Source organism: Frankia sp. QA3 (assembly GCF_000262465.1).
GTDB lineage: Bacteria > Actinomycetota > Actinomycetes > Frankiales > Frankiaceae > Frankia.
Genome location: NZ_CM001489.1, coordinates 229,384 through 341,608, shown reverse-complemented (window position 1 = coordinate 341,608; position 112,225 = coordinate 229,384). Strand labels below are relative to the sequence as shown.

The window sequence follows — 112,225 nt, the reverse complement described above, 5'->3', positions numbered from 1 at the left end:
CAGAGAAACCGCGGGTACCATACGCACCGTTCGCACTCGGCACAGCGTTGAATCAGCAGGCGTCCCGTCGCGGTCGCCTTCCAGAAGGTCTCGGTCTCCGGCGTGATGTCCGGAACCGGCGCGGGGAGCGTCACGCGTCCTCCCTGCCGAGGATGACCGTCGCGTTGCCCATGCGGGTCGTCAACCAGCCGCCGGTCCCGTGCGCGAGGGCGATCTCGCACCCGGGTACCTGCACCGCGGGATGCGCCTCGCCACGCACCTGGCGGACCGCCTCGATAATCTTGGTCATCCCGCCACGGTTGGCGGGATGGTTGTTGCACAGCGAGCCGCCGTCGGTGTTGAACGGCAGCACGCCGTGTGGCGCCTGCAGCGCGCCGTCCAGGACGAAGCGCCCGCCCTCGCCCTTCGCGCAGAAGCCGAGATCCTCGATGGCCAGCAGCGCGGTGACGGTGAAGGAGTCGTACAGGCCGACGTAGTCGACGTCGGCGGGAGTGACGCGGGCCTCGTCGAAGGCGTCCCGTCCCGACCGCACGGCGCCGGTGACGGTGATGTCCTGCCAGCCGCCGTGGCTGTGCTCGATCGCCTCGCCGTGCCCGAGGACCTTCACGCACCGCCGGTCGAGGCCGCGGGCGATGTCCTCGTTGACCAGGACCAGCGCCCCGCCGCCGTCGGTGACGACGCAGCAGTCGAGTCGGTGCAGCGGGCTGCTGACCATGGGCGAGGAGACGACCTGCTCGACGGTGACGGGCTTACGGAGCAGGGCGTTTTCGTTGTGCTGGGCGTGCAGTGATGCCGCCACCTTGATCTCCGCGAGCTGCTCACTGGTCGTGCCGTACCGATACATGTGCCGGGCCGCCGCCAGTGCGTACACCGCGCTCACGTTCAGGCCGAAAACCGGCTCGAATCCGGCTTCCGGGGGCGCGCCCATGAGCTGGCCGGGCGCTCGCAGTGACGTCGTGCGGGGACGCCCGCCGAGCGTGATGAGGGCGACGCTGCACTTGCCGGCGGCGATGGCGGCCGCCGCGTGGCCGACGTGACTGAGGTAGACCGATCCGCCCATGTCGGAGCTGTCCGTGTACCGGACGCGCAGGCCGAGATAGTCGGCCATGGCGAGCCCGCCAAGGCCCGGGGCGTCGGCGGCGCAGAAGTAGGCGTCGACGTCGACGAGGGTCAGTCCGGCGTCGGCGAGTGCACCCAGCGCAACCTCGGCGTGGATTCGCGGGATCGAATGGTCGGGGAGCTCGCGCCCGGGGTGCTCGTAGGCCCCGGCGATGAAGGCCTTGCCTCGGATGCTCATACGAAGGGGTTCGCCGGGGCCGCGTCGGTGATCGGCCGGAAGGTGGCCTCGAGTTCCTTGCCGAGGGTTCCCAGGTTCCATGCCTTTCCTGGCGCTCGGACGGTGGCGATGGGCTTCGGGTCGCTGTACAGGTTGATCTCCAGCCCGCGGGCGTGAAGAACATGACCGTTGCACCATCCGGACTGTTCGGAGGCGAGCCAGGCCGCGAGGGGCGCGATGTTGTCCGGCGACAGCTCGTCCTGGCCGAGTCCGTCCACGCCCGACTTGCGCGCGGTGTCCGTCATCCGGGTCGCTGCGGCCGGTGAGACCGCGTTGGTGGTGACGCCGTACCGCTTCAACGCGACGGCGCAGGAGTACGTGAGACCGACGATCCCCATCTTGGCCGCGGAGTAGTTCGGCTGCCCGGGGGCACCGTGCAGACCGGCGCGGGAGGTGTAGTTGATGACGCGGTGCTGGGCGTTTGGGTCCCCGAGCTGCCGCCAGTACGCCGACGCGGACTGAATGGTGTTGAAGTGGCCCTTGAGATGCACCCGGATGACCGCGTCCCATTCGGCCTCGGTCATGTTGAAGATCATCCGGTCTCGCAGGATGCCGGCGACGTTGACGAGGATGTCGAGCTTGCCGAAGGTGTCGACGGCGGACGCCACCATCTCCCGGACGGCTTCGTGATCGCTGACGTCGGCCCCGTTGGCCAGCGCCTTGCCTCCCGAGGCCTGAATCTCGCGCACGAGCTCCTCACCCGGGCTGCCGTCGGACTCCAGTCCGCTCAGCGACGCGCCGACGTCATTGACGACGACCGACGCGCCTTCCAGCGCGAAGAGCTTCGCGACCGATGCCCCGATGCCACGTCCCGCGCCGGTGACGATGGCCACGCGACCGTCCAGCGATCCCATGTGTTCTCCCTCAACGACCATTCGGGAACGGCTTGCCACCGCGTCGATGCAGCGGCAAGGCAAGCATCCTCATTTTTCTACTCTGCATTTGATTAGATTTCAAGCGATACCGCTATTGGACCGACGCGGCCGCCTCGGGCGACTTCTCCGGCGGGGCCGGGTCGGGATCGGGTGGATCGGGCGGTGGTTCCTCGCTCGTCGTGGCGGTTCGCGTGGCGTCGCGACCGCGGGTGACCACCCTGCCCTGCCGCCAGACGGCGAAGGCGACGGCGGTGATCACGGCGGTGCCGTTGAAGATGTCCGCGAGCCACTGGACACCGGTGACGAGCTGAAGTCCCTTGATCCCGGTGGCCAGGGCGTACATCGCGATCAGCGTCCCCCAGACGTTGAAGCGTCCCGGGGTGAGCTGCGTGGACCCGAGGAACACCGCGGCGAACGCGGGCAGCAGAAGTGCGCCACCGAAGGTGAGCGACGGGCCGCTGAGTGAGGCGTACAGGACACCCGCGACGCCGCACAAGGTGCTGGAGATGACCAGCATGAGGAACGTCCACAGCCGCGTGCGGACTCCCGACAATCGCGCCGCCTCCACGTTGCCACCGACCGCGTGGACGTAGCGGCCCGCGGGCGTGTGGTTCAGCGCCCACCAGGCCAACACGGCGATGACGAGAAGGTAGAGCACGATGAGCTGGAACCCGGCCACCTCACGCTGGGTGAGTTGCGTCCACGCACGGGAGGCCGGCGGGAGAGGCTGGCTCTGGCCCGACACGATCGACTGCACGGCCAGGATGATGGACGCGGAGCCGAGGGTGGCGATGAACGAGTTCACCTTCAGCCTCGTGACGATGAAGCCGTTGACGACGCCCACCGCCAGGCTGGCCGCCACCGTGACACCGATGGCGGGCCACATTCCCCACCCCTGCTCCGTCTGGAGCACCGTGACCAGGATCGCGGCCAGGTTCACGGTCGCCCCGACCGAGAGGTCGTAGGCCCCGGCGGCCATGGGCATCAGGACCGCGAGGGCGACGATCGCGCCGACGGCCTGCTGGGAGGCCACCGAATGCAGGGTGCCCGTGGTGAGAAAGAGGTCCGGGGTCCAGATACCGAAGACCACGATGAACAGCGCCCAGAGGTAGAGGCCGCTGAACCGGTCGAAACCGAGGCGGAGACCGCGCCGCGTGCTCATGCCGCGCTCGCCTGCGTCGCGGCCCCCGAACCGAGAGACTCGCGGGTGATCGTGGCGACCGAGATCTCGTCACCCACGAGCTCGGCGACCACCTGCCCAGCCCGCAGGACGAGCACCCGGTGGGACAGCGCCACGACCTCGTCGATGTCGGCGGAGCTCACGACCGCACCCGCGCCGGCCGCCACCGCGGCGAGCAGCTGCCGATGGATCTCCGCCTTCGCACCGATGTCGACGCCCTGGGTCGGCTCGTCGAGCAGCAGCGCCGTCGGCGAGCACCGTAGCCATTTCGCGACGAGCACCTTCTGCTGGTTGCCTCCGCTGAGCGAGAACAGCGGCCGCTCCGCCGCGTCGGCCGGGCGGACGTCCAGGCGCGCGAACCAGTCGCGCGCCTGAGACGACTCCGCCCGACGGCGCAGCAGGGGGGCTCGCCAGAAATCGCCGAGCCGGGGAAGCGTGAGATTCTCCCGCGCGGTCAGGCTCATCACTCCCCCGTGGAGTTTGCGGTCCGCCGGCAGGTACACCAGGCCGGCCGCGATGGAGTCCCGCGGGCCGGCGACGGGCCGGGCACCAGCGCCGACCCGCACCGTTCCCCGGGACCGGGCGACGGCTCCGAAGATCGCAGGTAGCAATGTGTCCCGACCCGACCCGGTCAGTCCGGCGATGCCGACCACCTCCCCCGCCCGGACCCGCAGGTCCATGTCGCGCAGCGGGCCGGCCGCGAGATCGGCCACGGCGAGCACGACGTCCTCGCCGACCGGAAGCGCCGTGGAGGCCGCATGGGCCTCATCGAGCCCCCGGCCGATGAGATGGTGGACGAGGGTCGTGTGATCGATGTCGCGCACCGAGGTGGTGACCACCTTCTGACCGTCCCGCAGGACGCTCACCCGGTCGGCGAGCTCGAAGACCTCGTCCAGATGGTGGGTGACATAGACGACGCCGATGCCGCGGGCGGCGATGGTCCGGACGATCTCCAGCAGATGCCGGACCTCCTCCACCGGCAGGGTGGCCGTGGGCTCGTCGAGGACGAGCAGGCCGGCCGCCCTCCCGTCGTCCTCCCGCAGGGCCCGCGCCACCGCGACACCGGTCTTCATCGCCGGCGACAACGCGGAGACGGGCTGGTGGGGATCGAGGTCCAGGCCGACGATCTCCAGGGCCGCCGCGACGCGCCGCCGTAGCTCACGCCCGCGCACCGTCCCCCACCGCGTGGGGAAGCCTGTCGTGAGCGACAGATTGTCGGCGACGGAGAGGCTCTCCACCAGGCCGAGGTCCTGATGGACGAAGCGACAGCCGAGGTCGTAGGAGGAATCCGGAGCGCCGAAGGGTAACGGATGTCCGCCGACGAAGACCTCTCCGCCCGGGTCGGGTGTGTGGTAGCCGGAGAGGATCTTGATGAAGGTCGACTTGCCGGAGCCGTTCTCGCCCAGCAACGCGTGCACCTCACCGGGCGCGATCGTGAGGTCGAGCGCCCGTAACGCCGGTGTCGCGACGAAGGTCTTCGTCAGTCCCCGGACCTCCAGGAGGTGCGTGGTCGCCTCGGCATCGCCGGCGGGCGGCCGAGGTAACCCCGCCGTCACGAGAGCTTCCACAGCTTGGTGAACTGCGCCTGATAGTCGGTCGGACGGTCGATGGAGTCCGCCGGCGTGCCGACGGTCGCCTTGGTCAGCAGCTGGAGCGGCAGCAGCACGTCGCTGTCCCGCACCGGTGTTCCCTCGGCGTGGCGCAGCGCGATGTCGACGCCCTTCCACGCCATGATCTTGAAGGGGAGAAGGCTGAACGCGGTGGAGTCTCCAGTCAGCAGCTCCTGCTGGTTGAACTTCGCCGGGTTGATCCCGATGAGCTGGACCTTGTCCAGGCCGGCCGCCCGCACCGCGGCCTGCAGACCCTGGGTCCATTCGCCCTGAGGGGTCATCACGTAGGTGATGTCCGGCTTGCGCTGCAGCGCGGAGACGACCGCGGGAACCACGCCGTTGCTCGCGACCTGCGCCAGCGTCACGTCGACCGTGTCGGTGACGCAGTCGGTGCATCCCTTCCGCACGGTTGTCGTGAAGGCATCGACGGCGATCTTGAGTGCGCCGACGTCAGGGACGTTGACGGCCAGGGCCTTGCCCTTGCCGTTCGAGTCGGCGATGAAGTAGTTCGCGACGGCGGCGGCCTGCGCTCGGGCGTCGACCGGACCGTCGAGCCCGGCAGGTACCGCCGGCCCGGTCTTGACCTCCCCCACCGCCACCGGGATGAGCGGCACACCGGCCTTCTCGAAGGCGGGCACCTGGCCGGCCCAGACGGCCTCCGGGATGCCGGCGAAGACCACCCCGACCGGCTTCGGGTTCATCTGGAGGGCCTGCTGCATCCCGGCGATCAGCGTCGCGGGGTTGGCCAACGTGATCGGCAGGCTCTTGTACTGCAGGCCGGCGGCGTGGGCCGCATCCTTCATCCCGCTGCCGAGCACCTGGCACAGCCCGGTCTCGCAGGACAGGAACACGATGGTCTGGCCGCCGCGCGGCTTTTCCCGCAGCGGCTGGTCGATGCCGATGGACGTCGGCGGTTTGAGGAGCTTGTCGACCTCGGCCCGGGCTGCGGTCACCTGAGCGGACCCTGACCCGGATGCCCCTGACCCGGACGGCGGGGCCTGTACCCCCTGGCCGCCGTCCGAGCTTGCACAGGCAGCCAGAGCGGCGGCCGCCGCGAGTAACGCCGTCGGGATCAATGCGCGGCATCGGCGCCCTGCCGAGGCCCGCGGCAACCGGATCGTCGTGTGGGACACCGTGTCTCCTCCAGTCGGAGGCCGGCCCGTCTCCACGCCGCCAACCCCTCGATAAATGTGTCCATCATCACAGAATATTTGTCAAAATCTACACTGATTTTGAATCTGGTCAAGAGCTTCGCGAGGTGCGGGTGCTGGTGGGGCCGCGACCACGACGGCCCCACCAGCGGGTGGTGTCAGCGCGCGACAGTGACGGGCAGGCTGATCGGACCGCGGGCGAAACCAGGCCGGTACCTCGGCGTGAAGCCTGGGTCGATCTCGAAACGGCTCAGCGCGCAGATGGCCCTGACACTCGCCTTGAGCTCACGGCGGGCGAGATGGTTGCCGAGGCAGCGGTGGATGCCGGCGCCGAAGGCCACGTGGGAGGACACGTTCTCGCGTGCGAAGTCGAGGGTGTCCGGCTCGGGGAACTGCTCCGGATCCCGGTTGGCGGCAGCCCAGTTGAGCAGGACACGATCGCCCGCCCTCATCGGGCACCCGCTCATCCGGGTGGCCTCGGTCACGGTGCGGCCGGCGGTCGGCACCGGGGACTCGAAGCGCAGAAACTCCTCGACGACCCGGCCGAGCAACTGGTCGTCCGCGTCGCGGAGCTCCGCGCGCACCGCCTGGTGGGTGCCGAGGTAATAGCCGATGCTCCCCAGACCGCCCATGGTCGTCTCCATGCCCGCCATGATCATGAGGTTGATGGTCTCGATGCGCTGCTTCTCGTCGAGGTGCAGCCCATCGTCGCCGGTCAGGCCCATGTGGGCGATGGTGCCCGCGAGATCGTCCCGGCGGCCCTCACCGCGGCGCTGTTCGAGGAGCGCCGCACCCCAGCCCAGCAGCCTGGGCGCAACCTCCATGGCGCGTTCCGGACGGGTGAGCAGGATCTCGAGGACCTCGAGCACCCAGCCGATCTCCGACTCCTTCTGCTCGAGGAAGCCCTCGAAGAAGACCAGGGGCGGCAGGAGGTTGACGAAGCTCACGACGAAGTCGACGGAGCCGCTCTCCGAGCAGCGGTCGAGCAGCCGGTCCACCAGCCCCTGGATGTCCTCCTCCTGGCTCTTGAGCGCCTCGGGCGCGAAGAACGGATTCAGCAGGCGGCGGATCCCACGGTGCAGCGGAGGATCGGTCTCCAGCGGGATCATCCGCAGCACGTCGAGGTCGAACTGGACGGGTGAGGCGCCCTGTGCGTTGCTGAAGGCCTTCCAGCTGGTCGCGGCAGCCATCACGTCCGCATAGTCGTTGACCATCCAGAAGCCGGCGTTCCGCTCGCTCCAGGGCTGGTCGCTCCACGCCACCGGGCACGACTCGCGCAGCGCGTTCATCCTCGGCCAGAAGTCGTCCGCCAGGGTCGGATCAAGCGGGCTGAAGGAAATCGTCTCGTAGGAAGCATCGGTCGTCTCGCCCGCCGCAGCAGCCTCGTCCATCATTTCTCCCGCCAGGTGTCGGTCCCCACTGCGCCGCCCTGGTCGATGAGCGTCGCGCAAGGGGCGTCCAGGATCTATAATCTGCGTTAGATTCAAATTAGGTCAAGACCGGTGCCAGCACGGACGGCTGGGTCCAGGGCGCGCGGGCGGGCTGGTCCCGGCGCACACGCCGAGGAGGAGGCGAGTCATGCCCAAAGTGACGTTCATCCGGCCCAACGGTGAGACGACCGTGGTCGACGGCGCCGACGGCACGTCGATCATGCAGACCGCCGTGAGCGCCGGCATCACGGAGGTGGTGGCCGAATGCGGCGGCACACTCGCCTGCGCGACCTGCCACGTGTATGTCCACGACGGCCCGATCGACGCGCTGCCCGAGGCGTCCGGCGACGAGGAGGAGATGCTCGACTTCACGGCCTGCCCCCGCGAGCCGACCAGCCGCCTGTCCTGCCAGCTCCCGCTGAGTCCCCAGACCGACGGGCTGGTCGTGCGCGTGCCACCGGAGCAGTACTGATGTCGAATCGGACGGTCGTCGTCGCCGGGGCCGGGCAGGCCGGAAGCCAGGCTGCGGCATCGCTGCGGGACGAGGGCTTCCAGGGCCGGATCGTGCTCGTCGGTGCGGAGCGCCACGCGCCCTACCAACGTCCGCCCCTGTCGAAGGGCTACCTCACCGGCAAGGTTCCGCCCGAGCGGCTCGCGCTGCGACCACCCTCGTTCTACGACAACATCGACGTCGAACTGCGGCTGGGAACCCCGGTGACCAGCATCGATGTGGACGCCCGCAGTGTGGGGCTCGGGAGCGGGGATCGGCTGGAGTACCACGACCTCGTCCTGGCCCTCGGCGCGCGCAACCGCGGCCTGCCCATCGACGGGGCCGATCTGGACGGAGTGCTCACACTGCGCAGTCTCGCGGATGCCGAGGAGGTGCGCCGACGACTGCCGGCAGCGAGCTCCGTCGTCGTCATCGGCGGCGGCTTCATCGGTCTCGAAATCGCCGCCACGGCGGTCGGGCTGGGCATCGCCACGACGGTGTTCGAGATCGCCGAGCAGCTCATGGCCCGCGTTCTGTCGCCCGGCACCGCCTCCTTCCTCGTCGAGGCGCACCGGCGGCGCGGGATGCGGATCGATCTCGGCACCAGCGCCGCCACCATGACCGGAACCCACGGGCAGGTACGCGCCGTGTGGACGTTGGACGGCCGCTCGGTTCCGGCGGACCTTGTCCTCGTCGGAATCGGCGCGGTCCCCAACACCGAGGTCGCCGCGGAGGCCGGGCTGCTCGTCGACAACGGCATCGTCACCGACCCGCATCTGCGCACGTCCGATCCACACGTCTGGGCCATCGGCGACTGCGCGAGCTTTCCCTGCGCCTACGCGGACGGCCGTCAGATGCGCCTGGAATCCGTCCAGAACGCGGTGGCGCAGGCACGGGCCGTCGCCGCCGCACTCGCCGGCCGCGCGGAGCACTTCCGGGCTGTGCCCTGGTTCTGGAGCGACCAGGCGGATCTCAAGATTCAGATCGCCGGCCTGCCGACCGGCCGGGACACCGTCGTCATGTACGGCGAAGCCGAGCAGGAACGCTTCTCCGCGTTCTGTTTCGCCGGCGATCGGCTGGTCGGGGTGGAGTCCGTCAATCGGCCCGCTGATCATCTCGCCGCGCGCAGGCTGCTGGAACTCGGCATCCCGCTACGGCCGGTGGACCTCACACGCCCGGGCTTCGACCTTCGGGCGCTCGCCTCGGGCCGCTCTGCCCCCGTCGCCCCCACGTCCTGACGACGCGAATGCGCCGGGCGGCCTTCTGCCGGCCCGGCGCACCCGCGTCGCCAGGTGAGAGCGCCTTCGTCAGGTGGCGCGCGGTCGTCAGGTGGCGCGCGGTCGTCAGGTGGCGCGCGGTCGTCAGGTGGCGCGCGGTCGTCAGGTGGCGCGCGGTCGTCAGGGGGCGCGCCGATCCGACCTGGCGACGACGAACCCCAGCGCCTGGAGGTCGACGGTCGTGTCCGTGATGCCGCGCTCGCGCAGCTTGAACTTCTGGACCCGTCCATTGACATTGACCGGAAGCTCGTCGAAGTACTCGACGTACCGAGGAATCGCGTAATACGGCAGGTTGTGGCGGAAAAACTCGAACAGCTCCGCCAGGTCGACCGTCACGCCGGATCTGAGCACGATACAGGCCTTGATGTCGTCCTCGGACAGCTCCGACGGCACCGCGTGCACGGCGACCGCCGCGAAGGCGGTATGTTTCATGATCGCGGTTTCGAGCTCCACGGACGACACGTTCTCTCCGCGTCGACGAAGAGAATCCTTCTTCCGGTCGACGAACCAGAAATAACCGCGCTCGTCCATGCGGCCGCTGTCTCCGGTATGATGCCACAGGTCACGAAAGGCCTCCACCGTCGCGGCATCGTTGTTCCAGTACCCCGAGAAGAGTCGATGGGGCGCGTCCGGACGGATGACGATCTCGCCGACCTGACCGACCGGAACCTCCCGGCCCTCCTCATCCATGAGCTTGACCTGCAGACCGGGCGTCACCGTGCCCATGCTCCCGGGGCACCGCGGGCCGCGCGGGTCGCCGAGCAGAGCCGGCCAGCACTCCGACTGGCCGAAGACCTCGGCGAAGGGTTCGATACCGAACCGTTCGGCGAACGCCCTGATGAGATCCGGCGACGACGGCATGAAGGTAATGTGCCGGAGACGGTGGTTCCGCTCGTCGGCGAGGGCCGGTGTCGCGAGGATGGCCAGTCCCATCGCGCCCATGCCCATGGCCGCCGTGGCACCGGTCTCCCGGATGCGGGCCATATAGGTTCTGGCGCTGAAGGCGGGTTCCACGACGACCGAGCCCCGCACGGCGAGCGCGGCCGCCACAAGCCAGGTCTGCCCACTGAAGTGAAAGAGCGGGTTGGCCCCGAAAACGACGTCGCCGGGCTCGTACCAGCCATAGTCGACGAAGACCGTGACCAGGTTGCAGTAGTAACCATGGGTGATGGTGCAGCCCTTGGAAGCGCCGGTCGTACCCGAGGTGAAGATGATCACACAGACATCATCCGACCCGATGTCCACGGGCCGGAGATCCGCGCCGCACTTCTCCAGCTCGACGTAGGGCAACGCATCGGGCAGAGCGGCCCGATCGCCGTCGGCACCGGCACCGGCACTGGCACCGACGAGGACGAGGTCCCGGATACCGCTGTCGGACAGCAACGGCGCCAGCAGGCGGAGCGCCTGGGCGTCACCGATGTACACCCGGGGCGTCGTCTGGACGAGCTGGTGGCGCAGAAACTCCCCCCGCAGATAGGTGTTCAACGGCACCTGAATCGCCCCGGTCTTGGCGATCGCGCAGATGAGGACGACGTACTCGATGCGATTGGGCAGATTCACCGCGACCCGGTCACCCTTGCCGACGCCAAGCTGCTGGAGCCCCGCGGCGACCCGGTCGGAGAGTCGGTCCAGCTCACCGAGCGTCATCCACGGACTCGCGCACTGCACGAAGTGGCGGTCGGGATCAAGCCCCGCCTCCTCGCGTAACCAGTCTCCGAAGACGCGCCCGACGTGCTTGCCCGCCTCGCCGAGGCGCGTTTCACCACCGTTGTTCGGCGCCAGGTTGGCAACCGTGCTCACTGTTCCTCCTCGGATGTCGTGCACTGGTGACTCACGTGGCCGGGGCCGGGCCGGGGACGCTCGAGCCGGTCGTATCAGTAGCTCTTCGGAAGACCGAGGACGTGTTGGGAGAGGTAGGCGAGGATGAGCTCCTGCGGGATCGGGGCGATCTTCATGAGCCTCGCCTCCCGCCAGTAGCGGACGACGTGGTACTCCTCCGCGTAGCCGAAGCCACCGTGCGTCTGTATGGCCGCGTCGGCGGCGGCGAAACCGGCCTCCGCGGCGAGGTACTTCGCCGTGTTGGCCTCGGCGCCCGCGGAAAGTCCCTGGTCGATCGCCCACGCGGCCTGGCGGGTGACCAGTTCCGCGGCCCGTAGCCGAGCATGGGCGTCCGCGAGCGGGAACGCCACCCCCTGATTGGTCCCGATCGGGCGGCCATACACCACCCGATCGTTGGCGTAGGCGACCGCGCGACGCAGGGCGGCCACGCCGATGCCGATCGCCTCCGAGGCGATGAGCACGCGCTCCGCGTTCAGACCGTCGAGGAGGTAGCGGAAGCCGTGTCCCTCCTCCCCGACCCGGTCAGAGACGTGAACCATCAGGTCGTCGTAGACCGTTTCGCACGAGGAGACCGCGTTGCGGCCCGCCTTCGCGATCGGGGTGATGGTGACCGCGGGATCGGTGAGATCGGCCATGAGCAACGTCAGCCCGTCGGTGCGCCGCACGCATTCCTCCGCCGGCGTGGTGCGCACCAGAAGCAGGACGCGGTCCGCGTCCAGGGCCTTCGAGGTCCATACTTTCGCCCCCCGCACGCGGTAGTGGTCCCCTTCGCGCACCGCGGACGTCCGAATGGCGAGGGTCTCGGTTCCCGCATCGGGTTCGGTGACGCCGAAGGCGACATGCAGGCTGCCGTCCGCCACCCGCGGGAGGTAGCGCCGCTTCAGCTCGGCCGACCCGTACTTCTCTACCGGGTGCATTCCGAAGATGGAAAGGTGAACAGCGCTGCAGCCGTTCATCGCCGCGCCGGACGCCGCTATCTCCTGCAGGATGACCGAAGCTTCGACGATGCCGCGCCCGCCACCGCCGTAGTCCTCTCCGATGGCGATACCGATCCAGCCACCCTCGGCGAGCGCGGCGTAGAAGTCCCACGGGAACTCGTGTTTCGCATCGCGCTCGGCCCAGTACTCGTCGTCAAACTTCCGGCAAATGCCCCGGACCGCGTCCCGGATGAGCTCAATGTCCGCGTTCGGCGTGAAATCCACCGGATGATCTCCTCCTCAGTCGGACGGGCCGAGCTGCAGCGACTTGAGCTCGTAGAACTCGAGCAGGCCGTGAACACCCAGCTCTCGGCCGGTGCCGGACTGTCGGTAACCACCGAACGGAGCGAGCGGGTTGAACCACGAGCCGTTGATGTCGACCTGCCCGGTCCGCAGCCGGCGCGCGACCCGCTGCGCCCGCGCCGGATCGGCCGACCACACGGCACCGGCGAGACCGTAGATGCTCGCGTTCGCGATCTCGACCGCCTCGTCCTCGTCGCCGTAGGGGATGATCGCCAGCACCGGGCCGAAGACCTCCTCGCGCGCGACTCCCATATCCGGGCGGACGTCGGTGAAGACGGTCGGCGCGACGAAGTAGCCGTCGGCGGCTCCCGGCGGCGGCTGCGTGCCACCGGCCAGCAGGCGGGCACCCTCGGCGAGGGCCCGCTCGATGTGCTCGCGAACCCGGCTCTGCTGGGCCTCGGACCCGAGCGGTCCGAAGTTGGTCGAGGGCTCGAGGGGATCGCCGGCGCGGTATCCCTGGAGCCGGGCCATCACCAGATCCTCGACCTCGCCGAGGCGGTCACGCGGGACGAGCATGCGGGTCCAGGCCGTGCAGGTCTGGCCGGAGTTGGTGAAGCAGTTGGCGACGCCGACCTTCACGGCCTGCGCGAGGTCGGCGTCGTCGAGGATGATGTTGGCCGACTTGCCGCCCAGTTCCAGCGCGACACGTTTGACGGTCTGCGCCGCCGCCGCCCCGATCCGGCGTCCCGCCGCAGTCGAGCCGGTAAAGTGGATCATGTCGACGCCAGGGTGGGCGACCAGCGGCTCCCCGACCGAGGCCGCGGTGCCGGAGAGCAGGTTGAACACCCCTGGCGGGAAGCCCGCTTCCGCCATGAGATCGGCGAACACGAACGCCGACAGCGGTGCGACCTCGGACGGCTTGACCACGACGGTGCAGCCCGTGGCCAGGGCGGCACCCACCTTTCCGACCACCTGCTGCAGGGAGTAGTTCCACGCCGTGATGGCCGCGACCACGCCGATCGGCTCACGCACCACCAGCGAGTCACCGATCCGTTCCTCGATCGGCAGCGTCGGCAGCAGTTCACGGTAGGTCGCCAGCACCCGGATCGGCAGGCTCACCTGAACCAGACGGGAGACCTTGATCGGGGTTCCCACCTCGCTGGAGATGAGCCGGGCCAGGTCCTCGGCCCTCTCGGCCATCAGCGTCTCCACCCGGGCCAGGAGACCGAGCCGCTCCTCGAGCGGCGCACCCGACCAGGTGGGGAAGGCCCGACGCGCGGCGGCGACCGCCAGGTCGACGTCCGCCGCGGTGCCGTCTGGCACCCGTCCCAGGACCTTGCCCGTCGCGGCACCGTGAACGTCCAGCATCCGTTCTCCGGCCGACGCCCGCCAACCGCCGTCGATGAAAAGACTGTCACGTTCGATCATGTCCGCTCCCGTCATCACCGTCATCGCGGTGTCTTCGCGTGCAGGCGACGCATCCTCGTGAGCCAGCCGTCGTAATCCGCGGCCTTCCCGCGGAAGTACTGCTCCACTTTCGGATGCGTGAGAATAAGGAACTGCTCCGTTCGGATACCCGCCACAACGGCCGCCGCCGCATCGTCGGGGTCTATGGCTCCCGCCACGGCGAACCATTCACCCTGCGCGCCGCGCAGCATGTCGGTGCGTACCCCTTCGGCGACGATGCACGACACCTTGATGCCCTGCGCACCATGATGAATCGACAGCCACTCCGTGAGCCCCACCACGGCGTGTTTACTCGCCGTGTAGGGGGCATTCCCGAGCGCGGTCAACAGTCCCGCCGCCGACGCGTTCTGGACGAGGTATCCCTCACCCCGCGCGAGCATGTGGGGCAGCACCGCCCGGGCCGCGTACACCTGGGCCATCACGTTGACGTCCCACATCTCCTGCCACGCGGCGTTCGAGGCCCAGACGTTGCCCCGGTCCTGCAGCGGCGTCACGCCGTCGTGCGGCTCGCCCCACAGGACACCCGCGTTGGCGACGAAGACGTCGATCCGGCCCCGCACCTCGATGACATCCCGCACGAGCGCACGGATCTGGGCCTCGTCGCGCACATCTACCACCCGGCCGAGACCGCCGACCTCGGTGGCCACGCGCCGCGTGCCGGCGGCATCGATGTCGCAGACCACCATCGAGGCCCCCTCGGCGGCGAACCGCCGGCACATCGCCTCTCCCATGCCATTCGCACCACCGGTGACGACGACGACCTTGTCCCTCAGCTCCATGACGGCCGCGCCTGGCCGGTCAGACGAGGCCGGTCAGCGCGGCGGTGTTAAACCAGAGGATCTTGCGCTCGGCGACCGGGTCGTCGAGCTCGGCCACGGTCTTCTCGTAGTCCCGGGGCTCGGCGAGTCCCTCGGGGTGGGGGTAGTCGGACCCGAAGATCACGTGGTCCACGCCCAGATGCCCGACGACCTCGATCAGATCGTCCTCCCAGAAGGGGGACACCCAGACGTGCTCCTTGAACTGCGCCACGGGGTCCGAGGCGAAGAAACCGGGCCGCTGGAAACCCGCCCGGTTGAGGCCGGCCAGCAGGAGCGGAAGGAACTCGGCACCGTTCTCCACCGACGCAATCCGCAGCGTCGGGAACCGCTCGAACAGCTTGTCGCAGACCAGCGCTCCGAGGTAGGTGCCGATCGCCCGGTCGTGGCCCACCGCGACCTCCAGCGGCGGGGCGACACCGCCGATGATGTTGCCGTGGTGCTCGACGTACTTGTCCAGACCCGCCCCGCCCACCTCGCCGACGTGCGGGACACAGGTCGCGCCGGCCTCCGCGATCCGGGCCCAGATCGGATCGAAACGCTCACTGCCGGGACTCACCCAACCATCCGCGGTGTAGACCGCCTGCGGGCGGACCACGAACAGGCGGGCCCCGTGGGCCAGGCCGTGTTCGACCTCGGCCACGGCAGCGTCTACGTCACCGAAGGCGAGGTACGGCGCGGTGAAGATGCGGTCGGCGTGGTTGTATCCCCAGTCGTCCAGCAGGTAGCGGTTGAACGCCCTGAACGCGACGGCCGCGGCGGCGACGTCGTACTGGAGGCTCTCCTCGATGCCCATGCCGAGGGAGGGCAGCAACCAGATGGCCTGGAGCTCCTGGGAGTCCATCCGGGTGATCCGGGCATCACGGTCGCGGTAGTGGGCCGGGAGCGGCTCGCGCTGGGCGAGGTACTCCGCGAGCGGCTTTCCGGCCTTGTTGCCCCGAAAGTAGTCGGACATGACGCCCGGTTGGACGATGGGGTCGAAGGTCGGGTTCGTGACGGTTTTATCCGTCTTTCCCCCGACGATCAGGCGTACCCTCTTGTCGATGGTCGCGACCTGCACCGTGCGTTCGGCCCAGCCCTTCGGGCAGTGCCGAGTGAACGCGTCCAGGGGCTCGTAGTAGTGCTGGTCGCAGTCGAAGACCGGTAAGACTGCCTCTGACATCGGGAACCTCATTCAGGAAAGGCTCGCGTTACGCACGGAATCACGCGTGAACGTCGTTTTCTAATTCTAATCTCAATTTTTTCCCGGTCAAGTCGACGGGACTCGCGATGAGCAACGCATCGACGACGACGCCGCCGCGCCGCGATACCAGCGCCGGGTTGATCTCGATCTCCGCCAGCCCGTGCGCCCGCAGCACCTCGCCCAGCCCGTTGAGGGTCGTGGCGAGCCAGGCGAAGGAGACCGGTTCGCCACCCCGGAACCCCTCGAGAAGTTCCGCCGTCCGCAGGCGGGACGCCGCCCGGCGCAGCGTGGGCTCGTCGCACGGCAGCGGCACCGACTCCACGTCGCGGAGCACTTCGACCGCGGCGCCGCCGAGGCCGAAGCTCCCGAACACTCCCAGCAGACCGGCGTCACGGACGGTGAGAACCAGTTCCAGGCCGCCGGAGACCATCTTCTGCACGATCCAGGGGCGGGGGCCGTCCGCCGCCCACCGGCCCCGCATCTCGCTCAGCGCCGCCGCCACCGCCGGCGCGGAGCCGAGCCCGACGGCGACCAGGCCAAGCTCCGTCCGGTGCGCCACCGCCGCGTCACCCGACTTCAGGACGACGGGGTAACCGATCTCCTCGGCGGCCTTCAGTACCGAGAAGGTGGCGTCGGCGCACACCCGCATCGGGCAGACGTCGACTCCGGCGGACGCCAGCAGCATGAGGGCATCCGCCCCGCCGACCACCCCGCCGGCGGTCCCGGCCGTGGCCGTCCCCGACGGCACCGACGGCACCGACGGCACGGCCGTCCCCGACAGCACCAACTGCGTCGGCTCCCGCGCCGGGCCGAGCAGGGCCCGGACGACCCGGCCGAGGTCGGACGGGGTCTGCGCGACCAGGACGCCCGCGGCGCGCAGGCGGGCGATGTGGGGTCCGAGCGCCGGGCCGCCGTACCAGAGCACGACGAACGGCTTGCGGGAGCTCTCGCGCACCGCGAGGACGTCATCGACGCTGGACTGGTTCCACCCACGCGCGCCCATCGGCAGCGGGACACACACCGCTTCGACCGCCGGGTCGTCGGCCACCGCCGCGAGGTAGTGCCGGAAGTCGTTCGGCATCGACCCGGGACCGACGTCGAGCGGGTTGGGGGCCGCCGCGAAGGACGGAGCCCGCTCCTTCACCCGGGCGAACGTCGCCCCCGACAGCGCAGGGAAGGTCACCCCGGCCGCGGCGAGCTGCTCCGTGGCGAGAACGGCCATACCGCCGGAGTACGCGACCATCCCCCAGCGGCGCGGGAAACGCCCGCCGGGCTCACCGGTATCGGCACCGCCGAGTACCCACAGGTCGTCCGGATCGTCGACCACGGTCGCGCCCAGCGCTCGCAGCAGGGCCAGTTCGAGCTGGCCCCGTCCGACGATCTTGCCGGTGTGGCTGGCGGCCGCGCGCTCCCCGGCGGAGGTACGGCCCCCGAGATAGACGATGAACCGTTTGCCCGCCCGGGTGAGCTCGCGTACCGCCCGCGCGAGCAGTTCGCCGTCGCGGATGGACTCCAGGTACGCCGCGACCGTGTGGACGTCCGGGGCGCCGGCGAAGTACGCGAGGAAGTCGGGGACATCCATGTCGCGCTGGTTGCCGGTGCTCACGACATGCGAGACGCCGACCCCGGCCACCTTCGCCCGCTCGACCACGGTGCTCCCGATCGCCCCGCTCTGGGCGATGATCGCGAGGCCGCCGGCGGGGATCGGTTCCCCACCGGTCAGGACCGAGGTCATGCTCAACGCCAGTCCGGTGCGCACCGTGATCAGCCCGGTGCTGTTGGGGCCGACGACGTTGATTCCCTGCTCCCGCGCGTACTCCAGCAGCGAGTGCTCCAGCCGCTCGCCCTCCTCCCCCAGGTCGCCGAATCCGGCGGTGAGCATCAGGACCTGGCGAGCGCCCACCGCCGCGCACTGTTCGAGCACCCCCCGCACCCGATGGGCCGGCACCGCGACGACGACCACGTCCGGCACGTCCGGCAGGAGGGTCAGGGACCGCAGAGCCGGACGGCCGTCGACCTCGACGGCCGTCGGGTGGACGACGGTTACCCGCCCGGCGTAGCCGTAGGTCCCGAGGTGGTCGAGCACCGCCCGACCACCCGCTTTGTAGGCCTCGGTGACCCCTGTGGAGACCCCGACGATCGCGACGGAGTGGGGATCCAGGAAACGGGCGACGACGTCGGGCCGTAGCCCGGCGCGGCGATCGGCGCCTTCCTGCGCGGTCATGTCCGGGCCTCCTTCACCGCTGTCCGGCCCAGCGTCGACGGGTGTCGCCGGCATCAGTCGTCGCGCCAGGTGCGAAACGGCAGGTTCATCAGGCTCCGCGTCTGCCCGCCGTGCGTCTCGAGGACCGCGTCGGGCGGAAGGGAGAAGCGCGGTACGCGCCGGAAGATCTCCTCGAAGGCGATGGTCAGCTCCATGCGGGCCAGATGCATCCCGACACAGCGGTGGCTGCCTGCGCCGAAGACCAGTGTCGAGGCGATCTTCCGGTCGATGAGCAGCTCGTTCGCGTCCGGGAAGGCCTCCTCGTCGCGGTGCGCGGACGCGAGCGGCAGCACCACCCGGTCGCCGGGCTGCAGCTGCGTTCCGCCCAGTACCCGCGACTCCATGACGGTCCGGCTCGCATGGACGATCGGCTCGTAGCGCAGCAGTTCCTCGACGGCCCCGGGGATGAGTGACGGGTCGGCCGCGATCCGGTCCTGCAGGTCGGGCCGTCGGGCGAGGTGCAGGAAGCTGAAGCCGAGCGCCGTCGTGACCGTGTCGAGCCCGGCGAGCACCAGGACATAGGCGAAATTGAGGATCTCGTGGTAATCCATCTTCCGCTGGCCCGGCAGTTCGGCGTCGATCAGCCGCGAGAGGATGTCCTCCCCGGGAGTTTCAAGCCGCTCGTCGAGCAGGCCCCGCAGAAAAGTGTTCAGTGCCCGGCCCGCTTTCAGCCGCGCGGCCGTCTGCGCCTCCACATCGCCGTGCGTGGCCCCCTCCGTCGTCGTGTGCAGGATTGTGCCCGCCCAGTCGCAGAGCTGGTCACGCTGCTCGACGCTGAAATCGAGGCCGACGAGTCGTAGGAAGACGGCGCCCGGAAACGGCCGGCCGAACTTCTCCATGAAGTCGAACTCACGCTCGGCCGCCATGCGCGCGGCCAGCTCCGCGGCCCGGGAACGGATCTCGTCAGCCATACCCCCGATCGCCCGGGGGCGGAAGATCGGATCGATGATCATGCGATAGCGACGGTGCTCCGGCGGGTCCACCTCGAGCGGGATCAGGGCCCGCGAGTGGCCCGGAGTCGGGGGCGTGTCGGCGGGCCAGGAGGAGAACGCCTTCGCGTCGTGCAGCACCTCGTTCAGATCGCGAAACCTGGAGACGACGAAGAAGCCGCCGTAGTTGTCGGTGTAGGCCACCGGACAGGCGGCCCGCAGTTTTGCGTAGTCGGCGTGGGGATCGAGAGCGAAGGCCGGATCGTAGTGGTCGTAGTCGTGACCGAGCGCCTCGGCCGCCCGGCACGCGGCGGGTCGGTCGTTCATCGGGTGGCCGCCTCGGCCGCACCGTCCGACGGGTGGCCACCGAGCTCCCGCAGCGCCAGGCAGTCCTGGTAGTAGACGTCCACCCGGACGACCAGACCATCCCGGAGGCGGTACAGATCGAGCACCTTCATCGGCATGCTGCGTCCCGTTCTTCGTGAGGTAAAGGTTCCGAACACCCGGACGAGAACCGCGTCGCCCGCCGCATCCACCGTCGGGGGCTCCAGCCGCACGTCGTAGTCCCGGCCCACCGCCTTCAACAGCGCCACGAATCCGGACTTGCCCACCCACTCCCCGCCGAAGGGCAGGCTGGCGGCCTCGGCGAAGACGATGTCCTCCGCGAGAAGGCCGAGACAGGTGCCGACGTCGCCGGCCCCCAGGGCGGTCGTAAAGGCGCGGACCACAGCGACGGCGTCCGGTGCGATTGTCATGTTGCAGTTCCTCTCGTGGATTCACCCGGGCCGGACCCGGCGCCACGGCGTCGTCCAGCCTTGCCAGGGAGGCCCCGCTCGTCTACGTTTTCTATACCGAGTTCGAATTAGAAGTCAAGGTTGGGTCCGCGGGCCCAGCGGCCACGCGGCCGGCCCGCGGCCCGGCCTGTCCGGACGGCCACACGAGAGGGCACACGATGATCGCGGCAATGACGGCGGAGGGCCTGGAACTTCGGACGCTGGTCGGCGGCTTCCTCGCCGAGAACGCCCCCGTGTCCGCGGCCCGACATCAGGCGGATGTCGCGGGCGGCCATGACGTCGCGGTGTGGGACCGGCTGGGCAAGGAGCTGGGTCTGACGGCCCTGCACCTGCCCGAGGAGTACGGCGGGCTGGGACTGCCGTACGAGACGCTGACGGTCGTGCTCGAGGAGATGGGTCGCGTGTTGTACGGCGGCCCCTACTTCTCCACCGTCTGCCTCGGCGCCGACACACTCCTGCTGGCGGGCTCGCCCGACGATCGGGCGACGTTCCTGCCCCGGATCGCGGCGGCCGAGGCGACGGCGACGATTGCTTTTGCCGAAGGTGACCGTTTCGACGTGTCCGAGGTCGGCACGATCGCGGCCGCCGGTCCCGGCGGCTTTCGCCTGACCGGAAGCAAGACGCGGGTCGTCGATGGCGCGACGGCGGAGCTCCTGATCGTGTCGGCCCGCGCGGTGGGCACGATCGGCGATGACGGGCTGTCCCTGTTCCTCGTCGACGGCGACGCGGACGGTGTCGTCCGCGAGCCGATCCCGGCCTTCGACCAGACCCGCAGACTCGCCCGGATCGCGTTGCACGGAGCCCCCGCGCGGCTCCTCGGCCGGGAGGGCGGGGGCGCCGGTGCGCTGCGCTTCGTCCTGCGGCGGGCGGCCGTCGCCCTCGCCGCCGAGCAGCTCGGCGGCGCCGAGGCCTGCCTCGACCTGACGGTCGGCCATGCCCGGCTGCGCGAACAGTTCGGGCGCCCGATCGGCGGCTTCCAGGCGGTCAAGCACCGCTGTGCGGACATGCTCGTCGCCGTCGAGACCGCCCGGTCCGCCCTCTATGCCGCGGCCACCGAGGCGGAGTCACCGGGCCCGGAGCTCGCCGTGCGGTCGAGCATGGCCCGCGCGCACTGCTCCGAGGTCTTCTCCCAGGTCGCCACCGACGCCCTGCACGTCCACGGCGGCATCGGGTTCACCTGGGAGCACGACACGCAACTGTTCCTCAAGCGGGCCAAGGCGTCGGAGGTCCTGCTCGGCAGCCCCCGCGAGCACCGCGAGCTCGTGGCCCTCGGTCTCGGCCTCTGATCGGGCCCACCCGCTCGTGGCCCCGGGCCGGACGAGTTCCGGGACCACGAGCGGGGGTCCCGTCGGCGGTCAGACGGAGTATCCGCCGTCGACGCAGAGCGTCTGCCCGGTGACGTAGGACGAGCGCGCGGAGGCGAGGAACGCGACGACCTCGGCCACCTCGTCCGCGCGGCCGAACCGCCGCAACGGCGTCGCGCGCATCGCCGCGGCCAGTGCCCGCTCGTCGTAGTCGCCGGTCGCGAGAAGGTCCTCCCACAGGCCGGCCTGGATCACCCCGACACCGACGCAGTTGGCCCGCACGCCGTGCCTGCCCTCCTCCGCGGCGATGGCGCGGGCCACCTGCTCCACGGCCGCTTTGGGCGCCGCGGAGAGCAGGTCGCGGGTCGCATAACGTCGCAGCGCGGTCGTGACGAGGCAGACCGCGGCCCCCCGGGTCGCACGCAGCGGCGGGATGGCCGGCCGCAGCAGATTGAACGCCGCGACCGCGTCCCGGGACATCTGCCGGGCGAACAGATCCGGGTCGATCTCGCCGGTGTAGCGCATCGGGATCTGCGGACCGGCGGCATAGACGACGACATCGAGACGCGGGAGCCGACCGACGAGGTCGGCGCTGGCGGCCGCGTCCGTCAGGTCGAGCTGGCACACCCGGGCCTGCCGACCCGCATCGCTCACCGCGGTAGCCGCCCGCTTCGCCGCATCGGCATCGCGGCGGTAGGTGAGGACCACGTCCAGCCCGTCCCGGGCCAGCGCGCCGCAGATGGCCGAGCCGATACCGCCGCTGCCGCCGGCCACGAGCGCCTGACGGCGAGTTCCACCGGTCATGAGGTCGTCCCGTTCACTCGCCGCGCACCCGCGCATAGCCGCTGACGACCGTCTGGTCCTCCTGGTTGGTGGTGATCAACATCAGTTCGGCGGTGGGCCGACCGTCCTGTTCGCCGACGGCCGTGACCGTCACCGTGCCCGTCAGGGTGTCTCCCGGCCACACCTGCCGGGAGAACCGCACCCCGAACGCGGTGAGCACCGCGTCGTCGAGCCACGAGGTGACCAGCCGCGCGGTGAGACCCATGGTGAGCTGCCCGTGCGCGAGCACGGACGGGAACCCGGCGATCCTGGTGGCGTACACCTCGTCGGTGTGCAGCGGGTTGTAGTCACCCGACGCCCCGGCGTACATGACGATCTGAGTTCTGGTCAGCTCCTCGACGAGAAGCTGGGTGTGGGTGCCGCCGATCTCCAGCTCACGGACCATGGTCATGTCAAGCCCTCCGCCGGTCCTCCGGTGATCACTCTCACCCGGCGCGCCGTCACCACAAGTTCACCGGCGGGGTCGGTGAAACGGGTGATCTCCTCCTCGAACCGCAGCCGGCCACTGCGGGCGCTGTGCTTCTCCCAGGCCGCCCCGGCGGACCGCTCGACGGTGAGCACGTCGCCGGGCCGCACCTGGCGGTGGTATTCGTAGTGCTGCTCCGCGTGCAGGCTCGTCGTGCCCGCCCCCGGGGGCGGCGTACCCGGGCCTCGCCCCGATCCATACCAGGGCTGACCAGGCCGCGGCCGGTAGGGCCAGTCGGGGTCGAACTGAGCCACCGCGGCGACGAACGTGGGAGAGGCGGACAGCCCTCCCCGGTGGATCGTGCGCTCGTGCTCCGCGTCGTAGCGCACCGGGTCGTCGTCGCCGACCGCCCGGGCGAAGCACAGGACGTGCCCGGCCTCGACGGGAAACTGGAAACGTGGCACCGCGTTCTCCTTGTCGCCTTCCGAGTCGCCTTCCGAGTCGGCATCCGATCGCGTCACGATCTGATCGCCGCCGCCGGCCGTGGCTCCCGGGGCAGGCCGAGGACGCCCTCACCGATGATGTTGCGGTGCACCTCGCTGGTTCCCGCGTACACCGTGCCGGAGTGCGCGACGAGGTAGGCATCCTGCCAGTCGTCGGTCGGGTACCCGACGCCCGCGGGCCGCGCCAGGGCACCGGGGCCGGCGATGCGCAGCGCGATCTCCCCCAGCCGCAGGTGGTACTCGCTCCACATGAGCTTCCACGCGGTCTGCTGGCGTCCGGGCTCGCGGCCGGCGGCGATCTCGGCCACCGTCCGCGACCAGGTTGTGCTCAACAGCAGGACCTGGGTGGCGGCCCAGGCGAGATCCTGGCGCACCAACGGATCCCCGGTGAGCCCCTTGCGCCGCGCCAGGTCGATGAGGTCCCGCAGTTCCCGCCGCCGGGCCTGGATCAGCATCGTGCTCGCACGCCCCGCGGCGGCCCGCTCGAAGGCCAGCGTCGACTGGACGACCTGCCATCCCCGGCCGAGCCCACCGATGACGTCGGCGAGGCGGGCCCGAGTGGCGTCGAAGAACACCTCCGCGAACTCCGCGGCCCCCGTCATCTGGCGGATGGGACGCACCTCGATGCCGTTCTCCCCCGGGGTGAAGGGAACGATGACGTAGGACAGGCCCCGGTGCTTGGATTCCTGGGGGTTGGTCCGACACAGCACGAAGATCATATTTGCGGTCGCGAACCGCGAGGTCCACACCTTCTGGCCGGTGATGATCACCTCGTCGCCGTCGACGACGCCACGGGTCCGGGCCGACGCGAGGTCGGAGCCGGCCGCCGGCTCCGAAAAGCCCTGGCAGTAGCGATGGTCACCAGACCGGATGGGCGGCAGGAACCGCACCTGTTGATCGTCGGTGCCATGCAGGATGATCGACGGACCCACCATGGACTCGCCCTGGACCCGGTCAACGCGCGGAACACCGGCCCGGTAGAACTCCTCGTCGAGCACGGTCATCTCAGGGGCGTGCCAGCCTCTTCCACCATGTTCCGTCGGCCAGGCCGGACAGACGAGCCGGGCATCCAGGCAGCGCTGTTCCCATTGGCGGTAGCGCGGATCCCTGATTGCCCAGGCCCTCTCCTCCTCACGTACCCGGCTGGCGACGGACCCGGGCAGATCGACGCCCGACCGCCAGTCGAGCAGGTCGGCCAGCCCCGGCGGCGCATTGTCCGTGATCCAGTTCCGCAGCTCGGACCTCAGGTCAGCGAGCGTCGGATCGTCATCGAGACCGAGCTCCACGCGCATTTCTCCGTTCGTCGACGCCGCCACGGACCGTGCGAACACCCGCAGTCAGGCCGCCGCGCGGGCCAGTGCCCGGACCACGGGTGACGGACTCGGCCGGCCCAGCACCCGCGCCATCCAGACGCTGGTGGCCACGAGTTCCGCCAGGTCCACCCCGGTGTGCACGCCGAGTCCCTGGAGCTGCCAGACGAGGTCCTCCGTAGCCAGGTTGCCCGTGGCGCTCTCGGCGTAGGGGCAACCACCAAGGCCGCCCGCGGAGCTGTCCACCGTGCGAACCCCGGCCTGCAGCGCCGCCAGCACGTTGGCGAGCGCCTGCCCGTAGGTGTCGTGGAAGTGCACGGCGACCTGCTCGAGCGGCACGCCGGCCCCGGACACCGCCCGCACGAGGCGGGTCACCTGTCCCGGCGTTCCCACTCCGATCGTGTCGCCGAGGCTGATCTCGGTGCATCCGAGCTCGAACAGCCGGCGGGCGACCTCGACGACCTGATCGACTCCGACGACGCCCTCCCAGGGATCACCGCAGACCATGGAGACGTACCCACGCACCCCCGCGCCCGCCTCCCGGGCCGACGCCACGATCGGGGCGAACATCTCCAGCGCCTCGGTCACGCCGCGGTTCAGGTTGCGGCGGGAGAAGGTCTCCGTCGCGCTGGCGAAGACCGCGATGTCACGGACTCCGCGGTCGAGGGCACGCCGCAGGCCTCGGGCATTCGGGACGAGCACGGGGTAGCGGACACCGGGAAGGTCCTCGAGCAGGTCGAGCAGGTCCTCGGCGTCGGCCAGCTGCGGAACCCAGTCGGGGTGGACGAAGCTCGTCGCCTCGATCACGCGCAGTCCCGCCCCGAGCAGGCGGCGGATGAACTCCGCCTTCGCCTCGGTCGGGATGACGCCCTTCTCGTTCTGCAGACCGTCTCGGGGCCCGACCTCGTAGACGGTGACGCTCGCGGGCAGCCCGTCCGCCGGGACGACCTCGGGCGCGTACATGGTCACGGCTGGCGCCCGGTCACCCCGCGGGCCCGCAGTCCCGCGATGTCGTCCGGGGTCAGGCCGCACTCGCCGAGGACCTCGTCGGTGTGCTCCCCGAGCGCCGGTGCGGGGCGCGCGACGTCGAAGGGCTGCCCGGAAACCGGAGCCGGCCACCCGGTGCTCGTGTAGGGCCCCGCCACGGGATGGTCGCTCTCGTGGATGATCTCCCGGGCGCGCAGGTGCTCGTCCGTGAGAGTCTCGGCCTTGCCGTTGGCCGGAGACAGCGGGATGTCCCACTTGAGCGCGATGTCCACCCACTCCGCCGCGGTCTTCGAGCGGAAGACCGGGATCAGCTCGTCCAGCAGGTCCGCCTTCCCACCGTCGGCGAAGTCGACGGCGAAGGTCGTGTTCTTGACGTCGACCAGATCCGGGCGATCGATGGCTCGGCAGAAATTGTCCCAGAACTTGTGCTCGATGGCCGCCAGCAGGACAGTCCTGTCGTCGGCGGTCTCGTAGTACGTGTACTTCGGATGCTTCCGGGGGTCGAGCCCGACGGTCGGCGGCGGGTTGCGCCGGTCTGTGATGCGGTCGGCATTCCAGGTCATGACCGCATCGAGGCACTGGTTGGCCAGGACGGCGTCGGAGCCCGCGGCGTCGATGTAGGCACCGTTTCCGGTGAGATCCCTGCGGCGCAGGGCAGCGATCGTGGTGAGTGCGCCGTAGAGCGCTGTCGACAACGGGCCGTCGATCGAGCCGGAGAAATAGAGCCCGCCGGGGTTGACGTTCTCGCGCACAACTCCGTCCGGGTCCTTGGTCAGGGCAACCTGGCCGCCGACGGCGCCCATCATGTAGCCGTGTACCGGGATCTGACTGTACGGTCCCCGCCTACCGAATCCACTGGCCTGGCAGTAGATGATGTCCGGTTTGACAGCCCGCTGCGCCTCGTAGCCGATACCCAGAAGCTCACAGGCGTTACCGGCGAATCCGTCGACGAAGATATCGGCCGTGCGCAGCAGGCGGAAGAAGAGCTCGCGGCCCTCGTCGAGCCGCAGATCGATCTCGATGCTGCGTTTGTTTCGGTTGCACAGCAGGTGGAAAACGCTGTTCTGCGGGGTGATGCGGTCACCGAGCTCACGCAGGTAGTCACCGACGCCGGGCCGCTCCACCTTGATGACGTCGGCGCCAAGATCGCCGAGCAGGCGGCTCGTCTGGTCGCCGGTCGGGAGCATCGCGCACTCGAGCACGCGGACACCCTGCAAGAGTTCGATCACGGACCACCTCCGATGTGATGCAGGCCGGCGCGCACGCACGCGGTCGGCGGCGGACGGGTGCGGCGCACCGCGCCGCGGAGCGCCAGGCACGATCATGGCTCGAGACGAGCCGGTCTCGTCCGACGTCCGACCCGACCGCAGTGTCTAACCTAACATAGATTTTAGAAACGTACCTGTCCTGACTCCGGACAACGATCGCCACACACCCTTGCCCGAGGTCGAAGCGGCGGCGGAGGCCGCCCGGGCACATCCCGAATGTCGCTTAGACTTCGCTCCAGGCCCAGGAAGGTCCACGTCCAGTAGGCGGAGTACGTTGCGCAGAGGATTCCCATGACGACAGCCCGCAGCCGGTCGGGCGGCAAGGCGCTCGCGACCCGCTCGCGCATCCTGGACGCCGCCGCGCACGAGTTCCGGCGCACCGGCTACACCGGAACCCGACTGTCCGACATCGCCGCGACCGCCAACACCCAGGCGGGCAGCCTCTACTACCACTTCTCCAGCCGGGAGGAGCTGGTCGAGGCAGTCCTGCGCGTGGGTCAGGAGCGGACCGAGACCTACGTGTTCGATCGCCTCGCCGCGATCCCCCCGGACGCCCCACGGATGCTCGTCCTGCGGGAGGCGATCGCCGCGCACCTGACGTCCGTACTCAAGACCGGGGACTACACCGCAGCCACCATCCGTATCCTCTCGCAGGTGCCAGCGGAGATCCGCGAACGGCAGATCGCGGCGCAACGGCGCTACGGCGAGTTCTGGCGCGACCTGTTCGCAGCCGCCCTCGCCAGCGGGGAACTGCGCGCGGATCTTGACCTCTCCGCCACGCGCATGCTCCTGGTCGGGGCCCTGAACAGCTCGGCTGACTGGTACCCGTCGCGGTCACGGGCCCTCCCCCTCGATCGGCTGATCGCACACTTCTACTCCGTCTTTCTGGAGGGCATCGCGACCCCCGAGGGCCGCGGCCACCGCGTGCACCGCCGCGTCACGACGCCCACACCACCGGCGCCGCCGGTCGCGCCGAGCAGTGCGGCCTCGGCCCGTGGGGCCGCGACGACGGCACGGATACTGGACGCCGCCGCGACGGTCTTCCGTACCCGCGGGTATGCCGGGACACGGCTGGTGGACGTCGCCACCGAGGCGGACATGCAGACGGGAAGCCTTTACTACCACTTCGGCTCCCGCGAGGACCTCGTCGCCGCGCTCCTCGCGGTCGCCTGGCAGCGCACCGACGACATCGTCCGCCGTAGCGTCGCGGAACTTCCCACCGACGCCTACCCGATCGACCGCCTCTCGACCGTCATCGCCGCCCACCTGCTGGCGGCGCTCGCGCTCGGCGACTACACCTCGGCGCTCATCCAGATCACGGACCAGGTGCCCGACGAGGTCCGCAGCCGCAGCGCCCCCCTTCAGCGCGCCTACGCCACGTTGTGGCGGAACCTTCTCGCGGACGGTGTCGCGGCCGGGGAGATCCGCGCCGACCTCGACGTCCGCATCGTCCATCGCATGATCATCGGGGCCCTCAACTGGACCATCGAGTGGTATCACCGCGACGGCCGCCTCACCCCGGAACGGCTCGCCGAGCAGACGGTCAGTGCGGTGTTCGAAGGCATCACCTGGAGGTGACGAGCCAGGCCACAACCGCGCACGGCCGGGAAGCGTCCTGGTGACGGACGGCTTGACTATCTAAAATAATTTAGATTAGACTAGCCCGCGACACCGGGAGGCGGCGTATGCACGGCATCGTGGCCTGTGAGGCCTACATCCCCTACCACCGCCTGGAACGGGCCGCGATCAGCACCTCGCTCGGTGGCGGCGTTGTGAGCGGCGCGCGCAGCGTCGCGTCGTACGACGAGGACGCAACGTCGATGGCGGTCGAAGCGGCACGAAGCGTGCTGCGGACGGTGCCGACGGCGGCTCGTCCCCGGCGCCTGTACCTCGCCACGACGGTCCCCCCGTACCTCGACAAGACCAACGCGACGGTGGCCCACTCGGCGCTGGCACTCGACAGCGGCGCCCTCGCCGTCGACATGTGCGGCGGCGTGAGATCGGGGGCAGGCGCGTTCCTGGCCGCAGCCGAGGCGTCCGAGCCTGCGATGGCGCTGCTCTCCGACATTCGCACCGGCCTGCCCGGCAGCGCGGACGAGCGCGAGGGTGGCGACGCGGCTGCGGCCGTGCTCTTCGGGCCGGGCGACAGTGACACTCCGGTGCTCGCCGAGGTGGTCTCGGCCGCCGCCGAGACGGAGGAGTTCCTCGACCGGTGGCGCGCTCCCGGTGATCTCGCGTCACGGGTGTGGGAAGATCGCTTCGCCGAGCACGTCTACGTCCCGCTGGCGATGGACACCCTTTCCGCCGCGCTCAAGAAGGCGGACCTCACTCCGGGCGGTGTGGATCATCTCGTCGTCTGCGGCCTGCCCAGGCGGTCGGTGCGCCGGGTGGCGGCCGGGACCGGCATACCGGCCGACCGCGTCGTGCCCGACCTCGCCGAGGTCATCGGCAACCCCGGAACCGCGCAGCTCGGCGTCCTGCTCGCCGCCGCGCTGCGGCGGGCCGGGCCCGGCGACACGATCGCCCTCCTCCTGCTCGCCGACGGGGCCACGGCATTCATCCTGCGTACCACCGCGCAGATCGGCCGGCGCCGCCCGGCCGCACCGCTCGCCGGCGGCGGCGCTGCGCTGCGCTACCCGACCTTCCTGAACTGGCGGGGAATGCTCGCACGGGAGCCACCACGGCGACCAGATCCGGAACCGCCGGCCGCACCGCCGGCGTACCGATCGCGCGCCTACAAGCATGCGTTCACCGCGACCCGCTGCACGCGATGCGGCCGCGTGAGCCTGCCACCCGCGCAGGTCTGCTTCCATTGCGGTGCGGTCGACACGATGGAAAGTCACCCGATGGCGCGGGCCCACGGAACCGTGGCGACGTTCACCGTCGATCGACTGGCGTTCACCCCGCACCCCCCGATGATCGCCGTCGTCGTCGACTTCGACGGCGGCGGACGCTTCCGCTGCGAGCTCACCGACGCGGATGCGTCGCAGGTCGCGATCGGCGACCCGGTCGAGATGACATTCCGGCGCCTACTCACCGCCGACGGCGTGCACAACTACTTCTGGAAGGCGCGGCCGGTCCGGCGCGCCGGGGGGGAGACCTGAGTGGCTTCGAACGGCATCCGGGACCGTGTCGCCATCGTGGGCATGAGCTGTACGGCCTTCGGTGAGCGCTGGGATCGTTCAGCGGACGACCTCCTCGTCGAGGCGGTGCACGGCGCGACGGAAAGCGCCTCGACCAACCTGGACGACATCGATGCCTTCTGGCTCGGGACGTACCTGTCCGGCGTTTCCGGCATGACCCTGAGCCGGCCGTTGCGGATCCGGGACAAGCCGGTGACACGCGTCGAGAACATGTGCGTGACCGGCTCGGAATCGCTGCGCGGCGCGTGCTATGCCGTGGCGAGCGGAGCCTACGACGTGGCCATGGCCGTCGGCGTCGAAAAACTCAAGGACTCCGGATACTCCGGACTCACCCGGGCCTCGATCCCCGGGGACGGGACCGGCGGCACGCTGGGCACCACCACTGCACCCGCCAACTTCAGCCTGCTCGGCCCGGCCTACGCGGCGAAGTACGGCGTCCATCCCCGCGAACTCAAGGAGGTCTTCACCCGGATCGCCTGGAAGAATCACGCCAACGGCGCCCGCAACCCACGTGCCCAGTTCCGCACGCCGGTAGCGGCCAGTACCATCGCCCGCTCGCCCCTGGTGGCCGGCCAGCTCGGTGTCTTCGACTGTTCCGGTGTCTCGGACGGCGCGGCCGCCGCTATTGTCGTCCGCGCCGAGGACGCCCACCGCTACACCGACCGGCCGCTTTATGTAAAGGCGCTGTCCTGTGTGTCCGGTGACGCGACGGGCAACGTCGACCCGTCGTACGACTTCACGACCTTCCCGGAGGTCGAGGCCTCCGCACGGGAGGCGTACCGCCAGGCCGGGGTTCGTGATCCTCGGGCCGAGATCGCTATGGCCGAGGTCCATGACTGCTTCACGGTCACCGAACTCGTCCTCATGGAAGATCTTGGCTTTGCCGAACGCGGCACGGCGTGGAAGCAGGTCCTGGCCGGCACCTTCGACCTCACCGGCGAACTCCCCGTCAACCCGGACGGCGGGCTCAAGGCCTTCGGTCACCCCGTCGGTGCCTCCGGCCTACGCATGCTGTTCGAATGCTGGCTCCAGCTTCGAGACGACGTTCCAGCAGACCGCCGCATCGCGCAGCACGGCAGAACGCTCGGACTGACCCACAACCTCGGCGGCGGCCCTGGTGAGTGCGTGTCATTCGTCTCTCTCGTTGGGACCGAGCCGAACGACTGACCCGCTTCAAGTCATCAACGCGACTGACGATCGATGCCGCCTTCTGGCACCTCGGGACCTCGTCCATGGCGCCAAACGGGTGCTGGTTCTGATGGAACGCACCTCCCGGGACAGCAGCACGAAGATCCTTTCAGTCTGCACCCTCCCGCTCATCGGACGGGTCTGCGTGCAGCGGATCATCACCGACCTTGCGATGGTCGACGTGACCAGGCAGGACTGATGCTCGACGCGACGGCAAGTCCCGCCGCCGACTGACATCCGTCCGCCGGCGGGACGCACTCTCCCGTACTGGACGTCACACGAGGCTGGAATGGACCGAGTTCATATTCTAATCTAAATTAGACGTTGATGCTTACTTGACTACCAGCTGACAGATGTGGGACGGAGCAACCATGACGGCGACGAGGCCCCGCGCCGCCTCCTTCGATCACGACCGGCTGAAGTCGGCGATCGCGAAGGCGAACATCCCAACGCTGCTCCCCGTGCTGTACCAACTCACCGGCGACGAACAGTGGCTTCAGGCGCGCTACCGTCCCACTCGGACCCGGGGAATGGAGGAGCACAGCGATGGCGGCCTGCCGTCCCATGTGCGCGACGAGATCCGCGCCGCAACGGTGAAAGCAGTTCTCGCCTGGGCGGACGGACGGCCACCCGCCGTGCCAGCACCGAACAGCGATGTTCTGGTCGAACTCATGACGCTCAGCATGGGCGAGCCGGTACCAGGCGAATACGAGCCCATGGTCGCGGAGAACATGGACATCCGCCCTGCCCCCCGGCGTCACGTCGCCGAGACCGGATCGGCCCCTTTCGTTGTCGTGATCGGCGCCGGTGTCTCCGGACTCACTGCGAGTAAATACCTTAAAGATGCGGGCATTGACCACGTCGTCCTCGAACAGAGCGCACGCATCGGCGGGACCTGGCGGGAGAACCGCTATCCGGGATGCGGGGTCGACACGCCCAGCTATCTTTACTCCTTCAACTGGTTTCGCCGCAACTGGACCCGCCACTTCGGACGGCGAGAAGAGGTCGAGCGGTACCTGGAGGACCTGGCCCGGCATTACAACCTGCTGCCGTCGATCCGACTCGGAGTCAAAGCGATCAAGGCCAGCTGGCATGAAACCGCTCGGCGCTGGGTCGTCCGGGTGCGGGAAGCCGACGGGACCGAGCAGGAGATCGCAGCGAACTGTGTGATCACCGCGGTCGGCCAGCTCAACGTTCCCAAGGTCCCAGACATTCCCGGAATGGACGAGTTCGAGGGACCTCTGTTCCACTCGGCGGAATGGCCGGACAGCCTTGATCTGCACGGTCGCTCGCTTGCCGTCATCGGCACCGGCGCGAGCGCCATGCAGATCGTCCCGGCTGTGGTCGACGAGGTCGCATCGTTGACCATCTATCAGCGCTCACCACAATGGATTGCTTCGAACGCGAACTATTTTCAGTCTGTGTCCTCCGACGTTCACTGGCTCATGGAACACATTCCTTATTACTACGAATGGTATCGGTTCCGGCTTTCCTGGGTTTTCAACGACCGGATTCACGCATCACTACAAAAAGATCCGACATGGCCACATCCAGAGTACTCACTGAATGCCGTGAATGATTCCCACCGCGCTTACTTCACTCGTTACCTCGTCGACCAGCTCGAGGGGAGGGAGGACCTCATCGCCCAGGCGCTACCTACTTATCCGCCCTTCGGCAAGCGGATGCTGCTCGACAACGGATGGTTCAAGGCCCTCCTGCGCCCGCACGTCGAGCTGGTGACCAGGCCCGCGGCGGGGCTCACGCCCCACGGAGTGCGTGATGCCGACGGTTTCGTACGTCCCGCGGACGCCGTCGTAATGGCAACCGGATTCGATGCGCACCGGCCGATTCACGTGGAGATCATCGGCCGATCGAACAAGTCGCTAAAGGAGATCTGGGGTGACGATGAGGCCGAGGCCTACCTGGGCATAACAACCCCAGGTTTTCCGAACCTCTTCTTCATGTATGGGCCGAACACGAACCTCGGACATGGTGGAAGCTTCATCTTTCTCGCCGAGCGACAGATCCGTTACATAGTCGATGCACTATGCACTATGACCGAGCAGGGCATTGAGACGATCGAGTGCCGACCCGAGGTCAATGAGCGGTATAATCGAGCACTCGATGAAGCCCACAGCCGGATGGTGTGGACGCATCAGGGCATGGACACTTGGTATCGCAACTCGAAGGGCCGGGTCGTGACGAACATGCCCTGGCGCATCCTCGATTATTGGAAGATAACCCGTACCGCTAACCTAGCCGACTTCCACGTAGAGTGGGTCATACCATCAACGGAATCCGTGGGGCGCTGACCGCTCCGCCGCGTAGGGCTCAAGCGACCCCTCCGATCGCGACGGGGTCGTTTCGCCGGTCCGCATGGCCTGCAGCAGGCTGGGACCGACCTCGGCCCCCCCGATCAGCAGCAGGGGCCCAGCGCGTCGAACGCGGCCCGGCCGAAGTCTCCTTCGATCAGGGGTTCCGCGATGTTCAGCGCCAGCGTCACCATGCTGGCCGAAGATGAGCAGCCTCCCGCGCCGAGCGCACCACCTCCACGGGCCCGTCACATAGGGCGAGATACCGGCTGCCGAGAAGCAGGGCGACCACGGACAGCTACGCCGCCGGAGAGCGACCAACGGCGCGCCCCAGATCGGGACGCCGAGCCGTAGCCCGAGCGCGTTGCCGAACCCGAAGAGAAACGTCAACCCAACCACGATCCCGACGATCACGGTGACCAGGCGGCCCGGAAAGCCCGGACCTACCAGGTCTACGGGACTCTTGTTCGATCCGGTAGACGATGATATTCCCATCTCGACGGTCACCGGGCATCGCCCCTGGCCAGCAACCGCGTGGAGACCCGGCGGATGGTGATTCAGGGTCTTGAACCAAGATCAATCGGTTCGGATGCTGGTGCACATGGTCCACCAGGTTCGAGTCCCCCGAGCGCGCGCCGTGGGCGCGGCGCTCGGGGGGAGTAGTGCTCGCGGATTCAGCGGGCATACCTGGAGACTGCGGAGTTCAGGACGGCCTTGCCATCGGCAATCGGCCGACGACCGCCCCCGGCTACACCTCCTTCCACGGCGCCGACGTACCCGCTAGCAATTTCCGCAAAGGCGCGGCGTGTCGGCACCGACACGCGGCTGCCCGACAGCCCCGCCGTCATCCGGCCGCGGCGAGCACATCCGATCCGGCCGGCTGCATCGGACCGAGGTCGACCAGGTCGACACCGTCCGGATCGGCATCCGACGAACCGGCCGTGGGTTGATCGGCCGCAGGCGGGTCGCCGTCGGGCGGACCAGCCGTCGCAGCGTGTTCTTCCAGAACTCGGTGGGCATCGGCGCGGAGTTGCACGACCAGGTTCCGGGCCCTCTTCGACCCGACCCGCAGCCGCTTCCGTAGCTCGTTGCGGAGATCGGCCGGCGGTGCTCCTCCCAGTAACAGGCATCCTCGCGGCGCGCCCGGTCCAAGAGGACACCGTCCTCCACGGCGGCTGCGCCCCGGCCGCACTTGCGCTGCGCAGGCACAGCCGGCGACGCCGCACCAGTGCCATAGTCGCCGTCCAGCTGTTCCGCCGGGACGTCAACGGGCGTCACCCCCACACCAGCCCGCCCCGGCTCAGGCTGCGCTTACCGGACCATGAGGATGTCGAACGAACCTCACCCGGGGTACGTACAGCATCCACGCGCCCTGGATGCCCAGTGGCCGCCGGGTGCGGCCCGGGGACGGCGGCCGTCACTCCCGCCAGATGGGCAACCTTGTCGAGGTCTGCCACCGGAATCCGCCCGAAGACGCGTTCGGCGTAGAAGTCGGCGTCGAGGCCGGACCCGCCTCTGCCATTGGGGGGAGCGGCGTCTCGTTCTTTCGGTGGGTCTCCGACGCCCGGGCTGTCTCTAGGCTGGGTGTGTGTTCACTACCGGCCTGCGCTCGCTCTGGGACGAGCCCCGCGCCGCGGACACGCCCGAACGGGTGTGGTTCGACCGGGTGCTGGTCGGCGTGGTGATGGTGGCGGCGTTGCTCGAAGGAACCCTCCGAGAGGACATCACCTGGCGGCCGGTCGTGACGATCGTGACGGTCGGACTTGCGCCGGTGCTGCTATGGCGGCGTACTCACCCGTTGGTCTGCGTCGTGGTGGGCTTCGGCACCGGGATGGCGTTAGGACTGGCGAGCTGGCTGGGCGGGACCTCAGGCGTGGGCCTAAACACGATGATCTACATCCTGGTGCTCGTCTACTCGCTGGTCCGCTGGGGCTCAGGGCGTCAGATCGTGATTGGGCTGCTGGTGGTTGCGGTCGCCGCGGGGTTCAGCATTGCGACCGACTACACCGGGCCAGCCGAGCTCTTCGGCGGGTTGGCGGTCCTGGCGGCGGCGGCAGCGAGCGGAGCGGCGTTCCGCTACCGCGCCGAGAGTCGGCGCCGGGCGCTCGACCAGGTCCGCAGCCAGGAACGCGTCGGCCTCGCGCGCGAGTTGCACGACTCGGTCGCCCACCACGTCTCGGCGATCACTCTGCAAGCGCAGGCTGGCATGACGATGGCCGCGAAGCGACCTGAAGCGGCGCTCGAGGCGCTTGCGATCATCGAGGGGGAAGCGTCGCGGACGCTGGCGGAGATGCGCGCGATGGTCCGGGTGCTGCGTGACGGAGCGCCGGCGGAGTACGGTCCCCAGCCCGGCGTCGCCGACCTGATGCTCCTCGCCCGCCGCGAACCGGACCCCGTCGTCGACGTGGAGTTGGCGGGTGATCTGTCCGGACTTCGGCCCCAGGTCGACGCCGCCGTGTACCGGATGGCGCGGGAGGCGCTGACCAATGCGCTGCGGCACGCCCGAAACGCCTCGCGTGTGGAGATCAGGGTCGTCGAGGGCGCAGGAAGGCTGCGGCTCCGCGTGACCGACGACGGCCAGATCGGCCCGGCGCGGCCGGCGACCCACGGTTTCGGGCTGCTGGGGATGACCGAGCGCGTGCAGCTGCTCGGCGGCACGCTACGCGCTGGGCCGACGCCCGAGGGCGGGTGGGCGGTCGACGCCGAGCTGCCGATGGAGTTGCCCCTATGACGACGCGCGTGCTGGTGGCAGACGACCAAGATCTGGTGCGCACCGGCCTGTCGATGATCCTTGACGCCCAGCCCGACATCGAGGTCGTCGGCCAAGCCGCCGACGGCAAGGCCGCCGTCGAGCTGGCGCATCGGCTCCGCCCCGATGTGTGCCTGGTCGACATTCGGATGCCCGGGCTGGACGGCATCGAGGTGACCGAGCTCCTCGCAGGGCGGGGCGTCGCGGACCCCATTGCGGTGGTGGTGATCACGACGTTCGACCTGGACGAGTACGTCCACGGCGCGCTTCGGGCCGGAGCCCGAGGATTTCTCCTCAAGGATGCCGGGCCAGAGTTGCTGGTGCAGGCTGTCCATGCCGCTGCCGTCGGCGATGCCCTGATCGCGCCGAACATCACCCGCAGGCTGCTAGCGACCCTTGCCGCGGGGGCCTCATCGAAACGCCGTACCCAACCGATCGAGCCGCTCACCCAACGCGAGGAGGAGGTGCTGAAACTGGTCGCTGTCGGCCGCACGAACGCGGAGATCGCCGCCGAGCTGTTCATCAGCTTGACGACCGCCAAGACCCACGTCGCGAGCCTGCTGGCCAAGATCGGCGCCCGGAACAGGGTCGAGATCGCGATGTGGGCCTACGACACCGGCCGGGTGGGGCACTGAACCGAACCTGACGTACATGCACGACGACTGGTCCCGGCCGGGCGACCGAGGCCCACAACGAGCGCAGCGCCTTCGTCACCATCTGTCCACTGTAGGGACAGCGCGGCAGCGGCGGATCAGCCGAAAGCACGAGAGAGAGACCATCTCATCGGCCAGGCGAACTCCGGCCTCCGGGCCGGTGTGCCCGCCAGCGGGCTCAGCGATCGTGGACGTACCGATCCTCACCAACGACGGAGCCCATGATGAGAACGCGTCAACCCACCACCACACTGGAAGACCAGCCGATCCCGGTGAGAGCCAAGCTCGCCGCGGCGTGGACCAGCTTCATGTTCCTGTACGCCTATGTGGACATTCTCAACTTCTTCACGCCCGGCGTCGTCGAAGACATCCTCGACGGCAAGGTCTTCGAGTTCGACCTCTCCCAGACCTTTTCGACCGCGGCGCTGACCCTAGTGGCCATCCCGATCCTCATGGTCGTGCTGTCGATGACGCTGCCCGCCCGGGCGACCCGCATCACGAACCTCATCGTGGCCTCGCTCTACGTTCCCGTCACGGCATTCAACGCGGTGGGCGAGTCCTGGCCGTACTTCTACGGCCTTGGCATTCTATTGGAACTGGTCCTACTCGCCCTCATCGTGCGGTACGCCTGGACCTGGCCCCGCACCGCACCGTCGGCGACCAACCCGGACCGTGAAACCGTTCGCGCCCTGCAGCAAGCGTGAACCCAAGAACGGTCCCCGTCCTGTTCGGAGCCATCTGCCTCGGTGCCGCGGTGTGGGCCTCTCGTCGCCGTGGGACACCAACTACTGAGGCTCAGCTGCGGCAGGACTTCGAGCAGGCGCGTGGCGTCTGAGGTGCTGTCCGTTCTACGAACAGCACCTCACCAAGAGACTCGTTGTTGGCCAGGTAGCGGTCCCCACCGGAGAGAGGTGGCCATGGTGTGGGCGTGACGGGCTCGGCTACTGGTAGTGGTACCGGCAGGAGATGATCGTGATCTGGCCGGGCTCGACCGCATAGACCAGGCGGTGTTCGTCGTCGATCCGCCGTGAGCGCAGGCCGGCGAGATTGTTGCGTAGCAGCTCGGGCTTGCCGATCCCCTGCCCTTCCGGATCGCGTGTGATGTCCGCGATCAGGGTGTTGATGCGTTTCAGTGTCCTGCGGTCCTGGCCCTGCCAGTACAGGTAGTCGTCCCCGGCGTGGTCGGTCCAGGTCAGCTTCACTCGTCAGGGCCCACCGGACGCTCGACCGCGCCGCCCGTACGCCACTGCTCCACGCTTTCCATCAGGCGCCGCGCGTTCGCGGGCGTGCGCAGCAGGTAGTTGGTCTCCACGATGGCGTCCCAGTCCTCCTTGCTCACCAGGACCGCGTTCCCCCGCTTCGAGACGATCTCTACCGGGGTGTGATCGGTATTGACCTGTTCGATCAGCGGAAACAGCGTCTTACGTGCCTCACTGGCACTGATCGCCGCGACCATCCTGCCACCTCCCGAGCACCTAGTCGTACCAGATACGGTACAACTCCGGGGCACGCGTCAGCTGCTCGTCGAGCCGGCGGGCTGGCGGGGGGCGGGCGGTGGCGCGGCCGTGGCGACGCCGGCGGCGATCAGCTCGTCGATCGTTTCGCGGGCGATCCCGACTTCGGTGAGCACCTCGATCGTGTGCTCGCCGAGTACCGGCGGGGCCAGATGCAGCTGGGTCGTCAGGTCGCCCAGATCCCACAGTGCGCCCGGCTGCTCGAAGCCGCCCCAGTCGTGGTGGCGGTAGCGGGCGATCAGGCCGGCGGCGTCGTTGTCGGCCGAGTCGAAGAACGCGTCGCGCTGGTCGAGCCGGACCTCCTCGGCCGCCACACCCGCCCCGGCGAGCAGATCGAGCACCTCACCGGCCGGGCGGACGGCGGCCGCCGCCGCGAGCTGCGCCGTACTCCCGCAACCGAGCGCCTGGCAGGCCGCCGCGACGTCGCTGTCACCGGTCGCGGCCATCGCGACCCACCCCTGCGCGCAGGCCAGCAGGCGCCGTCCCGGTGTCGTGGTCAGCTGCGCCTGGTCGAGCATCGGCACCGGGACGAGGGTGCCGTCCGGTCGCAGGTAGGTCTCGCTCGTGGTGAGCACCCCGGCGCCCAGCAGGGACGCGGCGACCGAACTCGCCCGGCCGGTCCGGTTCCGGGCGAGGACCGCCCACAACGTCGCGGCCGCGGACGCCATCGCGCACTGGTGGTCCATGAACCCGAAGCGGTGCCACATCGGCGGGTTGCCCTCGCCGCCGCCCATCCGCTCCCAGCCCAGCGACGACTGGAACAGCTGGTCGTAGCCGGGCCAGTGGGCGCGTGCGCCGTCCGGACCGTACGAGCTCGTGTGACAGAACACCACGTCCGGATTCACCGCACGGACGGCCTGCTCGTCGAGGCCGAGCCGGCGGGCGGCCGGGACGCGCAGGTTGTGGTGCACGACGTCGGCCCAGCGCAGCAGGGCCTCGACGGCCGGCCGGGCGGCCTCGGACTTGAGGTCGAGGGCCACGGCGCGCTTGCCGCGCTGGCAGCCGACGAACGGCCAGTCGCCCCAGCGGCCGGGTTCGCCGGCCGCCGGTTCGACCTTCACGACGTCGGCGCCCAGGTCGGCGAACAGCATCGGCGCGAACGGCCCGGCCAGGAACGCGCCGAAGTCCAGCACCCGGAGGCCCTGGAGCGGGAAACGCAGCGACTCGACCGGCCCGCCTGCGGCGGAGTCCGCGTCGGCGCGGCCGCGGCCGCGCTCGGTGGCCGTGCTGCGGGGCGTCCAGTGTCTGGCGGCCACGTCCTGGTGCTCACCGAGCTGGGGGGCCGGACTGCGGACGGTGGCAGGCGGGTCCAGCGTGACCGGATGGCCGGGCACGGTGATGCGCCCGGCCTCGGGGTCGTCGAGCTGGGTGACGTACCGGTTGGCCTTCGCCTGCTCGTCGTCGAGGACTGCGCCGAGCGGCAGCACGGGCTGGGCCGGCCGGTCGTTGGACCACAGCTCGGCCAGCCACTCGGCCGCGGGCCGGCGGCGGAACGCCTCGACGTTGGCTCCCCAGTTCGGGAACGCTCTGGCCATGATCCCCCCGGCGTGGCGCCGGTTGGCCTCGGCGACCTCGTCGGCGCCCATCTCGTCGAACACCCGCTTCATCAACGGCAGGTCGTCGGGGGACGGCGGCATGACGTGGATCCATTCGCCGTCGGCGCACTCGAACAGTGGTGTCACCGCCTCGTCCCTGGGCATGCCCGCCGCGAGCAGGGCCGACGGCGCCTCGGCCCGGTGCCAGTGCATCATCATCGGAGCGAGCGCGCCCTGGACGAGGCTGGTGTGCACCGGCCCGCCCCGGCCGGTGCGCCCCCGTGCCACCAGCCGGGCCGCGATCCCGGTCGCGCACAGCCACATGGCCCCCCAGCTGCCGAGCGGGAACCGGACGTGGACCGGCCCCGGCCGGTGCCCCCGCTGCTCGTCGAGGAGGCCCAGTCGCGCCAGTGCCAGCAGGTCGTCAACCGGACGGTCCGCGTCGACGTGGTTGGCCGGCCACGCGAGCACCGACGAGACGACCAGCGCGGGGTAGCGGCTGCCGACAGCGGCGTCGTCGAGGCCGAGCCGGGCCGCCGTCGTGGGACCGTACGAGTGGACGAGCACGTCGGCGCCGCGCAGCAGCTCGTCGAGCCGTAATCGCCCCTCGGGGGAGTCGACGTCCAGCACCAGCGACTGCTTGGAACGGGCCCAGGTACGGAAGCCGGGCAGGGCCCGGTCGGGGTGGCCGCCGGGCGGCTCGACCAGGACGACGTCCGCGCCCGCCTCGGCCATCAGCATCGTCACCGTCGGCCCGGCGACACCGGTCGACAGGTCGACGACCCGGATTCCGTCGAGCAGTGGTTCTGGCATGCGGGCTCCCTTTTTCTCGGACTCTTCTCGGACGCGGATGTCACAGCCGGCTGGTCGGACAGTCGAGCGCGCAGTCCCAGGACTGGCCGCGGGTCGTCTCGTCGAACCAGTGGTCTCCCTCCTCGTCGACATAATGCGACCAGAACGCGTGGGGTGACGCCAGGGTAGGTTTTCGACCTGCCAGTCGACCTGCCAGTCCTCGATCCGCCTGCGGAGCTCGGCCAGCAATCGTGGCGGCATGATCGGGTCCTGGTCTCCGCAGACGACCAGGGCGGGTGCGTGTCAGACCCCATGCCTCGGCGCCGACGACGACCGCGGGATAGGTTCCCGGCGCCGTCGGCCGGGATAATATCGCCGTGACGTCACCCGTGGCGGTGGGTAACGACGCGTACGAGAGCTGTACGTCCGGTTCGGATTCAGGCAGCGTCGGATACATTCTGCACACCCCAAATCTCCAGGCGTTCGGACAACCAGTCGACACTGCGACCTATCGCCGACGCGTAGCCTTCGTCCTCGATGGCGGGCCCGAGGACCTCGATCTCGAACAGACCTCCACGACGAGTACCCGAAAGCCGCCCGCAGTCTAAAGCAGCTTGATAGTGACTGTCCGGATTCAACGAGGCACATCAGCGATTGGGCGAGGTGTGCGACGTACTCGCCGGCCCTGCCGGCGCGGCGAGTTCCGGTGGAGGGAACTCCTCCGGCGTTCCCGTCATCAAGCCGAGAAACATCAGCGAGAACCGGATCGTGCGGGATCGCCTCGACTTCGTCGAACCGGCGGCGGCCGGGATGCTGGATCGCTACCGGCTGGCATCGGGCGACGTCGCGTGCACCAGGACCGGCGAGATCGGCCGGGGCGCGCTGGTGACCGAGGAGCACGACGGCTGGTTGCTCGGCACGTCCTGCCTGCGCCTGCGGCCGGGCCCGGCCCTCGACCCGAGCTATCTGATCTTCTATCTGGGACATCCCCGCGTACAGCGGTGGCTGGTCGGCAACGCCGGCGGCTCGACCGTCCGATCGCTGACCGCCGCGACCATGCGCGCCCTGCCGCTCCTCCTTCCGGACAACGACCGGCAGCGGCGCATCGGCGCGGCGATGAGCGCACTGGACGAACAGTTGGCGATTCACGATCGGATCCGGCGCAGCACATCGGCACTGCGGGAGTCGCTGGTGCCGCTGTACCTCGAGGATTCGCTCCTCGACGAGGCGCCCGGGAAGATCATGAGCCCGCTGCCGTTCGGTCACCCGGCATCGCGGCAGAGCGTCCCGTGCTGCCGCCCACCCGGCTCCGTCAGCGTGGCACATCGACTACCGGCCGGCACAGATGCGAATATAATTACCAACAAGGTGCATTATTCGCGACCTTGACAGCCGACAGCCGACAGCCGACAGCCGACTGCCGACTGCCGCGGACGAGTATCGGAGACCCATGACGCAAGGCGACGCCCACCCGCATCCGTTGGCGCAGGCGAGCAGCAAGCCGCCTGCCGGCTGGGCCCCCGTGGACATCGACGTCTCCACGCCCAGCATCGCCCGGGTCTACGACGCGATTCTCGGCGGGAAGGACAACTTCCCGGCTGATCGGGTCGTGGCCGACCAGTTCATGCAGTTCGTCCCCGGTGGGCGGGAGGCAGCGCAGTACAACCGGGCACTGCTCAACCGGGGGGTGCGGTACCTGGCGGAGCAGGGCGTCCGGCAGTTCATCGACCTCGGTTCGGGTCTGCCGACCGTCAGCAACACCCACCAGGCGGCGCAGAGCGTCGCGCCCGACGCGCGCGTGGTGTACGTCGACAACGATCCCATCGTGCTCGCGCACGGCCGGGCGCTGCTCGCCGAGAACCGCAACACCACCGTGATCACCGCCGACTTCCGGCACCCTGAGGAGATCCTCGCCCACCCGGACCTGCGCGCGCTGATCGATCTCGACCAGCCGGTCGGCCTGGTCCTGTTCGGCGTCGTCCACCACATCAACGACGACGAGGACCCCGCCGGCATCGTCCGGCGCTACCGGGACGCCCTGGCCGCCGGCAGCTACCTCTTCCTGACCCACTTCGTCGCGCATGGCGAGCAGACGACCGAGCTGGAGAAGATGCTGCTGGCCGACCTCGGTACCGGACGGTTCCGGACTCTCGCGGAGATCGGCGAGTACTTCGACGGCCTCGACCTCGTCGAGCCCGGTCTCGTCTACAACCCGTTGTGGCGGCCGCAGGAGCCGGTCCCCGAGCCGCTGACCCTCACCGAAAAGCTGGTCGCCGGGGGTCTGGCCCGCAAGGCCTGACCACGCGGCCGCGCCAGCCGCCACGGCCCCGCGCACCGGAAGGCCGTCCCGCCCCCCGACCACGTATATCGTGTGCTGACTAATTCGGGGGGCTGGGGGCCGGTGCACGTGGAGGTGGAGAGCCAGGGTGGTTCGCCGGCACCCGCGCCCGATCGGGTGCTCACGTCCAGCGAGCAGATCCTGGCCGCCTCCGATCGGACCAGCGCACCGCTGACCTGCGGATTGTTCGTGCAGACCGGGGGCGCGTTGGAAGTGACGCGACTGCGGCTCGCGGTGCGCAGGGCGATCGGCCGGCATCCCATGATGCGGGCGAGCCTCTACGGGGCACGTCAGTATGCGTGGCGGTTCGCCGCGCTGCCGTCCTCAGATCCGGTCGGGCAGATCGGCGACGGCAGCGACGGCTGGCACGTCCACGAGACGATGATGTCGTCCCCCTTCGATCTGCGTGCCCACCCGCCGCTGCGTATCGCGTTGGTGCAGCGACCGGACGGCGACCAGCTCTCCGTCGTCGCGCATCACCTCGCGGTCGACGGCATGAGTCTCGCCGCCGTCGTGTCCGAGATCTTCGCCGAGTACCGGGTGACCGACGCCTCCACGACCGCGACCGCGGACCGGTCCGGCGGCGGTCGCGTCGGGCTGCCCGCCGGTGTGCCGTCGGCCCCGAGATCGGCCGGCCATGGCTGGACCGCGTTCACGCACCGCTCCGGCCGACACATCACTCCCCTGGACGCGAGCCGGACCGCCGGCTACGGCTACCACCCGATGACCCTGCCGGTGCCGGATCGGCGCGTGACACTGCCCGGCGGACGTCGGCTGACCGTCAACGACCTGCTGGTCGCGGCGGCCCATCTCACCATCGACCGGTGGAACCGGCAGCGCGGCGGGGAGGCCGGGACACTGCGGGTCAGGATGCCGATCAGCCTGGGGACGATGCCCGGCGCGAGTGGCAACAACACCGGCCAGGTGCTGATCGTCAGTGAACCGGCGGACCGGGCGGACCTGATCAGGCTGGCCGGCCGGATCGTCGACCAGACCGAGCGCGCGAAGCAGGCGGCGGCCGTGCCCGTCATAGCGGGAGTCGCCGGCAGGGTCGGCACGGCCGCCACTGGACGAATTCCCGGGCCCTGGCGAGGCTCACTGCTGCGGTTGGGGGTGCGGACGGCGCGCCCGCTCATCACCCCCGCCGCCGCCGTCAGCAACCTCGGCCCGCTCGCCGGCATCGCCTCCGACAGCCCAACGATCTCCTCGGTCTACTTCACCGGCACCGCCGGCATGCCCCAGGGACTCTTCATCGGCGCGACCAGGTACGGCACCGGTCTCCACCTCGCGTTCGGGTACCACCGGCACCTCTTCGGCCGCGCCGCCGCCGCGGCCTTCGCCCAGATCTTCCGGACGGCTTTTGATGAGCTGGCCGGTATCGGGCATGAAACGCGGCAAGGGAGAAGATGTTGAGGCCCGGTGAGACGGCAAAGGGGTTCATCGAGCCCGACGAGCAGCTTCGCCAGGAGATGGCGGGCAACAGGAGCACCCTCACCCAGCTCCTCCGCGAGGAGGTGCGCACCGCACGAGGGATCACACGAATCCGCGCCACCTTCGAACTGACGCTCTTCGAGCTTCTCACCAAGCCGCGGTTCATGCGACGGAGCGCGAGCTGGTAGGACGTCTCACCAGCGGGTGCCGTATCCGGCGAGTCGCCCGCCGGATACTCGCAACGGTCCGGGATGCGCACGGTGCGCTGTGCGCTCGGTCACCGCGCCCGGCACCGGCGGCGCCTGCTCGGTTTGGATGAATCTGCATCACCTTTGGCTGCGTGGCCTGACGGCTGGGAGAGGGCGGGCACGACGTGGCAGAGCTTTCGGACACGATCACCGTCGCCACCCACGGTGGCGGTGAGCATGAGCCGGCCGCGGCGGACGCGGGCGCACCGCGCTACGAGCCGGACTGGGTGCGGACCCTGTTCACCCTCCCCGACCTGCTGCGGGTGCTCGACCTGACGCCGGCGCTGCCCACGACGGCGGCCCGATGCGTCCCGAGCGGGCACGGGGGCGTCCTCGGCGCCCAGCAGCTCGGTCAGCAGGTCGTCCTCGCCGAGCGGCTGGCGCCCGGCAAGCGGCTGCACACCCTGCACACGCTGTTCCTGCGCGGCGGCCGCGCCGACCTGCCGCTGGAGATCGACGTGGAGCGGCTCGCCGGGGGTCGGTCGGTGGAGTCGTTCGCCCTGTCCCTGCGCCAGGGCGGCGACCAGCTCAGCCGGGCGCAGGTGATGCTCGCCGGGGGCGAGCCCGACTACCACCGGTTCGACTCCCCCGCCGCGGACGTCGGGCGGCCGGCCGACGCCGAACCCGTCCGCCGCGCGCTGCTGCCCTGGGAGGCGGCGATCATGCCGCGGAGGGCGCCGCGCCAGCTCGACCTCTGGACCCGCATCGCCGACGCCCCGGACGACCCGACCATGTGGCGGGCCCTGGTAGCGCACACGGTGGAGACGCTCGCGATCGGTGACGGCATGCTCAACGGCGGGATTGCACTGCCACCCCGCGCCGAGCTGCAGGCGGTGGTCCTCGCGCAGACCGTCACCTACCTGGACGACCTCGACGTCCGCGACTGGCATCTCTACCGGGTCCAGACGCCGCAGGCGGCCCGCGGGCGGATCCTCGGCCGAGGCGAGCTCTACGGCACCGACGGCGGGCTGCGGGCGGTCTTCGAGACCGTCAACCTCGTGCGGCCCGCCCGAACCCGGCCCAGCCCGGCGATCCAGGCCGGCTAGGCGGGGCGGCCGGGCGAGGGCGGGCAGGCGGGTCAGTAGCGGCGGTTGGTGTTGCCCTGGTCGACGGGCAGGACGACGCCGCTGATCCAGCGGGCCTCGTCGCTGGACAGGAACACCACGGCCTGGGAGATGTCCTCGGGTTCGAGCCACGGCCGGCCCATCGGCATCGACGCGGCGAAGCCCTCCCGGCAGTCGTCCACCGTCGGGTTCGGCAGGTCCGGGCGGAACAGGTGGAACTGCTGGGTGTTGGCGGTGACCATCGGGGTGTTCACGGTGCCGGGCGCGATGACGTTCACCCGGATCTGGCGGTGCGCCACCTCGTTCGCCAGCGACATCGCCATTCCGATCACGCCGTTCTTCGTGGTGACGTAGTCGGACAGGTTCGGGACGCGGTTGAGCGCCGCGCCCGAGCTGATCACGATGATCGAGCCGCCCTTGCGCCCGGCGAGCAGGTGCGGAACGGACGCGGCGAGGGTGTGGAAGACGCCGGTGAGGTTGATCCCGATCACGTCGTCCCACTGCTCCGGCGGGATCTCCCACAGCCGGCGCGCGGGCGGGGAGATCCCGGCGCTCGCCACGACGATGTCCAGGCCGCCGAGTTCGCGTACGCCGGTGGCGAGCAGGTCGGCGAGCGCCGCCCGGTCACGCACGTCGCCCACGCGGGCGATGATCCGCCGGCCGGTCTTCTCGACCAGGGCGACGGTCTCGGCGAGCTCGTCGGCGGTGCCCAGCGGGTAGCCCATCGTCGCGACGTCGGCGGCCCGGTCGATGCCGATGATGTCCGCGCCCTCGCGGGCGAGCGCGACCGCGTGGGAGCGGCCCTGCCCGCGGGCGATCCCGGTGATGAAGGCGACCTTGCCGGCGAGGCGTCCCGTGCCGACGGGCGCCGTCATCGCGCCGCTCCCGTTAAGGCCGTCGCCGCGCGTCGCATCGTCATGATGTCCTCCCGCTTGCGTTGTCACCGGGCCGTTCACGTCGCACGCGACCCTCCGATAGTCATATCGTTTATCTATTCGCCCGTCACCCGAAGGAGCCCCGGCGGTGGAAGAACCCAAGTTCGTCCGGGTCGAGATCGCTGACCGCATCGCCACGGTCACCCTCGCCCGCCCCCCGCGCAATGCGCTGAGCGCGCCGATGATGCGCGAGATCGGGCAGGTGTTCACCGAGCTCGGCCGGGGGGATGAGGCCGCCGTCGCGATCCTCGCCTCGGACTTCGAGCGCATCTTCTGCGCCGGCGCCGACATCACCGAGTCGGAACGCCGTTACACCCGCCGGGAGCTGCTGCCCGAGGAGAGCCTGACCGACCTGATCGATCCCGGCTCCGTCGTGCGCGGCTGCCTCGCCGGCATCCGCGACGGCGGCCTGCCGGTCGTCGCGGCGGTCGGCGGCGCGTGCGTCGGCGCCGGGGCCGCCCTGGTCGGCTGCTGCGACCTGGTGGTCCTCGCCGAGGAGGCGTTCTTCTCCCTGCCGGAGATCGACGTGGGCGTCCTCGGTGGCACCCGGCACGTGCAGCGTCTCGTCGGCCCGATGAAGACCCGCGAGATGGCGCTGACGGGCCGGCGCGTGCCCGCGGCCGAGTTCTACCGGCTCGGCGCCGCCGCCGCGCTGGTGCCCCGCGCGGAGCTCGCCGCCACGGCGCGCGCCCTGGCCGCGCAGATCGCGGCGAAGAGCCCGCTGGCGCTGCGGCTGTCCAAGGAGTCGATGAACCGGGTCGAGGACCTGCCCCTCGACGAGGGGTACCGGCTGGAGCAGGACTACACCGCGCGGGTCAGCCGCCTCGACGACGCCGGGGAGGCGCGCCGCGCCTACCTGGAGAAGCGCGAGCCTCGCTGGGCGTGGCGCTGAGGTAGTGCTCCCGTCCGGCGGCACCGCGAAGATCGGCGGCGCCGCCGGACGAACGGTCAGGCGACGTGCCAGCCGGTGTCGGCGGCGATCTTGGCGGCGTTGACGAGCACGGCGGCGTCCGAGCACAGCCAGACGACGACCTCGGCGATCTCCTCGGGGCGGCTGAGCCGGCGGATCGGCTGGGCCTGTTCCATCCCCCGCAGCTGCTCCGGCGTCAGGTACTGGCGGGCCCGCTCGACGATGCCGGTGTCCACGTTGCCGGGCGCCACGGCGTTGACCCGGATGTTGCGCCGGGCGTACTGCAGGGCGGCGGCCGTGGTCAGGCCCACCACGCCGTGCTTGCTGGCCGTGTACCCGATGTCGGCGACGTTGCCCTTGTAGGTGGACTCCGACGCCACGTTGACGATGGCCCCGCCGCCGCGCTCCAGCATCCGCGGGATCTCGTACTTCAGGCACAGGAAGACGCTGGTCAGGTTGGTGCGCAGGATCCGCTCCCAGAGCTGTTCCGGGTAGCTGACGACCGGGTCCTGGGATTCGACGATGCCGGCGTTGTTGTGGGCGTAGTCCAGCCCCCCGTACGTGGCAACAGTGAGGTCGACCATGTCCCGCACGGCGTCCGGCTCACCGACGTCGGCGTGGACGAACGTCGCCTCCCCGCCCGCGGCCCGGATCAGCTCGACCGTCTCCGCGCCGGTGTCCGGGTTGATGTCGGCGACGACCACGGCCGCGCCGCACTCGGCGAACCGCCGGGCCGACGCCCGCCCCATCCCGTAGCCGCCGCCGGTGACCAGAGCGACCTTGCCTGTCATGTCGATGTGCACCGTGGCCGTCATCGGCGGTCTCCTTCTGCGATGGTCGGGGCCCGCGATGATCAGGACCGGCCCACGGCGCCGGACGGGTCGAAGTCCAGCTCGGGCAGGGTGGCGCCGGTGATCGCGGCCGGGTCGAGGTCGTCGGCGAGCGGGGGGAACGACGCGGGACGCTTCTCCAGGAAGCTGTCGATGCCCTCGCGGAAGTCCGGGCCGACGGCGGCGGCGGCCATCGCCCGGTAGGTGCGGCCGAGCGCCGCGTCGAGCTCGCCGGCGCTGTCGGTGCGCAGCTGGTGGCGGATCAGCGCCAGCGACACCGGCGAGCAGTTCGCCGCGATGTCCGCGGCGTAGGCGCGCGCGGCGGGCAGGAGCTCCGCGGGATCCACCACCCGGGTGACGACGCCGAGCTCGCGGGCCTCGTCGGCGTCGAACACCCGCGACGACAGCAGCAGGTCCGCCGCCCGCTCCTGGCCGATGAGGCGGGGCAGCAGCCAGGTGATGCCGAACTCGCCGGCCAGCCCGCGGCGGGCGAAGGCGGTGGTGAACCGGGCACCGCGGGCAGCGAAGCGCACGTCGCACAGCAGGGCCTGGACCAGGCCCATGCCGGCGCAGGCCCCGTTGACGGCGGCGATCATCGGTTTGCGCACCGACCAGGCCCGCACCGGCGAGCGGCGGCCGGTGGTGTCCATCGGCTTGCCCGCGATCTGGCCGAGCCGGCCGGTGTCGACCCCTGGGCAGAACGTGGTGCCCGCGCCGGTGACGATCAGCACGCGGATCGCCGGGTCGCGGTCGGCCTGCGCGAGGACGTCGAAGTACCGGTTCTCCATCTCGGGGTTCCAGCCGTTGCGCCGCTCCGGCCGGTTCAGCGTCACCACCCCGACGCCGTCAGTACCCACGTCGAGGAGCACCGGCCCCTCGGCCACCACCGGCCGGTCCGCCGCCGCCTCGCCCGCGGTCGTCGTCGATTCCGTCGTCACCGCCGCCTCCCACCTGTAGCTGTCGCGCCACCTGTAGCTGTCGCGCGAGGGCCAGCATTTCCCGTCGACGGGCACAGTGTCGAGCGATGCGCCAAATTCATTAGATGCTTTAGCGACCGGTGATCGGCCGGCGGGGCACCCGACCGGCCCGCCCCCGCTGGTGGGCGAGACGCATGTCTGCGCCGACTGCGGTTTCTCCTACCCGACGCGCACCATGGAGGGAGTCCTGGCGGAGATCGCGACGCTGCCGGCGCAGGTGGCGCAGGCCGTCACCGCCGCCGGCCCCCACGCCGGCTGAGGGCACGCCCGCTGAGGGCACGCCCACTGAAGGCCCTGCTCGGTGCGGGCGGGGGGACGGCTCCGGGTCAGGGACGGCGCAGCCCCTCGATGGCGACGTCGAGGGCCGCCTCGAGATGGGTGGTGCGGCCGGTGGACAGCAGCATGAGCACGCCGCCCTGGATGCCGGCGATCAGCGCCGCGGCCTGCCGCTCGGCGTCCAGCAGCGGGGAGATCTCGCCCGCCCGCGCCATCGCGCGGATGCCGGTGGCGATCTGCGCCTGCCACTGGTTCATCAGCTCCGTGACGACCGCCTGAGCGCCGGGGGTGCTCCGCCCGAGCTGCGACACCAGCACGCTCAGCGGGCAGTGCCGCCCCTGCTCGCGATAGCGGGCGACGACCTTGTCCCGCCACGCGAGCCACGCCGGCCACGAGGTGAGCTCGCCGAGCTGGGGCTGCTGGTCGGCGAGGACGCGATCGGCCTCGAAGCGGGCCACAGCCAGCAGCAGCTCCTCCTTGCCGGTCGGGAAGTAGTGGAAAAGCTGGCTCTTGCTGGTGCCGGTGCGGGCCCGGACGTCGTCCAGCGTGGTCACCATGACCCCGCGCGCACGGATCTCGGCCGCCGCCCCCTCGATGATCCGTTGCCGGGTCGCGCTGCCCTTCGACGTCAGCCTGGTCGGCACGGCCGCCCCCTCCTGCCGCCTGTTTCTGGACTTGCGGGTCCAATTTATCCCAGGCAGATTAGGCCGCGCACGCGACCTTCAGCGGTCGAGAAACCACTACCGGAAGGACCCCATGTCGACCACATCCCTGGATGGACGCAGCGCCCTCGTCACCGGCTCGACCGACGGCATCGGTGCCGCGATCGCGGCCGAGCTCGCCGCGGCCGGCGCCCACGTGGTGGTCAGCGGTCGTGACACCGGGCGCGGCGCCGAGGTCACCCGTGCGATCAGCGCGGCCGGCGGGCGGGCCTCGTTCGTCCCCGCCGACCTCGCCGCCGGTGCGCCTGCCGTGCGGGCGCTGGCCGACGCCGCCCGCGACGCCGTCGGCGGCGTGCCGGACATCCTCGTCAACAATGCGGCGATGATCATCGCGCCGAAACCCACGGCGGAGGTGGACGAGGCGTTCATCACCGCCGCGCTCACCATCAACGTCACGGCGACGTTCCTGCTCACCGGCGTCATTGCACCTGCCATGGCGGCCCGCGGCAGCGGAGCCATCATCAACATCGGCTCCATCAATGGCCTGATCGGGATGGGCGGGTCGGCCCTGTACAGCGCGACGAAGGCGGCCGTGCACTCGCTGACGAAGTCGTGGGCCGACGAGTACGGTCCGGCAGGCGTCCGGGTGAACACCATCGCGCCCGGCCCCACGCTGACCCGCCGCGTCGAGCAGTTCGCCGACCACCTCGCGCCCCTGATCGCACGGATTCCATCGCGGCGGCCAAGCAAGCCCGCGGAGATCGGCCGGGCGGTCGTGTTCCTCGCCGGTGACGACGCCGCCAACATCCACGGGGCAACACTGAGCGTCGACGGCGGCTTCTCAGCCGTCTGACGGCATGAACGCCAGGGCTCGCGTCCGCCATCGCGCCCGCGATGACGTTGATTCCGAGAATGAAAAAGCCTCCGCGGCGGAAAAAATCCACGGAGGCTTTGTGATGCCGCGAGTCCCGGATAGCAACCGGCCGCGTTAGCGGCATGCACCCGGGTCGACCGCGGCCGTGGGCTCCGTCTTCGTGCGGGCTTCGTCAGGGCCAGCCGATCGGGGATGGAGCCGATCGAGCACCGGACCGAACCGAGGGACGGAGAGAGAGGTCAGGCTTGACGGTGGGCCTTCTCAGGCGGAGCGGAACGACCCCGCGTCGGCGTGCTCGCGCGACGACCCCCCGCGGCGCTGCGCCGGAACGGCGAGGGAAGTCCGAACGTCCTCGTCGCGGGCGAGAATCGCCACCATCTCCTGGCGGGCGGACGGCGAGAGCTCGGGGTCGGAAAGCAGCATCGCCAGTTCGCGACGCTGGGCCCGCTCAGCGCGGTGGGAGGTGAGCGTCGTCCGCAGGGAGGACACAACGGAATTCTGAGTACGCATGAAGAACTCCTTGAAGTTATCACCACGGGAGGGTGGGCCACTGTCACCCTCCGGCCTCCATTGTGCGCCCGCCCCGCCACTTTCGACAGCGCCGTCGACGTGATCTGGACTGCAGTCGGCACTTCCGTCCAACCGATATGACCCAGCCCACAGTAAGGGCGCCCACAATCGCCGTGATTCGTAACACCGGTCACACCCATTGAGGCAGGGACAATGTATCCGCGTCGCGCGGGTCACAATTTTCTCTCGGCGGAGCCGATCGGCATCGCACCAGCCGGCCATTCGACTCGTAGCCCAGGTCACATTCCCCCACGCCGGAGCAACCTTGCGACAGGGAATAGCGTCAGGTCCTCTTGACCGCAAGCAGCCATCCGGACGCCTGGCGGTCGCCTGCACCCTCTGCAGACGCGCCGCCGGCCCGTCCCTGCACCTTCTACCGTGACGGCTAAACCCGGTCACACCATGGATGCGCTGGATGCGCTGGATGCGCTGGATGCGCTGGATGCGCTGGATGCGCTGGATGTGCTGGATGTGCGAGGGTGAGCGCGTCGGCGAGCCATCGGCGCTGCGTCGCGGTGAGGACCGGCAGCGCCGCTGCCAGGTCGAACTCGTCCTTCGGCCGCGGTGACGCCGCCTTGTAGAGCAGCTGCACCTCGGGAGCGAGATGGGGAACACCGTCCGGGGTGACGTTTCCCAGCGCTGCGACCGGACGGCGGACACGAGGGTCACGCCGGCATTCCCGGTAACCGCCCCGGGCTTCTTCCAGCATCACCTGGATCCGCCACGGCCGGTCCGGCCCGGGTCGGCACCAGATGTCCGTGCACTCGGTCCCAAGGGCCATCGCTCATCACCCGACGATCTTCCACTCCAGGTATGCGTCGACGGCGCCGAGAACCGCATCCGCTCAGCAGTCGCGGCGCACACGGATGCGACGCGGTGGGGGCCGCGGGGCGCGGGGCGTCACCGAGAGGGGGCGACACGAGATCAACCAGTGACGCCTTCCGCGACGATCAGCCCACGCCTCCATAGACTCTCGTGCTAACGTCCCCGTGCATTGGGGTTCGTCAACCCATGATGGGGTGACGGAGGCGGTGGGTAGCGCCGCAGCGATCCCCGCACACAGCGTTACCCGAGGAGGTCGTCCGATGCGCGAGTCCGGCACGATGACCGAGTTCGACCGGGGGGCGGGCAGTCTCTGTCTCGACTTCGTCGCGACCGTGCGCGACTGGCCGGGGCGTCACGTCGAGCTGCTCGCCACCCCGGCGGAGCTGACCGGCTGGTTCGAGGAACAGGGTCTGCCGGCCGCGGCCGGCGGCCTCACCGAGCCGGACCTGCTCGCCGCGCGTGCCCTGCGGGGGGCGGTGAACGAGACCACCCGCGGCCTGATCGTCAGCCGGCCGCCCACCCCCGAGGACATCCGACTGATCAACACGGCGGGCCGGCGTCCCACCCCGGTGTTCCTGCTCGGCCCGGGGGGCCGGACACGGACCCCGGTCCCGGAGCCCGACGCGGCCGCCGCACTGTCCGTCATCGCCCGCGACGCGATCAACCTCCTCGCCGGGCCGGATCTCAGTCGTGTCCGGACCTGCGACAGCGACGGCTGCGCGACGCTGTTCCTCGACCGTTCCCCGTCCGGGCGACGGCGCTGGTGCTCGATGCGCCGATGCGGGGGCAGGGCGGCCGCGGCGAACTACCGACGCCGGCGCGCCGCGCGCTCCCAGCCCTGACCGTCGACGCCCTGACCGTCGGCGCCCTGACCGTCGCCCCCGAACCGACTCTCTCCTGGAGGTCCTCATGTCCACGCCGCCCGCGGACGGCTTCCACCAGCGGCTGCATCAGGTCACGCCCGCCGGCCTGTCCACCCGGACCTCGCAGACCACCGGGATGAGCCGGGTCGAGGCGCTGTCCGGCAAGACCGTGGGGTCCGTCGATCTGTGGATGGGGCAGACCCACGTCGCCGCGGCGACCGCCTCCGCGAACCATCATCACGGCCGCTCGGAGACGGGCATCTACGTCGTGTCCGGCCACCCGAGCTTCGTCTTCCTGGAGCACGAGGAGGAGATCCGCCTCGACACGAACCCGGGCGACTACATCTACGTGCCGCCGTGGGTGCCGCACCGGGAGGAGAACCCGGACCCCGACGAGGAGGCCGTCGTCGTCATCGCCCGGACCACCCAGGAGGCGATCGTCGTGAACCTCCCCGACCTGCGCTGGGTCGGGCCCGTCGCAACCGGCAACGTCGGCCCCGCCCGCCGGAAGTGGCACACCTACTGATCCCCACCCGGCGCGGCCGGTTGATGCGGCTTCGCGGCCTCGCGGCTCGCCTGACACCTCGACAACGATTGCGTGTCGGTTGGGCGAAACCTCTCCGCCAGGACGGTCCGACCCGGTTTGCTGTGACAACGACGGCCCATCCGGGCCATCCGGACGGGGGCGGGCGACATGACGGTGAGACGGTTCCGGGACGTGGTCCGCGCCGCGATGGCCGGCGGGTGGCGGCGGGTCTCGCTGCTGGTGGCGGGGCTGCTCGCGCTCGTCGTCACGCAGCCGGGCACGGCGCGGGCCGCGGACACCGTCGAGTTCGCCGGAAACGCCGGCCGGGGCAACGGCGTCGCCGTGCCGTTCGAGGGGTTCACCGACCGGCGCGGCGGCCCCGTCCCGATCGGCGGCGCGGTCGGCGTCGACCTGGTGCTCGGCTCGACCGCCCGGCCCTACCTGCCCTGCCAGCACTACGACCCGCGGACCCGGACCGGGGACACGTTCGTCAACGCCTGCCAGGAACGGGGCAGCTACGCCACCTACACCCGGTTCCCGGCCGGCGGCGGGCTGGTCTTCCCGAACGGCTACTTCATGGGCAACGTCCAGCCCGACCTGGTCCGGGGCGGCGGCCTGCCGACCGGCTGGGGGTCGCGCGCGGCCGGACTGTCGTTCGAGTTCTACCCGGAGCTGCGCCGCGACGGCGACTACGTCCACTCCCGGTTCTACCTCGACCGCTTCACCCACCGGGCCAACGGCTGGGCCTACTCCGCCGCCGTCGGCCGGATCGCGCTGACCACGCTCGCCGACCCGGGGACCGCCCGCATCGGCGGCCGGATGACGGTCGGCGGCCGGGCGCCCGCCCCGGGCCGGGCGAAGGTCGTGATCTTCGGCGGGGCGGCCCGCTCGTCGACGGGCTATCCGATCTCCTCGTTCGCCGTCCACACCGGCAGCGGGGCGCCCACCTGGCTCTCCAGCCCGCTCTACGCCGGAAACCAGCGGATCACCGTCACCGACACCGCGACCCACCGCAGTTGCGTCCTGGACCGCTACGGCGTGCGCGGACCGAACAACGTCGTCGACTTCGACCTGGCCGCCCCGGGCTTCGGCCACCCGGACAGCGTCTGCACCTCCTCCTGACCCTGGCCCCCTGCCCCCTTGCCCCCGGCCCCTTGCCCCCGGCCGCCGTCCCCGCCAGGCGCGGCTCACCAGGTGACCGGCAGCGACCGCAGCCCGTACACCACGGTGTGCGGGCGGAACTCGACCTGCTCGTACGGCACGGCCAGCGCGAGCCCCGGGAACCGGCGCAGCAGCGCCGGCAGGCCGATGCGCAGCTCCATCCGGGCCAGCGGCGCGCCGAGGCAGTGGTGCAGCCCGAAGCCGAACGCGACGTGGCCGATGGCACCGCGGGTGATGTCGAGGCGGTCGGGATCGTCGAGGAACGCCGGGTCGCGGTTGGCGGCCGGCAGCGACAGCAGAACGTGCTCGCCCTTCGCGATCGTGCGCCCCGCGATCGTCACGTCGTCCCGCGCCGTACGCGGCGCACCGGCGTGCACGATCGACAGCCAGCGCAGCAGTTCCTCGACGGCCGGGCCGACCCGGGCCGGGTCGTCGCGCACCGCGGCGAGCTGGTCGGGATGGCGCAGCAGGGCCAGCGTCCCGAGCGCGAGCATGTTCGCCGTGGTCTCGTGCCCGGCGATGAGCAGCAGGGTGGCGATGCCGACGAGTTCGGCGGTGCTCAGCTCGTCGCCGTGCTCACGTACCAGCATGCCGAGCATGTCCTCGCCGGGCGCGTGGCGGGCCCGCGCGACGAGGTGGGCCATGTACTCCCGGTTCTGGCGGATCACGGCGAGCCGTTCGGCGACGGGCAGCGACGCGTCGAGCTGGCGGCGGGTCCGCCCCTGGAACTGCGCGCGGTCGGCGTACGGCACGCCGAGCAGCTCGCAGATCACCAGGGACGGCACCGGCAGGGCGAAGGTGGACACCAGGTCCGCCGGGCGCCCGGCGCGCTCGGTGTCGTCGAGGGCGCCCTCGACGATGTCGACGATGCGGGGTTCCAGCCGGCGCATCCGGTGGCCGGTGAACTCCGGCGTCAGCATCCGGCGCAGCCGGATGTGGTCGGGCGGGTCGTAGGCGAGCAGGTTCCCGGCGCGCAGGTCCGCCAGCCGCTCCCCGTGCGGGCCGTGCTCGGTGTGCGGGCCGTGCTCGGCGGCGGCCGCGGCCGCGGAGCCGAGGATGCCCGTCTCGGCGTTGCTGAACCGGGACGCGTGGGCCAGCACCGCGCGGACGTCATCGTACCGGCTCACCAGCTCGGCGGACAGCCCGAACGGGGTCACCACCGGGCAGCCGCCGCCGGACTCCCGGGAGCGAACGATCTCCGGGTCGGGATCGAACCGCACCCGCCGCATGTAGAGCGGCGTCGCCCGCTGATCGGTCATGGTGATCACCCCCCGCCGAGCCTCGCCATTACCAGCACTACCCCTCGTGCTCGGAACAGAACCATCCGCACCTGCCGGGGGGCGGCGACGGATGTGCGAGGCGGTGCGCAACTCCATCGCGGACTGGGCCAAAGACGCCCGCGTGGCGACGGATTGGCTCCAGACACATCACCCACGGAGGCGAAACGTCTGCTTCGACCGGAGCCGGGCGGGCCGACGACGACGACCGCGAGGAATTCGCCTTCAAGGGAAGCGGATTCAAAGGCACGCGTGACGCGCTCGTTCAGTTCACCCGTCCCAACGCGCTCTTCCTCTTGGTGGGAGCGACCCCCGACGATCCGCAGCTCTCAACGCTGGCGACACAGGCCGGAGATCGGCCCGGACGCCGGGGCCCGGTTCCGCGGAACACCGTGATCGTTGGGGTGGGGTCGGGGTGGGGTCGGGTTGGGATGAGGTGGGGTTGGCGTGGAGCGGGAAAAGTGTCGGTGGTGGGTGGGAGCATGCCGGGGTCCGATGATCCACGACACCCCTGGCCCGGTGATCATGATGGTTGGTTCTGCGGCAACTCCGATGGCTGTGTCTGCGGCTGGTCCGGTTTCCAAGGCGTCCCTGTGGGAGGGGGAGATGGAGACCGGTGCGTTGACCGAGGTGGAGGCGTCGATCTGCCGGTGGGCGGGGCGGATCGCGGCGGCGACGTGTGGCTGGCTGATGCTGCTGGCTGATTTCGACCGGCGGGAAGGCTGGTCCGGGATCGGGATGCGGTCGTGTGCCCACTGGCTGTCGTGGCGGTGCGGGATCGGGCTGCGGACGGCCCGGCAGTATCTGGCGACCGCGCACGCCTTGGAGCAGTTGCCCGCGATCCGGGCGGCGTTCGCCGCGGGCACCCTGTCGTATGCCAAGGTCCGTGCGGTGACCCGGGTCGCGGAGTCCTCCACCGAGCAGGTGTGGTTGACCCATGCCCGGTACTGCACCGCGGGACAGTTGGAACGGCTTGTCCGCACCTACCGGCAGGTGACAGGAGACCGGTCTGGTCGGCGGGCGGCGCGGCGGCTGTCGTGGCGCTACGACGACGACGGGATGCTGCACCTGAGCGCGGTCCTGCCCGCGCAGGACGCCGCCCGGCTGGTCGCGGCGTTGGACGCCGCCCGGGCCAGCCTCGACACCACGACACCCCCCGACCAGTCCGACCAGTCCGACCAGTCCGACCCTGAGGCAGAGGAGATGCCTGCCGATGGGGAGGCCGTGGCGGTTCCGCGGGACCGTCAGGGTGACGCCGACGCGCTGATCGCGCTGGCCGACGGGTTCCTCGACCGGCCGGCACCCGGGCTGATGAACCCCAACCACACCCTCACCGTGCACCTCGACACCGCCGCCCTCCCACTCCCCACCGGCCCCACCACCGCCGGCACTGAAGCGACCGCCGGCACTGAAGCGACCGCCGGCACTGAAGCGACCGCCGGCACTGAAGCGACCGCCGCCACCGATGCCGGTGGGGCTGGGCAGGCGGTGGTGGACGATCACGGCCAGGGGCCGGCAGCGCAGGAGACGCCGGAGACGCCGGACACCAGCCCGGTGCGTCAGGCGGGGCTGCCGCACCCTGGAGCCGGGGGGTGGGCGCAGACCGCCTCCGGGATCGGCCTGCCCCGGCCGGTGGTGGACCGGCTCGGCTGCGACGGGCTGATCCGCATCCTGCTCACCGACCTGCACGGCAACCCGCTGAACCTGGGCCGGCGCCGCCGCCTCCCCACCCCCCGGCTACGGGAAGCCGTCTACACCCGGGACCGCGGAGTCTGCCGCTACCCCGGCTGCGACCACACCCGCTGGCTCCAGATCCACCACCTCCATCCCTGGAGCGACGGCGGTGACACCGACATCGACCAGCTCCTGCTGCTCTGCTCCGCCCACCACCATGCCGTCCACGACAACAACATCCAGCTGACCAGAACTCCCGACGGAACGGTCCTCGCCCGCACCCCCGACGGCCGCACCCTCACCCCCACCCCGCCCCTCGCTCCAGGCCCCGACCCCACCACCGCCCTCGCCCACACCACCAGCCACATCAACCCGACCGCCATCCACACCCCCGACGGCGGCCCGTTCAGCCTCCACGAGTCCATCCACGCCATCCTCCACAGCCGGACCCCCGAGAATCCGCCCCCACACCACCAGGCCGCGTAGTACCAGACACACACCAACCACCTCGCGGAACCGGGCGGTGTAGGGGCTCCCGGCAGGTCATCACTGGGTGGCGTCGAGGGCGTCACCGCGGTGGGTTCCGGCCGGATCGGCGTCGGACCGATCCGTGTCGACGTACTGGCTGGCCTGGAGGGTGAACAGTTCGCGGTAGATGCCGGGCCGGGACATCAGCTCGGTGTGGTTGCCCTGGTCGGCGACCAGGCCGCCGTCGAGGACGTAGATGCGGTCGGCGGTGCGGACGCTGGCGAGGCGGTGGGTGATGAGCAGGACGGTGCGGTCCCGGCCCAGCTCGCGGATGAGGGTGAACAGGGTCTGTTCGGCGCGGGCGTCGAGGGCGGCGGACGGCTCGTCGGCGATGAGGAACGGGGCGTCCCGGTAGACCGCCCGCGCGCAGGCGATCCGCTGCCACTGGCCGCCGGACAGGTCGTGGCCGGAGTTGTACTGGCGGGCCAGCGAGATGGGGTGCCTTTAGAAGCTAAGGAGCGCCCTAGATGCCCACTACTACCCGACCCCTCACCCCCGCCATGCACCGGGGTCTGACCTACCTCGCCAGCAAGGGCGGCCGCATCCACCACCTGGACACCACCGTCCGCGCCAACACCGTCACGGCGCTCATGGCGCGCAACCTGGTCACACAGACCGTGGCCCGCGGCACCACGCTGTACTACGTCCTGACGGCCGCCGGGTGGGCCGCGCTCGCAGCCGCCTACGGGGTGCAGGTGCGACCGGAACAGGACACCCCCGACCGGAACGCCGCGGTGCTCACCCGCGACGACACGGCCGCCCTGGCCATCATCGCCGATGGTGGCGTCATGAACCCTGCCGCACACGGCATTGCGCAGGCCACGATGGATCGCCTGTGCCGGCGCGGTCTGATCCACACGGTTTGCGGGGTCTCCCGGATCACGCCCGCCGGTGATCGTGCGCTAGGCGCGGACACCAGCATCCCCGTCCGGCCGTCGTCGGTCCGGATCTTCTTCGCCTACGACCTGCCGCCAGCGGCGGCAGCACCATGGATAGCCCCTGACGGGGCCGTGTGGTGCCCCGTCGGCCGCGAACTCGCCGAACGGCTACTTGTCAAAGCTGGCGTCGGTATGGGCTGGATACCGGCGATCGTGAGCGTCCGCGACGTGCCCATGGTGATCAGGATGCACGTCCGGATCACCCTTGAGGAGAAGATCACGACCCCGTCGCGGCATCCGCTTCGAGCGATGGCAGCGGCATGACCGGCAGCCGACGTCGGGGTGCCTCGGCGGCGCCACGAGCCCGGAGGGTCCTCATAGCCATCGACCTGGTGACGTACTGCCTGGTCGTGGCGATCACCGCAGTGCTCGCGGCGATCCTCATCGGACTGATCGCTACCGGGGGCGGAGAGTGAACCGAGCGATCTCCTTGGTCGGTCTGTTCCTGGTCGGGTTCGTCGTCGGGTTCGCCCTGGTGGGATGGGCGGCATGAACATCGTCGATAGCGAGCCGCCCTACTGGGCGCTGACGTCCAAGGAGCACGACGGCCGGCTGTACTGGTCGCTGCACTACGACCCTGTAGAGGTTGATGACGAGCTGCGCATCGCGCTGCTGTCCCTCATGCCGCAGGGCAGCGAGCCGGACACGCCCACGCCCGCCCCGTCGGCGGTGTTCGGGTTCCCCAATGAGCACGTGATCACGTACGTCCGCAGCCTGGCCTAGCCCCACCCCCGAACACGAAGACGGGCCCGGCCCGGTGTTAGCGCACCGGGTCGGGCCCTGTGATCCGAACACCTGCCATCAACAGGAGTCCGAAACGTGAATCCGAGTATCCCACGTGGCGCCGTACGCGCCCTATTCACCTACTGCCGCACCGTGCCGCTGGCACCGTCGACCGGCGTATCCGTCCGCGCTACGCGCGCCGTCCTGGTCGCCCTCGTCGCCTACATCGATGCCGGATCATGGTCCGGGGCCTTCCCGAGCCTGCCCACCCTGGCCGGTCGTGCGGAGTGCTCGGTGCGGACCGCGCGCCGTGCGCTGCGCGCCCTGGAAGCGGCCGGCGTACTCGTCACCGAGCTGGGCGGGGGGCGACGGTCGAACCGATACCGACTCGTGCGGCCGGTGGCCGTCGAGGATGAAGCGCCCGACGCTGCCCCATCCGCGGCCGGGCAGCCCGGCCAGGATGACCGACGACCCCGTAGATCTACCTCGCTTCTTCGCTCCGCTCAGAAGCGGCGTGCGGCCGCGCCAAGATCGAAGACCGAAAAGCGCACCCGAATCACCGAGATCCCCGATGACCTTCGCCCCCTGGCCGATGCTCTGGTCTCCCGCGGCCTGCGCGCCGCCTTCGGGCTGACCGTCGAGCAGGTCGCCAACGTCCGCCAGGCCGTAGCTCAGCATGGCGTGACGGCGCTCGTCACCGCGGCCTACCGGGCGTGGCGCCGTGACGATCCGGCCCGCTGGTGGTCGGCATGGTTGGGCTTGTGGACGGGTCTTCCTTCCGTGCCCGTAAAGGCCCCTGAGAGCCACGCTGAGCCAAGATCTTCCATTTCTGGTGTGCCAGTACCCGGAAAGTCGAGTACGTGGGATGAAGCGGCGGCGTGCCTGCGGGCCCGACTCGCCACCCTCCCGAAGATCGCCTACTAGGGGGGTGGGGATCATGATCCGGTTGACTCCCACCCAACGCGCAGCCGTGATGATCCGGTTGGCCTATGAAGCCGGACGGGGCGGTCCGCCGGTATCCCGGGCGGACCTGATCGACAGGATGTTCCCCACCCCGGATCCGCCCCCGGACATCCCCGCGACCGGCATCAACATCCGCCAGGCGGACGAGGGCGGGGGCTCCGATCCGGCCCCCGCCCCACCCCCGGACCTGCCGGCGGATTCGCGAACCCGCCCGGGGGACGTCGAGATCACCTTTGCCGCCGCTGCCGAACGTCTCGGCGTCACGGTGGCGACCGTGAAGCGGTACGCCCGGCCGTCGTCCGGCCGGTTGGTCAGGATGGGTGACGGGGTCTCCTCGGCGTCTGTCGAGGATTTGGCCGCTTAGGGGACATCGTCGCCGCGGTCGGGGTTGGTAGAGACCGGCTTCCGTTTCGGCGGGAGCCGGTCTACCACGTCGGCGAGGATCTCGGCCGGACTCCGGCCGCCGAGAGAATCCTCGGAGCCCCCGGGACGGAACCACCGGACCCGCGCCGCGTGAGGTACAGCCTCGCGTAGCTGTCTCGCCAGGGCCACAGGATCGTAATCCAAGGTGCGGTCGTCGATGGTGATCTGCACCGGCGGTCGGTCAGGGTTGAGATGATCTACGAGGATGATCATTCGGATGCCTCGTCCTGCGGGACGTCGCCATCATGTGGGTCGGACTCACCCTGAAAGATCAGCATTGCGGCGCCAACGTGCGTCAGCGTCTCGACCAGTGGGACATCGGCCGGTAGATAGCGGGCAAGGGCCGCCGTCAGCGCCGACGCGGTCACTCCCTGGTCGATAACCGCCGTGTGCCGGCCGCTGATCCGGGAGTAGTGGACCGAGATGCCCGGCATTGCCGGGAGCTCCACCGGCCGTGGCTCCTGTAGCGGCACGTCATCTGTAGCCCCGGTTGTGGTCGTCCTAGCTTTGGCCATGTCGTCTCCCTCCCGCCCCGTCGGGGCGTACTCGCACGTCCCGGAAACGCTAGCGGGTATATGGATGGACGTACAGAGTGACCATCCATGATGGTCACTCACTTCTAGCGTCCTGCATGTGGCATCAGACGGCGTCGGCCTGGGCGATCTGGTCGACATCGCCGATCTACGGGTGCTACTCGGCAGGGGATCGAAGCGGGGCGAACCGGTCGCCCCGAGCTATGCGCACACGATCAGCCGTGACCAGACGTTCCCGAAGCCTGCGATCCTGCACCCGCCATCCGGACGACCGCGCGTCCGCCTTTGGCGCCGTCGCGACGTCGAAGCGTGGATGGATCAGTACCGTCCCGGATGGCGGGACAGGCCGGCGGGCGGGTCGTAGACGTCGTCAGGAACTCACAGGTCGGGAAGAGCGCGCCCCGCGTAGGCGGGGGGGCATGTGCGGCATGCCGCACAAAGATCGCCTTACCTGTCTTCCCCGCGCAGGCGGGGGCGGACAGTTGATCTCCCGGACCAATGGGTCCTAGAGATCGTGGATCAATGTCAACCATGGTAGACAAAGATCCTTTCATCTCGCCTACGTCGTCGCGTGCGCGGTGGGGGGTGGTGGGGGGTTGGTCATCACTGGTGTGGGTCCGCGGACCCACACCAGTCTCGATCTTGCCGTTAGCGAGATCGCGCCCCCGGTCGAGCTGTTCTCGCTGCCGATCCTTGGCCTCGGCCTCCCTGCCGGAACCGGTCGGGCGCCCACCCTTCGTGCCCTTACCCTTGGAGGTTTCAATCCCTTGAAACCTCAGATCGTCGCCGATCGTCTGGACCGACACCCCGAACGTGTCCGCTAGCCACTGCTGCGTGATCGCGCCCTGCGCCATCGAGCGCGGCCACCCCGGAACGACAAAACGCCCCACCCGGCGCGCGAGCCGGATGGGGCGAGGTAGATCAGGTCGTCACGGTCTGCGTGCATTGACTGACAAAAGGGCGATTTCCCTTACGCCCCAGGGGTTATTGGGCGCCCCGAAGGGCTCACGGGATCTTGAGGAAAAAAGACTGGACATGGGGTCACTAAGAGTGACCAGCCAAAAAAACGATCACCCCGGGATGACCGCATATCGCTACCTGTCTTCGATTCTGGCGACACGACGACTCGATCCGACGCGTTCATACCCGGTCGACGATGTCGCTCGTCTGCGTGCCCTACAGGGGCAGCAAGGGCCCATCGCGTCGAGGTGCTGTGGACCGATGACCGTGTCCGTGGTGGTGAACGCCGGCCCGAAGCGGCGTCGAGGTTGGGTGACCTAGCCCGTCACTCTGGCTGTCGGCATGGTGGTGTGCCCGCGGACCTGAGCTTCGCCTTCGCCCTGGTGCCCGCGTACGTCTTCCCGTCCGTGCCCGTGATCTTGGGTGGTGGGGCGTCAGGTGAGGAAAATTCCTCACCTGACCGCAGATCGTTCACGGCGGTCTTCTGATCAACCCCCATCGCTGCGGCAATGGCGCGCGTACTCATACCCGCGGCGCGCGGGCAACCACCCCCGGGGAATGGGGGGTGGGTAGGCGGGGGTGGGGTACCGGGGGGTGGATACCCGGGGGGCTACAGGCTGTCGGGTAGGTCAGGCAGCCATGAGGTACCCGTACTCGCGGTCGTCCTCAAACCGCCACTCCTCTTCGTCGGTCATTGGCCACGACTCGATCTCGACATCCGCACGTAGGCGGAGACAGAGGGGGATCATCCGGCCTATGAGTTCATCCACCCGCGGCAGGATCACACCGGCCCTGACCGTGTGGAGATGGTGACCGTAGAGGAGATGGGCCAGGGCGAGATGGTCTCTCGCCTCAACCAACTCCCGGATGTACGTATGCATCGGCGGGTTGTCATCCCACGCGGCGAGGGCGCCCGCCAGGATGTTGCCGTTTCGCGCACGGAACCCCACCGGGTTCGTGCGGTGCCGCTCTAGGCGAGTATTCGTTGCCGAACTGACAGGACCTGTCACCGCGAACGGTGTCACCCGTTTCCTAGTGGGCCGGGGGTCAAGGTCGTGACGATGGTCCAGGTAAAAGGAATCGTCGTCGAATGTCAGTAGCGGATGGTCGCGGCGAGCAATCCCCTTGAGCCTGTCAATGTCGGGCCGGTGGAGGTAAAAGTGGTTCACATGATAGTGGACCTTCTGTGTGCCCTTGTCCTGTTGCGGAATCTCTGGCTGGCTCTCTCGGCGCTCACGACTCCGTGCCGCCGCGCACTGCTTGCACGTCTTGCGATATCCGAGACGGGCGCGCGAGTCTTTTACCATCTCGCCTATGTATTTGATTTGCCCACACGTGGTGCATGGCGAGGTGTAACCCTCGTAATAGATTCCCTTAGTCATACCATCTTCGATGGCGATGCGAAACTCTAGGTCATTCATGCAAGACGTTCTCTTTCCTTTTCGATCAGGGTTCAGGGATGGTGGGGCGGCACGGCGCCGGCCGTGCCCACGGGAAAGGAAGAAACCGCGAGCACTCCGAACGCCGGACGAGTTCCCTAGGCTCGCCATGGATACCGCCCCACCAAGCTTGCGGGCCCGCTATCTAGCGGGTCTCACTGCGGTCCCTAGCGAGTTTCACCCGGCGCGCGGGTAGCCGATTCAACGGCACGCCAGCTCGTAGCCGCCGCACGATCCGGGCGGCTGACGTCGCCTGGGAAGACGTCGCTGAAAAGCTCAGGTCGGGCGAGGACCAGCACGTGATCGGCGCTAAAAGCCTCATTCCGATGAATCCTGTAGGTCCCGAATTCGTATCGCCCAACCGCGCCATCCTTGGCGAACACGATTCGCTGCTCTTCGGTGCCCTTGCTCTTGCGTGCAATAGCCATGGTCAGATCCCCGATCACTTGTTCCGCAGGAGGCGCAGGCCCTGGGCGTTGCCCGCCAGGGCTCCGCCGAACCGGCGCATAAAGAAGTACCCACGCTGGCCGGTGGGCCGGTTAGTGGAAGCGTCGATCACGTGCGGAATGTAGTCGGCGACCACACCCACATGTTCCGCCACGATGTACTGATCAAAGTCGCCGAGGATGAGCAGACCGTCCGTCGTGCTGCCAGACGGAAACGCCGGAAGGTGATCGTCGGTCAGGTAGGGGCGACCGAAAAGGCTCCCTCGACGGTCCGCACCAACGTGAAGGTTGAAGTTCGGATCGGTCGCGGCTAGCCTCCCGACCTTGTTCTGAGTCGACGTCGAGGACAGGAACGCGGACGCCTGCGACTCGCGAGCCCAGTCGGGAAGCGCGTCGAATGCCCCGTAGACGTCGTCGGCCAAAATCTGGGCGCTGGTTGCCACCGGGATAGACAAAGGGTCGACAGAAGCCGCCAGGGCCGTCAGAAGGCCCGTCGGTTCGTTCGTACCCGATCCGGTCACAAGCTTGTCCGCGAGCATCTGCCGGTAGGCGCGGTCAACCAGCCCGGTCAGCTCCGACGCGAACCCGGCCCAATCGTCCATCTCGACCGAAGCGGCGACGAAGGCGTCAGCGCGGTGGACTGGCACGGTAGGGCCATGCAACGTCGGGGAGTCATCACCCGATGCCGAACCTTCGGACGCGAACCCGACGGTAAGATCGGTAGCGACCCCGCGCCAAATCTGTTGAGTGGTCTGCACCTTCCGGGCGAGGTCGTAGACGGGCGACGGCGAGCCCTGGGCATACCCGGTCACCGCGCTGTCCAAGAGAGCCGGAAGCAAAGTGCCAACCGAACCAAGATTCAACGACCGCCGGACGGCGTTCACCTTCGCCAACGCGGCTTCCTGCCGCGGGGTGAGTACGGTAAGCGGACGCCACGTGTCCGGGGTGAGCTGCCGCTTGACGATCTCGTGATATTCGTCGGTTTCGGTCGCGACGATGTAGCGGGCCACGTCCGCGCCGCGCAGATGCTCCGTATCCGTGTCGATCATCTTGACGACATGTTCACGCTGGCGGCTTGTCAGATGCCTCGCCGCGCGGCTGCGATCCTCAAGCGACCTGTAAACCCGGGTGCGAACCTCGCTGTCGGGCAGAGCGAAAAGGCTGCGATCTTCGTAAAACGACATGGGTTTATTCCTTTGTGAGTGGTGTGTTTGATTTCCGGGCGCGTGCGAATAGCGCCGCGGGGTAGTACGGGTGGGACTCAGGCCGCGGTGGGCCTGCGACAGCCAGAGCAGCACACAACGATCATTGCCACCGGGCCGAACAGGAGAACCGACTCGGAATTCTCTGTCCGCGTCGAGCAATGATCACAGCGCGACCTTAGACGGGGTGCATGAACAGTGTCAGCACAACCGCCACAAACGAAGATGTGACGCCTGAGCGAAGACCAAACCGGCATCGGGCCAGACACGTGAATGCAGGTGGCCCCGCCGTCGACACGGAAGGCGTGAACCCTCGCCATCGCCTGCATGACGATCTCGGGTGGCAGCGACTCGGGATCGGACTTCGGGATGCCGGACGTCTGTGCAGCCCGTCGAAGCTCATCGGCTGCCGCCTCGGCCTGATCAGCTATGGCGACATCCCCTTCCGCCCCGGGCCACATGTGCGCGTTCACGCGACATCGTCGACGTCATCGTCCGCCAGGGCCAGCATCGCCAAGGCGTCGAGGTGGGTCTGCGCGGCGGCCCGGAACCGCCGTGCGGCGGAATGGTCGCCAACCGCCTCGGCGCGGGTGGCAAGCCCAATGAAATGTGCGGCTTTGTCCTTGGCGAAAGGCGGAGTGATCGGCGGCTTCCTCATACCGCCTCCACCTCCGACTCCCTCTCCCAGTCCGCGATCCGGGCCCGCAGCGCGTCAATACGCCGCTGACGCTCGGCACGGCCAATACCCCCCGTCGACGTCGAGGAAGGACGTGCCACGGCACGCAACCCCGCCGTAGCGTCCGGGTTTGCGGGCCACGTCACCGGCCCGGCCTCGAAAAGGCGGACCTCGTGAATGGTCCGCTCGGGAATACCGTCCGGGTTGTGGGCGGACGGCTTCGGAATCTCAACCCACGAGTCGCGCACCACTTCAAACATAAACGAGCTGCCGTAGGCGCCGGCCCGCAGGCCGGACACGATCAGGTCGGGCATCCCCGGGAAAAGCGGCACTTCCATGTATGGGCCGTCGGCCCGGTCCTCAATCAGACTCGGGACGCCGAGGATCTGACGGCCGATCGTTGCGTCGTTCCCGTGGTTGAAGAGCACCTTCGGGGCGCCGTCGTTGGCGATCGTGTTGCGGAACGCCCCCGGCATTGTCCGCTCAAGGAATTCTCCGTAGCCGTCGTCGATCGGGTACCACGTGCCATACTGCGAGAAGCGAACCACCATCACCGGCTTGCCATCGGCTTTTCCGGCCGTCCTGGTGCCCCTATTCGGACGTGACCGATACTCGGCGGGTCCGCCGGTACGAACTACCGGGCCTCTGGCCGCACGACTACCAATACTCATGCTCGATTTCCTTTCGTTGGTGAATATGGCCGCCACCGGCGTTCGGTGAGCCATGACCTTGCCGTGGCCGCCGTCGGTGGCCTCCACGGCGACTCAGGGGCAGGGCCCCAACGTTCGAGAATGCGGGCCCGCGCTGCGGCGTCAGCGGCGACGACAGAGCGCCGACTCGGGTAACAGTCACGGCCACAGAAGCGGGCCCGCGTCCCATCGGGGAGCGGATCACCGCAGGTGCCGCAGTGCCGTCCGTCGGGCGTCTCCTCGACGGGCGGGCCCTCGCCGTCTTCGTCGTCGAGGTCATCATCCTGGCCGTCGTCGTCGAGCATGAACACCCCCGTGAAGCGATCAGAGTTGGAGTCGGAGCCGATAGGGCCGTTCCGCGACGCGCAGGAAAGCGGCTGTAAAGCGGCCTGACGCCCGTAGACGGTCAAGGGCATCGTCAGTGCCGGGCGGTTCGGCGAGGGCCAGAGAATCGGGCTCAGGGCCCGTGCCAGGGATTGGGGTACCGGTCATCACGCGGTACTGGTGTCGCTGGTATCCGGCAGTGGAACGACTGCGAGCCGAGCACGACGGGCCGCTAGCCGACGATCGCGACCAATCTTCAGAGTGTGCGAATACCGGCAGGCCCCGTCACAAAACTCCCGCGGGCGGCCGACAGGAGCTGTGATATCGATGGGCTCGCCGCAATGGCGGCATGGGCGCGTCAGAGAGTCAGCGGCGATCGGCGGTTCGGGCATGGCAAGTTCCTTTCTAGACTTGGACACGACAAAGAACCCGCCGGCCGGACATGGCCGCGGGTTGCAGGGTGCGAGATAAGCGGGAAGACGTTCCCGGAAACTTGCGCTCTTACTATATATAACATGAGACGATCATGGTTTCGTCTCAGATAACGATCACAACGTTTACGCAAGTTATCTAAAAACTCTTGACAGGGCCGTTCCGCGGCCCACAGGACGCGACCTCGCGGATTCGCCCCCGCAAAACCTCTCCGCTGACGCTAGCGCAGGGATGCCCCGTGCCGGGGCTCAGATGGCCGCAGACGGACGAGTAGCGCAGGCTGGTAGGAAGATGTGGGTACCGCTACAGGCGGGCCGCAGTCCAAGACGAAGACGGTCGAACGTAGACGAGCGCCGGCCCGCCTGGCCGGTGCTCTTCGCTACAGGCGGGAAAGTTCAGCATCGGCACGACGAACGGGCGATCTTCTCAGCCCGTGAGGAGTTACGACGACCCGAGGATGTACCCCAATCCTCGGCGGGGTGAGCAGTGGCTCAGGCCGCTGCGGTACGGGTAGCGGTGGCCAGATCACTGGACAGCGCGGTACGGGTTCTAGAACCCAACCAAGACGGCTCCCTTACCGGCAGGACGGGAGCCTTGCCACTGAAACCCATACAATTGTATTGGTGCCCAGTCGCGTCCCCGGCCATCCGGGGTAAGCGGGTGGGGTTGATCCTGTCCTTCCGCCTCTGCAAGGACGGGGGCCGACAGGGCCCCCGTCCCTTAGGTACTACGTTAGATCTACGTTAGGTATACGTTAGATAGCCGGTCCTGGAGAACCGGTCTCGTAGACCAAAATGACCGGTCTCCCGGACCCGGAGAACCGGTCTCCCGGACCGGGATGACCGGTCTCAGACGACCTCAGAGACTCCCGACTCGATCATGGCAAGCACTCGCTCTACCGGGATCCGCTCATGGTTCATCGCCGCCACTGCGGCCAGTTCGCGCCCCTCCAGGTGGGCGAGTTTCACCAGCCCTGACAGATACATCGGGCTACCCACCCCCAGTACGGGCGTGCCGCCGGGGAGATCCATCTCAGCAGCTATGGCCGCCACCACGGGGTCACCTAGCTCGACCGCCTCTGAGACCGTCAACCACTCCCGATCCGGGGATGGCATCTCGGCCGCCACGGCCAGGATGGGCGGGGTGGGTGCGGCCTGTGAGGTCAGCGGGGCGGTCGTCGTGGTCGCTCTGGCCGTCGCACTCCCCACCGGTACCCCGGGGTGCACCGAGGGGGTTAGTAGCCGCCCGCCGCTGACCTTCTCGACAGTCGCGGGTACGCAGAGTTCACGCTCATAGCTCCGCGATCTAAATATCCCGGTACGTCTCAGAAAGCCAACGGTCTCTCCTCTCCGAAAAGCCTTTTCGACCGGCTTCGGGGTGGCGAAGCCAAGTTTCTCGGCCAACTTCTCCGCCGATGTGAACCCCCGCCCCGTCTTCGTGGTGGTCGTGCCACCGTAGGCGGCAAGGATCCGTTGTTCTGAGCCCGTGAAGATGTCGGCTGTCTCGAGCAGGATATGGTTCTGCCAAGCAACCGGGGGCATGACCTTGCGGGTTTCGGTTTCCATACGACTCCGTCTCAGATCTTAACTACGGTCGGCTTGTCGGCTGCGACCCCCACGGGGATCTCAACCCACCCGTCAACGGGGCGTCCCGGATACTCGGCGCACACGTTCAGATAGAGCTGATAGAAGCTGCCGCCATAGACCCCGGTCGAGGTCTCTCCACCCGGGGCGTCATCGGTAATCATGTAAAGCCATCGCGCCCGATTGTCCGTGGGGACGATGTCTAGCCGGATCGGCGCCCTCTTCATGTGGCCTCCTTCGATGTGCACGTTCACTCGTGACCACCGCGGCACGAACCGCGCCCATGGGCTACCAGCGCCGCAGGCGGATGCGCCCAATCAAGCCGGGGCGGTTCCCCGTACTCCGGGTTCACCCCGATCGGGAAGTCCTCGACCGGAATGAACTTGGCGTCGCCGGGGAAGCGCACGAACCTGATCGGCGCTGCACACCGGTCGCAAACACCTTGACGGCCCAATAGGATCATGTCTCGTCTTCCCCTGATTGATCGATTCGTGAGCATAGGAATGGCTTCCGCGTCCGCCATGACGTCGGGGTTGGGGAGCAGGGGGGCGAGTTCGCGGGCTACCGCCTCGTTCGCGGGTAGTTGATCTCCGACGCCAATTGGCGCTAGAGATCGTCTAACCTTCGCCTACGCGGGGAAGACAAAGAGCTAGTCGAAAATGGCGGAATCAGCCAGTTCCCGCCCCCGCCCGCGCGGGGCGTACATCGTTTACCGGAAAATTTTCCGGTTTTCGATCATCCCGCCCCCGCCCGCGCGGGGCGTACCCTTCCCGGCCTGCGGGTTCACGTACGGCGCAGGCATACGCCACGCGGTCTCACGGGCCGATCATGGTGTCTGGTATCGGTCCGACGTGCCCGCGGCTTACGCGGCCATGACCTCGACGGGGGCGTCCGCCGCAGGCTGTACAACCGGCCGCGCCGACGGGGCGAAGTACCGGGCCAGCAGGGCTAGAGCCTCTGGGCCGACCTCGGGTGCCGTGGCGACCGATGCGGCGATCGCCGCTTCCTGACGGGCGATCATCTCCACCCGCCGATCTTCTGAGCTTGCCAATCTGTCTCCTCGGCAACGCACAAGGGGCACGCCAGTAGGCGCGCCCCCCGATGTGGGGATCGCGTTAGCTACCGACGTGCCCCTGACGGCCGGCATCCTCCGGGGATGCCTGAGCGTACGAAGAGACAGCGTGAGCTGTCGGGCCATCTGGCCCGGCAGAACTAACAGTACCAGGACGACCCCTACGTCTGCCCCCGCCACCGGTGGTCTAGCCGGTCCGGATCGAACACGCCCCGCGGCGCGCGAGCGCCGTTCGCAGGCCGCAGGCGTATGTACTCGAAGAGCACCCGAAGGATATCCCTCCGGGCCACGATCGTCAGATCGTCGTCCCATCGCTGACGGATCAATTTCTCATCCCCCCGGGCGTCCATCACCAGCCCGCGAATCGCCAGAGGAAGCGCCACCGTCTCGGCGCGCTTCTGTGCGGCGTCGAGCTGGGGCAGTAGCTCCGCCTCGACCTCGCCAAGCCGGTCAATAGTGAGCCGACCTTTGGCGTACGCGGTGGACGCATCGGTAAGCCTGGCCTTCAACACTTCGACCTCCCGCCGGGCGTCCAGCATGGCCGTGTCGTCCGGGCGTAGCAGCGTAGCCGCGATATCCTCCCGGGCGAGCCTAGCCACGGCAAGCCGAGTCACATACTCTTCGACAGTGCCTAGCACTGTCGCGGCCTGCCGGGTCGGGCAGGAATAGTAGTAGTGGCCCCGCATTTTCATCGCGCGAAGATGCTTCTTGCAGACATCACACTCGGCAAGATATGACAGTAGATGCCTGACCGCATTAGGACGACCATATCGCCCTTTCTCGTCCCGCTTCTGATTGATCGTCCTCTGTGCGGCATAGAATGCGGATTCGTCCACGAGAGCCGGCCACATCGCGTCATACCGGGTGCCGTTGTAGAGCCGCCTTCCAAGATATGCCTCATTGGTGGCGACACTCCGAATCGTCGAATGCCCCCACGACCCCCCCTTCGGGGACGGTATGTTTAGCCCTTCGAGTTCGCGAATGATCGCATTTGATGGCTTGCCATGGGCAAGCCCATTGATGATCAGCTTAACGGCGGTCGACGCCATCGGGTCGGGTTCTTGCGCCACGAGCTGGCGACGATCGCCGTAAACCCGCCGGTAGCCGTAGGTTACCGGCCCGTGCGGCCTGCCCGCCTTAGCGGACCCGTGCATCCCCCGACGGACATCGAGGCTCTTCTTATCCGAGTCCGCGGTTGAGCGGACACCGTCATAGGCGAGCGTCTCCCAGTCGACCGGGCGCACCATGTCGTAGGTGCGCCCATGGGTCGACACGTAGACCAGGATGCCGAGCGTCCGACACAAGGTCAGGAAGTTTGCCCACGCTTCCAACTCGCGGCCACCGCGGGACGCATCCCACAGCCACAGCAGGTCCCCCTTACCCGCCCGTAGGGCGGATAGCAGGTCGGGCCACCCCTCCCGCGTCCCGCGGGCATACCGCGACGCCGAGACCCCGTCGTCGACGTAGTAGGCGGCAGCCTGCCACCCGTGCTCGTCACAGTCGGCCCGGTAGACCGCTTCCTGCTCCCCTACGCTCTTGCCCTGCCGGGCATCCAGCACGGATCGTCGCCCGTACCCAAGTGCCCTCTTAACGCCATCCATGGACGTATGTTAGCCTTGGCTTGCACCCCAGCGACGTGTCGTAGCCGTGCGGAAGCTTCTCGATCACCTCGTCGGCCTCGGTGGCGCGGGCCGCGGGGATGACGCTGTCCGGGCCGTCCGCGGCGAGCCGGGTGATCCGGCCGACGGCGATGTTGAGCCGGGCCGACATCGGCCACTGCGTGTAGTCCTGCGGGATCACGGAGATGCTCTCCCGGACGCTGTCCGGATCGACGCCGGCGAGGTCGACACCGTCCCAGCTCACGGTGCCGGTGTCCGGTTCGTACAGGCCGGCGAGGATCTTCGCCAGCGTCGACTTGCCGCTGCCGTTCACCCCGACGAAGGCGACGACCTCGCCCCGGCGCAGCTCGACGGTGACGCCACGCAGGGCCGGGGTGTCGGTGCGCGGGTAGGTGTAGGCGACGTTCTCGGCCCGGACCACCGCGGGCCGCGCCGGCGCCGCACGCTCCCGGGGCTCGGGCACCAGCTGGCTCGCCTGCGCGATCCAGGCGCGGTACTCGCCGAAGTAGAGGAAGTTCTCGTACGCGGTGTTGAGGGTCGTCAGGGCCGAGGCCAGGGCGCTGCGGCCCGTGCGGATCGCGAGCACCGCCGTGCCCCCGGCGGCCAGCGGCATCACCCCGGCGTTGAGCAGGCCGATCAGCGTCCCGTAGACGACGCCGAGGGCGAGCCCGGACACCGCCTCCCCGGTCAGCCGGTACCGCGCCTGGCCCCGGCCGACGCGGACCTGCTCGGCCTCCTGCTCGCGGGCGAGGATCGTGTACTCGTCGAGCAGGAAACGACCGAGGCCGAACGAGCGGATCTCCGCAGCGCACTCCCGGGCGGTCATGTGGTAGCGGAGCATGTACTGGCGCCGGACCTGGCGCAGCCGGCCCAGCCAGGAGGCGTGGGCGAGCCGGGCCGAGCGCAGCGACGCCCAGCCGTCCGGCAGGATCGACAGCACCAGCAGGGGCAGCAGAACCGGATGCAGGACGCCGAGCACGCTGCCCGCGGCGGCGATGCGGACCACGGACGTCAGCATCTCGATGGCGTTGTCGACGAGTTGGCGCCCGCTGGCGGCGCCGCGCTCCGCGGCGTCGAGGTCGTCGACGAAGCGCGGGTCGTCGAAGGCCATGATCGACGTGCGGGTGGCGAGGTCGAGCAGCCGAACCAGGCAGACCCGGTCCACCCGGGGGCCCAGGCGCACCCGCACCAGGTTGGTCGCCGCCGCCAGGCCGCTGCGCAGCACCTCGGCGGCGACGACGAGGACGAGGGCGGGCAGCGCGTCACGCAACCGCTGCGGGGTGGGGCCGTCGCGCAGCACGGCGGTCAGCGCGCCGGCGACCGCGAGCAGGCCGCCCGCCTCGACGACGCCGGCGAGCACCCGTAGGACGACCATGACGACGAGGCCGGCCCGGTCGGCCTCCCAGGCCAGGGACCAGGCGAGCCGCAGCAGTCCCGGCAGCCGGCGGGCCATCGTGCGCACGCCGGTCCGCGCCATCGTCCGGTCGTGGCGCGCCCACGGCCGGACGCCGTCGTCGTCCTCCTTGCCGTAGGTGAGCACCGGATCGTGTTCGGCGGCGGACGGTGCCGACGACGCCTTCTGCTGGGTGGGAACCGGGCCGTTCTCGGAAGCGCGTTCCACATCCGCGAGCGTCGCCGTTCCCGCGCCCGGCCGCCTCCGCTTTGGAGGGGATCGGCGCGCTTTCGAGGGGATCGGCGGCTGTTACGCCGGGTCGGCCCGGCGTCCCTGGACGGATACCCGAACGGGCAACCACGCGGGGCATTTCGTCGCCGGCCCGATAATGAGGTGGTGAACGGACCCGACGAGCGGGCGCTGGACGCCTACGAGCGGCTCGCGGCGCCGTTGCGGCAGCGCACCGACACCGTGCCGATCTGGCGAAGCCCCTCGGCGCGCTGCTCGACAGCTGGCCGAACGCGACCCCGCCGGCTACGCCCGGCTCTGCCGCGAGCCCGCCTTCCTGGCGGCACGCTTCGGACGGGCCTGAACGCCGACGTGTACCCACGAGAATCGACGGGCCACGGCTTTCGACCGCCAGCTCGGGGCTGCCGGACCGCCACCATTGTGGAAGCCTGATACTGGCTGGCTAGACTTCATCAAAGGCAGCATATGAAATAGATTTATGCGCGCTTGACAATAGCAGGGATGGGGCCGGTTTGTCAACAGATGACATCGAATCCGAGCAGGCGTACGTCTCCGCTCTCTACGATCGGCTCGACGAGCTTCGCCGGCGCACCGCGACCCGGCTGCGCACGGTTCTCCGGCAGTCCGAGAGCCTGCCCCGGGCCCGGTTCGAGCGGGACGCGGCCAGCGCCGACTGCGCGGCCACGCTGGCCCGGATCACCGCCGCCGAGAACGGCCTGTGCTTCGGCCGGCTGGACTTCGACGGCGGCGAGCTGCGCTACGTCGGCCGGATGGGCATCTTCGACGAGGACGCGGACTACGAGCCCCTGCTGATCGACTGGCGGACCCCCGCCGCCCGACCGTTCTACGTGGCGACCGGGGCCGCGCGCCTCGGCGTCCGCCGGCGCCGTCACATCACGACCCGGCGCCGTGAGGTGACCGGCCTCGACGACGACGTCTTCGAGCTCACCGCGGCCACCGAGCTGGTCGGCGAGCCGGCGCTGTTCGCCACCCTCAACGCCGCGCGCACCGGCCGGATGAGCGACATCGTCGAGACCATCCAGGCCGAGCAGGACCGGATCATCCGCTCGGACCACCGCGGGATCCTCGTCGTCCAGGGCGGGCCCGGCACCGGCAAGACGGCGGTCGCCCTGCACCGCGCCGCCTACCTGCTCTACACCCACCGCGACCGGCTCGCCCGCAGCGGGGTGCTGGTCGTCGGGCCGCACCCGACGTTCCTGCGCTACATCGAGAACGTGCTGCCGTCGCTGGGCGAGACCAGCGTGGTCAGCGCGACGGTCGAGGCGCTCTACCCGGCGGCGAGGGCGGACCGGCCGGAGGAGCCGGCGCTGGCCGAGCTCAAGGGTCGGGCGGTGCTGGCCGACGTCCTCGCCGCGGCGGTCCGCGACCGGCAGCGGCTGCCCCGCGGGCAGACACTGGAGATCCACACCGAGGAACGCCTGCTGCTGCTCGAGCGCAGCACCTGCGCCCGGGCCCGCGCGCTCGCCCGGGAGTCCGGCGAGCTGCACAACCAGGCCCGGACCATCTTCGTACGGGCCGTGATCGAGGCGCTGGCCCGCCAGGTCGCCGACGGCTACGCCGCCGAGACGATCACCGCGCAGGTGCTGGAGGCCGACCCGGAGGCGCTCGACCTGCTGGCCCCGGCCGGCTTCGGCAGCACCAGCCTGCTCGACGACGACGACCTGGCCCAGCTGCGCCGGGAGCTGCGCGCCGATCCGGCCGTGCGGGCGGCGCTGGACGAGCTGTGGCCGGTGCTGAGCCCCGAGCAGCTCGTCGCCGAGCTGTACGCGGACCCCGGCACGCTCGCGTCGGCGGCGCCGGAGCTGACCGCCGCCGAACGGCGCCTGCTGCACCGGCCGCTGGCGGAGGACGGCACCGACCCGGACGACGCCTGGCTGCGCGACCTGCGCGACGCCACCGCCGGCGCGACCGGTGGCGCATCCGGGACCAGCAGCGCTACCGGCACCGACAGCGGCACCGACAGCGGCACCGACAGCGGGACTGGCGCGATCGGCGACGGCGATGAGCCCGGCACCGGCGGGGGGCCGCGGCCGGCCGGCGGCTGGACCGCCGCGGACATCCCGCTGCTCGACGAGGCGGCGGAGCTGCTCGGTGAGGACGACCGGGCGGCCCGCGCCGCGGCGCTGCGCGACCGGCTGGCCCGGGTGGCCTACGCCCAGGGCGTGCTCGACATCATCTCCCGCGACGTCGAGGACGACCCCGAGATCATGATGGCGACCGACCTGATCGACGCCGGCCGGCTCGCCGACCGGCACGAGGACGCCGACCTTCGGACGATCGCCGAGCGGGCGCTGGCGGACCGGACGTGGACGTTCGGGCACGTCGTCGTCGACGAGGCGCAGGAGCTGTCGGAGATGGCCTGGCGGATGGTGATGCGCCGCTGCCCGACCCGGTCGATGACGATCGTCGGGGATATCGCCCAGACCGGCGACCCGGCGGGCACGACGTCGTGGGAACGCGTCCTCGCCCCCTACACGGCGACCGGCTCACGGCCGCGGCAGGAGTCGCTGACGGTGAACTACCGCACGCCCGCGGAGATCATGGCGGTGGCCGCCGACGTGCTCGCGACGCTGCGCCCACCACAGCAACCGCCGCGGTCGGTGCGCGCGCTCGGCCTCGAGCCCTGGCGGCTGCGGGTGACCGACGGCGAGCTCGGCGCGGTGCTCGCCCGCACGGTCCTGGCCGAGCTGGACCGTCTGGCCGCCGGCCAGCTCGCCGTGCTGGTGCCGGCGGGGCGGCTCGCCGAGCTGACCGCCGCGGTGCGGGCGGCCGTGCCGGACGCCGAGACCGGCGGCGGCGCCCGGCTGTCCGCGCCGGTCGTCGTGCTCGGGATCCGGGAGGCCAAGGGGCTGGAGTTCGACACGGTGCTCGTCGTGGACCCGGACCGGGTCCTCGCCGAGTCCCCGCGCGGCGCGCACGACCTCTACGTCGCGCTGACCCGGGCGACGCGGTCCCTCGGCGTCCTGCACACCGGCGAGGTGCCGGCGATGCTCGCCCGCCTGTCCCCGGCGGGGCCGCCGGCCCCGCCGCCGGCACGGCGGGCGTCCACGTCCCCGACGGCATCCCGGGCCGCGGGGACGTAGACGCTTGACCGCCGGCTAGTCCGCCGAGGGCAGCCGCCGCCCGCGGCGTCCGCCCGACGTGGGCGGCGCCGCCTGCTCGGCGGAGCCCCCCCTCGGCGCCGGCGCCCGCGAGCGCCGGCGTCCCGCGTGCCGGCGTGTCCCAGCGCCGACCCGGGCCCTGCTCGGCGGGAGCCTTCGTCAGCGCGTCCGCCGGGTCGACGAAACGACCGGTCTCCTCGTCGAGGACCGAGATCTGCGCGCGCCCGATGTCGAAGTACATCCCGACGAGCTCCAGCGTGCCCTCCGCGAGGGCCCGGCGCACGGCCGGCTGCTCCCGCAGGTTGTCCAGCTGCTGGGCGACGTTGGCCCGGCCGAGGCGCTCCACCGGCGGGAGGTCCTCCGTCCCCGGCGGGGGCGTGCGGGTCAGCGACGCGGCGGCGTGGGACAGCCAGCCGGCGAGCGCCGAGTCCGACTGGCCCGGCAACGCGCCGGTGAGCAGCGCGTTCATCGCGCCGCAGCCGGAGTGGCCGCAGACGACGATCGCGGGCACCCGCAGCACCTCGACGGCGTAGTCGAGCGCGGCGGTGACCGACAGGTCGCTCGGTGGGACGACGATGCCGGGCAACGGGCCGGTACCGGGCGCGATCCCGACCCCGGCGGCCATGCCGACACCCGAAGCCATGCCCAGGCCGATCCCGCCGGGGCCCGTCTCACCGGGACCGGTGCCGTCCGGTGCCCGGAGCCGGTCGGGATCGGGGGTGGCGGGGGCCGGGTGGCGCGTGCCGTGCCTCGGGACGATGTTGCCGACGTTGCGGACGGTGAACAGGTCACCCGGGCCGCTGCTGGTGATGATGTTCGGGACGATCCGCGAGTCGGCGCAGGTGAGGAACAGCGCGGAGGGCTGCTGTCCTTCGGCGAGGCCGTCGAACGTGCCGCGCAGCAGCGGCGCCGCCCGGCGATGGAACTCGTTGACGCCGACGAGCATCGTGCCGACGTGGTCGACCTGGACGGCCGCGGGCTGCGCGCCGTCGGCCGTCCCGGCCTGCGGGTCGGTGGTCTGTTCCAGCTCCTGCCACTGCGACCAGGGGGCGAACCAGCGCGGCAGGTGTGGCGTCACCGAGCGGCGGTGTTCGGCGACGTCGACCCGACGGAACCAGACCTGGCCGATCTCGTCGACGCTGACCACCCCTCCGGACGCCTCATGGTTGGCGCACCAGCCGCGCAGGTGCTCGTAGGCGGCGTGGTCGAGGTAGTCGACGATGAGCTCGATCGAGACGGGCGCACCGACCGGGATCCGGCCGAGGACCCGGGCGAGGCGCGGCAGCGACAGGAAGCTCAGCGTCCCCTCGACCTCCACCTGCCAGAGTTCGTCGCTGTGCACCAGGCGGACGCTGGACCACAGGACCCGGCGCAGGACCAGGCCGAGCGCGGTGACCAGCCCGAGCGCGACGCCCTGCAGCAGGTCCAGGGAGACGACACCGACCAGCGTCACCACGTAGACGGGCAGCTCGCCGTGCCGGCGGACGTGGCGCAGGTGGGCCACGTCGACCAGCCGCACCCCGACGACGACGAGCAGGCCGGCCAGGGCTGCCAGCGGAATCCACTCCACGGCGAACCCGAGGAACAGGGCGAACGCCAGCACCCAGACGCCGTGCAGGATCGCCGAGGCGCGGGTGCGCGCGCCGGAGACGACGTTGGTCGAGCTGCGCACGATGACGCCGGTGATCGGCAGGCCGCCGATGATACCGGAGACGAGGTTCGCCGAACCCTGGCCCAGCAGCTCACGGTCGAGGTCGGCGCGCGGCCCCCGCCAGCCCTTCGAGGTGGCGAGCTGCTCGACGGCGACGGCGGACAGCAGCGACTCGACGCTGGCGACGATCGCCACGGTGAAGATCCCCAGCGCGATGCCGGCCCAGTCGCCGTCGGGCAGCTCGGGCAGGGCGACCGCATCGAACAGGGACGCGGGCAGGTCGACGCGCGGCACGTCGAAACCGACTGCGGCGGCGAACGCGGTGCCCACGACGACGGCGATGAGGTAGGCCGGGATGCGGCGGATGGCGCCCGGGACGGCCTGCGGCAGCCGCGGCCAGAGCAGGATCGTCGCGATCGTGGCCAGACCGACGGCGGTCGCCGGGCCGTGCGGGCTGATGATCGCCTCGGGTATCGCCCGGATGTTGTCCAAGGCGTGGCTGTCGGCCTTCCCGCCGAGTACAACGTGGATCTGGCCGAGGACGATGGTGAGGCCGATGCCGCCGAGCATGCCGTGGACGATGGCGGGTGAGACGGCGAGGGAGGCTCGGGCGACGCGGCACAGGCCGAGCAGGATCTGCAGCAGACCGGCGCCGACCGTGATCATACAGGTGACCCGCCACCCGTAGGTGTTGACCAGATCGGCGACGATCACGGTCAGGCCCGCGGCGGGGCCGCTGACCTGCAGCGGGGCGCCGCCGAGGGCTCCCGCGACGATGCCGCCGACCACCGCGGCGAGCAGGCCCGCCGCGACCGGGGCCCCGGAGGCGACGGCGATGCCCAGCGACAGCGGCAGAGCGACGACGAAGACGACGAGGGAGGCCTGCAGGTCGGGACGCCACCCCTCCCCGGGGGCGGCCGCCCGCCGCGACCGGCGCGAGCCGTGCGGCTGGCTGTGGCGCTGGCTCGCCGAGACGGGCGGCGAGTGGCTGTGTCGCGACGGCGACGGCGGGGTGACCGGTGGGGTCATGTCCAACTCCTCGAAGATCGGCGCGATGGAAGGGTTCACCCGAACGGGCGGCCCGGGGGTGGCGTCGTAGACGAGGGTTCTCGTCTTGGTCACTACCAGCAGTCGCGGTGCACGACGTCCACCTGGTCTGCCGCGGATGGTGACGGGGATTGCACCGAACCCAACGATCCGGACCGCTGACGAGTTTCAATCTGTGATGGTCCACCCAGTCATGCGTAACCATTGGACAGCAACGTCCGTCGGTGTCCCAGGGATCGGGCGGACCGCCACCGCATGACATGAGGGACATATGTTGTCGGGACGGATGTAGGGGACATATATGCCAGAAGGCTATAGAAGTCGCCGCCGTCGGCGGGTTCGCGACGCCCGGAATGGGCGGGTCCCGATTGCTGTCGGAGGTGGGGCCTAGCGTCCAGGCCATGCCGATGGTGAGGTTCGTGGACGAGACGCTCGGTGGCGCGCGCGACGACGCCTGGGCCCTGGAGATCTTCGAGGAGAGGCTGACGCTGCGGGAGCCGATCCGGCGAAGGGTCCACCAGGAGGTCGCCGAGCACAATGCGCGGCTCAGCGCGCGCCTGGCACGGGGGCGGCTGGTCGAGCCGGACGGCCGGTACCTGTGCATCGTCCCGGGTCGCGGCGCGGGCGTTGATCCGCAGGGCGTGTCCCTGCCGTTCGAGGGCGACCGCACGCTCTCGCCGATCCTCAGCAAGGCCCTGCTGCTCGCCGACGACGACGACGCGATCACCGATCTCACCATCGTCGGGCAGCTGGGCCGATGACCGGACGGGCCACCGCCGGGTGCCCGCCAGGCGGCCGTTCGTCGCTGTCGCCCATACTTGTCGTGACATGGGGTGAGAAACTCGACCCGGACGGCAGTCGACGCGCCCGCCGGGGCGCGGGCGGGGGACGTCGCGCATGCACGGTCGTGGCCGGCTCGCCCGGCTCCTGCTCGTGGCGGGGTTCGGCCTGCTGCTCGCGGCATGGGTCGGCAGCAACGCGCCGGGCTTCGGGCCGGACGAGCCGGCGAACTTCGTCAAGGAGGTCGGCGCCGGCACCGGCCAGTGGTCGGGCACGCCGGGGCGGCTGGCGCATCCGGCGTTCGGCGCGCAGCCCGGCGCCCCGGAACGCATCGACTGGATCAACCGCAACAGCCGGGTCTTCCGGCTGCCGGCCGGTCTCGACCCGGGCCCGGCCGGCTTCCCCTGCAACCTGTTCCGCAACTGGCTGTCGGTGAGCTGCCTCGACCGGCCGCACCCCCGCCCACCGGCGACGCGGGCCCTGAGCTACGTCGGGACCTACGAGCCGTACGTCTACGCCGTCCCGGGCGCGGCGATGGCGCGCACACACACGGCGCTCGGCGCGCTCTACACCGGGCGGGCGGTGACCGCGGCCCTCGTGGCCGGGCTGCTCGCTGTCGCGGTCGCCGCGGCGTGGAGCGGCCCCGCGGGCCCGCTCTCCGTCGCCGGGGTGCTGCTGGCCGCGTCGCCCATGGTGCTGTTCATGGGCTCCGTGCTCGGCACCAACGGCATCGAGATCGCGGCCGCCATCGCGCTGTTCGCGCTGGTGCTGCGGATGGGTCGGGCACCGGGTCCGCCCCGTTGGGCCTGGCCGGCGGTGGGCGTCGTCGGCGCGCTGCTGGCCCTGTCCCGACCCACCGGACCCGCCTGGGTGCTGCTCGCCCCGCTCGTCGGCCTGATGCTCGCCCAGCGGCGCACCCGCGACGACGGATCGACGCCGGTCGCCACGGGCGAGGTGGTTCGGGCCGGTGCCCGGCGCCACGCGCCGCGCGAACGGTGGTGGCGGGCGTGGCCGGTGCCGTGGCTGGGCCTGGCCGCGGGCGGTGTCGTGGCGACGGCGCTGTGGGAGCGGGCCGTGCAGCCGCATCCGGGGATCCGCCGGGCGCTGGTCGTCGAGGGGCTGCAGCGCCTGCCCCACGACGCCGACGCCTGGGTGCGGCAGTGGGTCGGCGTGTTCGGCTGGGCGAGCCTGCCGATGCCGACGTACGCCTACCGGATCTGGTGGCTCGCCGTCGCCGTCCTCGCCCTGGTGGCGCTCGCCGCCGGCCCCTGGCGGGCCCGGCTGGGGTTCGTGGCCATGCTCGTCGGTGCCGCGGTGGTGGCCGTCGGCCTCGACGTCGTGGTGCTGCGCCAGACCCGCTTCCCGGTGTACGGGCGGTACCTGCTGCCGCTCGCGGTGCTGCTGCCGCTGGCCGCCGGGGAGATCATCACCCGGCGGGCGGCTCGGCTGCCGGCGGCTGTGCGCCTGCCGCTGCAGATCGCCGTGCCGCTGCTGGTCGCCACGGTCCACCTCGTCGGGCTGTGGGCAAACGCCCGCCGCTACGCGGTCGGGACGGGCGGCCCCGTCTGGTTCCTCGGCCGGTCGCAGTGGAACCCCCCGGGCGGCTGGTCACCGTGGTTCGCGCTCGCCGCGGCCGGCACCCTCTGTCTGGTCGGATTCGCCCTGACCGGCCTGCGCGCGGCCCCGGCCACGCCCGGGGCGCGGACCGCCGGCGGGCACGACCCCGGCGACCTCACCGCCTACCCGACCGAGACCGACGACGGCCGCCGAGCCTCCCGCCACGAGGCTGCGGCCCGGGGGGCGTCCGGTGCGGAGGTGGCGGGCAGTCCGAGCAGATCGTCGGGCGGGCCATCGCCGCCCGCCGCGACGAGGTCGTCCTCGCCACCAAGGGACACATGCCCGCCGGCCCCGGCCCGAACGGCCGCGGCTCGTCCCGGGTGCACCTGACCCGCGCCCTGGACGCGAGCCTGAGCCGGCTCGGCACCGACTACGTCGACCTGTACCAGGTGCACCAGCCGGACGACGAGACGCCTATCGAGGAGACGATGGCGACCCTGGACGGATTCGTGCGGGCCGGCAAGGTGCGCTACCTCGGCTGCTCGAACTACAGCGCCAGCCGGATCGTCGAGGCGCAGTGGGCGGCCGAGCGTATCCACGCAACCCCGTTCGTGAGCCTCCAGCCGCAGTACTCCCTCGTCGCGCGCGACATCGAGGCCGAGGTGCTGCCGGTCTGCGCCCGCCACGGCGTGGGCACCCTGATCTACAGCCCACTGGCCGGCGGGGTCCTCGCCGGGCGCTACCGCCGCGACAGGGGCCCGGACGCCGACACCCGCGTCGCCCGCCTGCGCGCCTGGGGCGCCCCGACCGCCCAGCGCTTCGCCGACGGGATCGTCACCGAACGCGGGCTGGACATCGCCGAGACGGTGGCCAAGGTCGCCGCCGAGCTTGACACGACGCCGGCGGCGGTGGCGCTCGCCTGGGCCGCCGCCCGTCCCGGCGTCACGTCGGTCATCATCGGGCCGCGCACCTTCGAACAGTACGAACAGAATCTCGCCGGGTTCGAGATCACCCTGCCCGAGGAGCACACCGCCCGCCTCGACGAGGTCTCCGGCCCCGTGCCGGGCCCGCTGGACGGCCGGGCCGCTCGCCGCTGACCCGCCTCCGGATCCCCGGGTGAGCCAGGACCGGTCGGGCCAGGACCGGCTGGAGGTCGCAGACGGTCGGGGTCACAGACGGTCGGGGTCACAGACGGTCGGGATCACAGACGGTCGGGGTCCAGCGGCGCGGGATGGCCGGTGCTGATCTCGGTGCGGGCGTGGGCGAGGGTCTCCTGGACGTGCCGTTCGATCTCGTCGGGGTCCAGGCCGAGGGCGCGGCCGATGTGCACCGACCAGACCTCGGAGCGCAGGTTGGTCTCGAAGTCCAGATCGGCGCGCAGGTTCTGCCGGACGTCCGCCCGGTTCTGGCTGACCATGACGAACGTCGACAGGAAGATCGCCTCCAGGCTGACGATCATCGTGAGGAGTCCGAACGGGTAGCGGTCGAACACCGCGGCGTCGCCGAACACACCCTCGTTGAGCAGGATCCAGCCGCCGAACCAGACGGCGTGCAGGTACACGAAGGGCAGCGATCCGGCGAACGACGTGATCAGGTCCGCCGCGCGGTCCTGCGAGGAACTCATCCGGGTGAAGACGACCCGTTCGTTGCGGATGCGGGCGCGGGGGCGGGAACGTCCGGCAGCGCCCGGGTGTCGGTGCTGGTCGTGGGCGTCGGCGGGGGAACTCATGGCTTCCATGCTGAGGTCCGTCCATCCGGACACCTCGCCCGGCCTCGACCCCCGCCGCGGCGGTCCGCGCTCCCCGCCGTTCGCCTCCCCGGGAGCCGATGCGACCCACCCCCGCCAGCCGTGACCGGAGCGGACCCATCATGTTGCGGTCAGTCATGGGCGCTCCTACAGTCCAGGGGTACCGGTCGGCCGTCGCGGACGCTGCGCCGTCGTTCGCGACCGAGTGCCCCGGCGCGGCCGGGGGCCTGCCGGAGCGCCGCATTCGTTCGCACGTCCCGCGACCCCATGAGCCGAACGGAGCCAGATGATGAGTACCGGCAGCGGACTGGACGCCGCGGAGCTGGCCCGGGAGCAGGCGGAGCTGCTGCCCGACCGCCTCACCCTCGCCGCCGTCGAGATCAACCGCCAGGAGTTCGACCCGAGCAACTACCCGGTCAATTCCCCGGGCAGCAACAACTCCTATATCGAGAGCAACAGCGAACCGCAGATCGCCTACAGCAGCGGGTCTTTCGTCGAATCCATCGTCAGCAGTTGGAATCACATCAACCAGTGGTGACGCGGGCCCCCAGACCCGTGGGCCGGTCGAAGCGCAGTCAGACCGTGTACGGAGTACCGCATGACACGCCAGGCTGAGTTCCTCGCCGCCAGGTTTTACGGCGGCTAGCGTGCCACCCGTCCGAGCAGTCAGGGAGACTGGATCACGACGGGGGAAGAATGCACAATGAAACTCTGGACGGAATCGACGGGGAACGCCCCGAGTTCGCCCTGGAGCAGGCGGAGCTACTACCCGAAAGGCTGACGCTGGCAACCGTGGAGATCGGCCGCCGGGAATTCGATCCCACGTTTTTCCCGGTCAACTCGCCCTGGTCGAACATGGCCAACATAGATGCGCACGGCGAACCGCAGATCCTCGGCGGGATCCTACCGATCCTCATCTCGCTGGTACCCAGTATCAACATCATATTCCAGATCAACGACCACTGATCCGACCTGCGACGGACGGCCGAGATGACCGACATCCGCCCGCTGCCCACCCCTGGTCCGGCGACCGCCGTGGGACCCGGGGGCCAGCTCCGCGCCGGGGAGCCGGGCAACGATGCGCGACCCTCGGCACCGCACCGCGCCGGGCCCGGCGCGGCGGGCGGCAAGCCCGGCGCGGCGGGCGGCGCGGCCGGTATGGTGCCCGCCCGACCGTGCCGGGCCGACGGTCTGACCCTGCTCGGTGAGTTCGCCGGCTCCGGCCTGGACCGGCCGGTCCAGCTCGCCCGCCGGGGCGACGGCCAGGTCGTCGCGCTCACCGAGCTGCTCGCGCACATCCTCGCGGCGGCGGACGGCACCCGCGACGTCGGGGCGATCGCCGGCCGGGTGGCCGCGCGCGACGGCCGAGCGGTCAGCGGGGCCGACGTCCACTACCTGATCGCCGACCGGCTGATGCCGCTGGGCCTCATCGCCGCCGCGGGCGGCGCCACCCCGACGCCCCGGGCGGCGGCGATGTTCACCCTCGCCGCCCGGCGAACCCTGCTGCCCGCGCCGGTGGTGGCCCGGTTGGGCGGTGTCCTCGCGGTGCTGTTCCGGCCGGCGGCCGTCGCCGGCCTGCTCGCTCTGCTGGTGGCGGCGGACGTCTGGGCGCTGCGCCGGCACAGCGTCGCCGACAGCGCGGCCGCGGTGCTGGCCACCCCGGCGCTGATGCTGGCGGTGGTCGGACTGACCCTGGCCGGTGCCCTGGTCCACGAGTGCGGGCACGCCGCCGCCTGCCGCTACGGCGGCGCCCGACCCGGCGTGATCGGCTTCGGCATGTACCTGGTGTGGCCGGCGTTCTTCACCGACGTCACGGACTCCTACCGGCTCAGCCGGCGCGGCCGGCTGCGCACCGACCTCGGCGGCATCTACTTCAACGGCCTCTACGCGCTGCTGCTGTGCGGCGCGCTCGCGGTCAGCCACGCCGAGGTCCTGGTGACCGCGATCGTGCTCGCCCACGTCGACGCGGCCCGCCAGCTCGCGCCGTTCGTGCGGCTGGACGGCTACTACATCATGGGGGACCTCGCCGGGGTGCCGGACCTGTTCAGTCGGATGGTCCCGGCGCTGCGCTCGGTCCTGCCCGGCCGGCGCCGGCCGCCGTCCGCCGGGGAGCTGTCCGGCGACCAGCCGGCCCCGCCCGGCGGTGCGGGACATGCCGGGCTGGCCGGCGGCGCGCGGTTGACCGGGCTGACCCGGCGGGCTCGACTGGTGGTGACCGCCTGGGCGCTGCTGGCCGCGCCCGCGATCGGAGTCAACCTGGTGATGCTGCTCGTGTCCGTGCCGTTCGTCGTGCCCCGGACGGCTCGGGCCGTCTGGGCGCAGCTCGTGCCCGCCGGTTCGGCGATCGGTGATGGGCAGGTGCTGACCGCGGCCGTCGACGCCGCGGCCGCCGTCGTCCTGGCGCTGCCGGCGGCCGGCATGCTGTTCGTGCTGTTCCTGCTCGGCCGTGCGGTGGGCCGCGGCCTCGCCGCGCACCGCCGCCGCCGGCGCGGGCGCACCGGACCGGTGGGGCGCCGTCAGTAGGCGTTCCGGGAAAGCACGGCCGCGACCTTCTGCGCGCCGCCGAGATGCACGCGGGGCACCTCGAAACGCCACGCCGTGCCGTCGTGAAGATGAATCTCCAGCACGCCGGCAATCTTTCCCTTGTTGACCTGGGCGAGCCGCACGACGGGCCGCGGCGCCGCCGCGATCACCGCGTCGGTCGGCTTCGGCCGGCAGGCGCCCCGCTTGGCGGCGAAGAGGATGACCTCGCCGGGAAAGACACCGAGATAGCCGATCTGGCCTCGGGCCAGCACCGCTCCGTCCGCGGAGCCGCTGGCGGCCACGGCCGCGCCCACGGCACCCCCGATCGCGCCGCCCACCGCCGACCGGATCATGCCCATCGGCTCGACAAACGTGCCCACGGTCGCCACCCGATGGTCCGCCATGACAATCCTCCGGTTGCTCGCGGATCCGGTTGCTCGCGGATCCGGTTGTTCGCGGATCCGGCCGGATCGGTGCCGGCACGCCCCTGCCGGGCCCGGAGGCCGACACCGTGCGGGAGTCGCCGCCCGGGTCCGGCGTCGGCAGTCGTCCCTCAGGGCGTGCCGCGGATGTGCCACCGGTGTGCCGCCGCCCCGCGACCGCCGCGGTGGCGGCCATCGGCACGTCGTCCTGACGACAGCGCGGCCCGCGGACGCCCGGACATTCCTAGGATTCGGCGGGAGTGGCCACGTCCGGCCGCATCGTCGGGGCCGCGCGGGGCACGGTGGGAGTGGACGAGGTTGGCACACGACGGCGTGCTCGCCCCCGTACCCACGGGTGCGGGGGCGTTCGTCGGCCGCCGGGAGGAGCTGGCGCTGCTGGCCCGGCTCACGGCGAAGGCGGCGGCCGAGCGGCGCCAGGTCGTCGTCGTCTCCGGCGAGGCGGGGATCGGCAAGACGTACCTGTGCGAACGGGCCGCCGCGCAGGCCGAGCAGGCCGGCTTCCGGGTCGAGTGGGGACGCTGCTGGCCCTACGGCGGCGCGCCGCCGCTGTGGCCCTGGCCGGCGGTGCTGGCGGCGGTGCTGGCGGCGGTGAGCGGCATGCCGGGCGGCCATCCGCTCGCCGAGGGGCTCGGCGACGAGTCGGCCGCCCCGGAACGGTTCACCCGTTTCCAGGCGGTCGCCGATCTGCTGACGCGACGGCTGACCGACCGGCCCACCATGATCGTGCTGGACGACGTGCACACCGCCGACGCCCCTCCGGCCAGCACCATCGACCCGGCCAGCGCCATCGGCGCAGGCGGTTGCGAGGGGCGCCCTACCGGTCAGGACCTGGCCCGGACCGTGCTCGCCATCACCGGCGGTAATCCGCTGTTCGTCAGCCGGGTCGTCGCGCACGGCTCCCCGCAGGCGGGCCTTGCCGGCGTGGAGCAGGCGGTGGCGGACAGCATCGACCGCCTGGACGCGGACGGCCGCCGAACGCTGGCCCTGGCCGCCGTGCTCGGCCGGACCGTGGCCGTCCACGATGTCGCCGCGCTGGCGGGCCGGCCCGTCGACGCCGTCCTCGACGCGCTCGCCGAGGCGCGGCGGGTCGGGCTCGTCGAGCCGGAGGGCGCCGACCGCTTCCGGTTCGGGCATGACGTCATCCTCAGCGCCGCCGCCGCGACGCTGCGTCCGCGGGAACGCCTCGACGCGCACGCCACCGCCGCCGCCCTGATCGGCGCGTCGGACCGGGCGGACCGGCTGACGCTGCGCGCCCATCACGCCCTGCAGGCGGCCGCCCGTTCCGGCGAGGATGCGCAGCGCGCGGTGGTGGCCTGCCGGGCCGCCGCCCGGTACATGCGCCGCGGCTTCGACTACCAGCAGGCCGCGGCCCTGCTCGACGCCGCCGTCGCCGTGTCCGATCCGTGGCCGGCAGCCGCGGGCCGGGCCGCGCTGCTCGTCGAACGGGCCGAGGCGATCCTTGCCTGTGGCCGGCTGTCCGCCGCCCGCGAGGCCTTCGCCCGCGCGGCCGATGCCGTCGACGGGGCCGACGACCCGAACCTGCTGGCCCGTGCGGCGCTGGGCCTGGGCGGCGTCTGGCTCAACGAGCACCGCGATCCCATCGACCGCCGGCGCGTGCTGGCCCTGCAACGCGCCGCCCTCGGCGCGCTGGCCGACCCTGCCCGCGCGGCGGAGGGCTCCGGGGCGGCGAGCGACCCGTCCCGGCGGCAGGGGGCGTCGCTGCGGGGGCGGCTGGCGGTCCGGCTCGCCGCCGAGTCGGTCTACGACGGCGCGACGCCCGCGCGGGCGCTGGCGGCGCTCGCGGAGGTCCGGGCGACGGGCGACGCCCCGGCCCTGGCGGAGGCGCTGTCGCTGACCCATCACGCGATGCTCGGACCCGAGCACAACCTGGTGAAGCTGGCCCTCGTGCAGGAGCTGCTCACGGTCGCCGCCAGCGCCGGGGACGGCATGCTGGCACTGCTGGGACTGCTGTGGCGGACGGTGGACCTGTTCCATCTCGGCGACGCGCGGGCCGAGCGGTCGCTCGCCGAGCTGCGGGTGCGGGCCGACGCCCTGGCCTGCCAGAGCGTCCTCTACATCGTCGCGGCGATGGACGTGATGAGGCTGGTGCGCGCGGGCCGGCTGGCGCAGGCGGCGGCCGCGGCCGGCACCGTCCTGGAGTTCGGCCTGGCCGTCGGGGACGCGGACGCCGAGGCGTTCTACGGCGCGCAGCTCGCCAGCATCCGCTGGATGCAGGGCCGCGACGGGGAGCTGCTCGACCTCGCGGCCGAGGCAGCCGCCTCCCCGACGCTCACCGCGGGCGACTTCGCCTTCGCCGCGGGCGCCGCGATGATGGCGGCCCGCGCCGGCCGGCTCGACGAGGCCCGCGCCGCGCTGCACCACCTCGTCGCCCTGGCTCTCGGCGATGCCGACGCAGCCGTGCGCCACCACGAACGCGCCGTGGCCGCGAACCGGCGGTTCGGCAACCGGCCGGGCACCGCCCTGTCCCAGGTCGACCTCGCCGACGCGTTGACCACGCGGGCCGGCTCCGGGCGCGGGCGCGGACGCTGCTGGCCGCCGCCCACGCCGAGGCGGTGGCGATGGGCCTGCCGGTCCGCGCCGCCCAGTGGGCCGCCCTGCTGCGCGCGGCCGACACCGAACTCGCCGGCATCACGTCCGCCGGCATCACGTCCGCCGGCATCACGTCCGCCGGCATCGACGCCTCCGGTACCCACGCCGAGACGGCCGCCGGGTCTTCGACCCCTTCGGCGGCCGAGGCCGACGGCGACACCGAGCGAGCCGGCAAACTCCAGGCCGACTGGGATGCCCTGGCCGAGCACCTGCGCGCCGTCGTCGGCCTCGGCGGGCGCAGCCGGGCGTTGCGCACCTCAGCCGAACGCGCCCGCACGGCCGTACGCAAGGCGGTCAGGCGCGCCCTGGACGCGATCGCCGCCGCCGACCCCGATCTCGGCGCCGAGCTGCAGGCCACCATCACCACCGGCCTGACCTGCCGCTACCTCCCGGCGGCGAGCGACCCACGCCACTGGACCGTCCGCCGCTGACCGCCCCGGCGCGTCAAGTCAATCGTGCGGGCGGCGGGCCTCGATGAGGAAGCGGGTGGTGCGGGCGGTGAACGGGCCGGTCGCGCGGATCCGCTCGTGCAGCTCGGCGAGGCGCTCGCGGTAGCGCTCGACGGTGAAGCCGGGAACGATCCAGACCACCTTGCGCAGGAAGTAGATCACGGCGCCGACGTCGCGGAACTCGGTGTGCAGCGTCTCCATCCGCAGGTCGACGACCGCCAGGCCGGCGGCGTGGGCGGCGGCCCGCGCGCCGTCGGGATGGCGGCGGCCGCGGGCCGAGGCCGGCTGCGGGCCGAGGAAGTACTCGGTCAGCTCGCCGACGCTGGCCGGGCCGACCTGCTGGGACAGGTAACCGCCGCCGGGCCGCAGCACCCGGGCGATCTGCGGCCAGCAGGTCGCCACCGGGTGCCGGCTGACGACGAGGTCGAACGTCTCGTCGGCGAACGGCAGCGTGTGATCACCGTCCGCGGCGACGAGGTGGACGCCGCGGGGGTGCAGCGCCGCTGCCGCCCGCACGATGTTCGGCGGCCAGGACTCGACGGCGACCGTGCGACGGGGCAGGTGCGGCACCCCGGCGAGCATCTCACCGCCACCGGTCTGCACGTCGAGGGCCGCGTCGGCGCGGGCCATCCGCTCGCTCACCAGGCGGGCGTACCCCCACGACGGCCGCTGCTCGCTGGCCCGGCCATCGAGCCAGGAGAAGTCCCAGCCGTCGACGGGCGCCGCGGCCTCGTCGACCAACTCCTCGAATCCGCGCGACATCGCCCGATCGTGGCAGACCGCTGGACCGATGGCGACCGAGTTTCGGCCGGCGCACGATCACGCTCCAGCCAGCCCACGACCGCACGCGCGGACGCGGGGCCGGTGGCGCGCTCAGTCGCGGCGCAGCGCGGCGATCACCGGGGCGAACGCCTCCAGGGCGGGCTGCAGGACGGTGAAATAGGTGATGCCGAACCGCTCGCGCAGGCCGCGCACCTGGTCGGCGATCTGCTCGACGGTGCCGGCCAGCAGCGTCGGGACCGTGGGGATCTCCTCGGCGCTCAGGTGCCGTAGCCGGGGCACCCACGCCGCCAGCGCCGCCTGCCGGTCGTCGGTGACCGTGACGGCCTGGAAGAGCAGGTTGCGCTCAATCTCGCCGGCCCGCTCGCCGGCGACCTTGTCGAAGAAGGCGACCCGCTCGGCGAACGCGTCCCCGGACAGCGGCCGCAGGTTGCCCGGGTTCGCCGGGTCGAAGGCGGCGGCGGTGAACGCGGCGATGTCCGCCCGGCGCGCCGCCAGCGTGAGCATCCGGTCCCCGTTGCCGCCGACGACCAGCGGCACCGGCCGCTGCACCGGCTGCGGCGCGGCGGCGGGATCGGCCAGCACGCCGTACACCGCGTCGATGACCCGCTCGAGGGTGTCGACGCGGTCCTTCGCGGTGCCGAACGGGATGCCGGCGGCGGCGAACTCCTCGGCCACGTAACCCGTGCCGACCCCCAGCTCCAGCCGCCCCGCCGTCAGCACGTCGGTGGTCGCGACGTCGCGGGCCAGCAGAGCCGGGTTGTGGAAGGCGGCGTTGAGCACGAACGTGCCGACCCGCAGGCCGGTGGCGGCACCGGCGGCGACAAGCGCGGGGAACGGCGCGGGCAGGCCGAGATGATCCGGAACGAGCAGCACGTCATAGCCCAGCTCCTCGGCCCGGCGGGCCGCCGCGGACCACTCCCCCGGCGCCGAGACCGCAAGCATGTTCACCCCGAACCGGAACGGCCGCACGGTTCCTCCTTGTCCGGCCCAGCGTCCTTGTCTGACCCAGCGTCCTTGTCTGACCCAGCATCCTTGTCCGGCCCAGCGTCACCGCGACCCTACTGCGCCGGCGACCTCGACATGATCGTCGTCTGCTGTCAGCCGACAGGGACATCCGCCGCATCGCTTACGGAACCGACCGAAAGCGCCCAGGCCCGGTGTTGGATGGCCTCGTGACAGCGACCCGGCCCACCCGTGAGCGACCATGGGCACGACGACTGCGCGCCGTCGCCGCCGTCGCCGCTGTCGCCGCAGCCCCGGTCGCCGTCGCCGAGGCGCTGCACTGGCTGGCGTCGCGCCAGCTCCGCGGCGATGGACGCGCCCACCCGACGGGACGGGGCGCTCAGGCGGTCGTCGTCCTCGGCTTCCCGTCGACCCACGCGGGCGGCCTGCATCCGCTCCAACGCTGGCGCACCGAGATCGGGGTGCGTTCGCTCGCCCCGGACGCGGGCAGCCGGCTGATCTTCACCGGGGGTGGTCCGCCCGGCGCGGTGACCGAGGCGGAGGCCATGGCCGGGTACGCGCGCGAGACGCTCGGCGTGCCCGCGGAGAAGATCCGGCTGGAGACCGCGGCCCGCAACACCTGGGAGAACATCACGTTCGCGCTGCCGTTCGTCGAGTCGGCGGACACGGTCACGATCGCCTCGGACCCGCTGCACGCGGCGCGCGGGCGCCGGTACCTGCGCCGGCTGCGGCCCGAGCTCGCCGCCCGGGTCGTGCCCGCCGACGACTACCGGTTCCTCGACCACTGGTGGCTGAAGCTGCCCATCGCCGGCTACGAGATCGCCCGGGCGGTGCTGCGCGCGGCCCAGCGCCACGCACCCGCCCGTCCGGCCTGACGTCGCCCGTTCACCGGGCCCCGGTCCACCGGCAAAGCGGAGCCGGGGCGGGCGAAGCGGATCCGGCGTGGGGGGCGCTCACCCGTCCCGCCCGATCGACCAAAGCCCGGCGGGCGCCCCGCGCGGTTCGTAGAGTCGCGCCTTGACATCCTCCCCCGCCTGAAGGCGGGGGATTCCAAGGCTCACGCCCCGGGTTTCCTGCTTCCTCTCCCGAAGGGAGGTTCCGACAGATGCCTCACCAGCTACCGCTGGTCCGGTCTTACTCCATCTCCACAGGCAGCAACCGCCAGCCCGGCCGCCGGGATCATCTTCGCCGCGTTGACGTCCCGGTCGTGGCGCACGCCGCACTGGCGGCACGTCCACTCCCGGACGTCGAGCGGCTTGGGCCCGTCGATTTTCCCGCAGGCCGAACAGGTCTGGGACGACGGGAAGAACCGGTCGATCACAACCAGGTCCCGGCCGTACCAGCCGACCTTGTACTCCAGCATCCGGCGCAGTTCGCCCCAAGCCGCGTCCGAGATAGCTCGGGCAAGACCGTGGTTACGGATCATGTTACGGACGGCGAGATCCTCGATCACGATCGTTTGGTTCTCGCGAACGAGTCGAGTGGTGACCTTGTGCAGACCGTCGCGCCGCCGGTCCGCGATCCTCGCGTGGATACGGGCGACCTTGACCCGGGCCTTGGCCCTGTTCTTCGAACCTTTCTCCTTCCGGGACGGCTCCCGCTGCGCCCGGGCCAGCATCACCCGGTCTCGGCGCTCGTGCCTCGGATTGCTGACCTTCTCGCCGTCCGAGAAGGTCAGCAACGCTGCCAGGCCCGCGTCCACACCCACCTGGGCGTCGACCGGTGGCAACTCGCTGACCACAGTCTCGGCGAGGATCGACACATGCCAGCGGCCCGCCGGATCGCGGGACACAATCACCGTCGACGGCTCCGCGCCGTCGGGCAGCGGACGAAACCAGGCGATGGCCAGCGGCTCGGACATCGTCGCCAAGATGAGCCGGCCATCCTTCCAACGGAACGCCGACCAGGTGTATTCGGCGGACGGCCGGGACTTCCGCTTCGACTTGAAGGTCGGGTAGCCCGCACGCTTCGCCCAGAAGTTCGTGAACGCGACCTGGAGATGCCGCAGGGCCTGCTGGAGCGGCACCGACGACACCTCGGGCAGGAAGTCCAGACCCTTGGTTTTCTTCCAGTCGGTCAACATGGCCGACGTCTCGACATAGGTCACGCGGCGCTGCTCGCCGTACCAGGCCCGGGTGCGTTCTTCGAGGGCCTTGTTGTAGACGAGCCGGACGTATCCGAACGTCCGGTTCAGTTCGTCGACCTGGACAGAGGTCGGGTAGAAGCGGTAGCGGTACGCCCGCTTCACCGCCTCCGCCCGCGCCAGGCTCACGTTCTACGGCCTTGCCGTGTGAGGGGTTGTCCGCCCATGTTGCGTTCCGCTTCGCCGTTTCCTCCCCGCCCTGGAGGACGGGATCTCCACGGCGGTTCCCGATGACGCCGCCGGAGGACTCCGTCCGGGCCGACACGTGGATCTGGTGCGTGCGGCTGGTCAAGACGCGCTCGCAGGCGACGGAGGCCTGCCGGGCCGGGCACGTCCGGCTCAACGGCGAACGGATCAAACCCGCGCACCTGGTCCGTGCGGGCGACGAGATCCGGGTCCGGCTGGGCGGGCGGGAGCGGATCGTCGTGATCACGAAGGTGCTGCGGAATCGGGTCGGGGCGCCCGTGGCGGCCGAGTGCTTCGTCGATCACAGCCCCCCGGTGCTGCGCGATCCGACCCCGGCGGTGGCCGTGCGCGACCGGGGCGCGGGGCGGCCGACCAAGCGCGACCGGCGGGTGCTGGAACGCCTGCGCGACCAGTCCCGCCCGCCGGGGCCGCCCTGACCCGCCGACGACGGGTGCGTAGGTCAGCCGAGGGACGTGGTGGTCACGGGCGGATCGGCCCGTGCCGCGGGGCCGGTCCCGACGGCGCCGGTCCCGACGGCCGGGGAAAACGCCTCGGTCAAGCCGGCTGCGCCGCGGACGAGCCGCTGGGTCGCCTGGAGCAGGCGGTCGTCGGTCAGCTCGTAGTCGTGGCGGAACGCCTTGTCGAAGGCGTGCATCGCGGTGAAGAACAGCACCGCGGTCGCCTCCACGTCGTCGACCCGGTACGCGCCCGCGGCGACGCCGGCGGCGAGCAGGGCGGCGATCGCCTCGACGAGGCGATGGTGGGCGGCATGATGGCCGGGGTCCACCACCCCGGCGCCCTCCCGCAGCTGGGCGGACTCGCCCGGCAGATGGGCGAACAGCACGTCCTGCAGCCCCTCCTCCACCCGGAAATGCTCGAAGCAGACGAGAACCGCCGCGTCGAGCTTGCCCGGCCAGTCCGGCCGCTCGGCCGCCGCGGCGGTGACGTGCGCGGCGAACTCGATCGCGTACTTCTCCTGGAGCGCGAAGACCAGCCCCTCCTTCGAGGGGAAGTACTGGTAGAACAGGCCCTTCGAGACCCCGGCCCGCCGGGTGATGTCATCGAGGGTGGTCGCCGCGACGCCCTTGGCCATGAACATCTCGGCCCCCGCGGCCAGCAGGTCCGCCCGCCGCTCGTCGGCCGGTTTGGTTCTGGGCATCGACCCACCTCCATTCCACGCAGCCCATGATACGAATGCCGACTGACCGTCAGTCAGTCGATTGACTGACGGTCAGTCGGTTCGTACGCTTCTCCCGGCGACGCACCCGTTCCGCCCGGGCCCGGGAAGGACATGCACCAGCCGCGGACCTCACCGGCTGCGGCTTCAACACCAGCTGCGGCTTCAACACCAGCTGCGGCTTCAACACCAGCCGTGGCTTCAACCAGCCGCCGACTTCGGCGCCGCCCTGTGCGGAGAAGGCGCGGCGTCGCCACGTCACCCCAGACCGTCGCGAAACGTCAGACAATCACCGCCTGGCGTTCGCGGGCACGCCGGCCGTCCCGGCGGCCCGGGACGCCGCACCGGCACCGACGCACCCGGCAGACCGCCGCGCCCAGCAAACCGACGCGCCCAGCAAACCGACGCACTCGACAAACCGACGCACTCGGCAACCAGGGAGAACCATGGATCGGAAGTGGTGGACGCTGCTGGTCGTCTGCGGCGCCACGTTCATGCTGCTGCTCGACGTCACGATCGTGATCGTCGCGCTGCCGGAGATCCAGAGCGGCCTCGACGCCGGCTTCGCCGACGTCCAGTGGGTCATCGACGCCTACGCCCTGACCCTGGCGGCGCTGCTGCTGACGGCCGGCTCGCTCGCCGACCTCTACGGGCGCCGCCTGCTGTTCACCATCGGGTTCACGATCTTCACGGCGGGGTCGCTGCTGTGTGGGCTCTCGCAGTCGGCGATCATGCTGATCATCTCGCGGGGTGTGCAGGGCGTGGGCGGCGCCGTGCTGTTCGCGACGTCGCTGGCGCTGCTCGCCCACAGCTTCCGCGGCCGCGACCGGGGGATCGCCTTCGGGGTGTGGGGCGCGGTCACCGGCATCGCCACGTCACTCGGGCCGATCCTCGGCGGCCTGATCACCAGCGGGATCAGCTGGCGGGGCATCTTCCTGGTCAACGTGCCGATCGGGATCGTCGCCGTCGCCCTGACGGTCTGGAAGGTCGAGGAGTCCCGGCCGCCGGCGGCGCACCGGCCCGACTGGCCCGGTTTCGCCGTGCTCACCGCCGGGCTGGTCGGTGTGGTCTACGGCCTGATCCGGGCGGGCGAGACGGCCTGGTCGGACACCGGCGTCGTGGTCAGCCTGTGCCTGGGGATCGCGTTCCTCGTCGCGTTCGTCGCCGTGGAGACCACGGTCGCGCACCCGATGTTCGACCTGTCCCTGCTGCGCACCCCGACGTTCCTCGGCGGGTCGGTGGCGGCGGTCGCGATGAACGGCTCGCTGTTCGCGATGTTCGTCTACCTGGTCCTCTACCTGCAGAACGACCTGGGCTACTCCGCGCTCGAGTCGGGCGTGCGGCTGCTGATCGTGAGCGCGGGCAGCCTCGTCGCCGCGACGGTGGCCGGGCGGCTGAGCAGCGTGGTGCCGGCGCGGTGGCTCATCGGCCCCGGTCTGGCCCTGGTCGGCGTCGGCCTGCTGATCATGTCCGGCCTGGACGCGGGCAGCTCCTGGACGCACCTCATCCCGGGCTTCGTCCTGGCGGGCATCGGCAGCGGGCTGGTGAACCCGCCGCTGGCCTCGACGGCCGTCGGGGTGGTGCCGCCGGCGCGTTCCGGCATGGCGTCGGGCGCGAACACCACGTTCCGCCAGATCGGCATGGCGATCAGCATCGCCGCCCTCGGCTCGATCTTCGCGGCCCGGTTGGAGAGCGGCGTCAACAGTGCCCTGCGGGGGGTCCCGGCGCTGCGCGGGCAGGGTGGGCAGATCGCCGACACGCTGCGTCGCGGCGACACCGACCAGCTTTTCGCCGCCGCGCCCCCGAGCGCCCGCGGCCCGCTGGCCGGCGCGATCCGGGCCGGCTTCGCGGGTGCGATCAACGACCTGCTCATCGTCACCGGGGTCGTCGCGCTCGTGGGCGCGGTCTGCGCGCTGACCCTCATCCGCGGCAAGGACTTCGTCGCCCAGGGCCACGCCGGCCCCGCCCCGGCCGGCGGCACCCCAGGGGATTCCCGGACGCCCTCAGCCGTCGGCTCCGAGCCGCGACCAGGCGGCTGACCAGCCCCCGATGCTGCGCGACCGGCCCCGCCCGCCGGGGTGACCCGGACCGATCGCCGGCTGCCGGGAAGCCGGCGCACCCCGGTCAGGATGCTCCGACGGCGCAGCTCACACGGCGGAGCCGCCGCGGCTGCAGTACGCAAGAGGCCGCCCACATTGAGACGTCACACAAGCGTGCGGACATTGCCGAGCCGCAACGAGAAACTTGCGCCCCAGTCAAAATCCCCCCAAATCCCCCACCGAGGGATCGGAGCTTTGGAACTACCAGAGCCACAGAAGGCGGCGCCACCACCCGGACAGATACCGCCGTTCTTTCCGCCGGTACCGCCGCTACTCGACACCGGCGATGTAGTAACTTACGTGATCATATAAAGGTAATGGCTGACACGATGACGTCCAGAGATGCGGACGGCATCGTGGACGGGGGCAGCACATGACCGATCGTCCTGTTTCGTCGTCCGACATTCTGCTGGCGGTTCTTCCGCAGCTCGATCGGGCAGAGTTGCTGCTCAAACAGCTGCGGACGAGCGGGCGCAAAGAAGAGGCCGCGCTGCGGGTCGCGCTGTTCGGCGTCGACCGGCTTCGCCAGGTGCTCGACTCCGTGGTTCGCCAGATCGACGATGACGACCTGGCCGAGCAGATCGCCGTCTACGAGCTGATCGCGGACCAGTGCGCGCAGATCACCGGTCACGACGTCCGGTCGGTGTACCCGGCGTTGCTGCGCCTCTTCGGGGAGGAGGATCCGGTGATCACCGCCAACCTGGAGGAGCCCGTCCCAGCCGTCGTGACCGCGCTGCGGGCCGCGGTGGTCCGGGTGACGGCCACGTATTCCGGACAGGGCAACCGGGGCCGGGACCAGCGCGGCGAGCGGGTGGTCGAGATCTTCTTCGGTGCCGGCCCAGCCGGCGTGCGCTCCCGGCGGGTCGTGGAGGAACTGCCCTGGGAGAAGCTGCCGGAGCAGGTCCGCGAGCGGATTCTCGGACACGGCGAGCCGAACGTGGTGTTCGTCCTCTACCCCGGAGCGAAGTGATGCCGATCCCGCTCGCCTGGCTGGTGCTGATCGGCATCGCCGGTGTTGCCGCCGCCGTTCTCATCACCACCTGGACGAAGGTGCTGCATTGGGCGACGGAGAGTTTCCTGCCCTGGGTGGAGGAGTATCTTCCGGAACTGGCTTCGGCCACCCGGTCCGCGTTCGTCGCGGTCGACAAGGTCGCCTCGCCGGTCCTCGCGGCGACCAAGAAGGCCTGGTGGGAACTGCGCCAGTGGCTGCTCAAGCAGGTGATTGACATCGAGCGGCTGTCGAACAGCACGCGCTGGGTCGTGCGCATAACCTCCTGGGTGCGGGAAGGGCTCGACGCCTTCGACACGGAGCCGGCGATCCGGCGGGTGGTCACCGAGCAGGTCATCTCCCACGAGGACCTGCCGCAGGAGGTGCGCGAACAGCTGCTACGCACGGGAACGGCCAGCCATACCTTCGACGCGACGGCGGTTCGCGACAGTGAACTCGGACTGGAAACATAGACGGCCGGGACCCGAAAAACAGGGCAGGAGGCCTGCACAGTCATGACACCGACAGGAGAGCTGGTGGCCGTGGGTCGCGAGGACGCGCGGCGAGCGCCGGTCGAACGGATCTCGGAGAAGGCGCCGGCTATCCGGCGGGGCGCGGAGAAGAAGGTGAAGGCGGTGACCGCGGGACTTCTCACGGCGGCGGCGGCTGCGGCGGCGCTCGCCGTCGCCCTCCTTTTCTGGCGACGTCGTTCGGCGCCGGCCGGCTCACCCCTGTCGGCACTCGTTCTCGACGCGCTGCAACACGACTGGTCGCGGCGGGTCGGTACCAGCGCCGACGACGTGCGCGAGGCGGTGCTGCGCGGGGCGCCGACCGCGGCGTCCGACCGCCTGCGCGCGCTGGTCGGCGATGTGGAGGTCGACTTCACCTTCGACGAGGGCGCGAGTCCGGTCCACGTCGTCGCCCGCTGTGCCTACACCGACGGCAACACGATCACTGCCACGCTCGAGCGGCCGTGGGAGAACGTTCCCCAGGAGATCAGGGCCGAATACCTGCGCAGCGGCGAGAAGAAGATCCACCGCCGGTGGCGGCCACCGCAGTGAGGGCACGCTGAGCGCGGCCCGTCAGGGGGAGACAACAGATGATTATCGTCGTCGGCATCCTGGCGGCGCTCGCCGCGCTCGTCACCGTCGCGCTGATCCGGGACGTCAAGCTCGCCGTGGCCGCCTGGCTGCGGGACCGCGGGCTCGCCGCCAGCGCGTTGATGAACGTGCTGATCCGGCTCGACAAGGTCGGCTCCCGCGTGCGGGCGTCCCTGCGGATCAAGGCTAGGCGGCAACCACGGGCGACCGTCGTCCTCGACGAGACCTACTCGATGAAACAGATCAAGGACAGCGGGCTGTTGAGCGAGCTGAACCGCCGTGGGCACGCCCAGGTCCTCGACCTGCTCGATCTCGCCTAGAGGGACGGACGCCCGATGCCGCTCAGATGGGCCATGGAACGGCCACCCGGATCCGGGGACGGCGCCTTGGGAGGCGGACAGCCGGAGAACGGATCCGGGGGCGGGAACACTCCCGCCTTCACACCCGAGACACCCAGAAGGGCGCTCGCGGACCTGATCGTGCCCGATGTGGTGCGCGAGCGGGTGCTGTCGGTGCTGAGCCTCATCGAGAACCACGAGACACTCTTCGTCACCTGGAACCTGGCGAAGATCGACCCGTACCGCCGGGGCGTCGCCATCAACCTCTACGGCCCCTCGGGCACGGGCAAGTCGCTGTGCGCCGAGGCCATCGCGCACCAGACCGGCCGGCCGTTCATCAACGTCAACTACGCGCAGATCGAGTCACGTTACGTCGGGCAGACCCCGAAGAACATCGAGGCCGCCTTCGATGCCGCCCGGGACGCCCGCGCGGTGGTCATCTTCGACGAGGCCGACGCGCTGCTGGGTAGCCGGCTCAGCAACGTCACGCAGAGCGCCGACCACGCGGTCAACATGTCCCGCACCACGATGCTGCGCCAGCTGGACCTCTTCGACGGCGTCGTGGTGTTCACAACGAACTACCCGAAGAACTACGACGCGGCGTTTGTCCGCCGCATCCTCGCGCACGTCCGCTTCGAGCTACCGGACCTGGAGACACGACTGCGCCTGTGGCGGCACATGCTGCCCGACGAACTCCCCTGCGCCGACGATGTCGACAGCGAGATCCTCGCCCGGGAGTCGGACGGCCTCGCCGGCGGTGACCTCGTCAACGTCGTCGTCGCCGCCGCGACCATCGCCGTCAACCGCCCGGCGCAGCGCCGGGTCCGCCTGGCCGACTTGACCGCCGAGATCGCCGCCGTCCGCCGCGCCCGCGCCGAGGTCGGCAAGTCCCCGCCCGACGCCCGCGTCGTCTCCTGGGAGCCCGCCCCGGCGGGGATCGCCCCGGACGAGGCGGGGACCGCGGGCGGAGTCTCCTAGCGTTCCGATCCCTCAAGGCTCAGACGCTCGCAGAGCCGCCGCGCTGCCAGACGGCTCGCTCAGCGGATGGGGTCGGGGATGACCGCGACCGGGCAGCGCGCGTGGTGCACGCACTGATGCGCGACCGAACCCAGCAGCAGGCCGGTGAAGCCGCCGTGCCCACGGGCGCCGAGCACGAGCAGCCGGGCGTCGGCGGCCGCGGCGAGCAGGCTCTGCGCCGGCCCGCCGAGTGCCAGCCGAGTGTCGAGGGAGACGTCCGTCCTGTCCGCCGGCCCCCTGTTCGCCAACCCGCTGTTCGCCAACCCCCTGTTCGTCGGCCCCCTGTTCGCCAACCCCCTGGTCACACAGTCGTCGAGGACGGCGTGCGCGGCCTGCTCGAGCGCCGCCCGGTCGCGCGCGCCGCGGTGACCGGGGTGCAGCAGCGGCGCGGGCTGCCAGGCGTGCACGACCCGCAGCGGCGCCGCGTGCAGCGCCGCCTGCTCGGCGGCCCAGCGCAACGCGGCCAGCGACGCCGCCGACCCGTCCACGCCGACGAGCACGGGCCGGCCGCTGTCGTCGTCCTCGGCGGTCCGGCCGTCCGCCCGGACGACGACGACCGGCCGGGTCGCCTGGTGCAGGCAGGCCGCGGAGACCGACCCGACCAGGTACCGGCGCAGCCGGCTGGCCCCCCGGTAGCCGACGACGATCATGTTCGCACCCGCGCCCGCCGACAGCAGCGCCTCGACGGCGTCGGCATAGACGGCCCGCTCGGTGACAGGGACCGGCCGGCGCGGGTCCTGGGCCCGCTGGACGCACTCCCGCAGCAGCGCCAGGGCGGTTCCCTCGATCGTGTGCGGACCGGGCGCGTAGGCGCGGTCGAGCACCTCGCGCGGGCAGTCGTCCGGGGTCCAGGCGAGGATCGCCTCGAGGCGGTCCCGACGCAGCCACGCCTGCCCGGCGGCCCAGCGCAGCGCCGCGTCGGCGTCCCTGGACCCGTCCACTCCCACCACGATGCAGCCCGCCACGACCAGCTCCAGATCCTCGGGCCGGCTTCCCGGTCTCCCTTCCAGGGTGCCTGTCCCGGCCCGGGCCGGCGAGTGCGCTGCGGGCCCCGTGGGGGAGCCGAACGGCCCGCCGCCCGCGGTACGTTCGGCCGCTACCTCCTCCCCGTTCGGGGGATACCGTGCAGCCGCGGGCTACCACCTTTTGGTTGGCCCGATCGGGGCAGACAGTCCCCTCCCGCCGCGTCGGGCGGGGCGGCGGCCCGTCCGGGGCATGGTCCGGCGACGCGGCCGGCTGCGGCGGAATCCGCACCGCACGCCCTGGCAGCGAGGGTTGACGGGCCGCCAGCGGAACCGGTCCGTGGCCGGCATGGTCCACATCGCACGGTAGGAAAGCTCCACGATGGGTGCCGAAGGTCCCTGGGCGCCGGGGCGGGACGGGGCCGAGCATGGTGGATGACGGATGACCCGCCGCCGGTCGGCCCCGGGGGCGTCGGCGCCGACCGCACAGCGGCGCACGGCGCACGGCGGATGGCGAATGGCGCGCGGCGGCTCGCTTGGTGTTCGGCCCGCCGGTCCGCACCCAGGCGCCGGTTGGCCGATCCGGTGGACAGGAGGCTGCCCGTTGACATCCTCCCCCGCGTGAACGCGGGGGGATTCCAACTTCTACCCATCCACCGGAGGGGGTGCGCAGTGTGGAGGTTCGCGGTTCACGGGCCGCCCATCGGCGTTGCCTCCCCGCGCAGTCACCCACGTGGTTGCCCACTGAGGTCCCAGGGCGATGTTGCGGGCCGCGTTCACGTCGGCGTTCGCCTGCTGCCCGCAGCCCCGGCAGCCGAAGGCGGCTTGGTTCTCGCGCGCCTGGCGGTCCCGAACCCCGCAGGTGTTGCAGGTCTGCGACGTGTACGCAGGATTGATTTTCTCGACCCGGCCGGGGGCTTTCTGTTCCAGCCGTTGGACGAGCAGTCCCCAGCCGTGGGCGAGAATGCTCCGGTTCAGCCCGGCTTCCTGCCGCACGTTCCGTCCCGGTTCGACGATGCTGCCCCGCGCCGATCGGGTCATGGTCCCGACCGGCAGGTCCTCGACGCGGATCAGGTCGTACCGGCGGGCCAGGCTGGTGCTGGTCTTCTCGACCCAGTCCTTGCGCCGGTCGACCTCCCGGGCCTTCACCCGGGCGATCCGCGCGCGCAGCCGGGCCCGCCGGTTCGGGCCGCGTCGCACTCGGGCGAGCCGGTGTTGCAGGCGGACCAGCCGGGCGTGTTCGCCGGGCCGCAGCCCGGGGCAGTGCAGCATCTCCCCGCTGCTCAGTGCGGCCGACACGGCCACGCCCCGGTCCACCCCGACGACCCCGCCGGTACCCGGCGCCGGGATCGGAGCGGGCACGGCGGCGAACGCCACCTGCCAGCGGCCCGCCCGGTCCCGCGTCACCCGGTAGGAACGGGCGTCCGGAACGGCCCGGGACCGGCGGAACCGCACCCACCCCACCTTCGGAATCCGCACCGCCGACCAGCGGCGGTTCAGGACGCGCACAGCGGCGGGTTGCACCGCGACGATCCGGAAACCGGCCGACCGGCCGACCGGCCGCGTTTGCGCCACGACGGCCGGCGGTGCGAACCCCGGAAGAAGTTCGCCATGGCCGTGGCGAAATCCCGCAACGCCTGCTGCTGGACGGTCTGCGAACCAGCCGCCAGCCACGGATTCTCGCGGCGCGCCTCGGTCAACTGGCGGGACTGCTCGTGGTGGTTCGGGCGCCGGGCCGCGGCGCGGATTCCACCACGACTGCTGTTCGGCGGCGAGGTTCCACACGTACCGCGCATGCCCGCAATGGTCTCCCAGCACCGCCGCCTTTTCGGCGGTCGGACAAAGCCGGTACCGGGACATTTCTCAATTCTACGACAAGGATATCGACCGATGAATAAGATGAGGCGACGTTTCCTCCTCGCCGTGAACGGCGGGGTCTCCACGCCGCAATCCCGATGACGTGGGGCCCACCACGGACGGATGGCCGCCGCCGGGACCCGCGGCCCATCCTCACCGGGAACGGTTCGGCCGCGATCAGGACGACGGCCGCCGTCCCGGGCGGATCGGTTATCGTCCTGGAAGCATGGAGTCCGAACGGGACCTCGCCCCGGCCGGCGCAGGGGCCTCCGGGGCGGCCTGCGGGGAGACCTCCCCGCCAGGGTCGTCGGGAGACCTGATCTTCCCCGCTGTCGCTCGGCTCGAACTGGACGAGCTTCTCTCCCAGCTGGTGGAGCGGGCCCAGGATGTGCTGGCCACCCAGGGCCGGCTGCGAGGTCTGCTGCGGGCCAACCGGATGGTCACCGCCGACCTCAGCCTCGACGTGGTGCTGCGCCGCATCGTCGAGTCCGCCTGCGAGTTGGTCGACGCCCGCTACGGCGCGCTCGGCGTCATCGCCCGCGACGGTCACCTCGAACAGTTCATCCACGTCGGGATGGACCCGGGCCTCGTCGAGGCGATCGGCCGAACCCCCCGCGGCGACGGTGTGCTCGGCCTGCTCATCGCCGAGCCGGGGCCGGTGCGCCTCGACGACATCGCCGACCATCCCCGCGCCGTCGGCTTCCCCGCCGGGCATCCGCCGATGCGGGCGTTCCTCGGCGTGCCGATCAGGGTCCGCAACGAGGTCTTCGGCAACCTCTACCTGACCGAGAAGCGCGGCGGGCGGATCTTCACGGCCGAGGACGAGGAACTCGTGCTCGCGCTCGCCGCCAACGCCGGCGTGGCGATCGACAACGCCCGCCTGTTCGGCGAGGCCCAGCACCGCCAGCAGTGGTCGCAGGCGTCGGCGGACATCACCCGGCACCTGCTCGCCGACGGCGACGACCCGTTGGAGCTGATCGTCCAGCGGGCCCGCGACGTCGCCCGGGCGGACACGACCGCGCTGGCCCTGTGCGACCCGACGGCGCGGGAGCTGTCCTTCGACGTCGCCGAGGGCCACGACGCCGACCTGCTGCGCGGCGAGCGGGTGCCGCTGGAGACGTCGCTGGCCGGGCGGGCGGTGCACGACCGGGCCCCGCTCGTCGTCGCCGACGTGCGCACGCTGGGCGGCTCCGAGGTCGACAAGCTCGACGTCGGTCCGATCATGATCGTGCCGCTGATCGCCTCGCAGGTCACCTCCGGGGCGCTGATCCTCGGCCGGCGCCGAGGCAGCGGCCTGTTCAGCGACGAGGACCTCGAACTCGCCGCCGCGTTCGCCGCCCACGTCGCGCTCGCCCTGGAACTGGCCCGCTCGCGGGCGGCGCGGGGCCGGCTGTCGCTGCTGGAGGACCGCGACCGGATCGCCCGCGACCTGCACGACCACGTGATGCAGCGATTGTTCGCGGTGGCGATGGGCCTGCAGGGCCTGGCCGCCAGCGAGGAGCGGGCGGCGCGCGCGGAGCGGATGAGCACCTACGTCGAGGATCTCGACGAGACCGTGCGGGAGATCCGCCAGACCATCTTCGAGCTGCGCGGCCGGTCCACCCCGGCGACGGGCAGCGGGCTGCGGGCGCAGATCCTCGGCATCATCGACGACATGGCCGGCGCGTTCGGCTTCACCCCGCGACTGCACCTCGACGGGCCGGTCGACACCGCGATCGACGCGGCGGTCGGCGACCATCTCATCGCCGTGGTGCGCGAGACCCTGTCGAACGCCGCCCGCCACGCCCACGCCCGCGCCGTCGAGGTGACGGTGAGCGCCCTGGACGGCCGGGTGAGCGTCGACGTGGTGGACGACGGGGTCGGCATGGGCCCGACGACGCGGCGCAGCGGGCTGGCGAACCTGCGCGGCCGGGCCGAGAGCCTGGGCGGGACCTTCGCCCTGGAGCCCGGCCCCGCCGGCGGCACCCGGGTGCGCTGGTCGGTGCCCACCGGCTGAACCGACGCGGCCTCTCGGGCCGGCGTCGCCCCGGGAGGCCGCCGCCCGCGCCCTCCCCCGCGGGCGCCACGGGGAAGGGGCGGGGCGGGATCGGTGGCGGGATCGGACGTCAGGCGCTGCCGCTGCCCGCCGCCGCACCGGAGACGGCGGCCGCGTCGGACTCGGCCTCCTCATCGGCGAACTCGTTGTCGCGGAACTCGTTGTCGCGCACAGCCCTGCCGGGAAACTCGTTACCGCGGGACGCGTTGCCGCGGGACTCGTTGCCGCGGGACTCGTTGCCGCGGGACTCGTTGTCCCCCCGCCCCGGGCCCTCGCTCGTGGTGACGTGGTGCGGACGGGTACCGGCGGCGGCCTCGGCCTGTTCGGCCTGGCGGGCCGCCATCGCCGCGCCCTGCGCGGCCAGCATCATCGACACCGGCTTGCCGCGCTCGGCCCGCAGCCGGTTGCGGCGGTTGAAAAACGGCCGGCCGAGGGCGGTCAGCACGATGCCGACCGCAGCGTAGACGCCGATGATCGTCGCGCCGCGGCCGATCCCGGGCCCGACGCCGTAGACGATGTCGCGCAGCACGTCGAGGACACCGGTGCCGAACACGTACGGGTGCAGCCACTTGAACGGCTCGGGCACGAACGAGGCCGGGAACGCCCCGCCCGACGCCGGGATGTTGAGGAACACGAACAGGATGAGCGCCGCGCCGGTGACGAAGCGGCCGATGAAGTAGGACAGGCCGTTGACCACCAGGCCGACCGAGATCGTCGTCACCCAGCCGAGCAGCCACAGCGACAGGAAGTGGCCGTGCACCGCGCCCACCACCGGACCGGCGAACAGCGTGCCGAGCAGCGAGAACACGAAGCCGGAGCCGACGATCAGGCCGAGGCGGACGTGGTGTTTGAGCGTCTGGCCCATCATCCCGATGAACATGCCGACCATGTAGCCGGCGATGATCCAGACCAGCGCGATGTAGAAGCCCGAGGTGCCGTAGGAGTCGTGCTTGGGCAGCGGGGCGAGGTCGTCGACGGCGAGGGTGGTGCCCTCGGCCGCCGCCACCGGGGCGAACGTCTGCTGGACGACCTCGGCGAGCTGGAACTGGGCGCCGCTGGCGACGAGCAGCCGGGCCGGCTGGTTCGCCGCGCCGGGGGTGAAGGCCGCCGCCAGGTCGCCGTCGCGGACGTCGCCGCGGGCGTCGTCGACCGAGCCCGCCACCGAGACCGACAGCATGCCGTTGCTGGTGCCCTCCAGCCGGTCGGCGAGGGTCGCCGCCGCCGGGCCCGTCCCGACCACCGCGACCTTGATGTCCTTGGGCGCCGGCTGGTGGAAGGCGTTGACGTAGCACAGGCAGAAGGCGATGACGAAGACCAGCGGCAGCCAGAGCTGCAGGCCGATCAGCTGGACCGGCGGCGAGAGCCGGGAGTACTGCCGCCGGAAGCGCATCCACGGGCCGAGCCCGGTCGAGGGCGCCCCGGTGGGCGCCAGTGTCTCCGCAGTCATTGATCACTTTCCCGCGCGTGAAGACCGATGGGAGGTACAGGGACCAGCGGGCCGGCCGCTGTGCCCGGGACAACGCCGGGGGCTCGGTTCGCTGGGGAGTCCGACCGGAGGTCGCAGTGAGACTTTAGCTCAAAGATGAGACTCAGTCCAACATCTGAGCCGCGATACCAGATCTGGTATCCTCGGCCCGTGGTGAAGAACCCCGCGTCAGTCCCCGACAGCGCCGCAACCCCGGCGCGCGGCACCGATCTGCGCAGTCGGACGAGACGGGCGCTGCAGGCGGAGATCACGGCCGTCGCGTTCGACCTGTTCGACCGGCAGGGCTTCGAATGCACGACGATCAACCAGATCGCCGCCGAGGCCGGCCTGTCGCGCAGCAGCTTCTTCCGCTACTTCGCCACCAAGGAGGACGTCGTCCTGCTCGGGGTGGAGGAACGCGGCCTGGTCCTGCTCGACGCGCTCGCCGGCCGGCCCGCGGACGAGACGCCGTGGCAGGCACTGCGCCAGGCGCTCAACGCGATCATCGGGGTCAACGCCGAGAATCCCGAGCGCGCCCTGCGGCTGTCCCGGATGATGGTCGACACGCCGTCGTTGCAGGCCCGCCAGCTGCAGCGGCAGAACAGCTGGCAGCGGTTGCTCGCCCCCGAGCTCGCCCGGCGGCTCGCCATCCCGCCGACGGACACCGCCGACCCGCGCCCACGCGCGCTGGCCTCGGCCGCGCTCGGCTGCTACGACGCCGCCCTGACGGTGTGGCGCGACTCCGACGGGACGGCCGATCTCGCCGCCCTGCTCGACCAGGCGATGTCCGTCCTGACCGGCTGACCCCCGCGCCCCGCCGAGCCGACGCGGTTCAGGCGGGCAGCGCGCCGCGGGTCCGCGCGGGTAGCGCGTGGTGGCCCCGCGCGGGAAGCACGCCGGGGTCGTAGTCGTGGAGCCAGGACGTCGCGCGCTCGTAGACCCGGGGGAAGACCACGGGCATGATCACGTTGCGCCTCCGTCGGGCGATCGGTCCGGCGGGCACGCCCCGGAGCAGGCCTGGCGCAGCCTCGTCACCGCGACGGACATGCTGCGCGACCACCTGGAGTACCTGCGCGAGCGCGGGCACGAGCTGCCCGGCGACCCCACCCTGATCGCCGCGGCGATGGGCGGCCTGCTGTCCACGCTGGCGCTCGCCCTGCTGCGCGCGCCGACGCCGGCCTACTCCGACGCCGAGGTGCTCGACGCCGTGACCGGCCTGCTGCTCACCGGCCTACGCGGCCCCGCGGCCGCCCGCTCGACGGGCCGGCGGCCGGCGGTCAGGGACGCGTGGGCACCCCGTCGACGGACACCGTCACGCGCTCGTCGTAGAAGCAGACCAGGCCGGCGATGCGGGCGCTCTCCGGCAGCGGCGTGCGGTAGGTCCAGACGACGTCGTCGTGCCGCGTCCCGTCGACCTCCACCGAGAAGTACTCGGCGTTGCCCTTGTAGGGGCAGCGCGTGCGGGTGTCCGAGGGGCGCAACAGCTCCTGGCGGACGTCGACGAGCGGCAGGTAGTAGCGCGGCGCCAGGCCGGTCTCGAACAGGACGACCGGGCGGTGGGAGTCGGCGACGACGACCCCGTCGATCTCGACGCGGACGTGCCGGGAGCTGGGCAGCGCGTCGATGCGCGTGTAGGGGCTGCGCGGGTGGACGTAGACGGGCTCGTCCTCCTCCAGCCAGCGGTCCATCGCGTCCCAGTCGAGGCGGACCAGCTCGCGCAGCCCCTCCATCGGGGACTGCGGGTACGCCCAGGCCGCCGCCGGCGCGGTGCGCCCCTCGACGAGCACGTCGTAGTACACGGCGTCGCCGCGGCTTGGGGAGTGCTCCGTGCGGGCGGTGGGGACCAGCTCGGCGACGACGTCGCCCCGCGGCAGGTAGTAGGCGGGATAGTGCGGGTTCTCCCAGACCAGCGCCGGGCTGGTGGTGTCGGCGACCAGCCGCCCCCCGAGGTAGGCGCGCACCCGCTTGCGCCCCTGCTCCAGCCGGACCCGGCCCCGCGCCTGCTGCGTCGTCATCGGATCGCCTCCCGTCACCTCGCCGTGGTGGCGCTGGGCGTCATCGGCGCCCTGGCGAGAAACCCGCGACGGACCGGGAGCCTTCCCACGCCCCGGCCGGCGCCCGCCACGGCCCGTCGTCGCCCACCCGGGTGGGCTGATCCGCGACGGGGGCCACGGCCCACGCGGGCGGGGCGAACTCGGCGGCCAGCAGGGCGACGTCGTCCGCCAGCGTCGCCTCGGTCCAGCGCCGCAGGGCCGCGACGAGGTCGGCCAGGCCCGCGTCGAGCCGCCGCGCCGGCCCGAGGGCGGCCTGGGCGGCCGGCAGCACCGGGAAGAACTCCCGGGTCCGGGGGTGGCGGGCCTCGGCCAGGCCGTCGGTGTAGAACAGGATCCGGTCGCCCGCGACGAGGTGGCCGCGCACGACGGTGGTGCCGGCCGCGCCGAGGCCGAGCGGGGTGCGCCGCCCGGTCGCGTCGAGCAGGCGCGGCGCGCCCCGGTGCAGCAGCACCGGGTCGGGATGACCCGCGTTGACCATCTCCAGCCGGGCGCCGTCGACCTGCGCGAACACGGCGGTGACGAAGTCCTCCGGCCCGCCCGAGCGGACCACCTCGGCGTCGAGGGCGGCCACGACCTCCTCCGGATCGGCCAGGTGGCGGGCGACGACCCGGAAGGTGGCCATCACCCGGCTGGCGAGCCGGACGGCGTCGAGTCCCTTGCCCCGGGCGTCGCCGACGAGGATCCGCACCCCCCAACGGGTCTGCGCCACCTCGTAGAGGTCCCCGCCGACCCGGGCCTGCGCGGCGGCGCTGTCGTAGTTCACGGCCAGGCGCAGATCCCCCAGTCGGGCGGGGACCGCACCGAGGATGGCCCGCTGCACCGCGTCGGCGACCCGGGTGACGTCGCGCAGCCGGGTCTCGCGCCGTTGCCGGTCCCGGCTGGCCGCGACCGCGATCGCGCCACCGGCGGCGATCACCGCCAGCCGGATCACCTGGGCGGCGAGGCTCTCGTGGCCGACCCCGGTGTAGTAGCCGAGCGGGATGGCCTGCAGCGCGCCGAACAGCAGCGCCGCGACGGCGTACGCGGCGGTCACCCGCGGCCCGGTCAGGGCCGCGGCGAGCAGCGGGCTGATCACCAGGCTGGTGATGATCACATATCGCCGGTCGCCGACGAGGTCCATGACGACCACGGCGAGCAGGACGACCAGGGGGATGAGCGAACGCACCCAGCTCGCCTCGGACGGGGGCCGAGGCCGCCGCGCGACGGCACGGCGGCCCGCTGACCATTGGTCACGAATCACTACTATGAGTATGCGTGCCCGCGGCGGGGTGGGACTCCGACCGCCCGGCGACCGACACCGCGGCGGGGTGGAACTCCGTCGACCGGTTCCGCTGGGCGTTGCGCCGCCTGCTCGACGGCTACGCCCACGCCTGACCGGCCTGACCTCGCCTGCGGCGGAAAGCAGCGTTCGCCGAAACGGGTGACCCGGCCGGGACGTCGTCAGCGGGGGTGATCAGCGAACGAATCCCGGCACGGTACCGCCCCCATGGCGCCACGTATACGGGGAAAGCATCCGACACCCCTCAATGTAAGCCATCCGCCCATACGTGTTACTTTCCGCACTACGTCGGACCCTGCCCGCAGGGCCCCTCGAGGAAAGGCGGGAAGTGACCGCACCGCACCTGCAGCACGACGCTTTGGACAGCATGCGGGTCCTCCCGCCTCGGCTGGATCCGCGGGGGACGGGACCCGGCCGGTCGGGACGTGGCTCGGGGCCCGGCGGCCCACCCCCGCGGCGCCGGCGCGGGCTGCTCGCCTTCCTTTCCTTCGTCTCCTGCTGCGTGCTCGTGGTCACGGTGGGCGGCTGGGCCGCGTACTCGTTCATCAACGGCAAGGTCAACCGGATCGATCTCGGTCTCGGCTCGGACGGCGGCTCCAGCGGGGTGGGGGTGGCGAACTACCTGCTGGTGGGCACCGACAGCCGGGCCGGCCTCGAGGGGCAGCGCTCCGACACGACGATCCTCGCCCACCTGGGCAAGGACGGGACCACGACGATGGTCTCGTTCCCCCGCGACATGTACGTGACGATCCCCGAGTACACCGACGACGCCGGCAAGCACCACGCGGCGACGAAGGACAAGTTCAACGCGGCGATCTCCGCGGGCGGGCCGTCCCTGCTGGTCAAGACCGTCCAGAGCCTCACCGGCATGCAGGTCGACCACTACATCTCCATGGATCTGCAGGGATTCAAGCAGATCACCGACGCCATCGGGGGCGTCGAGGTGTGCATCAAGCCGTCGAACGCACCGCCCCAGCGCTTCCAGGACGACACCGGTCGGTGGCGGGTCAGCACGAACACCAACGACCCGATGAGCGGCTTCCGGGGCGGCCCGGGGACCATCCAGGTCAACGGGGACCAGGCGCTGGCCTTCGTCCGCCAGCGCCACGGCCTGCCCGCCGGCGACACCGACCGGATCAGCCGCCAGCAGCAGTTCATCGGCGCCATGTTCCACAAGATCATGAACGGTGACACGCTGTCGAACCCGATCAAGATCGAGCGGCTGCTGTCGACCGCGGCGGGCGCGCTCACCCTCGACGAGCACACGAAGCCCCGCGACCTGCTCAGCCTGGGGACCCGCATCAAGGGCCTGACCAGCGGCGGGATCCGGATGCAGACCGTGCCCACCCACGCCCCGACCCGCGCCGAGGGCGCCATCGACGACATGGGCGACATCCGCCTGCACGGCACCCGCGCGTCGGTGCAGTTCTACCGGCCCGACGACCTGCTGCGCATCGTCGAGCCGCTGGGCGGCCGCGTCGAGGGCGCCACCTCGTCGACCGACGCGGGCGCCGGCGCCGGCGCCGGCCCCTCGCTCGCCCCGGGCGCGATCGCCGCCCCGTCACAGGTGCGGGTCGCCGTCTACAACGGCTCCTCCCGCTCCGGGCTCGCCTCCCAGGTCACCAGCGCGCTGACCCGCAAGGGCTTCCACGCGCGCAACGCCGGCAACGCCTCGGTGCTCACCCACGAGACGTCCCGGGTCGTCTACGGGCCGGGGCAGGAGGCCGAGGCGCGCACGGTCGCCGCGGCCGTGCCGGGATCGAGCGTGCTGGCCGACCCCAGCATCACCGGCGTCCAGCTCGTCCTCGGCTCCGGGTTCACCGAGGTCGTCACGCCGACCGCCGCGCCCTC

Annotated in this window: 101 protein-coding genes and 4 pseudogenes (1 of these 105 cut by a window edge); 47 read left to right on the top strand and 58 right to left on the bottom strand. The window is 70.8% G+C overall.

Annotated elements, in window-relative coordinates; all coding sequences use genetic code 11:
- From FRAQA3DRAFT_RS01380 to FRAQA3DRAFT_RS01350, 7 genes are all read right to left on the bottom strand, one after another.
- A protein-coding gene (locus FRAQA3DRAFT_RS01380) for a Zn-ribbon domain-containing OB-fold protein (RefSeq protein WP_009399411.1) crosses the window boundary here: on the bottom strand, positions 1 to 134 show its 5' end (the start). The gene continues 295 nt to the left of window position 1, outside the view; only the first 134 of its 429 coding nucleotides appear in the window; the start codon lies at positions 132 to 134; its stop codon lies off the left edge, out of view.
- Positions 131 to 1,297 carry a thiolase domain-containing protein gene (locus tag FRAQA3DRAFT_RS01375; RefSeq protein ID WP_009399410.1) on the bottom strand — a complete coding sequence of 389 codons (1,167 nt, stop codon included), beginning with the start codon at positions 1,295 to 1,297 and terminating at the stop codon, positions 131 to 133. Before FRAQA3DRAFT_RS01375 ends, FRAQA3DRAFT_RS01380 begins: the two co-directional genes overlap by 4 nt.
- Positions 1,294 to 2,190 carry an SDR family NAD(P)-dependent oxidoreductase gene (locus FRAQA3DRAFT_RS01370; protein WP_009399409.1) on the bottom strand — a complete coding sequence of 299 codons (897 nt, stop codon included), beginning with the start codon at positions 2,188 to 2,190 and terminating at the stop codon, positions 1,294 to 1,296. The genes FRAQA3DRAFT_RS01375 and FRAQA3DRAFT_RS01370 overlap by 4 nt, the downstream gene beginning before the upstream one ends.
- A gap of 112 nt (positions 2,191 to 2,302) precedes the next feature.
- Positions 2,303 to 3,373: an ABC transporter permease gene (locus tag FRAQA3DRAFT_RS01365; RefSeq protein ID WP_009399407.1), complete on the bottom strand. Its 1,071-nt coding sequence runs from the start codon at positions 3,371 to 3,373 to the stop codon at positions 2,303 to 2,305.
- Complete coding sequence (locus FRAQA3DRAFT_RS01360; protein ID WP_009399406.1) at positions 3,370 to 4,947, bottom strand: sugar ABC transporter ATP-binding protein; 1,578 nt, start codon at positions 4,945 to 4,947, stop codon at positions 3,370 to 3,372. The genes FRAQA3DRAFT_RS01365 and FRAQA3DRAFT_RS01360 overlap by 4 nt, the downstream gene beginning before the upstream one ends.
- A complete protein-coding gene (locus FRAQA3DRAFT_RS01355; protein WP_009399404.1) occupies positions 4,944 to 5,954 on the bottom strand; it encodes a sugar ABC transporter substrate-binding protein in 1,011 nt (336 codons plus the stop codon). The genes FRAQA3DRAFT_RS01360 and FRAQA3DRAFT_RS01355 overlap by 4 nt, the downstream gene beginning before the upstream one ends.
- 356 nt (positions 5,955 to 6,310) lie before the next feature.
- Positions 6,311 to 7,546, bottom strand: coding sequence for a cytochrome P450 (locus tag FRAQA3DRAFT_RS01350; RefSeq protein ID WP_198287007.1), 1,236 nt, complete (start codon positions 7,544 to 7,546; stop codon positions 6,311 to 6,313).
- 184 nt (positions 7,547 to 7,730) lie between these two features.
- Between FRAQA3DRAFT_RS01350 and FRAQA3DRAFT_RS01345 the strand changes: the two genes are divergently transcribed.
- Together FRAQA3DRAFT_RS01345 and FRAQA3DRAFT_RS01340 are read left to right on the top strand one after the other, a co-directional pair.
- Positions 7,731 to 8,054: a 2Fe-2S iron-sulfur cluster-binding protein gene (locus FRAQA3DRAFT_RS01345; protein ID WP_009399400.1), complete on the top strand. Its 324-nt coding sequence runs from the start codon at positions 7,731 to 7,733 to the stop codon at positions 8,052 to 8,054.
- Positions 8,054 to 9,310 (top strand): NAD(P)/FAD-dependent oxidoreductase, encoded by a 1,257-nt coding sequence (locus FRAQA3DRAFT_RS01340; RefSeq protein ID WP_009399398.1) that lies wholly within the window; start codon positions 8,054 to 8,056, stop codon positions 9,308 to 9,310. Before FRAQA3DRAFT_RS01345 ends, FRAQA3DRAFT_RS01340 begins: the two co-directional genes overlap by 1 nt.
- Before the next feature lie 159 nt (positions 9,311 to 9,469).
- Here FRAQA3DRAFT_RS01340 and FRAQA3DRAFT_RS01335 read toward each other — a convergent pair whose 3' ends face one another.
- From FRAQA3DRAFT_RS01335 to FRAQA3DRAFT_RS01300, 8 genes are read right to left on the bottom strand one after another with little or no spacing between them, the layout of a single operon-like run.
- A complete protein-coding gene (locus FRAQA3DRAFT_RS01335; RefSeq protein WP_198287006.1) occupies positions 9,470 to 11,173 on the bottom strand; it encodes an AMP-binding protein in 1,704 nt (567 codons plus the stop codon).
- Between the two features lie 50 nt (positions 11,174 to 11,223).
- Positions 11,224 to 12,390: an acyl-CoA dehydrogenase family protein gene (locus FRAQA3DRAFT_RS01330; RefSeq protein WP_009399390.1), complete on the bottom strand. Its 1,167-nt coding sequence runs from the start codon at positions 12,388 to 12,390 to the stop codon at positions 11,224 to 11,226.
- A gap of 15 nt (positions 12,391 to 12,405) precedes the next feature.
- Positions 12,406 to 13,836 (bottom strand): aldehyde dehydrogenase family protein, encoded by a 1,431-nt coding sequence (locus FRAQA3DRAFT_RS01325; RefSeq protein WP_009399389.1) that lies wholly within the window; start codon positions 13,834 to 13,836, stop codon positions 12,406 to 12,408.
- A gap of 20 nt (positions 13,837 to 13,856) precedes the next feature.
- Positions 13,857 to 14,654 (bottom strand): SDR family oxidoreductase, encoded by a 798-nt coding sequence (locus tag FRAQA3DRAFT_RS01320; protein ID WP_009399388.1) that lies wholly within the window; start codon positions 14,652 to 14,654, stop codon positions 13,857 to 13,859.
- A 19-nt stretch (positions 14,655 to 14,673) separates the two neighbouring features.
- Positions 14,674 to 15,852 (bottom strand): amidohydrolase family protein, encoded by a 1,179-nt coding sequence (locus FRAQA3DRAFT_RS01315; RefSeq protein WP_009399386.1) that lies wholly within the window; start codon positions 15,850 to 15,852, stop codon positions 14,674 to 14,676.
- A gap of 40 nt (positions 15,853 to 15,892) precedes the next feature.
- Positions 15,893 to 18,097 carry an acetate--CoA ligase family protein gene (locus FRAQA3DRAFT_RS01310; protein ID WP_009399384.1) on the bottom strand — a complete coding sequence of 735 codons (2,205 nt, stop codon included), beginning with the start codon at positions 18,095 to 18,097 and terminating at the stop codon, positions 15,893 to 15,895.
- Positions 18,098 to 18,150: 53 nt separating this feature from the next.
- The gene (locus tag FRAQA3DRAFT_RS01305; RefSeq protein ID WP_009399382.1) at positions 18,151 to 19,392 is read right to left on the bottom strand and encodes a cytochrome P450; all 1,242 of its coding nucleotides are present in this window, start codon (positions 19,390 to 19,392) and stop codon (positions 18,151 to 18,153) included.
- Positions 19,389 to 19,820 carry a nuclear transport factor 2 family protein gene (locus FRAQA3DRAFT_RS01300; RefSeq protein WP_009399380.1) on the bottom strand — a complete coding sequence of 144 codons (432 nt, stop codon included), beginning with the start codon at positions 19,818 to 19,820 and terminating at the stop codon, positions 19,389 to 19,391. The genes FRAQA3DRAFT_RS01305 and FRAQA3DRAFT_RS01300 overlap by 4 nt, the downstream gene beginning before the upstream one ends.
- 209 nt (positions 19,821 to 20,029) lie before the next feature.
- Between FRAQA3DRAFT_RS01300 and FRAQA3DRAFT_RS01295 the strand changes: the two genes are divergently transcribed.
- Positions 20,030 to 21,145, top strand: a complete 1,116-nt coding sequence (locus FRAQA3DRAFT_RS01295) for an acyl-CoA dehydrogenase family protein (protein ID WP_232291861.1) — start codon at positions 20,030 to 20,032, stop codon at positions 21,143 to 21,145.
- Between the two features lie 69 nt (positions 21,146 to 21,214).
- Here the strand turns inward: FRAQA3DRAFT_RS01295 and FRAQA3DRAFT_RS01290 are convergent, their stop codons facing one another.
- Genes FRAQA3DRAFT_RS01290 through FRAQA3DRAFT_RS01265 form a run of 6 tightly spaced genes read right to left on the bottom strand, consistent with a single transcriptional unit; the run spans position 21,215 to position 26,441 of the window.
- On the bottom strand, positions 21,215 to 21,967 hold the full coding sequence (locus tag FRAQA3DRAFT_RS01290) for an SDR family NAD(P)-dependent oxidoreductase (protein ID WP_009399378.1): 753 nt from the start codon (positions 21,965 to 21,967) through the stop codon (positions 21,215 to 21,217).
- Positions 21,968 to 21,980: 13 nt separating this feature from the next.
- The gene (locus FRAQA3DRAFT_RS01285; RefSeq protein WP_009399375.1) at positions 21,981 to 22,397 is read right to left on the bottom strand and encodes a MaoC/PaaZ C-terminal domain-containing protein; all 417 of its coding nucleotides are present in this window, start codon (positions 22,395 to 22,397) and stop codon (positions 21,981 to 21,983) included.
- Positions 22,394 to 22,876 carry a MaoC family dehydratase N-terminal domain-containing protein gene (locus FRAQA3DRAFT_RS01280; protein ID WP_009399374.1) on the bottom strand — a complete coding sequence of 161 codons (483 nt, stop codon included), beginning with the start codon at positions 22,874 to 22,876 and terminating at the stop codon, positions 22,394 to 22,396. The genes FRAQA3DRAFT_RS01285 and FRAQA3DRAFT_RS01280 overlap by 4 nt, the downstream gene beginning before the upstream one ends.
- 53 nt (positions 22,877 to 22,929) lie before the next feature.
- Complete coding sequence (locus FRAQA3DRAFT_RS01275; RefSeq protein ID WP_035920435.1) at positions 22,930 to 24,207, bottom strand: acyl-CoA dehydrogenase family protein; 1,278 nt, start codon at positions 24,205 to 24,207, stop codon at positions 22,930 to 22,932.
- A 45-nt stretch (positions 24,208 to 24,252) separates the two neighbouring features.
- Positions 24,253 to 25,188, bottom strand: a complete 936-nt coding sequence (locus FRAQA3DRAFT_RS01270) for a hydroxymethylglutaryl-CoA lyase (RefSeq protein ID WP_035920432.1) — start codon at positions 25,186 to 25,188, stop codon at positions 24,253 to 24,255.
- Between the two features lie 2 nt (positions 25,189 to 25,190).
- Entirely contained in the window at positions 25,191 to 26,441 is a 1,251-nt protein-coding gene (locus FRAQA3DRAFT_RS01265; protein ID WP_009399370.1) for a CaiB/BaiF CoA-transferase family protein, read from the bottom strand.
- 330 nt (positions 26,442 to 26,771) lie between these two features.
- Between FRAQA3DRAFT_RS01265 and FRAQA3DRAFT_RS01260 the strand changes: the two genes are divergently transcribed.
- The 5 genes from FRAQA3DRAFT_RS01260 (at position 26,772) to FRAQA3DRAFT_RS01245 (ending at position 33,123) form a co-directional block, all read left to right on the top strand.
- The gene (locus FRAQA3DRAFT_RS01260) at positions 26,772 to 28,058 is read left to right on the top strand and encodes a TetR family transcriptional regulator (RefSeq protein ID WP_009399367.1); all 1,287 of its coding nucleotides are present in this window, start codon (positions 26,772 to 26,774) and stop codon (positions 28,056 to 28,058) included.
- A 107-nt stretch (positions 28,059 to 28,165) separates the two neighbouring features.
- A complete protein-coding gene (locus tag FRAQA3DRAFT_RS01255) occupies positions 28,166 to 29,584 on the top strand; it encodes an OB-fold domain-containing protein (RefSeq protein WP_009399365.1) in 1,419 nt (472 codons plus the stop codon).
- Positions 29,585 to 30,790: an acetyl-CoA acetyltransferase gene (locus FRAQA3DRAFT_RS01250; RefSeq protein WP_009399363.1), complete on the top strand. Its 1,206-nt coding sequence runs from the start codon at positions 29,585 to 29,587 to the stop codon at positions 30,788 to 30,790. It begins immediately after the preceding gene.
- 91 nt (positions 30,791 to 30,881) lie between these two features.
- Positions 30,882 to 31,010 carry a hypothetical protein gene (locus FRAQA3DRAFT_RS36490; RefSeq protein WP_308203323.1) on the top strand — a complete coding sequence of 43 codons (129 nt, stop codon included), beginning with the start codon at positions 30,882 to 30,884 and terminating at the stop codon, positions 31,008 to 31,010.
- Positions 31,011 to 31,182: 172 nt separating this feature from the next.
- Positions 31,183 to 33,123 (top strand): NAD(P)/FAD-dependent oxidoreductase, encoded by a 1,941-nt coding sequence (locus FRAQA3DRAFT_RS01245; RefSeq protein ID WP_009399362.1) that lies wholly within the window; start codon positions 31,183 to 31,185, stop codon positions 33,121 to 33,123.
- A gap of 56 nt (positions 33,124 to 33,179) precedes the next feature.
- Here the strand turns inward: FRAQA3DRAFT_RS01245 and FRAQA3DRAFT_RS36485 are convergent.
- Positions 33,180 to 33,618: pseudogene (locus FRAQA3DRAFT_RS36485) on the bottom strand (hypothetical protein); the annotation flags it as partial.
- A 1,093-nt stretch (positions 33,619 to 34,711) separates the two neighbouring features.
- On the opposite strand from FRAQA3DRAFT_RS36485, the gene FRAQA3DRAFT_RS01230 reads away from it, so the two are divergent.
- From FRAQA3DRAFT_RS01230 to FRAQA3DRAFT_RS01220, 3 genes are all read left to right on the top strand, one after another.
- Positions 34,712 to 35,854, top strand: a complete 1,143-nt coding sequence (locus FRAQA3DRAFT_RS01230; RefSeq protein ID WP_009399360.1) for a sensor histidine kinase — start codon at positions 34,712 to 34,714, stop codon at positions 35,852 to 35,854.
- The gene (locus FRAQA3DRAFT_RS01225; RefSeq protein WP_009399358.1) at positions 35,851 to 36,507 is read left to right on the top strand and encodes a response regulator transcription factor; all 657 of its coding nucleotides are present in this window, start codon (positions 35,851 to 35,853) and stop codon (positions 36,505 to 36,507) included. The genes FRAQA3DRAFT_RS01230 and FRAQA3DRAFT_RS01225 overlap by 4 nt, the downstream gene beginning before the upstream one ends.
- Positions 36,508 to 36,749: 242 nt before the next feature.
- Positions 36,750 to 37,229 (top strand): DUF6326 family protein, encoded by a 480-nt coding sequence (locus FRAQA3DRAFT_RS01220; RefSeq protein WP_009399356.1) that lies wholly within the window; start codon positions 36,750 to 36,752, stop codon positions 37,227 to 37,229.
- A 237-nt stretch (positions 37,230 to 37,466) separates the two neighbouring features.
- Here the strand turns inward: FRAQA3DRAFT_RS01220 and FRAQA3DRAFT_RS01215 are convergent, their stop codons facing one another.
- From FRAQA3DRAFT_RS01215 to FRAQA3DRAFT_RS01205, 3 genes are read right to left on the bottom strand one after another with little or no spacing between them, the layout of a single operon-like run.
- A complete protein-coding gene (locus tag FRAQA3DRAFT_RS01215) occupies positions 37,467 to 37,727 on the bottom strand; it encodes a Txe/YoeB family addiction module toxin (RefSeq protein ID WP_009399354.1) in 261 nt (86 codons plus the stop codon).
- The gene (locus FRAQA3DRAFT_RS01210; protein WP_009399352.1) at positions 37,724 to 37,981 is read right to left on the bottom strand and encodes a type II toxin-antitoxin system Phd/YefM family antitoxin; all 258 of its coding nucleotides are present in this window, start codon (positions 37,979 to 37,981) and stop codon (positions 37,724 to 37,726) included. Before FRAQA3DRAFT_RS01210 ends, FRAQA3DRAFT_RS01215 begins: the two co-directional genes overlap by 4 nt.
- Before the next feature lie 57 nt (positions 37,982 to 38,038).
- The gene (locus FRAQA3DRAFT_RS01205) at positions 38,039 to 40,387 is read right to left on the bottom strand and encodes a CoA transferase (RefSeq protein WP_009399350.1); all 2,349 of its coding nucleotides are present in this window, start codon (positions 40,385 to 40,387) and stop codon (positions 38,039 to 38,041) included.
- Positions 40,388 to 41,029: 642 nt separating this feature from the next.
- Between FRAQA3DRAFT_RS01205 and FRAQA3DRAFT_RS01200 the strand changes: the two genes are divergently transcribed.
- The 5 genes from FRAQA3DRAFT_RS01200 to FRAQA3DRAFT_RS01180 all read left to right on the top strand — a co-directional run bounded on the left by FRAQA3DRAFT_RS01200 (position 41,030) and on the right by FRAQA3DRAFT_RS01180 (position 45,429).
- Positions 41,030 to 41,755, top strand: coding sequence for a restriction endonuclease subunit S (locus FRAQA3DRAFT_RS01200; RefSeq protein ID WP_009399348.1), 726 nt, complete (start codon positions 41,030 to 41,032; stop codon positions 41,753 to 41,755).
- Between the two features lie 61 nt (positions 41,756 to 41,816).
- On the top strand, positions 41,817 to 42,665 hold the full coding sequence (locus FRAQA3DRAFT_RS01195; RefSeq protein ID WP_009399346.1) for an SAM-dependent methyltransferase: 849 nt from the start codon (positions 41,817 to 41,819) through the stop codon (positions 42,663 to 42,665).
- Positions 42,666 to 42,737: 72 nt separating this feature from the next.
- Entirely contained in the window at positions 42,738 to 44,117 is a 1,380-nt protein-coding gene (locus tag FRAQA3DRAFT_RS01190; protein WP_232291858.1) for a condensation domain-containing protein, read from the top strand.
- Positions 44,111 to 44,323 (top strand): hypothetical protein, encoded by a 213-nt coding sequence (locus FRAQA3DRAFT_RS01185; RefSeq protein ID WP_009399341.1) that lies wholly within the window; start codon positions 44,111 to 44,113, stop codon positions 44,321 to 44,323. The genes FRAQA3DRAFT_RS01190 and FRAQA3DRAFT_RS01185 overlap by 7 nt, the downstream gene beginning before the upstream one ends.
- Positions 44,324 to 44,508: 185 nt before the next feature.
- The gene (locus FRAQA3DRAFT_RS01180; RefSeq protein WP_009399339.1) at positions 44,509 to 45,429 is read left to right on the top strand and encodes an acyl-CoA thioesterase II; all 921 of its coding nucleotides are present in this window, start codon (positions 44,509 to 44,511) and stop codon (positions 45,427 to 45,429) included.
- 32 nt (positions 45,430 to 45,461) lie between these two features.
- Here FRAQA3DRAFT_RS01180 and FRAQA3DRAFT_RS01175 read toward each other — a convergent pair whose 3' ends face one another.
- The gene (locus tag FRAQA3DRAFT_RS01175; RefSeq protein ID WP_009399334.1) at positions 45,462 to 46,322 is read right to left on the bottom strand and encodes a mycofactocin-coupled SDR family oxidoreductase; all 861 of its coding nucleotides are present in this window, start codon (positions 46,320 to 46,322) and stop codon (positions 45,462 to 45,464) included.
- A gap of 148 nt (positions 46,323 to 46,470) precedes the next feature.
- Between FRAQA3DRAFT_RS01175 and FRAQA3DRAFT_RS01170 the strand changes: the two genes are divergently transcribed.
- On the top strand, positions 46,471 to 47,274 hold the full coding sequence (locus FRAQA3DRAFT_RS01170; protein WP_009399332.1) for an enoyl-CoA hydratase-related protein: 804 nt from the start codon (positions 46,471 to 46,473) through the stop codon (positions 47,272 to 47,274).
- 56 nt (positions 47,275 to 47,330) lie between these two features.
- Here the strand turns inward: FRAQA3DRAFT_RS01170 and FRAQA3DRAFT_RS01165 are convergent, their stop codons facing one another.
- Positions 47,331 to 48,107 carry an SDR family NAD(P)-dependent oxidoreductase gene (locus FRAQA3DRAFT_RS01165; RefSeq protein WP_009399331.1) on the bottom strand — a complete coding sequence of 259 codons (777 nt, stop codon included), beginning with the start codon at positions 48,105 to 48,107 and terminating at the stop codon, positions 47,331 to 47,333.
- Between the two features lie 38 nt (positions 48,108 to 48,145).
- Positions 48,146 to 49,060 carry an enoyl-CoA hydratase-related protein gene (locus FRAQA3DRAFT_RS01160; protein ID WP_009399330.1) on the bottom strand — a complete coding sequence of 305 codons (915 nt, stop codon included), beginning with the start codon at positions 49,058 to 49,060 and terminating at the stop codon, positions 48,146 to 48,148.
- Between the two features lie 160 nt (positions 49,061 to 49,220).
- Here FRAQA3DRAFT_RS01160 and FRAQA3DRAFT_RS35655 point away from each other — a divergent pair, with 160 nt between their 5' ends.
- Positions 49,221 to 49,358 (top strand): hypothetical protein, encoded by a 138-nt coding sequence (locus FRAQA3DRAFT_RS35655; RefSeq protein WP_009399329.1) that lies wholly within the window; start codon positions 49,221 to 49,223, stop codon positions 49,356 to 49,358.
- 67 nt (positions 49,359 to 49,425) lie between these two features.
- Here FRAQA3DRAFT_RS35655 and FRAQA3DRAFT_RS01155 read toward each other — a convergent pair whose 3' ends face one another.
- Entirely contained in the window at positions 49,426 to 50,019 is a 594-nt protein-coding gene (locus FRAQA3DRAFT_RS01155) for a TetR/AcrR family transcriptional regulator (protein ID WP_009399328.1), read from the bottom strand.
- Positions 50,020 to 50,131: 112 nt separating this feature from the next.
- Between FRAQA3DRAFT_RS01155 and FRAQA3DRAFT_RS01150 the strand changes: the two genes are divergently transcribed.
- Positions 50,132 to 50,890, top strand: a complete 759-nt coding sequence (locus FRAQA3DRAFT_RS01150; RefSeq protein WP_009399327.1) for an SDR family NAD(P)-dependent oxidoreductase — start codon at positions 50,132 to 50,134, stop codon at positions 50,888 to 50,890.
- 282 nt (positions 50,891 to 51,172) lie between these two features.
- Here the strand turns inward: FRAQA3DRAFT_RS01150 and FRAQA3DRAFT_RS01145 are convergent, their stop codons facing one another.
- Positions 51,173 to 51,421, bottom strand: coding sequence for a hypothetical protein (locus FRAQA3DRAFT_RS01145; protein WP_009399325.1), 249 nt, complete (start codon positions 51,419 to 51,421; stop codon positions 51,173 to 51,175).
- A 1,145-nt stretch (positions 51,422 to 52,566) separates the two neighbouring features.
- On the opposite strand from FRAQA3DRAFT_RS01145, the gene FRAQA3DRAFT_RS01140 reads away from it, so the two are divergent.
- The 3 genes from FRAQA3DRAFT_RS01140 to FRAQA3DRAFT_RS01130 all read left to right on the top strand — a co-directional run bounded on the left by FRAQA3DRAFT_RS01140 (position 52,567) and on the right by FRAQA3DRAFT_RS01130 (position 54,817).
- Complete coding sequence (locus FRAQA3DRAFT_RS01140) at positions 52,567 to 53,148, top strand: ABATE domain-containing protein (RefSeq protein ID WP_009399323.1); 582 nt, start codon at positions 52,567 to 52,569, stop codon at positions 53,146 to 53,148.
- Positions 53,149 to 53,215: 67 nt separating this feature from the next.
- Entirely contained in the window at positions 53,216 to 53,695 is a 480-nt protein-coding gene (locus FRAQA3DRAFT_RS01135) for a cupin domain-containing protein (RefSeq protein ID WP_009399321.1), read from the top strand.
- Positions 53,696 to 53,863: 168 nt separating this feature from the next.
- Complete coding sequence (locus FRAQA3DRAFT_RS01130) at positions 53,864 to 54,817, top strand: hypothetical protein (RefSeq protein WP_009399319.1); 954 nt, start codon at positions 53,864 to 53,866, stop codon at positions 54,815 to 54,817.
- A gap of 65 nt (positions 54,818 to 54,882) precedes the next feature.
- On the opposite strand, the gene FRAQA3DRAFT_RS01125 is transcribed toward FRAQA3DRAFT_RS01130, so the two are convergent.
- Entirely contained in the window at positions 54,883 to 56,115 is a 1,233-nt protein-coding gene (locus FRAQA3DRAFT_RS01125) for a cytochrome P450 (protein WP_009399317.1), read from the bottom strand.
- A gap of 624 nt (positions 56,116 to 56,739) precedes the next feature.
- Between FRAQA3DRAFT_RS01125 and FRAQA3DRAFT_RS01120 the strand changes: the two genes are divergently transcribed.
- Positions 56,740 to 58,293, top strand: a complete 1,554-nt coding sequence (locus tag FRAQA3DRAFT_RS01120; RefSeq protein WP_009399315.1) for an HNH endonuclease signature motif containing protein — start codon at positions 56,740 to 56,742, stop codon at positions 58,291 to 58,293.
- 60 nt (positions 58,294 to 58,353) lie between these two features.
- On the opposite strand, the pseudogene FRAQA3DRAFT_RS38325 reads toward FRAQA3DRAFT_RS01120, so the two are convergent.
- Positions 58,354 to 58,767: pseudogene (locus tag FRAQA3DRAFT_RS38325) on the bottom strand (ATP-binding cassette domain-containing protein); the annotation flags it as partial.
- Between the two features lie 35 nt (positions 58,768 to 58,802).
- Between FRAQA3DRAFT_RS38325 and FRAQA3DRAFT_RS01115 the strand changes: the two are divergent.
- From FRAQA3DRAFT_RS01115 to FRAQA3DRAFT_RS01100, 5 genes are all read left to right on the top strand, one after another.
- Positions 58,803 to 59,537 carry a hypothetical protein gene (locus tag FRAQA3DRAFT_RS01115; protein ID WP_009399313.1) on the top strand — a complete coding sequence of 245 codons (735 nt, stop codon included), beginning with the start codon at positions 58,803 to 58,805 and terminating at the stop codon, positions 59,535 to 59,537.
- Positions 59,534 to 59,689, top strand: coding sequence for a hypothetical protein (locus tag FRAQA3DRAFT_RS34415; protein ID WP_009399311.1), 156 nt, complete (start codon positions 59,534 to 59,536; stop codon positions 59,687 to 59,689). The genes FRAQA3DRAFT_RS01115 and FRAQA3DRAFT_RS34415 overlap by 4 nt, the downstream gene beginning before the upstream one ends.
- A 73-nt stretch (positions 59,690 to 59,762) precedes the next feature.
- Complete coding sequence (locus FRAQA3DRAFT_RS01110) at positions 59,763 to 59,996, top strand: hypothetical protein (protein WP_009399310.1); 234 nt, start codon at positions 59,763 to 59,765, stop codon at positions 59,994 to 59,996.
- Between the two features lie 153 nt (positions 59,997 to 60,149).
- Positions 60,150 to 60,920 carry a helix-turn-helix domain-containing protein gene (locus FRAQA3DRAFT_RS34410; protein ID WP_035920417.1) on the top strand — a complete coding sequence of 257 codons (771 nt, stop codon included), beginning with the start codon at positions 60,150 to 60,152 and terminating at the stop codon, positions 60,918 to 60,920.
- Between the two features lie 58 nt (positions 60,921 to 60,978).
- The gene (locus FRAQA3DRAFT_RS01100) at positions 60,979 to 61,323 is read left to right on the top strand and encodes a hypothetical protein (RefSeq protein WP_157466991.1); all 345 of its coding nucleotides are present in this window, start codon (positions 60,979 to 60,981) and stop codon (positions 61,321 to 61,323) included.
- Here FRAQA3DRAFT_RS01100 and FRAQA3DRAFT_RS01095 read toward each other — a convergent pair.
- The 12 genes from FRAQA3DRAFT_RS01095 to FRAQA3DRAFT_RS01050 form a co-directional block, all read right to left on the bottom strand.
- Positions 61,320 to 61,595, bottom strand: a complete 276-nt coding sequence (locus FRAQA3DRAFT_RS01095) for a hypothetical protein (protein WP_009399304.1) — start codon at positions 61,593 to 61,595, stop codon at positions 61,320 to 61,322. The two genes, FRAQA3DRAFT_RS01100 and FRAQA3DRAFT_RS01095, sit on opposite strands and share 4 nt — an antisense overlap.
- Positions 61,592 to 61,831 carry a hypothetical protein gene (locus FRAQA3DRAFT_RS01090; RefSeq protein WP_009399302.1) on the bottom strand — a complete coding sequence of 80 codons (240 nt, stop codon included), beginning with the start codon at positions 61,829 to 61,831 and terminating at the stop codon, positions 61,592 to 61,594. The genes FRAQA3DRAFT_RS01095 and FRAQA3DRAFT_RS01090 overlap by 4 nt, the downstream gene beginning before the upstream one ends.
- Positions 61,832 to 63,504: 1,673 nt before the next feature.
- Complete coding sequence (locus FRAQA3DRAFT_RS34405) at positions 63,505 to 64,296, bottom strand: hypothetical protein (RefSeq protein ID WP_009399301.1); 792 nt, start codon at positions 64,294 to 64,296, stop codon at positions 63,505 to 63,507.
- A gap of 185 nt (positions 64,297 to 64,481) precedes the next feature.
- Positions 64,482 to 64,742 (bottom strand): hypothetical protein, encoded by a 261-nt coding sequence (locus FRAQA3DRAFT_RS34400; RefSeq protein ID WP_157466985.1) that lies wholly within the window; start codon positions 64,740 to 64,742, stop codon positions 64,482 to 64,484.
- 14 nt (positions 64,743 to 64,756) lie between these two features.
- Positions 64,757 to 65,944: a phage major capsid protein gene (locus FRAQA3DRAFT_RS01080; protein ID WP_009399300.1), complete on the bottom strand. Its 1,188-nt coding sequence runs from the start codon at positions 65,942 to 65,944 to the stop codon at positions 64,757 to 64,759.
- A gap of 487 nt (positions 65,945 to 66,431) precedes the next feature.
- Positions 66,432 to 66,620, bottom strand: coding sequence for a hypothetical protein (locus tag FRAQA3DRAFT_RS01075; protein ID WP_009399299.1), 189 nt, complete (start codon positions 66,618 to 66,620; stop codon positions 66,432 to 66,434).
- The gene (locus FRAQA3DRAFT_RS01070) at positions 66,617 to 67,396 is read right to left on the bottom strand and encodes an HK97 family phage prohead protease (RefSeq protein ID WP_083873469.1); all 780 of its coding nucleotides are present in this window, start codon (positions 67,394 to 67,396) and stop codon (positions 66,617 to 66,619) included. The genes FRAQA3DRAFT_RS01075 and FRAQA3DRAFT_RS01070 overlap by 4 nt, the downstream gene beginning before the upstream one ends.
- A 1,535-nt stretch (positions 67,397 to 68,931) precedes the next feature.
- Complete coding sequence (locus FRAQA3DRAFT_RS01065; protein WP_009399297.1) at positions 68,932 to 69,648, bottom strand: hypothetical protein; 717 nt, start codon at positions 69,646 to 69,648, stop codon at positions 68,932 to 68,934.
- A gap of 11 nt (positions 69,649 to 69,659) precedes the next feature.
- A complete protein-coding gene (locus FRAQA3DRAFT_RS01060; protein ID WP_009399296.1) occupies positions 69,660 to 69,893 on the bottom strand; it encodes a hypothetical protein in 234 nt (77 codons plus the stop codon).
- Between the two features lie 635 nt (positions 69,894 to 70,528).
- Positions 70,529 to 70,717 (bottom strand): hypothetical protein, encoded by a 189-nt coding sequence (locus FRAQA3DRAFT_RS34395; RefSeq protein ID WP_157466982.1) that lies wholly within the window; start codon positions 70,715 to 70,717, stop codon positions 70,529 to 70,531.
- A gap of 182 nt (positions 70,718 to 70,899) precedes the next feature.
- Positions 70,900 to 72,339 (bottom strand): recombinase family protein, encoded by a 1,440-nt coding sequence (locus tag FRAQA3DRAFT_RS01055; RefSeq protein ID WP_009399294.1) that lies wholly within the window; start codon positions 72,337 to 72,339, stop codon positions 70,900 to 70,902.
- Entirely contained in the window at positions 72,326 to 73,978 is a 1,653-nt protein-coding gene (locus FRAQA3DRAFT_RS01050; protein ID WP_009399293.1) for an ABC transporter ATP-binding protein, read from the bottom strand. The genes FRAQA3DRAFT_RS01055 and FRAQA3DRAFT_RS01050 overlap by 14 nt, the downstream gene beginning before the upstream one ends.
- A 533-nt stretch (positions 73,979 to 74,511) precedes the next feature.
- On the opposite strand from FRAQA3DRAFT_RS01050, the gene FRAQA3DRAFT_RS01045 reads away from it, so the two are divergent.
- Positions 74,512 to 77,103 carry an ATP-binding domain-containing protein gene (locus tag FRAQA3DRAFT_RS01045; protein WP_009399292.1) on the top strand — a complete coding sequence of 864 codons (2,592 nt, stop codon included), beginning with the start codon at positions 74,512 to 74,514 and terminating at the stop codon, positions 77,101 to 77,103.
- Between the two features lie 94 nt (positions 77,104 to 77,197).
- On the opposite strand, the pseudogene FRAQA3DRAFT_RS32255 reads toward FRAQA3DRAFT_RS01045, so the two are convergent.
- Positions 77,198 to 79,801: pseudogene (locus FRAQA3DRAFT_RS32255) on the bottom strand (SulP family inorganic anion transporter); the annotation flags it as partial.
- A gap of 425 nt (positions 79,802 to 80,226) precedes the next feature.
- Between FRAQA3DRAFT_RS32255 and FRAQA3DRAFT_RS31115 the strand changes: the two are divergent.
- From FRAQA3DRAFT_RS31115 to FRAQA3DRAFT_RS01030, 3 genes are all read left to right on the top strand, one after another.
- On the top strand, positions 80,227 to 80,580 hold the full coding sequence (locus FRAQA3DRAFT_RS31115) for a hypothetical protein (protein ID WP_157466979.1): 354 nt from the start codon (positions 80,227 to 80,229) through the stop codon (positions 80,578 to 80,580).
- A 136-nt stretch (positions 80,581 to 80,716) separates the two neighbouring features.
- Positions 80,717 to 82,546 carry a DUF2142 domain-containing protein gene (locus FRAQA3DRAFT_RS01035; protein ID WP_232291856.1) on the top strand — a complete coding sequence of 610 codons (1,830 nt, stop codon included), beginning with the start codon at positions 80,717 to 80,719 and terminating at the stop codon, positions 82,544 to 82,546.
- A complete protein-coding gene (locus tag FRAQA3DRAFT_RS01030; RefSeq protein WP_232292073.1) occupies positions 82,435 to 83,253 on the top strand; it encodes an aldo/keto reductase in 819 nt (272 codons plus the stop codon). The genes FRAQA3DRAFT_RS01035 and FRAQA3DRAFT_RS01030 overlap by 112 nt, the downstream gene beginning before the upstream one ends.
- 104 nt (positions 83,254 to 83,357) lie before the next feature.
- Here the strand turns inward: FRAQA3DRAFT_RS01030 and FRAQA3DRAFT_RS01025 are convergent, their stop codons facing one another.
- Complete coding sequence (locus FRAQA3DRAFT_RS01025; RefSeq protein WP_035920408.1) at positions 83,358 to 83,885, bottom strand: DUF1003 domain-containing protein; 528 nt, start codon at positions 83,883 to 83,885, stop codon at positions 83,358 to 83,360.
- 304 nt (positions 83,886 to 84,189) lie between these two features.
- Here FRAQA3DRAFT_RS01025 and FRAQA3DRAFT_RS01020 point away from each other — a divergent pair, with 304 nt between their 5' ends.
- From FRAQA3DRAFT_RS01020 to FRAQA3DRAFT_RS01010, 3 genes are all read left to right on the top strand, one after another.
- Positions 84,190 to 84,441: a hypothetical protein gene (locus FRAQA3DRAFT_RS01020; RefSeq protein WP_232291854.1), complete on the top strand. Its 252-nt coding sequence runs from the start codon at positions 84,190 to 84,192 to the stop codon at positions 84,439 to 84,441.
- 158 nt (positions 84,442 to 84,599) lie between these two features.
- Positions 84,600 to 84,869, top strand: coding sequence for a hypothetical protein (locus FRAQA3DRAFT_RS01015; RefSeq protein WP_009399288.1), 270 nt, complete (start codon positions 84,600 to 84,602; stop codon positions 84,867 to 84,869).
- A 24-nt stretch (positions 84,870 to 84,893) separates the two neighbouring features.
- The gene (locus tag FRAQA3DRAFT_RS01010) at positions 84,894 to 86,426 is read left to right on the top strand and encodes a hypothetical protein (RefSeq protein WP_009399287.1); all 1,533 of its coding nucleotides are present in this window, start codon (positions 84,894 to 84,896) and stop codon (positions 86,424 to 86,426) included.
- On the opposite strand, the gene FRAQA3DRAFT_RS01005 is transcribed toward FRAQA3DRAFT_RS01010, so the two are convergent.
- A complete protein-coding gene (locus FRAQA3DRAFT_RS01005; protein WP_009399286.1) occupies positions 86,420 to 86,830 on the bottom strand; it encodes a hypothetical protein in 411 nt (136 codons plus the stop codon). The genes FRAQA3DRAFT_RS01010 and FRAQA3DRAFT_RS01005 overlap by 7 nt on opposite strands.
- Before the next feature lie 336 nt (positions 86,831 to 87,166).
- On the opposite strand from FRAQA3DRAFT_RS01005, the gene FRAQA3DRAFT_RS31110 reads away from it, so the two are divergent.
- Complete coding sequence (locus tag FRAQA3DRAFT_RS31110; protein ID WP_009399285.1) at positions 87,167 to 89,854, top strand: AAA family ATPase; 2,688 nt, start codon at positions 87,167 to 87,169, stop codon at positions 89,852 to 89,854.
- A gap of 74 nt (positions 89,855 to 89,928) precedes the next feature.
- Here FRAQA3DRAFT_RS31110 and FRAQA3DRAFT_RS00990 read toward each other — a convergent pair whose 3' ends face one another.
- Together FRAQA3DRAFT_RS00990 and FRAQA3DRAFT_RS00985 are read right to left on the bottom strand one after the other, a co-directional pair.
- A complete protein-coding gene (locus FRAQA3DRAFT_RS00990; RefSeq protein ID WP_009399284.1) occupies positions 89,929 to 90,690 on the bottom strand; it encodes a class I SAM-dependent methyltransferase in 762 nt (253 codons plus the stop codon).
- 111 nt (positions 90,691 to 90,801) lie between these two features.
- On the bottom strand, positions 90,802 to 91,680 hold the full coding sequence (locus FRAQA3DRAFT_RS00985) for a TIGR03621 family F420-dependent LLM class oxidoreductase (RefSeq protein WP_009399283.1): 879 nt from the start codon (positions 91,678 to 91,680) through the stop codon (positions 90,802 to 90,804).
- A gap of 203 nt (positions 91,681 to 91,883) precedes the next feature.
- Between FRAQA3DRAFT_RS00985 and FRAQA3DRAFT_RS00980 the strand changes: the two genes are divergently transcribed.
- Complete coding sequence (locus FRAQA3DRAFT_RS00980) at positions 91,884 to 92,549, top strand: YdcF family protein (RefSeq protein WP_009399282.1); 666 nt, start codon at positions 91,884 to 91,886, stop codon at positions 92,547 to 92,549.
- 242 nt (positions 92,550 to 92,791) lie between these two features.
- On the opposite strand, the gene FRAQA3DRAFT_RS00975 is transcribed toward FRAQA3DRAFT_RS00980, so the two are convergent.
- Positions 92,792 to 93,946, bottom strand: coding sequence for an RNA-guided endonuclease TnpB family protein (locus FRAQA3DRAFT_RS00975; RefSeq protein ID WP_009399281.1), 1,155 nt, complete (start codon positions 93,944 to 93,946; stop codon positions 92,792 to 92,794).
- A 101-nt stretch (positions 93,947 to 94,047) separates the two neighbouring features.
- On the opposite strand from FRAQA3DRAFT_RS00975, the gene FRAQA3DRAFT_RS00970 reads away from it, so the two are divergent.
- Positions 94,048 to 94,440, top strand: a complete 393-nt coding sequence (locus tag FRAQA3DRAFT_RS00970; protein WP_009399280.1) for an RNA-binding S4 domain-containing protein — start codon at positions 94,048 to 94,050, stop codon at positions 94,438 to 94,440.
- A 23-nt stretch (positions 94,441 to 94,463) separates the two neighbouring features.
- Here FRAQA3DRAFT_RS00970 and FRAQA3DRAFT_RS31105 read toward each other — a convergent pair whose 3' ends face one another.
- Positions 94,464 to 95,162: a TetR/AcrR family transcriptional regulator gene (locus tag FRAQA3DRAFT_RS31105; protein WP_009399279.1), complete on the bottom strand. Its 699-nt coding sequence runs from the start codon at positions 95,160 to 95,162 to the stop codon at positions 94,464 to 94,466.
- 464 nt (positions 95,163 to 95,626) lie between these two features.
- Between FRAQA3DRAFT_RS31105 and FRAQA3DRAFT_RS00960 the strand changes: the two genes are divergently transcribed.
- From FRAQA3DRAFT_RS00960 to FRAQA3DRAFT_RS00935, 6 genes are all read left to right on the top strand, one after another.
- Entirely contained in the window at positions 95,627 to 97,219 is a 1,593-nt protein-coding gene (locus FRAQA3DRAFT_RS00960; RefSeq protein WP_009399278.1) for an MFS transporter, read from the top strand.
- Positions 97,220 to 97,652: 433 nt separating this feature from the next.
- Positions 97,653 to 98,249 (top strand): hypothetical protein, encoded by a 597-nt coding sequence (locus FRAQA3DRAFT_RS00955; RefSeq protein ID WP_009399277.1) that lies wholly within the window; start codon positions 97,653 to 97,655, stop codon positions 98,247 to 98,249.
- The gene (locus FRAQA3DRAFT_RS00950) at positions 98,249 to 98,740 is read left to right on the top strand and encodes a hypothetical protein (RefSeq protein ID WP_009399276.1); all 492 of its coding nucleotides are present in this window, start codon (positions 98,249 to 98,251) and stop codon (positions 98,738 to 98,740) included. The genes FRAQA3DRAFT_RS00955 and FRAQA3DRAFT_RS00950 overlap by 1 nt, the downstream gene beginning before the upstream one ends.
- 42 nt (positions 98,741 to 98,782) lie before the next feature.
- Positions 98,783 to 99,328 (top strand): hypothetical protein, encoded by a 546-nt coding sequence (locus FRAQA3DRAFT_RS00945; protein WP_009399275.1) that lies wholly within the window; start codon positions 98,783 to 98,785, stop codon positions 99,326 to 99,328.
- Between the two features lie 38 nt (positions 99,329 to 99,366).
- Positions 99,367 to 99,687, top strand: a complete 321-nt coding sequence (locus tag FRAQA3DRAFT_RS00940) for a hypothetical protein (protein WP_009399274.1) — start codon at positions 99,367 to 99,369, stop codon at positions 99,685 to 99,687.
- A gap of 159 nt (positions 99,688 to 99,846) precedes the next feature.
- Positions 99,847 to 100,683, top strand: a complete 837-nt coding sequence (locus tag FRAQA3DRAFT_RS00935) for an ATP-binding protein (protein ID WP_198287005.1) — start codon at positions 99,847 to 99,849, stop codon at positions 100,681 to 100,683.
- A gap of 59 nt (positions 100,684 to 100,742) precedes the next feature.
- Here FRAQA3DRAFT_RS00935 and FRAQA3DRAFT_RS00930 read toward each other — a convergent pair whose 3' ends face one another.
- From FRAQA3DRAFT_RS00930 to FRAQA3DRAFT_RS38320, 3 genes and pseudogenes are all read right to left on the bottom strand, one after another.
- On the bottom strand, positions 100,743 to 101,687 hold the full coding sequence (locus FRAQA3DRAFT_RS00930; protein WP_009399272.1) for a universal stress protein: 945 nt from the start codon (positions 101,685 to 101,687) through the stop codon (positions 100,743 to 100,745).
- Between the two features lie 642 nt (positions 101,688 to 102,329).
- Entirely contained in the window at positions 102,330 to 103,139 is an 810-nt protein-coding gene (locus FRAQA3DRAFT_RS00925) for an RNA-guided endonuclease InsQ/TnpB family protein (RefSeq protein ID WP_369809437.1), read from the bottom strand.
- Positions 103,140 to 103,481: 342 nt separating this feature from the next.
- Positions 103,482 to 103,544, bottom strand: a pseudogene (locus FRAQA3DRAFT_RS38320) (hypothetical protein); the annotation flags it as partial.
- A 223-nt stretch (positions 103,545 to 103,767) separates the two neighbouring features.
- On the opposite strand from FRAQA3DRAFT_RS38320, the gene FRAQA3DRAFT_RS00920 reads away from it, so the two are divergent.
- Positions 103,768 to 105,537: a GAF domain-containing protein gene (locus FRAQA3DRAFT_RS00920; RefSeq protein ID WP_009399271.1), complete on the top strand. Its 1,770-nt coding sequence runs from the start codon at positions 103,768 to 103,770 to the stop codon at positions 105,535 to 105,537.
- A gap of 109 nt (positions 105,538 to 105,646) precedes the next feature.
- On the opposite strand, the gene FRAQA3DRAFT_RS00915 is transcribed toward FRAQA3DRAFT_RS00920, so the two are convergent.
- Entirely contained in the window at positions 105,647 to 107,023 is a 1,377-nt protein-coding gene (locus tag FRAQA3DRAFT_RS00915) for an ABC transporter permease (RefSeq protein ID WP_009399270.1), read from the bottom strand.
- Positions 107,024 to 107,212: 189 nt separating this feature from the next.
- On the opposite strand from FRAQA3DRAFT_RS00915, the gene FRAQA3DRAFT_RS00910 reads away from it, so the two are divergent.
- Positions 107,213 to 107,845, top strand: coding sequence for a TetR/AcrR family transcriptional regulator (locus FRAQA3DRAFT_RS00910; RefSeq protein WP_232291852.1), 633 nt, complete (start codon positions 107,213 to 107,215; stop codon positions 107,843 to 107,845).
- Positions 107,846 to 107,873: 28 nt separating this feature from the next.
- Here the strand turns inward: FRAQA3DRAFT_RS00910 and FRAQA3DRAFT_RS37950 are convergent, their stop codons facing one another.
- The 3 genes from FRAQA3DRAFT_RS37950 to FRAQA3DRAFT_RS00895 form a co-directional block, all read right to left on the bottom strand.
- Positions 107,874 to 108,008 carry a hypothetical protein gene (locus tag FRAQA3DRAFT_RS37950; protein WP_255346988.1) on the bottom strand — a complete coding sequence of 45 codons (135 nt, stop codon included), beginning with the start codon at positions 108,006 to 108,008 and terminating at the stop codon, positions 107,874 to 107,876.
- 310 nt (positions 108,009 to 108,318) lie between these two features.
- Positions 108,319 to 109,056, bottom strand: a complete 738-nt coding sequence (locus FRAQA3DRAFT_RS00900; protein WP_009399267.1) for a DUF427 domain-containing protein — start codon at positions 109,054 to 109,056, stop codon at positions 108,319 to 108,321.
- Positions 109,057 to 109,096: 40 nt separating this feature from the next.
- The gene (locus FRAQA3DRAFT_RS00895; RefSeq protein WP_009399266.1) at positions 109,097 to 110,260 is read right to left on the bottom strand and encodes a PP2C family protein-serine/threonine phosphatase; all 1,164 of its coding nucleotides are present in this window, start codon (positions 110,258 to 110,260) and stop codon (positions 109,097 to 109,099) included.
- A gap of 442 nt (positions 110,261 to 110,702) precedes the next feature.
- On the opposite strand from FRAQA3DRAFT_RS00895, the gene FRAQA3DRAFT_RS00890 reads away from it, so the two are divergent.
- Positions 110,703 to 112,225, top strand: a 1,523-nt coding sequence (locus tag FRAQA3DRAFT_RS00890) for an LCP family protein (RefSeq protein ID WP_009399264.1), incomplete at its 3' end; no start/stop codon positions are given.

Coding starts and splice junctions, on each gene's coding strand:
- FRAQA3DRAFT_RS01375 (WP_009399410.1), bottom strand. CDS start 1,297: ATGAGCATCCGAGGCAAGGCCTTCATCGCCGGGGCCTACGAGCACCCC.
- FRAQA3DRAFT_RS01370 (WP_009399409.1), bottom strand. CDS start 2,190: ATGGGATCGCTGGACGGTCGCGTGGCCATCGTCACCGGCGCGGGACGT.
- FRAQA3DRAFT_RS01365 (WP_009399407.1), bottom strand. CDS start 3,373: ATGAGCACGCGGCGCGGTCTCCGCCTCGGTTTCGACCGGTTCAGCGGC.
- FRAQA3DRAFT_RS01350 (WP_198287007.1), bottom strand. CDS start 7,546: ATGATGGACGAGGCTGCTGCGGCGGGCGAGACGACCGATGCTTCCTAC.
- FRAQA3DRAFT_RS01345 (WP_009399400.1), top strand. CDS start 7,731: ATGCCCAAAGTGACGTTCATCCGGCCCAACGGTGAGACGACCGTGGTC.
- FRAQA3DRAFT_RS01340 (WP_009399398.1), top strand. CDS start 8,054: ATGTCGAATCGGACGGTCGTCGTCGCCGGGGCCGGGCAGGCCGGAAGC.
- FRAQA3DRAFT_RS01325 (WP_009399389.1), bottom strand. CDS start 13,836: ATGATCGAACGTGACAGTCTTTTCATCGACGGCGGTTGGCGGGCGTCG.
- FRAQA3DRAFT_RS01320 (WP_009399388.1), bottom strand. CDS start 14,654: ATGGAGCTGAGGGACAAGGTCGTCGTCGTCACCGGTGGTGCGAATGGC.
- FRAQA3DRAFT_RS01315 (WP_009399386.1), bottom strand. CDS start 15,852: ATGTCAGAGGCAGTCTTACCGGTCTTCGACTGCGACCAGCACTACTAC.
- FRAQA3DRAFT_RS01310 (WP_009399384.1), bottom strand. CDS start 18,097: ATGACCGCGCAGGAAGGCGCCGATCGCCGCGCCGGGCTACGGCCCGAC.
- FRAQA3DRAFT_RS01305 (WP_009399382.1), bottom strand. CDS start 19,392: ATGAACGACCGACCCGCCGCGTGCCGGGCGGCCGAGGCGCTCGGTCAC.
- FRAQA3DRAFT_RS01300 (WP_009399380.1), bottom strand. CDS start 19,820: ATGACAATCGCACCGGACGCCGTCGCTGTGGTCCGCGCCTTTACGACC.
- FRAQA3DRAFT_RS01295 (WP_232291861.1), top strand. CDS start 20,030: ATGACGGCGGAGGGCCTGGAACTTCGGACGCTGGTCGGCGGCTTCCTC.
- FRAQA3DRAFT_RS01290 (WP_009399378.1), bottom strand. CDS start 21,967: ATGACCGGTGGAACTCGCCGTCAGGCGCTCGTGGCCGGCGGCAGCGGC.
- FRAQA3DRAFT_RS01285 (WP_009399375.1), bottom strand. CDS start 22,397: ATGACCATGGTCCGTGAGCTGGAGATCGGCGGCACCCACACCCAGCTT.
- FRAQA3DRAFT_RS01275 (WP_035920435.1), bottom strand. CDS start 24,207: ATGCGCGTGGAGCTCGGTCTCGATGACGATCCGACGCTCGCTGACCTG.
- FRAQA3DRAFT_RS01270 (WP_035920432.1), bottom strand. CDS start 25,188: ATGTACGCGCCCGAGGTCGTCCCGGCGGACGGGCTGCCCGCGAGCGTC.
- FRAQA3DRAFT_RS01260 (WP_009399367.1), top strand. CDS start 26,772: ATGACGACAGCCCGCAGCCGGTCGGGCGGCAAGGCGCTCGCGACCCGC.
- FRAQA3DRAFT_RS01255 (WP_009399365.1), top strand. CDS start 28,166: ATGCACGGCATCGTGGCCTGTGAGGCCTACATCCCCTACCACCGCCTG.
- FRAQA3DRAFT_RS36490 (WP_308203323.1), top strand. CDS start 30,882: ATGGAACGCACCTCCCGGGACAGCAGCACGAAGATCCTTTCAGTCTGC.
- FRAQA3DRAFT_RS01245 (WP_009399362.1), top strand. CDS start 31,183: ATGACGGCGACGAGGCCCCGCGCCGCCTCCTTCGATCACGACCGGCTG.
- FRAQA3DRAFT_RS01225 (WP_009399358.1), top strand. CDS start 35,851: ATGACGACGCGCGTGCTGGTGGCAGACGACCAAGATCTGGTGCGCACC.
- FRAQA3DRAFT_RS01220 (WP_009399356.1), top strand. CDS start 36,750: ATGAGAACGCGTCAACCCACCACCACACTGGAAGACCAGCCGATCCCG.
- FRAQA3DRAFT_RS01210 (WP_009399352.1), bottom strand. CDS start 37,981: ATGGTCGCGGCGATCAGTGCCAGTGAGGCACGTAAGACGCTGTTTCCG.
- FRAQA3DRAFT_RS01205 (WP_009399350.1), bottom strand. CDS start 40,387: ATGCCAGAACCACTGCTCGACGGAATCCGGGTCGTCGACCTGTCGACC.
- FRAQA3DRAFT_RS01195 (WP_009399346.1), top strand. CDS start 41,817: ATGACGCAAGGCGACGCCCACCCGCATCCGTTGGCGCAGGCGAGCAGC.
- FRAQA3DRAFT_RS01185 (WP_009399341.1), top strand. CDS start 44,111: ATGTTGAGGCCCGGTGAGACGGCAAAGGGGTTCATCGAGCCCGACGAG.
- FRAQA3DRAFT_RS01175 (WP_009399334.1), bottom strand. CDS start 46,322: ATGACGGCGCCCGTCGGCACGGGACGCCTCGCCGGCAAGGTCGCCTTC.
- FRAQA3DRAFT_RS01165 (WP_009399331.1), bottom strand. CDS start 48,107: ATGACGGCCACGGTGCACATCGACATGACAGGCAAGGTCGCTCTGGTC.
- FRAQA3DRAFT_RS01150 (WP_009399327.1), top strand. CDS start 50,132: ATGTCGACCACATCCCTGGATGGACGCAGCGCCCTCGTCACCGGCTCG.
- FRAQA3DRAFT_RS01145 (WP_009399325.1), bottom strand. CDS start 51,421: ATGCGTACTCAGAATTCCGTTGTGTCCTCCCTGCGGACGACGCTCACC.
- FRAQA3DRAFT_RS01140 (WP_009399323.1), top strand. CDS start 52,567: ATGCGCGAGTCCGGCACGATGACCGAGTTCGACCGGGGGGCGGGCAGT.
- FRAQA3DRAFT_RS01135 (WP_009399321.1), top strand. CDS start 53,216: ATGTCCACGCCGCCCGCGGACGGCTTCCACCAGCGGCTGCATCAGGTC.
- FRAQA3DRAFT_RS01130 (WP_009399319.1), top strand. CDS start 53,864: ATGACGGTGAGACGGTTCCGGGACGTGGTCCGCGCCGCGATGGCCGGC.
- FRAQA3DRAFT_RS01125 (WP_009399317.1), bottom strand. CDS start 56,115: ATGACCGATCAGCGGGCGACGCCGCTCTACATGCGGCGGGTGCGGTTC.
- FRAQA3DRAFT_RS01120 (WP_009399315.1), top strand. CDS start 56,740: ATGGAGACCGGTGCGTTGACCGAGGTGGAGGCGTCGATCTGCCGGTGG.
- FRAQA3DRAFT_RS01115 (WP_009399313.1), top strand. CDS start 58,803: ATGCCCACTACTACCCGACCCCTCACCCCCGCCATGCACCGGGGTCTG.
- FRAQA3DRAFT_RS34415 (WP_009399311.1), top strand. CDS start 59,534: ATGACCGGCAGCCGACGTCGGGGTGCCTCGGCGGCGCCACGAGCCCGG.
- FRAQA3DRAFT_RS01110 (WP_009399310.1), top strand. CDS start 59,763: ATGAACATCGTCGATAGCGAGCCGCCCTACTGGGCGCTGACGTCCAAG.
- FRAQA3DRAFT_RS01095 (WP_009399304.1), bottom strand. CDS start 61,595: ATGATCATCCTCGTAGATCATCTCAACCCTGACCGACCGCCGGTGCAG.
- FRAQA3DRAFT_RS34405 (WP_009399301.1), bottom strand. CDS start 64,296: ATGAATGACCTAGAGTTTCGCATCGCCATCGAAGATGGTATGACTAAG.
- FRAQA3DRAFT_RS34400 (WP_157466985.1), bottom strand. CDS start 64,742: ATGGCTATTGCACGCAAGAGCAAGGGCACCGAAGAGCAGCGAATCGTG.
- FRAQA3DRAFT_RS01080 (WP_009399300.1), bottom strand. CDS start 65,944: ATGTCGTTTTACGAAGATCGCAGCCTTTTCGCTCTGCCCGACAGCGAG.
- FRAQA3DRAFT_RS01075 (WP_009399299.1), bottom strand. CDS start 66,620: ATGAGGAAGCCGCCGATCACTCCGCCTTTCGCCAAGGACAAAGCCGCA.
- FRAQA3DRAFT_RS01065 (WP_009399297.1), bottom strand. CDS start 69,648: ATGGAAACCGAAACCCGCAAGGTCATGCCCCCGGTTGCTTGGCAGAAC.
- FRAQA3DRAFT_RS01060 (WP_009399296.1), bottom strand. CDS start 69,893: ATGAAGAGGGCGCCGATCCGGCTAGACATCGTCCCCACGGACAATCGG.
- FRAQA3DRAFT_RS01055 (WP_009399294.1), bottom strand. CDS start 72,339: ATGGATGGCGTTAAGAGGGCACTTGGGTACGGGCGACGATCCGTGCTG.
- FRAQA3DRAFT_RS31115 (WP_157466979.1), top strand. CDS start 80,227: ATGGTGAGGTTCGTGGACGAGACGCTCGGTGGCGCGCGCGACGACGCC.
- FRAQA3DRAFT_RS01035 (WP_232291856.1), top strand. CDS start 80,717: ATGCACGGTCGTGGCCGGCTCGCCCGGCTCCTGCTCGTGGCGGGGTTC.
- FRAQA3DRAFT_RS01025 (WP_035920408.1), bottom strand. CDS start 83,885: ATGAGTTCCCCCGCCGACGCCCACGACCAGCACCGACACCCGGGCGCT.
- FRAQA3DRAFT_RS01020 (WP_232291854.1), top strand. CDS start 84,190: ATGATGAGTACCGGCAGCGGACTGGACGCCGCGGAGCTGGCCCGGGAG.
- FRAQA3DRAFT_RS01015 (WP_009399288.1), top strand. CDS start 84,600: ATGCACAATGAAACTCTGGACGGAATCGACGGGGAACGCCCCGAGTTC.
- FRAQA3DRAFT_RS01010 (WP_009399287.1), top strand. CDS start 84,894: ATGACCGACATCCGCCCGCTGCCCACCCCTGGTCCGGCGACCGCCGTG.
- FRAQA3DRAFT_RS01005 (WP_009399286.1), bottom strand. CDS start 86,830: ATGGCGGACCATCGGGTGGCGACCGTGGGCACGTTTGTCGAGCCGATG.
- FRAQA3DRAFT_RS00990 (WP_009399284.1), bottom strand. CDS start 90,690: ATGTCGCGCGGATTCGAGGAGTTGGTCGACGAGGCCGCGGCGCCCGTC.
- FRAQA3DRAFT_RS00970 (WP_009399280.1), top strand. CDS start 94,048: ATGACGCCGCCGGAGGACTCCGTCCGGGCCGACACGTGGATCTGGTGC.
- FRAQA3DRAFT_RS31105 (WP_009399279.1), bottom strand. CDS start 95,162: ATGCCCAGAACCAAACCGGCCGACGAGCGGCGGGCGGACCTGCTGGCC.
- FRAQA3DRAFT_RS00960 (WP_009399278.1), top strand. CDS start 95,627: ATGGATCGGAAGTGGTGGACGCTGCTGGTCGTCTGCGGCGCCACGTTC.
- FRAQA3DRAFT_RS00955 (WP_009399277.1), top strand. CDS start 97,653: ATGACCGATCGTCCTGTTTCGTCGTCCGACATTCTGCTGGCGGTTCTT.
- FRAQA3DRAFT_RS00950 (WP_009399276.1), top strand. CDS start 98,249: ATGCCGATCCCGCTCGCCTGGCTGGTGCTGATCGGCATCGCCGGTGTT.
- FRAQA3DRAFT_RS00945 (WP_009399275.1), top strand. CDS start 98,783: ATGACACCGACAGGAGAGCTGGTGGCCGTGGGTCGCGAGGACGCGCGG.
- FRAQA3DRAFT_RS00940 (WP_009399274.1), top strand. CDS start 99,367: ATGATTATCGTCGTCGGCATCCTGGCGGCGCTCGCCGCGCTCGTCACC.
- FRAQA3DRAFT_RS00920 (WP_009399271.1), top strand. CDS start 103,768: ATGGAGTCCGAACGGGACCTCGCCCCGGCCGGCGCAGGGGCCTCCGGG.
- FRAQA3DRAFT_RS00915 (WP_009399270.1), bottom strand. CDS start 107,023: ATGACTGCGGAGACACTGGCGCCCACCGGGGCGCCCTCGACCGGGCTC.
- FRAQA3DRAFT_RS00900 (WP_009399267.1), bottom strand. CDS start 109,056: ATGACGACGCAGCAGGCGCGGGGCCGGGTCCGGCTGGAGCAGGGGCGC.